We start from the raw sequence: 88,922 nt of genomic DNA, 5'->3' as shown, positions 1-88,922 counted from the left end.
GATTAACAAAGGCTTGACCATCATTACCACCATTACAACTAACGTTTGTTTGTGTTAATGAAATGGATACAGCGGAAGAAGGTTCTAATATAATAACAGTCGAAGTATCAGTACAACCATTTGTATCAATAACAGTAACTGTATAATTACCAGCGATTAAGTTTGTTCCAGTTGATTGATTACCGCCTAATGGAGACCAACTATAGGTAAATCCTGGTGTTCCACCTGAAATTTCAACAGTTGCTGAACCATCATTTCCATCTAAACAAGATACATTTGTAAAATTCGTCACTGAAGCAACAAGTGGTGGTGTTTCATTTGGAACAATTATAGTTGAAGTATCAGTACAGTTGTTATTATCAGTTACAGTTAATGTATAAGTACCAGCTATAACATCTAAAATATTTGATGTTGTATCACCAGTTGACCAAGAATATGAATACGGAGGAACACCTCCCGAAACATTTGAATTTATTGTTCCATTAGATAGTCCACAAGTTGAATTTGTAAAAGTTGGAGATATAATTAATTCGGATGGCTCAAGAATATCAAAAGTTTTAGTTATTGAACAGTTGTTAGTATCAGTTATTAAAACTGAATGAGTTCCTGCTAAGATATTGTCATTTGAAGATGTCGTATTTCCAGATGGAGTCCAATTATATGAATAGCCTGGGGTTCCTCCCGAAGCACTAACACTAGCTATTCCAGTATTATTTCCAGAGCAAAGTACATTAGTTTGTGAAGTTGTAGCTGAAAGAGGTGCATCGGGTTGATCAATAATTACATTAGCAATTCCAGTACAACCATTAGAGTCGACAACAGTAACGTTGTAATTTCCAGCTGAAAGGCCAATCCCTGTAAGAGAGTTTCCTCCAGAAGGAGACCAGTTAAATGTATACCCAGGGGAACCTCCATTAACTGTAACTGTAGCTGTACCATCACTACCACTAAAACAACTTACGTTGGTAACATCTGTAATTGAAGTGGTAAGAACATTTGGTTGATCAATAGTTATAACTATAGTTGTATCACAACTATTAAAATCTGTTATTGTTACAGAGTAGTTGCCTGTCGATAGCCCTGTTGCAATTGAGTCTGTTCCTCCGGAAGGAGCCCAAGAATATGAATATGGACCTGTGCCTCCAAAAGGAGTTACGTAAGCAGTCCCGTCACTTCCAAAAAAACATGAAACATCTGTTGAACTATAGGTAGCTGTGAGAGGTGATGGTTGAATAATACTGAAATTTTCCTGTATCATGCATCCATTATTATCTGTTACATCCACAGTGTAATCTCCTTCAGGAATGTTAGTAGCAGTTGTTCCTGTTTGAATGGGTGTCGTGTTCCAAGAATATGAATATGGAATTAGAGAACCATTAGTTGATATAGTAGCACTACCAGTAGCAACTCCAAAGCATGATGCATTAGTGATATCAATAGTGTTGATACCTTGAAAATCAACAAAGTTAAGAACTATGGTATCTGTATAAGCTTGACAATTTCCAGTGCCAGTATTTGTTAGATATAGCGAAACTGATCCAGAAGCTATTTCTGCAGGGGTTGGAAAATATAGAGGATTTAAATTATTATTATTGGGGCTAAAAACGTTAGAGCCACCAGACCATTCTATGCCTGTTCCACCTTCGAAAATACCATTTAGTTGGACTGAAGTTTCAGTTGTACAAACAAATTGATCAACACCAGCGTTTGTGTAAATCGAACCAGGAATTTGAGTAACTATTTGAGATAGAGCTTTTGGCGGACAGTCAGATACATCATCTATTATTACAGTATATGTTCCTGGTCCTGTAGCATTAATTGAAGATGTTGTTTCAAGAGTATTCCATTGAAAATTAAAAGGAGGAGATCCTCCTATTGTATTAATGGTTAAAGTAATACTAGTATCATCAGGACACATTACTGCAGGATTTGGAGATATTGAAGCATTTAAAGTTGGGTTGAAAAATATTCTTACAGTATCACATATTGTTATTGTAGCACATCCACCAATTGGATTTCCACATACTTGATAATCAATAAAAGACGGAAAAAGTGTATCAGAAGGTGTTACTGTTACAGTATCACAACCCGTTGTGCAGTTTAAATAATAATTCCAATCTCCAATATTATCTGGAGCTATTGAAGTCCATTGTATTGATGATTCAATATAGTTAAAAGTATTAATATCACTTGAACAACCATTGTTAACAAAAGATGATGTAGATACTTCAGGTATGGCTATTGATTGAATAATGTACTGACTTTCGTCTCCTCCATTTTTACATAAAGTAACAGTGTGTGGCCCTGCGCCTGATAAACAGATTGGGTCACCGGCATCTGCTGTTATACCACAATTAACTGAATACTGAAAAGAATTTCCATTTGCTCCTGAATATAAGTCTAAAGTAATTCCTTCTGCACCAGGATCAAGGGTAACTATAAATAGTACACAATTACTATAACCCGATCCTCCAATACAACAGTCATCTTTTCGTTTAACTGGCGGACTAATCCATGAACCATCTGGGGTACCAGTTAAATCAACAGTAAAAGTTGGTGTGTTAGGATCACACTGGGCTAAAGTTTCGTTTGTGCTAAAAAAAACGAAAAGTAATATAAATAGGGTTGATATTATTCTATAATTAAACAAGCAGTTATATTATTTGTTTTTGTCCATCGATTCAAGTAAATTAAATATAGATTCTTTCATTATTTCTATACGTTTAATCTCCTCAGGAGAGTTACCTCCAGATTCAAAAAATTCATCAATCAATAAATTTAAAATTGTTTTTATTTTTTCAGAAGATAATGGTTCTTGTTCTTCAACTTCTAAATTATTTATAAAAGGTTGTTGTTTACTAATTCCAAATTTATAACCTAATGTAATCTCATGACTTAATCCATTGTTTAAATAATTATTTACATTAGCAAAATCATGCATATATGCAATCTGAACGTTTTTGTATTTTATGCCTAAATGAAAGTTGATTGCATAATTACTTCGGTATCCGGCACCTATATGAAACATGTTTTTAAAATGTAAAAGAGTATTTACGTCATATTGAAAGGGAATATTAGCTGAGTACCTGGTTAAAACTATAGGTTCAATTTTTATTTTATTTGATTTAGAAACATTAAATAAATAAGAAGCTTGTCCTATTATATATCGAGTATTCTTAATGTTGAAATCTGAATTTTTATCACCACCTTCTAATACTTGAGGAATGCTTATACCAATATTCAATGAATTAAATTGGTAATTGATACCAAATGAAGCATCTAAAAACGTTTCTGAAATTGATCCATTTGTTAGTAAGGGGTCATCAATATCTTTAACAGTCGATTCATTAATCCTTAAGATTCTATTATTTATGTCAACTCCCAAACCAAAACTTAGAGTTGAATTTACATTTATTTTAGCATGATAAGCATACTTCAAAGAACCTGTAATTGAATTAAATAAACCTCTCTGATCGTTTTGAATACTAAAACCAAAGCCAGAATTGATAGATGAGATTGGTGAGGATAATGTAAATAAATGAGATACAGGAGAACCTTTGAAACCAGTCCATTGTGTTCTTTGATGTATAAATGATTCAGTTTCATTATTAATGCCTGAATAGGATGGGTTGTATACTATAGGGTTAATAGTATAGTTAGAATAAAATGGAATTTCTTGGCTTTTCAACCCAAGACAAGCAAATAATAAAATGATTAATATGGAGTTTTTCATTCTCATATTTTATTCTACGGAAATAATTGTAACAAAACCTTTATGTAGTTGTTCTTCATTTTTTAACTCAATAATATAGTAGTATGTTCCATCTGGTAATTGTTTACCATTCCAGGTTCCTTTCCATTCATTTTTATAATCAGCAGATTCATAAATTAAATTTCCAGAAGTATTAAAAACTCTAACGCTAGTTTCAGGGTAGTTTTCTATATTGATTATATTCCATGTATCGTTAAATCCATCATTATTGGCTGTAATTAAATCAGATATAATTATAGGGGAATCATTAAATGAGTCAACAGATATTAACACGCTGTCTTGATAAATACAACCATAGTTATCAATAATTGATACTGTATACAAAGTAGTAGTTTCTGGTGTAGCTATAGTAGAAGATTTGTTAGGGGATTCAAGATTGCTAGTAGGAGACCAAGAATAAAACAAACCTCCACTAGCATATAGATTAGCTGATGACCCCAATTCAATTGTAGTGTCACTATTTGAATAAATGTTGAATGGATAAATTGTTAATGAAATCATATTTGATGTATCTATCGCACAAACACCATTTTTAACTAAAGCTCGATAATCAGTATGATTAGTAATATTTGTTAATATAATAGAATCAGAATTGTTATTTACTGAGTTCCAAGTTGAGCCATTATCAATTGAAAATTCCCAATCGGTAATTGTTCCTAAGTAGCTATTTAAATATATTAAGTTTGAGGAATTATAACATATACTATCTGATGAGAAAAGTGTCCCAGAATTTGAAACAGAATCGACATTAATTGTAAATTGAGATGTGTCATTTGCACAAACACCATTTGTTGCTATTAACTGGTAAACCGTAGTTTGATTCAAATTGTTAAAAGAATTTGATGTAGTTGTGTTTCCTAATGAGTTCCAAGTTAAACCATTATCAATTGAAAATTCCCAATCATATATACTTCCTGTATTTCCATTTGTAATTAGATTTCCAGAGTTTTGATTTGCACACACATTATTTGATCCTGAAATGGTTCCAGCATTTGGATTAGCATCAACTATAACAGTTAATGTGTCAGAGTAAACATTTGAACAAGAAGAATTACCGACAATAGCTCTAAAAAAAGTTATAGTATTAAGATTGTTAAATGTAAAGGTGTTAGAAGTAGTTCCAAGTGAAGTCCAGGAAAGGCCTCCATTTATTGAGTTTTCCCAATCAATAATATTTCCAACATAACCATTTAAAATAAGTGTTCCAGAATTTACACCTTCACATACAATTGTGTCAGAAGATAGAGATCCTCCTATAGGATTATTTTCTATTGTTACAATAGCTATTGAAGAAGTATCACTGTTGCATCCAGCAACTATAGCTCTATACCATGTGTCTTGAGAAATATTTGTAAATGATAAAAGTGATGAAGTATCGTTTATAGTTGTCCAATTTGCACCATTATCAACTGATGTCTCCCAGTTTTGGATTGCGCCTGAATAATCATTAAGTGAAATGTCACCTGAATTAGTGCCTATACATACAGTTTGTGAAGTAGGAGAGGTGGAACCTCCATTTGCTCCATTCAAAACAATTACTTCGGCAGTATCAGAATATGTGATTTCACAGTTTCCGTTTTGAATAACTGCTCGGTAAAGATATGTAGAAGGTTGATTTAAGTAATTATAAATATTGTTAGTATTAGAAAGTCCTAGCCATGAACTTCCTCCATTTAAAGAATATTCCCAATCTAAAATGGTTCCTTTTTCATTTGTAAGCGAGAGAGATCCACTATTAGGAGGAACACATATGGTTGTTGACCCTGAAATGTTACCTCCGATTGAAATTGAGTCTATACTTATTATTGCAATACTTGATGTGTCTTGAGGACAAAATTCATTTGATACGATAGCTCTATACCAAGTTTCTTGAGTAATATTATTATAGCTAATTGTATCAGATGTGTCAGAAATATTTAACCAAACACTGCCATTATTAATTGAATATTCCCAGTTTTGAACATTTCCAATAAAATTATTTAAAATTAGTTGGCCATTATTTCCACTTAAACAAACAGATTGACTAGAATTAATAATTCCTCCATATGATAAAGTGTCAGAAATAATAGTATCATATATAGTATCATTATTAATATTAAGATCCCCTGCAAGGGAGGTGAAAAATTTAAATTCGTAAGAATTAGCTATGGACAAGTCTGCATTTGAAGCAAACGTATATGAGTATGTTGAGAAAGAGGGAAAAGAAGGAATGGAAATGTTTTCAGTTACAATCACACCTCCATTTATTTGATAATTAACATCGAAACTTCCACTAAAAGGAGTTCCAAAGTTAAAAATTACTACAGTCACTGTTTCGTTATTGGATAATTCACAACCAGAAATAGGAGAAGTAGAAGATAATATTCCTATATCTTGAGAAAAACCCTTTAATTGAATACAGAATGAAAGTAGTACTATATATAAAATTTTGATATATAAATGTTTCAAATAAGTCATTTTTTGTATTAATTCATTTATATAATCATAGTACTATAAATGAAAGTATTAAAGTAGATATAAAATTTTAGTGTTAGAAATAAATTCGACTAACTATTGTTTTTTTATCGACAAATCAATTTTACATTACGAAGCAATTGCTAAAAGGTTATATTAAATCTTGTAAATAAAGAACAATAAAAAAGCCCTTCAAATTTTGAAGGGCTTTAGTCGATTTAAGCGGAGAAAGAGGTTTTTGAACCTATTTCTCTGTATCCATTGATATGATTGAGGTCTATGCGATTAGCCTAGTGGCTAGGGTAACGAATAGGGTAGCGATCTTTCAAATAACATTTATAATGCTAAGTTACTCTTTTTATTTTTTAATTGTAACTAGTTTTTTCTCAATGTCCTAATGCAGTAAGGTTGGCGGCAAATAATAATATAAGTAGTAAGTGCTTCATCGTTTGTTTTTGTATTGGCTAAAACGTTTTGGCTAAACTGCGTTTAATGCAGTTTAGGTTTTGTTGGCTGTAGTTTTTCTATAATTATATTTTCAATTTTGTCCGTAGGTTCAGATGATAATGACCTGCCTGTTCCGCTGTCAATCCTTGTTTAATCTCGTCCTCTGTCCAAGAAGCAACCATTTTTTCGTAGTCTTTATAAGGGCTGTCAGTTAACTTATCCTTTGTTTGACTAAAAAATCGTCCGCTCGGATATATGTCTATTGTGTCAAGAGCATTGAGATATTCATACTCGTCATTGTCCTTGTCAATAACCTTTTCGAGTTCAATTAGTCGGTTAAGTTCCTGTCCGTCTGGAAAAAGGCATACCTCTAAGTCCACTTTGTCTTCAAGGGATGATACCCACCCGATAATATTCTCCTCCTTTAATTTCTCAATGAGTTTGTCACGCTTTTGATGGTCGAAGTGCTTAATGTCAAGTTCATTTAGTTCGTTGTCAGATGGGAAATACTCTCTGTATATTTCCGCAACTGACGACTTTGCCCAACTTGACTTATTAAGATCAAGAACCATAAAGAGTAATTTGATATCCCGTTTCACTGACCATATTTGAATTTTTCCGGAGTTGTTTTGAAACGCTGCTGCGACGTACTTTTGTAACCCAAAGAAAATACATGCGTCATAGTCGTTCTGTTCGCCCCCTTTGTAGAGTTTTGTCCCTGCTGGTATGATGCAATGTCCATATTTGTCGTAAAGTGTCATAGATTTCAGTTTAAATTATCGCCAACAACCGAATAAACAACACGTGTTGTTTATTCGCATTATGTGTTTAATCAAATTTATATCTTTAAGCTGAAACATGCAATATTTTTATTTTAGTAGGAAGAACTAAGTGTTGTTATTTTATCCTTCCTGAACCCTAGATCTTAACTGTAATTATTTCATCAAGCCTTGTCGTATATCTTGGTGACAGCTTCTCTTGATTCATCTTCCAAGTTCTATCCATATCTTGACAAGCTAGTTTAAGCTTTTTTTGACCAATGACATGGTTCAACTTATCCATCACCTTCATTAATGCTTGATGCTTTGGATTCTCACTCGTAAACATATTAAGTTGTTTCTCACTCTCTGGTGTAATTCCCATAACGATAACTCCAGCTTTCTTATACTGATAGCCTTTTTTGTATATAGCTTTTAAGCCCTTTACAGCGAATCTTACAATGTCAATGCTTGAGTTGGTTGGATAATCTGTTTTAATCATGATGTGTCTGCTATATTGAGGTAAATCCTTTCTGTGTCCATTGGTATGTATAAACACCATGATAAGATTGGTACAAGATTTTTGCCTTCTTAATTTCTCAGCACATGTAACAGCAAAAGTGGAAACACGCTCTTTTATGTTGGCAAGGTCTCCATAGTTTTTGTCAAATGTTCTGGTGGTGGCAATAGCCTTTTTTCTCTTAACCTCATCAAGTCCAAGCTGTGGAATGCCTTCCAATTCTCTTTTCAATCTCAATCCAACAACTGACATGTTCTTTCTCACCCAATCATCTGGCAATTGGGTGAAATCATAAGCTGTATTTACATTTCTGTAGATTAATCTCTTTGCATGTCGAGAACCAATTCCCCACACATCACCAATTTTAGTCCATTTAAGAGCCTTGATTCTCTTCTCTTCCGTATCTATCACATATACACTTTTAGTTCTTTCAGCGTACTTCTTCGCAATTTTGTTTGCAACCTTTGATAGTGCTTTTGTTGGAGCCATGCCAATGCTAATTGAAATGCCTGTGCTCTTAGTCACTCTATAGTTAATTTGATGGCCATATTCTTCAAGATTAAACAAGTCAAATCCATCCAATTTTAAGAAAGCTTCATCAATGCTATAGACTTCTATGTCTGGAGTGAAAGTAGCCAAGATGTTCATGACTCTACTGCTTAAATCTCCATAAAGAGCATAGTTAGAAGAGAACACATGAATGTTGTTATCATCAAATATCTTTTGATACTTAAAAGCTGGAGCACCCATTGGAATTCCAAGAGCCTTAGCTTCGTTACTTCGAGCAATAACACAACCATCATTGTTAGATAATACAACAATTGGCTTATTCCTTAAGTTAGGTTGGAAAACACGCTCACATGAAGCATAGAAGTTATTGCAATCAACAAGGGCAAACATTTAAACCGATTTTATGATGTAGGTAACAATGCCCCAAATGGTAAAGTCATTATCTATTGTGACCTTGATGGGCTTGTATTTAATGTTTTCTGCAATTAGCCAGATTACATCTTTTTCAATCTTTATTCTTTTGACAGTAAACTCTCCATCAATAAAGCAAACAGCTATTTTGCCATTCTTGGGTTCAAGGCTCTTGTCAATTATAAGTAGGTCTCCATCTGATAGTCCAGCATCAATCATTGAATCACCTTTAACTCTGCCATAGAAAGTGGCATCTTTATTTCTAATGAGTGCTTTGTTTAAGTTAATAGATGAATCTAAGAAATCATCAGCTGGAGAAGGAAATCCAGCACTAATGCCATTTGTTACAACAGGTAATTTAAGCTTAGTAGAAGTATCTGGAGTGAAGAACTCTATGTTTTTTTGTGGATATAAGTTAACTAATTTCATTGAAGTAAAATTAGCTATTAATATTAGTTTTGTTGACTACAAAAAGTAGTTTTAATAAAAAGAATAATTTTATTTTTTACTTTAAGTGAATTAATAATCTAGAAATATGGAAACCCCAAAAAAAAGATACTTTAACAATCCATCTACTAAAGATTACCTAGTTGCTTTAGCTTACTTTCCCAATTTTGTGAAGTTGCTAGATACTAGTAATGCTCCTTATGAGAAAATAATTACGTGGCTATTAGAAAAAGAGAGTTTGTTGAAAGAAGATGATTTTTACTTGCCAACTATCAAACAATTAGCAATTGAACTAGATATTAAGACATCAAATGTTACCAAATATTTAAAAATGATTTACGAAGATATTGTAGCATTAAATCATAATAAACCAGAGTTATTTAAAAATGAAGGACAATACTCTTGCAGACTTTCATTCACATATATTGGAGAGCATTACTTATTTAATTTAGGACTTGATGTTATCCCAAGGGTAGGTGAATATTTGGATATATATTTCGTTAACCCTATGATTGGAGGAACAGGATTCTATGTAGACAAAATTTATCATGATTATGATTATGTTGGGCACTCAATAAATGTTATGTTAACTGCTAAAATTCCTAATACATATTTGAACTTATTAAAAGGTAAAGCATATTTGCAGGGAGATATTTCCTTTATGGAGTTTATAGAAAGAGATATAAGTAATGAACTTCAACAAGAACTTATAAATAGGTATAAAAATCTTTAAATTCTTTTATTAGTTTGTTTCAGCCCTTCCCCCTCCTGAACTTTTTGGGTAATCACCTAATTTTAAAAGAAGTAGATTGAAAAAAAATAGAATAGGGTAGTGAAAGGGTAACGGGTTATTATAATTAACGGCTCGGCTATGCGCAGGCAGGGATTTTAACCACTGAACTTCCTACGAAGAACTGAACTTTAAATTTAGCACTTTCCTGTCCTACGAAGCACGAAGCCCCTGCTTGCGTATAGGTGATGTTAGCTGCTGTGCTCTTTTTCATAGAATTAATTATTATCTGCCAGACCAAGTCATAACATCGTCAATGTCGCCATCAAAATCGTCCCAGTCACCAAGTTGTCCATCCGTCATAGCATTAAAGGTGTCACGGTCATAGTCATGGTTATCACTATAGTCATCATAATCATCGGAATAGTCTGCATCCTCTTCTAAATTATCAATTATATTATTTTGAGATAGTTTCATCGCTTTTTCAAGTGAAAGCATGTAGTCACTTATTCCTTGCTTTCCTGTTTCCTCAAATATTTTCTCAATTGCGATACCAATCCTTAAGGATGAAATTGTTCCATTCTCATGGTAACTGCCTCGATAATTTTTAAGCTCATAAGGAAATATTTTTCTTCTAATTGCATATTCTGCAAAATGCCAATGTGCATGTCCGCTTGAAGGATTCATAACAATAGCCTCATACATTTCATTTAAGCCATAGTCATTTAGAGATTCCTCTTTTGTTCTCCCAATTCTGTATAGCGTTCTGCTTTTTCTTTTAAGGTTTAGTGCATTCTTAAAATTATCAAGTGCCTCTGTGTATTTTTCTAAACCATTAAGTATTTTGCCTTTGAAGTAATACCCGATTTCGTTTGATGGTTGTAAATCTATAAAACTGCTAATTGAATTTAATGCCGCAGCATATTTATCTGTGTGGTAGAAAATAAAAGATTTCAAGAAATCCAACTTGAATGCAGAGCAATCAAAGTTTGTTGCGTTTGAAAATATTTCAGACACTTCGTCTTTGTTGAACCAATCACCTATAGTGCAATCGCATGTTATGTAATCGTAACCAGTAATCAGATTTTCATATGCAGCATTGAACTGGTTTAATTTCAAAAAAGACATTGCTTTCTTGAAATAATATTTTCCTGCCTTTTCCCAATTTTCATTTTTGGTAAATTGATAAACTTCTTTCCCTTCATTTAACTTTTGATTGATTAAGGATTTGTCATTGAATGATTTTGCAAAGTCCTTTATTTCTTCATCAATGTAAATGTCCATTGTGTGCATTTTTTGCTTGAGAAAAAGTCCTTCAAAGGTTGTTGCTCTGCTTAGAGCGACATATGCTTGTCCGCTTGCAAAAGTGCCATCGCCAAAATCAATTACAACTCTGTCAAAGGTTAAACCTTGACTTTTATGAATTGTAATTGCCCAAGCTAACTTTAAAGGATATTGCTTGAACGTTCCAACAATTTCTTGTTCAATTTTCTTTTTCTCCTTGTTGTATTGGTATTTGATGTTTTCCCAAACTCTTTTATCAACTGAATGAACTGAACCGTCTTTAAGTTTTACTTTGATAGTCGTGTCGGTCAATTCATTTACTTGTCCAATTGTTCCGTTAACCCAGCGTTTGTCTGTATCGTTTTTAATGAAAATTACTTGAGAACCTTCCTTCAAAATCATTTCAGGTTCTGTTGGATATTTACTTTCCTCAAATTCGCCTGAAACCTCCGCTGTGTATTGGAACGGATTTGTTTTTAGTTCCGAGAGTTTGATAGAATTTACTCTGTCTGCTAAATCGTTTTTTGTTGTAAGAGTAATTGCAAACTCTTTTTTCTTTAACTCGGATTCAGAAAATACTCTGCTATTTAGTCTATCAATGTCTGTTTGCAATGTTTCTTTTACTCTGACTTTATCAAGCAGAGAAATAAATACAAGGTCAGTCTGTCTGTAAACCTTTTGTAACTCAACTGTAAACAAATTTATCTTTTCAAAAACCTTTGCGTTATAGAAATAAGCACTGCCGTATATTTCATTTATGATTTTTTGCTCACCAGATTTTCTAATCGTTACAGGTTCTAATTGGAAAATATCGCCAACAAAAACAACTTGTTTTCCGCCAAATGGCAAATTTGGATTGCCTCCATTTCGCCTCAATGAGTAATCAATTCCGTCTATCAAGTCAGCCCGGACCATTGATACTTCATCAATGATTAAAGTGTCCATTGCAGAAATGATTTTTCTTTTCTCTGAATTTTTCCAAAACACTTTTATGTCTTCGTCTTCAGGCAATAGCGGTCTTAGTGGGAACTGAAAGAAGGAATGTATGGTAACGCCCCCAACATTTACTGCTGCAATACCTGTCGGGGCAACTACAACATAGTTTTTTGAAGTCGTCTCAACGATATGTTTGAGGAAAGTGGACTTGCCCGTTCCTGCCTTACCTGTCAAAAAGAATGACTGATTAGTCTCTTGAATTAAATCAAGAGCCGTTTGAAATTCTATGTTGTCTAAGTCAAGTTCCATTTTTGTTTTCTGTCTGTTCGTTTAAAGCTATAGAGTTTCAAATTAGCACTGTCCCCAAGCATTGCAGCTAACATCCGAATAAACGTAACGGTACGTTTATTCGCACTATGTATTTAACGTAAATTTAGTAATTTAATTTTTCTTATAAATTATTTTAACTCGTTTCGAGTACTCAATTAGAATTGATTGTATTCATTTTAATTGATTTAATAGAGAGTTAGATTCAATAATCAAAATACCATAGTGTTTCTTCATTCCAAATTTTATAATCTTATTGTTATAGCAGATTAAAGTTGGATTAAACTTTAGTTTTTCAGGGTATTTTTCTCTGATGTATTTAATAAGGAGAAAGTAAACTTCCTCCTTATTTAGTTCTGATATTTTGATGTTTCTCATAGATTTAATAACTAGTATTTAATTTTCGTCAAAGGTTTGTCATAAAAAATCCAGGAAGCAAATGTATCGTCAGGATATTCAAACCAAATTGAATATAACTCTCCATTTTTGTTATACCTTACTATACTTCTTTTTATATTACCATTTGATATTTCTTTTAACAAGTTTGCTCGGTATTCGTATTCAATATCTCCATTAGAAAACACTGCTTTTACTGCAGTATTTATTTTCATAGTTAGAGGTTCTATTTCTGTGTAACCTTTCAATTTTTTTCTTTTTAATACGAGTAAGTCGTTATCAATAGTTAATTCCCAATTCTTTCTTAACACATCCCATATTTGAAATTCTTTATTTAAAGTGTCTTCAATTGATAGAAATGTTTCGTTATCATACATCTTAAAGATTTGTCCTTCTGTTAAATCAAATTCTTCAACAAAGTCTAGAGTTTGAATTGTATTAATATCGAATCCATAAGAAATTAACATTTCATCTATTTCTTTAGGAAATGGTTTTTGATATTGAGAGAAGCTATCTAATGAAAATAAAATAGCTATAATAATCAAGTTTGTAGTTTTCATAATATTTGGGTTTTAGTGGTTAATTAATATGGCCATCGATCATTTGTTTGACTAGTATTATCTTGGTTAATTTTTTTGTCAATTTGTGATTGCCTTTCTTTTTCTTCACGTTCTATTCTAATTTCTTCTATCCATAATTCTAAATCTTTCTGACTGCCTTTTTTCCTACAATATCCACAACCCCATTCGTCATCAGTAGTAGTTACCATTATAAAGTGCTTTCCGTTTGATAGAGGACATTTTGCTACCCAGCTTTTTTCTGTATAGCCTGTAGGTATAGGATTTAAATTACTTTCTTCAAGAAATGTGATAAATGGAGTAATGTTGTTTAAAGCTGCTTTCTTATTTTTCTCAGGTATTTCGAGAATTTCTTTTACGATTAGGTCAAATTCAATTTCAGTAAATACATTACTTCGGCCATACCTTCCATAACCAAACATTGGTTTATATTCTTGAAAGATTAACCTAACAATGTCGTGAAGAATTACTTTAATAGTTGGAAGGGACTTAATTTTAAGATAATGTAGGAAGATTCTTATTTGTGGATAGCTGAGGGTAACTTCATAATCTTTTATTTCTTCAGCCTCCTCTCTATTATCGTTAATACTAATGATTAGTCGATTATCTTTTACTTGATAATAACATAGAACGGCATCAAGAATATAATGATATTCAAGTTCAAGAAATAAAATTTGTTTAGTGCTTGGGTAAATGCTCATAATACATAAGTTTAGATTGGTAAATAATTTAACTCATGTAACTTGATTTGTTTTAGGAGGTGAAGTCTGTTTTTTTGACTGTTGTCCGTATTCTGAACCACCGTTGCTTTTCTGCTCGGTTGGTATCTCTTAAAAAGAGATTCAAGATACATGATAATTGTTTTTTTAATTTCTATTAGTTCTCCATAAGAATGTTCCATTTTCAGTTTGAGCTCCTTTAAGCCAATCTACTTCAAAGTTTATTTCTCTTACTTTTGGCTGAAGGTGTTGTATTCTTTCAACGCCATAAAAAGAATGAGCAGAATCGATGATGAAATCTTTGTTTAATACTAATCCAAAATCAATTAGCCTATCGTGAAGTTGTGAGATTCCATAATGTCCCATGTCTAAAAAGTAGATCAGACTGTCATGAGAATGGAGATTAAGTCCTTTAAAAAACGCAGTAGTTTTATACCCGAGTTTATCAAATAACTTTTTACCATCAATAACTAGATAGTTATAATCTACTCTTATGGATACATCTTTAGGAATTTTAGTTTCTGTTTTCATTGTACATAAGTTTTAGTTAATAAATAATTTACTTATGCATCTAAGAATTGTATTTTGACAGCTGAGGTTAATTGTTTTTGACAGACTGCCCGCATACTAAACCACCGTGGCTTTTTTGCTCGGAGGGTATCTCATAATGAGATTCTTGATGCTTGTGGTTTTGATTAAAGGGTACCTTTAATAGTTTCAATTAAAATGGTATTCTTTTCTCCTCTAACCAAATTTTCAATTTTTTTCTTTAAGTCAGTTTTACTTTGCTTTTCTTTAAGTCCCATCACAAAACCAGTTTCTCCTTCTGTTCTTTTTATCTTGACATTAAAGAAGCTTGAGTTGGCTAATTGATTATTGTATTCTTTCCAACATTTTGCAATTTGATTAGCTGTGGTCAAATTATCTTTTCTCCAACGATTAGAAATGATTATTTCTAAAAACATTGTTTGGTTTTGATAGCTAATTAATCTTGAAGATAAGCCTCCATGCATTCTGTATAGCTTATCAACTCTCATTATATGAGATTCATTAATTCTGTTTAATTCAATTTGATTCATGATACATTAATTTAAAAGGTTAATAATTCAATGTATCTTTTTTAATATTTTGGCAGCTGAGGTTAATTGTTTTTGACAGACTGCCCGTATACTAAACCACCGTTGCTTTTTTGCTCGGTTGGTATCTCTTAAAAAGAGATTCAAGATACATTGTTTGTTATTATAACGCGGTTATATAAAATTTGTTACAAGTAGGAGAAAAAAAATAATTTATTCATCTAATTTCTTAAATTTATTTAATGAATAAGAAAGAGCAGTCGAAAATAAAATCTCTTATCAAAAAGTACAATCCTATTTTAAATGAGTCGGTTGAAATAGCTTTGACGGAAGATCTTTTTAATTTAATTATTGTTAATGGAGACGATAAAGATTTTGAGCTGAAGAATCTTCTCAAAGATAAGCAAGGACTAAAAAGTTTTGTAATAAAAGAGTTTATAAAACTTAATCAAAAACCTATTACTAAAGATTTAAAGAATATGGATGAGATTAAGTTGTCACTAATAAAAACTAAGCAGGAGCGTTTGAAGTTTTAGTATTTATTCAAAAATCTACCAATTATCAGTTTAATGATAAAGAGAAAGAACTATATGATAATTTAAGAAAGATGAGGTTGCGAATTAGCAAAGAAGAAGGGATGAAACCGTACTGGGTATATGGAATAGTATCTTAATAGAAATAGTCCAACTTAAACCTGAAAATGAAGATTAGCTTATCAATATTAAAAGTATTATGCAAAAAAGATTAGAGTGGCTTGTTCAAGAAACTTTAGATTAAGTAGAAAAAGCTTTAAATTAGAATTTTTTAAATTAAATATGGTTGAATCGAATTTTGAATTTTTAGTAGGAACACCTTATTATAAACGATTAAAAACAGCAGAAGATCTTGTACCTATAGACTCTTCTTTAACAGGTTCTCTTTTACGTAAAGTGTTGGAGGCATTTTTATATCAGGTTTACAATGATAAAGAAATTGAATTTCCAGAAAAAGAAAATTACAAAAATAAGGCTAGGCCTTATAGTGGTGCGTCTTTACTTCATCAAGACCCATTTAAAAAAGTTTGTCCAGATAGGATTATTAAAAAATTATGGAATTGTTATAATTTAGGTAATGATGCCTCACACCCTGGAGAATTTATTGAAGAAATTGAAATCACTAAGGAGGAAGCATGTTTTATGTTGGAATGGACTCATGATTATTGGGTATGGTATCTAAGAGACACAGGTACTCCCAATTTAAAAGGTTTAAAGTTTGATAAAAACAAAATCCCAACTAAAACTAAAGCTCAATTAACCGAAGAAGAATATAGTAAACTATTGCTTAATAAAGATGAGGTTACTCATCAGCTTAATAATGATATAGAAGAAGTTAAAAAAAAAAATGATGAATTAGCTCTTGAAAACGCTGCCTTAAAAAAAAGTAATGAGAACTTAGAGTCTTTAATAAAGAAGAGTGAAGTTGTATATGAAAGTGCAGGGTTAACAGAACAAATTGGTTTAGTATGGGGGAGAGTTTATATCAACTTTAAGTATCGAAATAAAGATTATTTTGCGGTTAAGTATTTCAAAGATGAGGCTGGAGCTACAGAAAAACATCAAATTTTAGAAGGTCGTTTTGAAACAAGTTGGCTATATACTTATTTTAATCGACAACATCCTAAATTAGCTGTTCCATTAGTTGAGCAAGGAGAGTATGATCATTTAGACTTATTAAATAAAGACACGGTTTATTATAAGTACAAACATAAATATGGAACTCCTTCGATTTTAATCAAACAACTAAAGGTTGATATTGGTAATGAAATGGATATTAAAACAGAATACCTGGCAAGTTTATTAGGTACAGATGTATTAAATAAGAAATTCAATTATTCAGGATCTTATTATAAATCAAATGGAGTAAACTATAGAGATCAATTAATAATTAAAGGCAATGATGCCGGTTTTGATGTTGCTGCTGATTTGTTGGTGGTAATGATAAATCCAGGAGGGAGTAAAGCATTGGGAAGTATTGATTATGATGAGAGAGCATTTTTAGACGAAGTCAAGAACGACTTTGTAGAGTGTGAACCTGATGTTACACAATATCAAATTTCTAGATTAATGCTTCATCAAAATTGGAGGAAGGCCATTGTAATTAATCTATTTGATATTTGTGATGCCAACTCTAAAGATGTAATTGCAAGATATGTAGATGGAAGTAAAATTAAGTTAGAGAATTTACAAGAGTCTATTTTTAAAGATGAAAGAAGAAGAGAATTGGATAAAATATTTGAACAATTGTCGGATAAAGCACCAATTTTAATAGGATGGGGAACGAATAAAGATTTATTAAGAATAAAAGAATCAGTTTATGATAAAGTATTGGTTCCTACAGCTAGAAAAATATTAGGTGATAAAAAAGAGGATTATCAATATTATCATCCATGGCCTAGAGAAGAACACAATGAAACTAAGCGATTAAATTGGGTTAGTAAGATAATCAAACAATTAAAGTGAATTTTTATTATGGTTTATTGTTATTATTCTATAAAGAAAAATCTAATAAACTTTCTAGTCTACCATTAAAATCATTTCCATCAACCTTAGTTTTAATACCATCAATTCTAACTTTATCAGTGAACTGATGAAAATCCCATTTTACATCTTTTAGGCTATCTTTATTAGAATAAGAAGCTATCCAAATAGGGAAGTTATGGCTTTGATTTAAGTCTTTTAAATAATCAGTATAAAACTTTCTACCTGTATACAAAATAGGTTTTATTTTATAATGATTTTCAGCTGCTTTTAGCCATAATAAAACGTTTTTTTGGAGCTCTTTTTTTGATAATCTCCCAATTTCTTCTACATCTAAAACAGGAGCAAGGTTTCCTTTTTTTAGTTTAACAATGTTTTTAAAATTTTCAAATTGTTTTTGTGCATCTTCATTTGGTCTAAAATAATGATAGGCACCTTTAGTAAAACCATTTTTCTCTGCATTTATCCAGTTGTAGTTATATTTTTTATCTTTTCCGTCAACTCCCATTGAAGATCGAATAAATACAAACTTTATATTGTGTTTCGAATTTTTCACCTTACTCCATTCTATGTGTCCTTGATAATGTGAAACATCAATGCCAAAAGTATATTTAGAGTTTATATATGGTATATCTTTTTTATCAATGTAGTAATATAAAGCAACACTACCAATAATAATAAATGTGGTTAATAGTGTATACAGGTATGTTTTTAGATTATTCATGTAGTTAAATTTAATGATATTGTATGTTTCGTTTAGTAAAACTTACTTTTTTGTTATTTCTGTATACACTTTGTTTAATCCAATTTCCATATTGGTCAAATATGTAGTCGAATTTTAGTTCACTTAAAACAACCTTGTAAACATCTTTTTTGATTGTTGAAACTACATTTTTATTATTATCAAGCGTATACATTTCTGTTGTAGTATATTCAGGATGATTTATATACATTGTTTTTTTGCTAATTAAGTCATCATCTAAGTTGTATTCATAAAGTTCTTCTTTATAAATTTTATCAATTTCATAATCTTCCACTCGAGTTTCAACTACTCTAATTAACCTATTAAAATCATCATAGTAATATCTTGTATACATTGTTAAATCGCCGTTGTAATTTACAACAGAAGATAGAACTAAAAATCCTTGCTTGTTAAATTGATGAGTTGTTTCAAAACGAAAATCATTCGTTTCAGCATCAAGGTGTAAAACTCGAATAAAGTCTTTATTGGAAGTATATTCTTTTAATCCAATAGCATTTGTATAATAATTCCAATCACAAACTATATCTCTATCAGAATCTATGTAGGCTATAAGTTGGTTGTTAGTGTCAAATTTTACAAAATATTTATGGTATACATCTGTTTCTAAAACACCATTACTATTATACTGATATGTGTTAACGGAACAACTTTTTACATTGCCTTTTAAATCAAATTCATTAACAGTTTCAAGCATAATTATTATAGTTTAGTACATTGTTATAACGTACAAAAAATTATTTGTTACAAAATATGTAACACATTATATATTTTGAAGTTATTATTAATGAAATAAAACAGTTAATCTATATGGAGACTTTAATAAAACTAAAAGTAAATCAAGAACTAGAAGGTATACATGATAATATTATTGAAGAAGCTTTTATTGATGCTTGCATAAATTTAGATGCTTCACTTTTTGAACCTCTTATTAACGAGAATCAATATTTTCAAGATTTAGATAAGTATAGATTTTTACAATCTTTAAAGAATACGTTTGAAGATGTTAAACTTAAAGGAGTACTCCAAACCACAATTAAACCAGGAAAATGTATGGGATGTAAGTATGGAAAAGCAAATCTTCAGTTTTTTGGAAATAGGAGTAAACCTGAGTTTTCTTATATAATTAATAAAGAGAACAATTTGATTGAAGATATATTTATATGTAACATGAGTTCAGGAATTTTTACGGATAAATTAAAAAGTTTGTAACGAATTATTAATAGATCGTTATGTTAATAAAGGAAAACAATTTAAAGCAACTACATGAGTGAAAAGTTAACATACCATCAAACAGATAAGGACATCTTAAGAGATGATGAGGTTGTTTTAAAATCTCAAAAAGATCCAAGAGAATTTGCTCCATTATACGATAAGTATTTCTTGCAAATATTTAACTATGTATACAAGCGTGTATATGATACTAATGAGGCCGATGAAATTACCTCTCTAATTTTTGCTAAAGCATTAAAAAGAATTAAGCAATATAAATCGAAAGGGTTTCCATTTGGTAGCTGGTTGTTTCAAATAGCAAGAAATGAAGTAGTTGATTATTTCAGAAAAAATCAAAAAAATCAATGTTTATCAGTGAGCTTAGATGAGTTGAATTACTTAATGGATTCTGCTGATGAAGACAATTCTTTAATTGAAGAAAAAGAAAATAAAACTAAAAAAATAATAAATGCATTAACAGAATTAAACGCTGAAGATCTTGAATTAATTGAGTTACGTTTTTTTGAAGATAGATCATTTAGTGAAATAGCAGATATATTAAAAATTAAAGAAACTAATGCTCGTGTAAAAACACACAGAGCTATTGCCAAACTAAAAGATATTATTAAAAAATAATAGTCATGAAAAATATAAATATCAAAGACAAATTAACCCCAGAAGAAGCCATGAAATTTAAAAATTTCAACGGAGTCTTAAATAAATTTTACGCCATGAAAATCCCATTTTACAAGTCACCCTACTTTTTAGGAGGAGGAGTTCTTACTGCGGTAGTTACTTCAATAGTTCTCTATAATTCTCAAGCTAATTTTTCTACAGAAAACCCAAATAATTTAGCTTATGAAATGATTTATGAATCGCCAATAGAAGAAGAACTAAATGCAGAGTCTCATAAAGTTATACTTTCTGATAAAGAAATTCAATTAACAACAAATAATGGAACTCGAATAGTTTTACCACCAAATATTTTAGTTGATTCGAATGGTAACGAAGTTGTTGGAGAAATTGAAATAAGATTTAGAGAAGTGCTAAATCAAAAAGACATTTTTATGTCGGGCATGCCTATGAATTATAATGAAAATGGAGAAGAGTATGTATTTGAAAGTGGAGGAATGTTTGAAGTTTTAGCGTACCAAAATAATAATCCAATATACATCAAAGAAGGAAAGAGTATTAGTGTTGCGTTAGCTTCAGAGCAAGCTGGCGATAACTTTAATCTTTATTACTTAAACCCTCAAACCAATGAATGGGATTTTAAAGGAAAAGATGAAATAGGATACTCAAGAGAGGTGATAAGACAAAAATTAGATTCGTTAAATTTAGTTGAAGATCAAAAAATAGAAGAGAAAGAGCAGATTTTAGCTGAGTTGAAAGAGCTTAAAAATTCAAAACCAATTAAGCCTAAAGCACAGAATAAGGATAAGTTTTCGTTTACGATAAATGTCGACTACAAAGACTTTCCAGAATTAAGAGCATTTAATGGGCTAAAGTTTCAGGTTAGTGATAAAGACAAGAAATTTGACCCTAAATACGCTGATATATTATGGGAAAGTGTAGATGTTTTAAGAGGAGAGGGTAAGGATGAGTTTGTTGTTTATTTTGCTAACAAAAGTTCGAAGGTTAACTTTATTACTACCCCAGTTGTAAAAAGTGAAAATATGGAGCTAGCAATGTCTGATTATAATAGACTAATAAGCAGTTATAAAATTCAGAAAGACTCATTAAAAAGACGTAAAAGAGAAGCTGCGAAAAGAATAGGGGAGCGATCTAAAAAATTAAATGAGTTAAAGATTATTGAATTGAATAAAATGGCTCAAGAACTAGCAGTAATCGTAGAGAATAAAATAATGCGAAACTTTCAGGTTTCACAGTTCGGAATTTGGAATTCTGATTGCCCTGAGAAAATGCCAACTGAAGCTATTGTTAAAGCTGATTTTAGAGATGAAAACGATGAGAAATTAAACTTTAAAAATATATTTCTAGTTCAAAAAAATAAGAATGTAGTATTAAATATAGATCGCTTAGATTATGAGGAAGGATTAAGGTATACGCCTAATGAAGAAACCATGATATGGGCAGTAACAAGCGATAGAAAACATGTAGCTATATATAGTGTCGAAAAATTTAAACGATTAAAACCAGATCAAAAATTTTACGTATTTGAAATGGAATTAATAAGTAGTAAAGAATTTGCAGCAATGAGCTCTGAACAAATCTTTAATCTGTAAAATTGAAATTAGTATTAATAATAATATCATTAACTCTTTCTTTTCTTGCGAATAGCCAAGAAAAGAAAGAGTTTGTATTTAAGGTTAATAAACCAAAAGCAAATGATATAATAGATACTAGATATGAATTTTTGTTATTTAATCAACCTAATCCTATTAAAATCAATAATAAAGAAATTTTAAGTAAGTATACATTTATGCTAGATGGAGGAGAAGTTGAGTATGAAGATGGTTATTTGATTCTAACACCACAAGTAAAAGAAGATGTTTATTTAAGGGCTTTAGATAATTTTAGTATTGATTTTAAGCCAGTAAAAATTGATAAATTTAGAGTAGTAGATAAGTATGCGTTTTATATGGGTGATTTATCATTTTTTGAAGATGAGGTATCACTTGAAGAAGGCACAATTCTGGAAGAATTTACATTCAGAACTAAATACAATTCAGAAGTATCTATTTATAAAATAATTTCATTTATTATATCTTATGAAAAAGATGGTAAATATATAGAGCATAAAGTGAAAGGAGGTAGAATTCCAAAACATTGTTTGGATGTATTTGAAAATGAATACGTAGATCTATCATTTTCTAAATTTATGATAGAATTAGAGCCTGGAGTACTAGCTGTTGTAAATGATGAAGGATTTACAATAACTAATGATTAGGATGTTTTTATTTTTTTAGTTTATAAATGGTAAAATCTTTTTTCATATTAATAAGCCTTATTTTATCTTCTTATGTGTATACACAAGAAAAGAAAGAATTTGTGTTTAATGTGAAAAAGCCATTAAAAGTTGAAATTATTGATACGCAGTATGAATTTTTGCTTTATAAACAGCCCAATCCAATTAAAATATACGATAAGAAAAAATTAAATAAGTATACAGTTATACTTGATGGGGGAGAAGTTGAGTTTAAAGATGGATTTTTAATTTTAACTCCTTTAGTAAAAGATTCTGTTTTTCTTAGGCTAATTGATAAGTCAGGTGATAATGATAAAAATGTTCAAATAGATAAGTTTAAAGTAATAGATAAATATTTACCTTTTATTGGTAATACTCCTATTAAAAAATTAGAAGTAGATGGTGTTAATGAGGCTTTACTTTCTAAAGTATTTAATGTAAAGACGAAATATGGATCAATAATTAAACCTTATAAGGTAAAATCTTTTATGCTTTCTTACACAAAAGATGGTAAATATATTGAGCATATTGTAAAAGGAGATGTAATTCCAAAGAAATTAAGAGATGTTATATTAAAAGATGGTAAAAACACCTATTTTTTCGATAAGTTTACAATAGAACTATCTCCTGATGCAGAAGTGAAAGTGAATATCTTCGGAATGATTAGAGCAGATAAAATGTATCATGGAATTAAAGACTAAAATTAATGAGAGTATATATAGCATCTATATTAATAATTCTAAGCATAAATTTAAGTGCTCAGGAATACGAATTTAATGTTGAGCGACCTAAAGTTGAGATTACAACATCTCCTAGTTATGGCTATTTGTATCAAAACATCTCTCACCCAATAAATATAACAGTAAGTGACTCTAATCGAAATTTTAGATACGAACTAGCAGGAGGGGAGTTTTTAGTTACCGACACTGGCAGTTTTTTGATACCCCATGCTAAAAATGAAGCTAATTTTAATATCTACGAACAATATAAAGGTACAGAACGCTTAGTATATAGTATTAATTATGTTGTTTTTGATGAAGTTAAAGCTTATTTAAGAGGCAAACCATCTGATGTGGCTATGTTAGATGTTTTGTTGCTATCGGGTAAGTTAGAAGCTGTTTCTAAAGCAAAAAATAAACTATTAACTTACGATGTAAAATCGTTTACATTAATATACAAAGACTTAAAATCAGATGGTTTTATATCGCTTGATGTAGAAGGAAATTCTATACCTATAACTACTCGTAAAATAATGGTAAACCTCCCCGATGGTAGTTTAATTTATTACGAAAATATAAAAGTAGAACTAGAGAATAGTATTACAGCTACTATTGCACCTTATAGAGTTACAATGCAAACTATGAATGCTAAAGGTGTGCAAAGTTTTGATTAAAAAAATTACTTTTATTACATTAATCAATAATGATAACGATTAGTATATGGCAAGTAGGTAATTAATTGTAGTGAATTTTCCGTTTACCAATTAGCCAAATTTAAATATTTTGTTTTTAACTTATTCAAAATTTAAAAGCCAAATTTTTAATTTGGCGGAGTTTCAAAAAAGCATCAACTTTTCAGTTTAGTAAGACAGTACCTATTTGCTATATACAGTGTTGTGCTTAGTTTTTTATTTTATATCCATTATCAACTTTTTCAATTTTATCAAGATTGATTAACCATAAGAGTCTGTATGTTACTTGAGCAAAAGTTGACCATTTAATGTTAAAATTATCTTTTAAAATTAAAGTTGGTAATCGGTTTTTGTGTTAGTGATAAGGTTTGTTATTCATATTTAAAATCAGGGGCTAATTCCTCTACAAATTCTTTTTTATTAGTGAACATATAATTATCATCTTTAAAGTAAAAGTAGAAATTAACTCTTGTTTCTCCATCTTTAATAGATATACTTTTTTGAGCTATTATTTCCTTTTTCTTATTCATGTATTCAATATTAAAAGAAACACCCCCATCTTTCCCTGTAATAGTTACCTCATAAGTTGATTTGTAGTTAATAATAAAGCTGTCGTCATCATATCTTACTTTTATGTTTTTAGCTCTTACTTCATACAAAAATTCATCACTCAATATTCTTGTTACTTTACTACTATCTTCAAAAGTTACTGATCTAAAATAAATTTCTTTATTTAATAACATTTTAGAAATAGATTCTTTTTACGCGAAAGACGATAGGCTAATTAATAATACTGATACTAGTGTTAAATTTTTCATAGTTTTTAGTTTTTTAGGTTCGATTATATAAACGTAGATTATTTTATATTAGCTTATTATGGTCGTTTTTTAAGTAGTTTAATTTTTAATTAAGAATTTTTAATGTTTTTAATAGAATATCTACATCTTTATCAACTTGATTAAGTCTTTCAATACTTGAGTTACTGGTTAATGTGATAAAGCAAGATTTATTATTATATAAATAGATATACATAATTTGATAAACTATAGTTTTACCTTCATATTTTGTTTTTGAGGTAATTTTAATTAGTTCTTTGTTGTGTATTTTTTTTATTTCATCTTTAAGAAAGACGACTTCAGAATTCCCTGTAAAATTTATTTTTTTTAATGATTTCTTAGTTTCAGTTACAAGCGATTGTTTTAATACTTTCCTATCAATTTTATAGACAGAATTATGAGTGTAATTACTATTTAAGTTAACAATAACATTGTCCTTATTGTATTTTAGTACAACGTTTACATTATCTGTATATCTTTTTTCTGTTAAGTTATATTTTTTTAAATATGAGAATGATAGTTTATTACTGTTAAACTTCTTATAAGCTTCATTGATTTTGTTGAGAGTTGAATTATTACTAACTGGGGTTGATGTCCATTGTGAATTAATAATGAATGAGTTTGCCATTAATTTAAATAAACCTTCGTAACGCTTGAATTTTTTTTCAAAGAAATTAGAAAAAGGTGGTGGAGCTGTCACAGAAAAATGAAGTTGTATCAAGTAATTCTTATAAATCATAAGATAAACAAGATTTTTTGATTTTATTTCAGTGTCGAGTCTTTTAATATTAGTATTGAAATAAACACATGCTGTTCTTATACCGTCTATTTCTTGGTTTAAATCGTAACTATCAAATTCATCAACTCCTATAATGTATTTAAGACCTTCTAAAGTGAAAAATTCAGAAACATCCTCTTTAGGCAAATCTGATTCAGATAGTTTATTCACATAGATAACTAATCCCTCCAGTTTTCCCATAATGTTTTTTACAATATGAGGTCTATCACCGTCCTTTAAAATCCATGTATTAGGGTATTTTATTGAAAAATTTAATCCATTAGCACTCCCTTCACCTTTACAATTGTATTTTGTATACTGACCTTTTTTGAATTCAATATATTCTTCGCAAGAATCTTGAGCCCAAACAGTTTGGATAAAAATAAAACAGAGAAAGGATAATAAACATTTTGAATTCATATTTTATTAATATTAATTAAGCACAACGCCCTATCTATGTTTTGTAGGGCGAATTAAAAGTACTATATTTTCGCTTAGCTAATTAGCCAAACCTTTGGCTTTGGGTTTTAACTTAATTCCTATTAAAACGACAAAACAAAGTTTTGGCGGAGTATATTAATTACTTTGCTGTTTTAAATTACTATCAATTGTCCTATAAAATATAGATGATGTTGGCAAATCGTTTTTTTTTAAACACATCATTTAATTTTCGCTAGTTGTGGTTTAATGACCATAGAAATGTTTGTCATCGTAGAAGTGTTAAACATATATAATAAGCCTGGATCAATATCTGATAGAATTGGGATATTCTGTGAAATTCGTTTAAAACCTACATTAATTATTCCCTTAATCACTTCATTTTTTTCATTATCTGAAATTTCACTTTTAATTTCAGCGTATTCGCAAACTTCACCAGTATCTTCATCAACATAGTCTTTCTGTTGTATGTATTTGCTATCGATAAAAGTGTTGTACTCTTTGTATCCTAAGTAGTCTTTATAAATTAAATAATAAGTATATTCAGCTTCATTTTTTAAGTTAGAATCTATTGTTCCTAATAGAATAAAATACATACTTAATAAATCTTTATACACGGCACCAAAATTTTTGATTTTTAGTTGTTTAATTTCTTTATTACTTATTGATTCTAATGTGATTTTAGTGTCTCTCTTTGGGCCTAGAACTAAAGATATAAATTGGGAGATACTGTAAACTGAACCCTGTGCAAGAATTTTGTTTAACTCTGGGAATTGTTCAGATTTTTCATAAAATCTATTCGTCAATTTATTATGAGTATTGTTCCAATGAGCAATTACTCCATTTAGTATATTAATTAAACTTTTCATTAATATTATTTTTTAATCTATTCTTTTTCTACTTTCAATATCCTTCATTATTTGACTCAGTTCATTCTCGTCTTCTGCTTTATATGCTGCGATCATCTTTAAACCCTTAATTTTGAATAAACCTGTTGGTCTTACAAGTATTAGGAGTAATTTGTTATTAGGGCATATATACAATGTTTTATTTTCTATTGGAAACTTTATGTGCGCAATTGCTTCATTACAATTATGGTCATTACCACAAGCACATAAAAATGAAAGGTTTTTTTCAATGTGAATTTCATCGTGACTATCAAAACAATGATAGCCTTTGCTTGGCATTTTTACTTTAAAAAAAGTATTATAATCTGTTATCATATTTTGTTTTTATGTTTGCTAACATCCGAATAAACGTACCGGTACGTTTATTCGCAATATGCGTATAACCCAAATTTAACATTTCAATCGGAAATATAAAAGATTTTATATTTGCAATTGAAACTTTTACAAACCTTTATGGTTCTTATGTTTTTTAGTTTCTGCCTTTTTTAAGTCTATCTAAATTATTTTTAAGACACTTGTTGGAGTTATTGTTCACCTTTTTTACCTTAAATAAATACAATTTATATTGTTACTTCTCTTGCATTTTATAGCCTTTCCATTTAAACGATGAACGCTGAGGTAAATAACTTGATTAAAATAGATATTGTAACAATTTATAAATCTTTTCGTTATTTAGTTAAAGACTTATTTACCCCTAAAACCTTTTACTATGAAAAAGCTAATTTTAACCTTGTCGGTAGTACTAATTAGTACAGTATCATTTTCACAAGAAACATTTAAAATTAAAGAAGTTGTTGATTCAGAAGTTGGGAGTGATTTAATTTCTTCAATAACTTACGGCTCAGAATGTAATTTTGATAGAATTATTGTATGGGAATTAATTAAAAGAGTTGAAATATTTTTAATGAAAGGAAAAGAGGTTGTTTTTGCTGATATTATTAATGTTGAATCAGAGAATATGGACAAAGGAAATAGAGTTATTAAAGGGCTCGGAAACAATAATGAGTATGTTTCGATGACACACGTAAGAGATGGTAGTCTTCTGTTAAGTTATGGAGAGTCGTCATACGAGTCTATTAATAGTTTTAGGTCTTTATACTTTAGTAATGTTGATTAAGAAAGTTTTTAAAGCCAATGGCTATAAGATTCTATAGATTAATTATGTTTCATTAAGAAATTATAAAGTCCTGCCTTTGGTGGGACTTTTTTTTATCTTTTTTTCTAAGGTTTATATTATATGCATTAGAATTAAACTTAATTGTAACGAAATCAAACTCATCCGTTATTTAGTTAAAGAATTACTAATTTCTAAATCCTTTAACTATGAAAAAGCTACTTTTAACCTTATCAGTATTACTAATCAGTATATTAACATTCTCACAAACATTTAAAGAAAGACTTTCTGAAGCAAGAAAGGACACTTCATTAGTTGTTAAAAAGTATAAATTAAAGTCTACTGACATTCAGATGGAGTCAGATGGATATGTTTTAATTAGAAAGAAAATGGTTGAGGCAATGGGTAAAAACATTTCGGACACAACTTACAGAGTAGGTGAGTTAAATGTAAGAACGATTACTCAAGATGCTTCAGCTGGTGGTGAGTTTGAGGTAACATATTTCTTCGAAGGTGATTTAGTGTTTGATGATAAGGATGGTCAGACACCTAAAAACATTAAGTATTTAGTAATTACTGAGTTTAGATACTTAAAAAACTTTATCACTATTAAATAGCGTTTATTATATATGAAAAAGCTAATTTTAACCTTATCAGCAGTACTATTCAGTACAGTAACATTCTCACAAACATTTAAAACAGAAAGCTTAATGATTAAAGAAGCTGGCTCTAGCTATATGTTGGAAATATTAGAAGCAGATGACATTATCTTTAAAAATATTGATGTTGATGTTAAGAAAAAAGTAGTTTCATTAGAATTTAAAGGGGTAGATGGGAAAACTCTTTCGGAAGATCTAATTACTATAGAGCAAGAACTTATAGATGAAGATTCTAATAAGGTAATTAGAGGGATTAATACCGACAAACGCCATACAGTACTAACATTTACTAAAAATGGACACCTAATGATTGAATATGGAACATCTTACGAAATACTTGATTCAGAAGAGTGTATGTTTTTTTTAGGGATGATACATTAAATTATATTTTGTAACGAAATCAAACTCATCCGTTATTTAGTTAAAGAATTACTAATTTCTAAATCCTTTAACTATGAAAAAGCTCCTTCTAATTGCCCTGTTATTTGTTATTAAATTCTCATATGCCGAAGAAATTGAATATGTTCTTGAGAATATACAAGTTTATCAATATGATTCTTTACAATTTGAAGATGAATGTGATTTAAAGTTAAGCGTTTCTGAATCTTCAGTAATTATTGAATCTGAAGATCATGAGGAAACTTTTGTTGTTTTATCTCAACCTGATATTAATGGATTTGTAAAAATGAGGTTATTAGGTAAAGATACTAGATGGGAGATGGCTATTACTCCATATTCTTCTTTTATAGAAAATTATAAAGAAAATTATGAAACATATTTAGTTGAAATTTATTCAGATGATTCTCTTGCAATTAATAATGTAATATATGCTTACAAGGCATTTAAGAAAAATATGAGATACGATAATTTCCCATCGCTTGCAGATTTAAAATTAAATGTATCAAATTACATTTTTGTAGATTACTATGGAAATCCAATGTCAGAAAGTGAACATAAAGATAAGGGAGTTTATGGTTTTTATAATAATGTAATTTTTTCACAAGATGAAAAATCAGTATCGCTTACTTTTGAGTTAAATGAGCATAAAAAGATTTTAAATGAAACTCATGAAAAATTTAACTATGAGGTGTTTTCTTATATGGAGTTTAAAAATAGAGAGAGTTGGTTGCTAATAAGAGAAGATGGAATTCAACTAATATTTAACCATTTTAAAGATGCCGATAACTATAGTTTAGTTATACCTGTAAAAGAAGAAAGTGAAGAGTTATTCGTGTATGTATTCGAAAAATAATGGTGTGAAATAATTATTTAAAACAAATGAAGCCATCAATTAAAGAGCTAGAATGTATTAGAATTGCTAAGAAATTTAAACCAAAGAGGAATAAACTCTTAACTTTTTTTAAGCATGAGAATATTGATGTATCTTCAATTAAAACCTTTTCTCAATTATGGAGGGATCATGGTTTAGGTTATGGCTTTTTTACCCTAAATGATAAAGCAGTAGAAGAAAAAATTAAATGTATTAATTTATGGGTACAAGTTTTATATACTGAGAGTATTGATGTTTGCGAATTGATTGATAAAATAAAAAAAGATAATATTAAAAGTAAGATTAAGTTTGAAAAAGATAATCCAGGTGGACATCAACTTATGCAAAACCCTATAGATTCACTAATATTAACTATCGATAACATGATTCAACCCTATACCTAGTATAAAATTATAATATGATTAAAAATAAAATTAAAGGTGCGTTGTTTGGACAAGCTAATGGAGATGCTTTAGGTCTTGGAGCTGAGTTTTTATACTTTTCACACATTCTTTTCCGTATTTTAAGTCTTAATTCTAATGCCGCTATTCGTTTTTTTAAATCTTCAATGTCATCACCAGATGACATTGAAGTTAATTGATTGTTTACCATTAGATTTAGAAGGTAGTTTACACTTAAACCTAATTGTGATGCAAAGTATTGTAAAGCCTCTTTAATCTCAGGCTTTACCCTTGCAGTAATAATTTCAGTTTTCGATTTTTTCATCTTTATAATTTTAAGATTTACAATATGTTTTAGCTCTACCTAAGAAATCCTCTCTTAAGGTTGTTAAACTTTCTTTTACCGATTTAGAATTTGGATTAACTTCATACTTTAATTCATGATGCAAAAGCTCCATTTGGTGTAATAATATGTCAATACTAGTTAATAATCATTGTTATTTTAATATTTTTTTTACATATTTAAATCTTAAAAATTCATATTGAAAGTTAAAGAAGCTATACCAATTATTGATTTATTTGCAGGGTCAGGAGGTTTAGGGGAGGGTTTTTCTTCTTTTTACTCTGGAAAAAATAGAGCGTTTGATATAAAACTTTCAATTGAAAAGGATGAAAATGCTCATAAAACTCTTCAGCTTAGGGCTTTTACAAGACAATTTTCAAATGGAGGAGTGCCAGAAGATTATTATGAAGTACTTCGTGAAAAAGATTTAATTAAGAGAGAAAAATTAATTTCAATTTTATTTGAAAGATATCCAAAACAAGCTGAAAAAGCCAAAAATGAAGCATGGTTGTGTGAATTAGGCAAAGCTGATTACCCAACTGATCTAATTGATAAACGAATAAAAGAAGGTTTAAATGGAAGTTCTGATTGGCTTTTAATTGGTGGGCCACCTTGTCAAGCATATTCGATGGCTGGAAGGTCACGAGTAGGAGGGATAAAAGAAGCAGATCATAGAGTGTTTTTATATAAAGAATACCTTAGAGTAATTGCGATTCATCATCCCTCTGTTTTCGTGATGGAAAATGTGAAAGGTCTTTTGTCTGCGAAAGTAAATGGGCAGATGATGTTTGATTGTATTTTAAATGATCTTCAGAACCCATCTTCAGTATTTAAAAAAACAAAATCTCCTAAATATAAAGTTTATTCTCTTTCTACAGAACCAAAGAATATTGATTCATTTGGTAATCCTGTATATAAAGATAGTCGAGACTTTTTAATTCGAACAGAGTTGTTTAATGTTCCACAGAAAAGGCATAGGGTTATTTTACTTGGAATACGAGAAGATATTCAAATAATTCCAAATATTTTAAAGAAGGGATCTAAAGAAATTAGTTTAAAAAGCATCATAAGTGATTTACCTCAATTAAGGAGCGGATTAGGACGATCAATTATTTCTTATAAAACGATTGATGGAAAGAAGAAAAGGGTTTATAAAAATGAAATAGATTCATATGAAAATTGGAAAAAAAATATTTCTGATTTTCAAACGGAAATTTATTCTTGGAAAGTATTTAAATCAAGTAAGAAATTGAGTTTAATTAAATTTTCTAATGAAGGTATTGGCTCTGAGTTTTTAAAATGTAAAACTCCTAACAATGATAATCCATTAAAAGATTGGTATAATGATGATAGATTGGGGGGAGTATGTAATCATCAAAGTAGGACACATATGTTGGAAGATCTTAAACGCTATTTTTTTGCTAGTACATATGCTGAAAAAAACAAGCGGTTTCCTAGATTAAAAGACTATGAAGAGCATAGTGTTGAACTTTTACCTGACCATATAAGTGCTAAAAGTGGAAAGTTCACAGATAGATTCCGTGTGCAAATGCCTGATTTAGCAGCTACTACAATTACAAGTCACATTTCAAAAGATGGACATTATTTTATTCATTATGACCCTCGGCAATGTAGAAGTCTAACAGTGAGAGAAGCAGCTCGAATTCAAACCTTTCCTGATAACTATTTGTTTTGTGGACCAAGAACAGCTCAATACCATCAAGTAGGAAATGCTGTACCACCATATTTAGCATTTCAAATAGCAGAAATAGTAAATAAAATATTTTTAAACAAAAAGAAATAATATAAAGTCTATAATGAGTGGAGATGTAATAAATATAGAACCAAGTCCTAGCAGTATGTTAGGATCTCTAAGGAGTATAGGGTATAATTTAAAAACAGCCTTAGCTGATATTATAGATAACAGTATTGCTGCTGGAGCAAGCAATATTGAAATAATAAATAATGATTTGAATAGTGGAGCAAATGAATTAGATTGGGTTGCAATAGTTGATGATGGTAAAGGAATGACAAGGGACGGAATTGCTGACGCATTTACTCTTGGTGGTAAAGGTGTAGATGCAATTCGATCAGAATCAGATTTAGGTAGATTTGGTTTAGGACTAAAGACTGCAAGTTTTTCTCAATGCAAAAGATTAACAGTTATATCTAAAACTGAATACACAGAACTTGCCTCTCTAATATTTGATATAGATTATATTGGAAAAAATGGTTGGAAAGTTTTTGATAGTATTAACCCAGAATCAATACTCGAAAAGATTAAGATTAGGTTAAAAGATCCTGATTTTTTTGAGAAGGAAGCTTGGACTATTGTTTTTTGGGAAAATTTGGATAAAATTGAAGTAAATAACTATTCTAATTATTATCGACAGATAGAGAAAGTAATAGAACATTTTTCGTTGGTATTCCACAAGTTTGATAGTATCATTAATATTTTTGTAAACAATACAGAAATTGAATTTTGGAACCCTTTTGAAGGAGCAACCTCGACTAGTCAAATTGAAATACCTTTTGATTCTTTCGGGAATAAATTTAAATTCAGAGGACATGTTCTTCGACATAGGAGTGAGTTTAAAAATGAAAGCCAGTACAATCTTCAATCTAAATTTGGTACATTTTTTCATAACCAAGGAATATTTGTATATAGAAATAAAAGATTGATATATCGAGGAGGATGGTTGGGATTGTTGAATCGAGAACATCATCATATTTTGGCTAGGGTTGAAATAGATTTATCTAATTCAAATGAATCTGACACTGCTTGGGATGTTAATATTAGTAAATCTTCGGTTAGGATACCAAAGTTTACAGAAAGCTTATTAAGTCCAGAGTGTAATTCTATTATTGCCCAAGCAAATGATACATTTAGATTTCATGGAGGAATAAAGAAACATAAAATCAGAAAAAAGATAGTTGAAAAGAAAATCGAGCCAATTTGGAATTTTGGATCAAAAGGGAGTAAGCTAGGAGTAAAAGATTACTATTCGATTAATAAAGATCATGCACTATACAAAGACCTTTTAGATTCTTTAGGTAGTTCTCAAAAAGAAAAATTTAATCATTTAATTGACTACTTAGAGAGTTATTTGCCTATTGACAATATTTTTGCTAGAAAATCAGCAGAAGAGGTTGAGCAACCATATCATGGGGATGACGAATTAAGAGAAAAATTTGATGAGTTGTTTCAAAAATTTGTCCAAGAATCTAAATTTGATGAAAAGCAGGCTTTTGAAGCATTAATTCACGTTGAGCCATTCAATAAACTTTCATTTGATAAAAAACAATTACAAAATTTAAATATTCAATATGACTAAAGAAGATAAAATACTTTTTGATGTAGTTTTCGCTTTCATAAAAGCAAAAGAAACTGCAGGAGAAGAAATTTCTAATACTTTAATTGGTGATGCGGTTAAACAGTTTGCTACAATGTTTCCAAATGCAGATGATGGGTTGATTAAAAATGAACTAGTAAGTCATTTTACGATTGGAATTGGGAAAAGTGATACATTATACAAATACAAAAGGCCATGGATTGCTAACTACAAGCAGAATCATCCAAACGATAGTGATTTTCCTTTTTGGACTGATTATAAAACTTATTTACAAAAAGATAAAAAGTATCCTGCTAAAGTGATTAATGAAATTGATAGCAGTACTGATGCTATTTTGGATGGAATGGCAAATCCAAATGAGGATATCGATTTTGAGAAAAAAGGAATGGTAATAGGTTATGTTCAATCTGGAAAAACAGGGAATTATGTGGGTTTGATAAATAAAGGATTAGATGTAGGTTATCGTTTTATAGTTGTTTTGGCTGGCTTACATAATAACCTAAGACAGCAAACTCAATTTAGAATTGATGAAGGAGTCTGTGGGTTTCAAAGAAATGAAGGAAAAGATGAAATAGTTGGAGTTGGGAAATTACCTTATCAATTTACCCCAAAGAATAGAAGACCACAGACTTTAACTACTTCAGCATCAGATGGCGATTTTAATTTAAAAGCGGCCGTTATGAATACAATTAATTTTGATGCTGATATTCCTTTAATAGCAGTTGTGAAAAAAAATGCAAGTGTATTAAGAAACTTGAATAAATGGATCGATGGAAAATTGACTATTAACAATGAACAAGTTTCTTCCAAATCTGTTTTAATTATTGATGATGAATGTGATCAAGCAAGTGTGAATACAAAATTTAAAATTGAGGATTTGGATAAACCAATTGAAGATGAAAATGGCATTACAGATCCTTCAAATACACCTTCAATGATCAATAAATTGATTAAAGAATTATTAAATAAATTTTCTCGTAGGGCCTATGTAGGCTATACAGCAACTCCTTACGCGAATGTTTTTATACCTATCGATAATGAACATTATCGTGATGTATTTCCTGAGGATTTTATTGTAAGACTAGATCAGCCGACAAATTATCTCGGACCAGAAAAATATTTTGCTAGTGAAAATGAAGAAGATGATCTACCTGGTATGTTATTGCTAGATAAAACTGAAGAGTTTGCTCAACATTTAAAAGAGTGTTATAAAACAGATATTACTAATATTGAGATACCAGAATCATTAAAATCTGCATTATATATTTTTATAGTTTCTGGAGCTATAAGGTTTTATAGAGGACAAGAAAGTGAGAATATGTCAATGTTAATTCATGCTTCTCACTTAACATTAATACAGAATCAGTTGGGGGTTGAGATAAGAGATTTATGGCAAATGATTTCAGATTCCATTAGGCAGAATGATGGTATAGTATGGAGTAATCTTGAATTAATATACAATGGTGATTATCAAAATGGTTTTGATTATGGAATGATGTCTCAACAAGATTTTACGGACTTTTATAAGTCAAATAATAGTTTTGTTGATGGTAATTTTAATTTACCAAGAGACTTTTCTGAACTAAAAGACGATGTTAGGAAATTTGCTTCAGCAGTAGAAGTAATAGTGGTTAACTCTTCTCAGCCAGATAGCTTAAACTATCATCTTTATCCAGAAGGTAGAAAAGTTATTGCAATAGGTGGTAATACAATGTCTAGAGGGTTGACTTTAGAAGGGCTTCATACTAGTTACTTTGTGAGGCATGCAAGAGCGTTTGATACTTTGATGCAAATGGGAAGGTGGTTTGGATATCGTTCCAACTATGCTGATTTATGTAGAATAATTACCACATCTGAAATAGCATTTGATTTTAGTGAAATATGTCAAGCTGATATCAAAATGAAACAAGATATTATAGCTATGATAAAAAGTAACTCATCTCCAAGAGATTTTCTAATTAATATAAGACAATCTAGTACTAGTATTAAGGTTACTTCTAAAATGGGTGCTGCTACTGAAAGAAGAATTACGTGGGCTGGCGGAGAAGAAATTACTACTAGAATTGATAGAAATCCTGAAATTGTGATTAACAATCATAAAGTTGTATTGGAATTAATTGAAAATTTAGAAACATCTTGTGAAGTTGAGAGAAATGATAATCGAGTAATTTATAAAAAAGTTCCTTTAACATTATTAGATGATCTCAAAGAGAAATATTCAATGATAGCTAATTCAGGTACAATGGATTTTGAAAAAATATTTGAGTTTTATCAAAAATTTAACTTTGATTTAGTAGATGTAGTAATTGTTGGAAGAAAATCAAGTGAAGGTTTAAATGATGTTAATTTCTTTTTTAGTGGAAAAGAGTTGGGCCTAGCTCAAAGAAATCCCCATGAAGATAGTGATTTAAATATGTTTAAAGTACCAAAAGGTAAATTAACCGATGCTAATTATCTCTCTTTATTTGTAAAAGAAGGTACCTATCTAGGAGATAGAGAAAAAAAGCAACCAAGTAGGGTTTGTCAAGATTTAATCAGACCAATTATAACATTTGTAGCATTGAATCCAAAACATTTTTATTTAAAAAGAAAAGTAAAAAAAGGCGATCCAGTATTAAAAGAAAATACTTACCTAGAACAAATTGATATTCTTGGAGATTTTGAGACTAACGACTTCAATTATATTCCTTTTGGTGTTTCTGTCGCAACACCAACAAATAATAATGCAGGAAGAAATTTAAAAGATGAAGATGTTTATATAAATATTACAGTTCAAAATAACATAAACAATTAGATAATGGATTACAATAAAGTTTTTGAAGATTTAATTGCCTTACCAAGTAATGGAAGTAAATACCTAACTAGGCAAGTAGAGTTTGATAAAAGCTCAACTTGCAAATATAAAATAAAACTTGCTGTTGATAAAGATGATGATAATCGTAAATGCGTTGTTTTACAATTAACTAATGGTGGAAAAAATGCTGATAGGATAATTAATAATATAAATACTTTAAATAGCTTTAAAGTTGATGTTTATCCTGCTAATATAGATGAAATTCCGGATGTGAATTACATTATAAAACTAAAGCAAGAAACTGAGGATGGAATTTTCACAAAATTCGTGGATGATTTGGTTTCAGTAGTTCGTTCTTCTTCAAATGAATTAATTGTATTAGACGTTTTGAAAAGAGTAAAAGCTTGGATGAACTTTTTTAAAGGTAAGTCAGGAGGGTTACTAACTGAAAATAGTCAACTCGGTTTGTTTGCAGAGCTTTGTGCACTTAGATCTTTATTAAAATTAAACAAATCATTTTTACTGCAAGTATTAGAAGGTTGGGTTGGTCCTAATAATCAAAATCAAGATTTTATTTATCCAGATGGATCAGGAATTGAAGTGAAATGCACTTCGAAAAACAACAATAAAGAAATTTCGATTACAAATGAATTGCAATTAGACAATAATGGCCTAAAAAAATTATTTTTAGCTGTTTATCATGTAAAAAGGTATAAACTTCGTCCAGGAGCAGTATTTGAATCATTACCAAATATTGTTGATGAGATAAAAGAGTTAATTATGAAAAATCTTGAAGCGAAATTAGAATTTGAAGGACTATTAATTAAAGTTGGATATTTAGAAGAATTTGAAGCTGAGTATTTAAATTATGGTTTTCAATTATTAGAAGGTCCTGAATTTTATAATGTTGATGATAAATTTCCTAGAATAGTTAGAAGTAGTAATTTATCAGATGGTATTTCAAAAGTAAGTTATACTCTTAATTTACAAGATCAATCTGTGTTGAAGGAGGATATATATAAATCTATAAAATTTTAATTATGAGTTTTAATGAAACCTTAAAATCTTTAATTGAAGAAAAGTTCGTTCAAGATCCTAATTTAAATGCAGAATCTGCATTCTGCGAAATCATAGCGGATTATTTAGAAGATTCATCGTTAATTAATGAATTTACTCATTCACCATATTTTAAAGAAGAAAGCACTGGTCAAAATCTAAAAATTGATGGGTTTTGTATTAATGAAAATGAAACTGTTCTTTCAATGTTTATTGCTAGTTATAATAATTTAGATGTCGATGGAAAATTAAATTTAAAAGAGGTTGAATTATTTTTCAAACAATTGTATAGGGTTCTAAATTATGTCATTAGAGTTAATAATACTGATGTTCCAAAAGCACATGTTTTATCTTCACTGAATAAAGATTATCAAGCTGTGTTTAAAAATAATATAGTTAAGATTGATTTTTATTTGTTTACAAATAATACTGCTGTAAATAAAAAAGAAGTAGATAAATCAAAAATACTTTCTAAAGCTGATATGGATTCAGCCATAGATTATAATTTTAGAATATATGATATCAAAGAGGTAGAGAGGTTACATAAAAGTAACCAGAAACTAGATATTGATGTTGAAGAATATTATGATAAACCAATAAATGTTTTAAAACCTGATATTGGAAATTCTAGTTATGGCACTGCTATCGCTATTTTTCCAGGTAAATTTCTTTATAATATTTATAGTGATTTTGGGGGGAGGTTATTGGAAAGTAATGTAAGATCATTTCTGTCAACAAGAGTAAAAGTAAATAAAGGTATAAAGGATACTTTGATAAATGGCCCAGAGATGTTTTTGGCCTATAATAATGGTCTTTGTGTTACTGTTTCAGAAATTGTATTAAATGAAGATAATTCTGTAAAAACTTTCAAGAATTTTCAGATTGTAAATGGTGGACAGACCACATCTTCAATATTTTTTGCTACACAAGATGCAAAGAAGACTAAGCTAAATGTTGATTTAGAAAGGGTTAATGTTATGGCAAAAATTACTGAAATTAGGAGAAATATTGACTCAGTTAAAATTCAATCTACTATAGCTAAAAATAGTAATCTACAAAACGCTGTCAAACAGTCTGATTTATCTAGTAACGAAGAATACTTAATAAATTTACATACTTGTTCTAAAAAATTCAGAAACCCAACTTCAAATAATTATTATTATTTCGAACGAACTAGGGGACAGTATCAACTTGAGAAAAATTTAAGTAAAAACGAGAAACATTTTTTAAATCTGTTTCCAAATAATCAAAAATTAGAAAAATCTGATTTGTCAATTCTATTTTATTGTGCTTTAAGTAACAAAATAGAGCCATTTATCTCTGTTCGAAGTGCCGAAAAAAGATATAACTTAATAAGAGATCATTTTGATTCTGAAAATAAGAAAATAAGTGAAGAGTATTTTGTTAATATAATAGGTTCTTTCATCTTTTATAAGCTATTACAATCAAAATACGGAGCTGGTAAAAATGCTATAGGTCGAATAAGAAAAAATGTTATTGCATATTCTATTTCTTTAATTCAAGAATACCTTTTGAAGTCAAATAATAGTGTTGATTTTCAAGCTATATGGAGTAATGATGGTTTGGATATTCCAGAAACGAAGATAAAAGAATTTTTAATTTATATTAATCAATTATTACTTCAAAATCTAGATGATGGAAGGCTAGATGAAGCATGTAAGAAGGAAGAATCTTGGAATAAAATTTTAAAGAAAATAGATTGGAGTAAATTAGATACGTTGATTGATTTATTGCCAATTTGTGAAGTAAAAAAATTTAAAAAGAGCTCTTCATCAGAATTTAACTTAGATAGTAAATATGAATTAATGGTAGATGAAATTAATAAGGTGATTTATTCTCCAGAAAGATATGGTATACTTGATAAAAGAATTCAAACTGAAATAGAAACATATATGGGAGATGGAATGTCTTTATATAGTAGAAGTCATAGAAGATTAATGAAAGATCATTTTAGACCAAGTTCTAAATTAACAGATTATAACCCTAAAACATATAAATTGTATTTAGATGAATGTAGAAATAAAAATGGTGAAATAATTAAAAAGAAATTCTCAGACCTTAAAATATACCTAGATAATCTTTATCGAGTTTTTAATGCAATATTACAAGATGAATTGCTTGAGTTGGAATAAAATCACAAAATTATAAATATTTTTTATCGAGTTTGAGATTCCAATTTAAATTATTTATTTTTTAGCAAAATTTCTTTACTCATTAATTCTGTAATAGAAATGGTCTTAGGTTTATAATTAGAATTTTTCATAGTTGAGATATTCCATTCTTTATTAATGAATTCCTTACTTACTGGTTCTAAATTATAGACTAAATACATTGGTTGAGAAGGTTTGTTGGGATAGGCTAAAGTTTCGCTTAGTTCTGTTCCTGAATAAAATTTTGGGCCTTTATTTTTTGAAACTCTATATAATTTATCTGTCTTATTTGTATCGTTATAAAGTAAAATATAACTAACACCAATGTCTCTAGTAGTCAGAGGGTGTTTGTCACCATACCTAACGTTATAAAGACATTTTGTTTCTATCCATTTTAAATGTTCATTGTTTTTGTAATAACCTACCAATACAAAAGTTTCATCAGGTATTAATTTTTCATTATTAATATATTCAGGTATTGGTTCTCTTATCTCGTTTGGCTTGGGATTACTATGGATTTGGTATGTTTTTGCTGCAATATTTTCTCTCTGCGAAGCTCTATTAATAAAGTGTTCAATAATTTCTAAAATGAAAGCCTTAAGTTCCCCAATACCACTATCATTTTTAGATGGACGAACAGGGAACGCACCTAATCCTGGTATAATCTCGTGAAACCCTTTTCGGTTTAGTGATTTATCTCCTGGGTATAAAATGTAGGCACCACCAGTTCTTCTAATGGCATCTTTATAAGCATGCATTTTTATTAAATCAGCATTTTTATAAATTCCTTTCTTGTTTTCAGTTTTTTCTTCATCTAAATCTTTTGCAGTATTCTGCTCTATAAAATCAGTTAGATTGGCTATTTTATATTTTGCATCAAAATGAACATGCACTATTAACTCTTGTCTTTCAGCTTCTTTTTCGGAAATTCCAAAAGGCCAAAAAGACAGCGTGTAATCAGGTCTTAAAGTTGTAGTCCAACTGCCGGAATCAGGATATTTTTTCTTGCCACTAAATGATCGATTATAGTTAAATTGAATGTTCAATTTTCTAGTGTCTGTTTCAAACACACCTTTCAATGCAGTAAACTTTCCTTGTTTAATTTGAAGGTTTAGACCATCTTTTGAAGGTTTAATTAGTTCAGAAACATCTTTAGGGTCTATTGCGAAGAGTTCTTGAAATAAGTCTAATAATTTAAAGAAGAGCCAATATTCATAAAGTGTAGCAATGTCCTTTTTCCCAGCTCCATATACATCCTCGCCTCCTTGCCAAATTAATTTTGCAGCCAACTCAAACATTAACCATGTTCTTAAAACCTCTCTATAACCTTCTTTTCGCTGGAGGATAGGGCTATTAAGTTTTAAAGTCGTTGGTCTAGAAACATTTTTAAAAACAGAATGGTGTAATTGAGACTCTAACTCTCTGATTAATATTTTTGATTCGGAATCAAGTTTTGAATCTTTAGGAGCAGCTTTATTGATATCGGAACAAAACTTTAAGAATGTTTCTAAAGCATGTTTAATAAAACGATTTTCTGGTGTATCAACTGAATCTGTTTTACGAACACTAGTAATTCTTTCAGGAAGTGTTTTTAAACCATAACTTTCTAAATAATGACCGCTAGGCAAAATCGTTCTTTTCCCACCTTTAACTAACTCTTTTACGTTGTTATTAGAAAACCTTCTTACACTTCTAATATCTTTTTCTTCATGTATGTCAGTCCATTTGGTTACTGGTGCTGTCACTATTCTATGAACAGCATCCTTAAACTCTGCCGAATTAATTATGGATTTAATGAAGGCAAATTTTTGATAGAGCGTTTGACTATCTTTTGAATAGTCAACATCAAAATGATGAGAAACTGGTGAATTAGACTGTAAAAGTAAATCAGTACATTTCTCCGTGATGAGTTCAAGCATGTCTCTGTAATCATCTCGATAGCCAGATTTAACGGATTGAACTTCTAAATCAATTGATTTGCACTTTTCTAAATTCTCCTTTTTCAGTAAAGGAATCTCTAATGTTCCAACGAATATATTTGGTGAGATTGTACCTATGTTGGATTTACGTTTATGCTGTTGAATTATATTCTCACCAATATCACCAAGCATAAATTGATTGTCACTTATCTCATAGTCATAATAACAACCCTCAATTAACTGAAAGCGAGCTTCATTATTTTCAATAGCTGTTTCAATTCCATCAAATAAGGTTCCGTCCCTTTTGGAGCTGATCCAAAGTGTCAAGTCTTCTTGAACAGAATCTAAATTTATTGCTATTTCAGATAATTCTTTCATCAACTAGGCCTCAGCATAACTTGCGAATCCATTATCTATTGCCCCCTTGTACATTCTTGCAATTTTTTCTAAAGACAGAGGGTATAGTACTTTATCATTTGAGTAATCAAAATCAACTTTATCGAAAACATCTTTAATCACCTTTAAGTCCTCTGTTAAGCAAAAACTACCTAAAGTCTCTAAAATAGGAGATAGCTTTCTTCTTGAACCGTGTAGCTTTGGTAATAATTTTTGCATGATAGCAATATCTATCTTTTCAGAAGTCTTAATCGTATTGTCGAGAGCATCTAATTGATTAATCAATCTCAGAATTTCAGTAGCACTTCTATATCCAAACTCAGAACCACTTTTTTGTAATTCACCAAAGAAGTTCATGAGTGCTTTATTGATTTCATCCCTATCTTCAGTAGTGAATGATTTATTACTTGAAAGTGCAATAAAATTCTGGGCCATATTGGATCCTTTACCAAGCAATGCAGCCATATTTAGATCATTAGTTGAGGCTAAAAAGGTCATCATTTCATCATCATTTATGCGAAACTCAATAGTATTTGCTCTATCTAAAACCTTTGGACTAAACATATTGGTGGTTTCATCAATATTTACAGTGCCGATTACAAATAAATTTTCAGGAACCTCTAGATTTCCTGAAATCAATTTACCTTCATTGTCAAATCGGTTTGAACCCGAATATAAAGGAATACCCCGCTCATCTTTAGATTCCATTACACTCAGAAAATCGGCAAAGTATCTTTCCACATGACTCAAATTCATTTCGTCTAATATTAGGAAATGTGGAAGTTCAGGATTGGAATTTGCTTGTATTATTAAGTCTATAACACCGCTATCAGGCTTTACATACTCTTCGGGTTTTAATGCATTTGGATAGCCAAGTAACGGTTCTCGATTAGTCCAGTCTGCACCTACTGGGATAATGCGATATTGGCTTTCTTCTTGACATATCCATTGCACATATGCTTGGGCTAACTTAGTTTTTCCTGAACCTGAAAGCCCTGTTAATATTATAAATGGTTTTGTTAAAAGGGAACTGACAAATCGAGTTATAAGTTTGTCTGTGTAGACTAAGCCTGCATTTTTACAAGCATTTTGAAAACTAGATATATCAAACTCAACTTGATCTATTTTGATCTTACCATGAATTTTATCTGAGAAGAAATAGTTTCCATTTTCTTCATAAATTGAATATTTAGGATAATATTTTTCAATTAATATTTTAAAATTGTCAAGATCTAATCTACTATCTTTACCACTTGTCCATTCTGTTGAAAGGTAGAAGTTCTTGTCTTTCCAAAAGAAAATTACATCTTCAAAAAATCTTGGCTTACCATCATTAAATGTTAACTCTTCCTTTGATAATTCATTCTCAGAAGTTTTGAAAATTGATGTCAAACTAACTTCATTAGTCTTAATAGAAGTATAAATTGGATCGGAATTGACCTTAAAGAAAGGTTTAATACTATTTAAATTATCTAATTCATTTAGATAGGTTAAAACTTGAAAGACAAAACGACCTGTATACTTTTCTTTAACATATACTTCAGGATCAATCTGAATTTCATCTGAAGGATCATTTTTACTTACTAAATGATCAAATAACTTAGAACAAATGAAATCAGATTCTTCTTTATCAATTTCAATTATAATTCCTTCTTCATCAATAGTGTAAGCAATTGATTTTTCAATTTCAAATACTTTTTTTAGCTTAATTTCTTCTTCTGTTTTATCAATTACTTTAAGCTGGAAATAAACTTTGTCATCAATAGAAACTAATAAAAAGTCATCTTCCGATATGGTGGAGTCAGATAAAGATGATTCACTTGTGGAAAGTGTAAAGTCAAATTCTTCTCCTGCTAGGGCTCTTGAAAAGGTGTCAACTAAATTGCTTATTGAAATTATATAATGTTTTGCCATATTGATGATTATAGGTTAAACTCGTAGGATTGCCATACAACAACCTTTTTTAAAATTTTATTTGTTATAGAATTTGAAAGCTCAAGGTATTCGTTGCTTTTCAAATCGTTTAAAATGTCTTGACCATTAAAAGAAATAGAGTAGAAGTCCGTTTCATCAGGAGAATCAGATCTTTTTTTTGCAGATTCTATAAATTGAATCACAAATAAACCAGAACGGCCATTATAGCTGACTTCATCCTGATATCTATTGGCAGACATTAATAGGTCTAAACGGTCTGGATTTAAAACTTCAAAACCTCTACTATTTTTTTGAAAAATGATTGAATTCTCCTTGGTATTTAAATTAATGAAAAACTCAGTTTTTATACCATCATCTTGTCTTTCAAAAACTATTTCATCACCAGCATTAACATTATTATTTCGGTAAAAATCACCTAGGCCATTGATTCGAAATTCTCTACCAGATGTAATATGTACACTATCTAATATGCCACCGTTCTTTAAATTTATAAATGTTGGGTGTTGATTTGCAGGATCAAAAATATTCCCAATATTTTCAACTTTTTTAGAAACCAACACGTAGCTTTCATGAGTACCTCCTTTGCCAATTTCAGTATTGTTTAGTGACTTTATGAATTGTTGAATTTTCATAGTTATTTAATATAATTTTTAAGAACCTTAGCAATTCCTCTAGCCATTACCGGAGGAACGGCATTTCCTATTTGCATATATGTTTTAAGGTATGCCCCCAAAAAAACATAGTCATCAGAAAAAGATTGTATTCTAGCGGCTTCTCTTGGAGTAATACTTCTTACTTGGCGTGGGTGAATATGTGAATGACAATCCATTTTTAGATGTGCTGTTATTGTTCTTGAAGGTTTGTCCTCTATCAGTTTAAAATATTTATCCTTAAAAATATGATTACGGTGTTTGTATGGCATAACATGCTTTATTTTTTCGCTTGTCCCATCTTCGCCTTGTTCCAGAGTCTCGTAGATTTCATAATTAATATCATTCGTGTATCTGGCTTTGTGATTAAAAACATATTCTATTTTCCGACCTTCATTGATTAGCTTCAGATAGGAGTTTTCATTACCTTGGAATTGATTTACATCAACCTTTTTCCCAGTAATTTCATCATCAATATCTGTCATGTTTTTAACTCTAGGTGCTTCTAAGGGCTTTATATGTGCAAGTGCATCTTTTAAAACATGTCGTTTTACATTTTCAGAGGATTTATCTATTTCATTAATAATTTGCTGTGGGGTAATATTGTTCGATTTTGAAATATCATTTCTTACAGCAATAAAAATGAGGCGTTGTCTTTTTTGTGCTACACCAAAATTATCCGATACCATTACTTTATATGCCACATCATAGGATAAAGTTTTTCCATTTTTTTTTAAAGAAATATTATGATAATCTTCAACAACTTGATCCGCATAAGGTAGCATCCCTCTTACGTTTTCCATTACAACAAATTTTGGGGCTATTTTTGTTATCCCTATGATGAAGTATTTATATAGCTCATTCCTAGGATCATCTATAACCCTTTGTTGATTGGCAGAACTAAATCCTTGGCATGGAGGGCCTCCAACAACAACATCAATTTCTTTGTCAATATAATTTTCAATATGGTTCACTATTTCCCTTATATCTCCATGTATAACCCTGTTTTCTGGTACTTCAGGATGATTGTATTTGAAAGTTTCAATGCAGACAGCTTCATAATCATTTGCTAGGTCTATATGGAAACCCTCTTGTCGAAAGCCTAAACTAAGTCCTCCTGCTCCGCAAAAGAAATCTATAATTCGTGGATCGCTACTTTTATCTGCTTTTTTTTGAGCTTGTTTGCGTTTTAATGGATCTAATTTATCAAGAGTATTACCAAGTTTTTTTAGATTATTTCGTTGGAAATGTAAAGCTGAAACAAAGTCATTAAAAACATCCTTTTTTAATGTTTTTTTAAGAAGGATAATATGTTCAGGCTTACTAATTATATTTAGCTTTAGTAGTTTATGAATAATAAAATCATCTATACAAGTATTTAAATCTAATTGTAAATGATGTTTTTCAGAAAAAGCTTTAGTAATTTTTAAAAATAGCTCAATTTTTTCAATAAAGAATTTCTTTGATTTTAAATCAGTTATTTCAGTAATAGGTGTATACATATTAAATATCTTCTAATACCTGTTTTATGCTTTTTGCAATAGCTTCAGCCATCATTGGAGGGACTGCGTTACCTATTTGCTTGTATTGTTGTGTTCTAGAACCTTCAAATACAAAATCGTCAGGGAAAGATTGAAGTCTAGCAGCTTCTCTAGCAGTTAAAGTCCTTTCTTGTGTGTGGTCAGGGTGTATAAATTGATTACCATCTTTATATAAATGAGCAATAATAGTTCTTGCAGGTTTATCCCAAAATTGAACAACATAACTATTATTGAATACACGTTGTTTATTATGATTAAGTGATGGTTTTTTTTCAAGTAACTCCGCAAATGTCCATTTGTTTTTACTCATTATTTTATAACGCATCTTATCAGAAAGGTTATGAGTTCTTGCTACATGATCTCGAATCTCACAATCATTAAAGTTTCTTATTTTAGAAAGATATTCATTATTTGATTTTACTTCATGTTTTAATATTGGTTTTCCTTCACCGGGTTTTATTTTTGGAAGGTCCGATATAGCATCTTTAACAGTTACAAAATCTTTTAGATTAGTTTCATTATTAGTTTTACTATCAGGATTAGTGTGAGTTTTGATTATGCCTTTATAGATTATAGAAGGTTTTATTTTAAGGTCCTTTCGTGTTCCAATTAAAATAACTCTTTTTCTAATTTGCGGAACACCATAATCACATGAATTTAAAACCATTTGATCAATATCTTTTAATAAATTGTATTTCTTCCCAAGTTCTTTTAATATAATATTGATTATTGGTTTACCATTTATTTTAGCACTTAATAATCCTGTAACATTTTCAAATACAAATACTTTGGGTTGAAATCGATTAAGTACTTTAATATAGCTTTCAAATAAAAAGTTTCTAGGGTCATCTGCCATTCCATTTTCATCTTTTGCTCTACCTAGACTAGAAAAACTTTGACAAGGAGGACCACCAATAATGACATCAACAGTTTTATTTTTTACATGAGATTCAATTTTGGAAATGATATCCTCAGACGTTATGTCTTCTTCTAAAACATTTACATCATTATCATTATATCCATAATATTTCATTCTGGTTTTTAAAGTTTTACAAGCATGATGATCAATTTCAACATGAGTCAAACTTTTAAAACCTTGTTTGTAAAATCCTTCACTTAAACCTCCACATCCAGCAAAAAGATCAATGAATTTCAATTTATTGTTGTTCAATTTTAAGTCTTTTATTTTAAGATTTTAAAGTTAATTATTCAATTTGATTATGATGGTTAAAAAATCTTTTTTTCATTAAATCAAATAACAATAGGCTTTTCAATTTTATTAATACAGTTCGATGTTACTTTTGAAAAATTTAATTTGCCTTATTTGAGAGTCCATCAAACTTTTCTTTCATTGTTGGATTACCGTGAGTTAGTTTTTTTATTGTTAAATCATCAGCTTTATTATTAGCCAACCTAAGGTTGTTTTCAGAAGAGAGTAAAGCATCTTTTGTTTTTTGGAGATGAGTAATTGTTTTATCAATCTCATCAATTGCAGTTTTAAATTTACGGCTCGCTAAATCATAATTGTACGCAAATCCTTTTCTGAAAGCATCAATCTTTTCTTCAAAGTTGGTAATATCGACGTTTTGGTTTCTCATTAAATTTAATTCTTGCTTATATTTCAATGAATTCATAGCAGCATTTCTAAGAAGAGTTATAATAGGGATAAAAAATTGAGGTCGTACTACATACATCTTATTGTATTTGTGTGAAACATCAACAATTCCTGTATTATAGAATTCATTTTCAGATTCTAAAAGTGATACTAAAACCGCATATTCACAATTCTTGTTATTTCTGTCTTTATCTAATTTTGCAAAAAAGTCTTCATTTTTCTTTTTTGAAGAAGTTTCATCATTTTCATTCTTCATTTCAAACATAATTGAAATAATTTCATTTCCTTCATCATCAGTTTCTTTGTAGATAAAGTCACCTTTAGTTCCAGCTCTTGAATCATTATCTTTTTCAAAGTACGCATTTTGAAATGCGGTGGGACGTAATTTATTAAATTCAATTTCACAATGTTGTTCAAGGGTTTCTCCGACCATTTTAGTTGAAAGCTTTTGCTTAAAATCTTTTAAACGAGAAATTTCTTCATCTTTTAATTTTATTGATTCGTCTTTCGCATTAAGTTTATTATTGAATTGTTCTTTTATAGATTTTTCAAGTAATTCTTTTTCTGTATCTTTTATTTTCAATTCATTTGCTAAATTGTCACGTTCTTTTTCAATTAATTTTATTGCCTCAGATACATCTAATTTTTTTTGAAGTTCAGAACTTTCTATTTTAGCTTTCATTTCAGCTATTTCGGTTTCTTTTTTGTATAACTTTTCTGAAAGTTCTTTCTCATTTTGAGATTTAAGCTCAGCAATTACTTTGTCTTTATTATTAATTTTTTCTTGGAATGAATTTCTAAGGTCTGCTTCAGCAAGTTTTATAGCATCTGTTTTATCTTTTTCAGCTAAAAGCATTCTTTCTTTTAATTCTTCTTCAAATTTATGGTCGCGAACTTGTTTTAAAATATCTGCAAATCCAGCTTCATCGACTTTAAAGACTTTTTTACAGTTAGGGCAAATGATATCGTTCATAGTTATGCTTATTAAAATATATTTAACAATTAACGTAATAATTTTTTAATTACATCAATGAATAAATTTTTTTTAATTCTAATATAGTATATTATTAGATATTACTTTTAGATCAACTGAAGTTGCGTATAGAGTTTATTTAACTCAGAAACATATAGTGAATGTTCTAAAATATAAAGTTCTGGTAAAGTATTTATTAAACTTAATTGCCTAGAATACTTTACGAATTAAAAATACATTATATAAAATAGGAAAGTATCGTTATAAAAAAAAATTATATTAAAATGAAATCTAAAGAAGAATTAATAGCCTTACTGTCGATAAATATGCTAATCTTTTAAAACATTTTAATAATATTTATGTTTTAGATAGATATTTAAATGAAAAAGAAGTGAATTTGATTTAGTTGGCTTATTTATGGAGTAATGAGTTTGTTTTCTTAACTGAATATGGGTATGAATTATCTGAAGTTGTAAAAGATGTTAAATGTGATGATTTTGAAATTACAAGTTAGGATATAGATAATCCAGGTGGAATAAATTTAGGGCTTACTTACGAATACTATAATTTTGATTTAATTATCGAAATTCTTGAATTTGATAATTCATAGTAACCTTCTTTAATATGTTTTATTTATTTTTAAAAAGTAATTCTAATCATATTAATATTGAAAACTGTAAAATCAATAGTAAAGTATACAGCTAAACCTGAAGATTTATATTTTAAAAATGAAAATAATGAGATAGAGTTTTTATATAAGGTAAAACTTTTATATTCATTAATGAAAATTTTAGGTGTAAGAAGGCTTTTTTCAAAAGATGATATAAGATTGTTTTTAATCAGATTATATGAGGTATGTGGAACTAATGAAATTCTTGAAGATCATTTTTATGATAACCATATTGTCTTTCGATTTATAAATGATGGTATATCTGATTATTTTGAAATCAATGATTTAATTAAATGCTTAGGTATAGAAGTATCTCTTCAATTTGCAAATAGAAAAAATGAATTGTATTTTGAAGAGTACTTGAGTTACATTAATCAGTTAGAGGATGCTAATTTAGCATATAAAAAAATGCATTCTGATAATGATTTTAAAAAGAATTCAATTCTTTTTGCTGACTCTATAATTAATGAAATTGCATCAGTAGAATTTGATAAATTACATATTAGGGTAAAAGACAAACTTTTAATATTTGAAGAAATGATTAAAGCTTACCCCAAGAAAAAATATACTATCAAATATAAATTCAAACATTCAAAAAGGAAAGATATAATGTCGGGGTTAAGATCATCTGGAGTTAAATCTAATGAAGATATTGAATTATTACTCGAGTTGATTTGTTTATGGGAAAATGGTTATGTTGAATACAATAGAGAAAAAGATAAATATTTTGTAAATAGTATTTGTGATTTTGATTATTCTAAATATAGAAGATTTTTAAAAATAAAAAATGGAGAGGTTAATCTTTATAGAATTTTCAATAAATATCAATTCGAACAATATATTTGGCCCTATTGAAATATTGATAAACAATTAAAGGAGATGAATGAAGAATTAAAAAATATATTAAATGAAATAGAGGATATATTATTTTATCATATCTTTTTACATCCACATAATGTCTATTTCTAATAAGTCATCATCAGGAAAGTTATATTTATCAATTAGGTCTTTTTCTGGAAAATTAATATCTCTTGGGTTCAATAAATAACCAATAATTTTATCAACTAATTCTATATGAGGTTCTAAGTCTTTTGTTATTTTGTTTGTTAATACAACTTGAGCTAAATGCATACCTCTACACATTAATACTCCTGCATTTACATCTTTTAAGCTTTGAAAAGTTAGCCTATATCTTAATAAGCCTTCAAACATATAAGGTAACCCAAAAGCAAGACTATTTTCTTCAAAATCTATAATGGAACTTATTTCAGGAATTTCTGTACCTATAAGTTCAATTAATTTATGGTAATCAATTTCAATATGATTAATGAAATTACCTTTAATAAGCTCTGAATAATTACAGTTTAGTTGTAAAGCTTTTAATAACGAATCAATCATTTTAAGTCTTATTAATCTAGGAGGATTGCCCTTAAAATTAAGTGTTGACCAATTATTAATGTTAGGTTCAAGTTGGCTTAGTTCTGCAAATCTTTTTATTAAAATATTTTCCATACAACCCTTTACGATTTAATTAGAGAAAAGCAGCATATAAGTTTTTTTTAATAAATGATGTAATTATCATTTTTCATCGTTAGGTAATAATTGTAACTAAATAAATGAAATTTAAATGAGAAGATTTAAGCTAAATAATAGGGGAGAATACGATTTATTTAAGTGTTTATTAAGTGAATCTAATTTTAAGAAGTATTGTTTAGTAAGTATGAATGTTGTGCAAGAAATAGCAGCTACGGAAGCAATAGAAAACATAATTAAATATGATAAATTGATCTTAAAAGAAGATTTTATAAGATTTTTTAAAATAAAAAAGTAGAACGTAAAAAGGATACGTTCTTCCTTCGTAAAATAAAGAGAATTAACTAAAAAATGAAAAAAAGATGAAGAGTTTTTACTGGTTTAAAATGATCAAAGCTTAATCAATACAAGTCCTTATATCATAATAATATGAGGACTGTGATGCAGAAATTATTTACAAACTAAAAAAACTACTTTATTATGAAACCACAATCTGAAGAAAATTTACAACAAGTAATTTCAAAATTTAAACCATTAATTACTTCTATACTTAAAAGTAAGGGTTGTTCTTATGAACTTATTAAAGACCTAGAACAAGATATATATGTTAAAATTTATTTGAATTTTAGTAAATATAATAATGAAAAAGGAGCTTTAGGAGCATGGGTTAGAACAATAACTAATAATGTTTTTATTGATTATTGTAGAAGTAAAAGTCATAAATATGAACTTCAGACTAAGGGTATTTCAAAAAGTGAATATGCTTTAAAAACAAGTGATGTTTCTGACCAGTTGATAAATTATAAAATGAACCATAAGATATTAAAGGAAGTATTGGCTAATTTACCTTCAAGGCATGCAGATGTTATAAGTATGGTTTATTTTGAGGAGCTTAGTTATAATGAAATAGCTGACAAGTTAAATATACCTTCGAAGCAAGTTGCGAGTGTTAAGATAAGAGCTATTTCTTATTTACAAAAAGCAATGTCTTCATTGGGGTATTCTAAGGCTATGTTTTTTTAGTTTTAAAATAGAAGCTATTAAAAAATTATCTTTGGCTTAACATAATATATTATTTATGGCAACATTTATTGGAACAGCTGAAGAGTTTAAAAAGTATTTAGGAGCTTGGTGTCGAAATTCAGTTCAAAACACTACTAGAAAATATAAATATAATCAAGGACACCATAATGGTTTTTGTCAAGATTGTAAAAAACAGAAGAAACCATTAGATGCAGCTCATATAGAATCTAGAGTAGATATTATTACAGAAATTTTAGATTCTAATTTTAAAGAAAAAACTTTTAAGGGGAACATTAGCAGTTATAATGTTGATTTAACTAAGTTTAAAGATATTTTTATTGATATTCATTCTATTGATAAATTAGGTAAAGTTATAAGAGTATTATGTAAGGATTGTCATAAAGAATATGATAAAAAATAAAACTAATATAAGTGAAGAGAATAATTTTTGGAATTGCAGTTGGTGATGCGTTGGGGGTTCCGGTTGAGTTCGTAAATCGTAACGAATTAAAAAAAAATCCGATTTCATCTATGACTGGTTATGGAACATATAATCAGCCTAAAGGAACTTGGAGTGACGATACTTCAATGACATTATGTTTGATAGAAACATTAAATGATAAAGTTTTTTCTCTTCAAAAATTAAGTAACAGGTTTATTAATTGGTATGAGCATAATTATTGGACTCCTCATGGGGATGTTTTTGATATTGGTGGTACAACCCAATTGTCAATTATTAATTTAATTCAAGGGGTTTCTCCAATAGAAGCAGGGCAGTCAGATGAATTTTCAAATGGGAATGGATCATTAATGAGAATACTACCATTACTTTATCTTATTCGAGATAAACCAATTGAAGATCGATTTGAATTGATTAAAGATGTGTCGAGTATAACACATGCTCATATTTACTCTGTTTTTTCTTGTTTTGTTTATTTAGAGTTCGCCTTGTTACTCTATAAAAATTATAATATTATTCAGGCTTATGAGGTGCTTATAAATAATATAAACGATTATATAAATAGCAACAATTTAGAAGATGTTTTGGGTGATAAATTTGATAGGATACTATCAGGAGCTTTGATTGACTTCCCTGAAGATAAAATTAAAAGTGATGGTTATGTTATTCATACTCTGGAAGCTTCTTTGTGGTGTTTGCTCTCAACACAATGTTTTTATGATGCAGTGTTAAAAGCTGTTAACTTAGGCGGAGATTCTGATACAACTGGGGCTGTGGTAGGAGGCTTAGCAGGATTGTATTATGGGTTTGAGCAAATACCCGAGGTATGGATTAATAAGTTAGCAAGAAAAGACGATTTGTTTGAATTAGCAGAAAGGTCTATTGCAAATAATCTAGAATAATTATATTTAAGAAAATTTTAGTAAGATATGCCTTCAAATAAATATGCACTTTTTCGCTATCATATTATTGATAAATTAATCAGAAATAAACATAATCCATATCCATCTAAACAAGATCTTAAGCAGGCTTGTCAAGAAGAATTGTATGGTATGGGGAGTGAAAGAATTTCTGATTCAACCATAGAAAAAGATTTGTTTGCTATGCGTTATGAGGATTTGTTAGGTTATCATGCGCCAATTAGGTATTCTAAATTAGAAAAGGGGTATTATTATAAGGATTCAAATTATAGCATCAGTAAAATATCACTTAACGAAAGAGATGAAGAGGCTATAAAGTTTGCAGTGAATACTTTAAATCAATTTAAAGGAATCAAGGTTTTTAAAGATTTTCAATATGCAATATCTAAAATCGTTGACCGTATAAATTTATCAGAAAGTATACAGGATTCTTCAATTGAAAAATACATTCAATTTGATCAGTATCCAGAAGTTAAAGGAAGTGAATATCTTCCAACATTATTGTCTGCAATAAAAATTAAAAATACTGTTGTTATGGAGTATCGTAAATTTGATGATGGAGCAGGAGTGAAGTCGTATCAAATAAATCCATACTTACTCAAAGAATTTAGGCATCGTTGGTATTTGATTGGCTATGATAATGAGATAAATTATATAAAAACCTTTGGTTTAGATAGAATAATAAGTATTACTCAAACTGAAGAAAAGTTTAAGATTGATGATTATTTCAACCCTGATAGTTTTTTTAAAAATTGTTACGGTATAACCGCCTTTGAAAAAGACCCTGTTGAAATTCAATTGAGTTTAACTCCAAATCAAGCAAGATATATAATATCTATGCCAATGCATCATTCTCAAAAAATAATCAATAAAACTAAAGGTGAAGTGGTTATCTCAATTTATGTAAGATTAACTTGGGAACTCATTATGGACATACTTGCTATGGGTAATAATGTTAAGGTTATTTCTCCAATTAATTTAAAAAATAAATTACAACAAATTTTACAAGAATCTTTAAATAATTACAAAGCGTAAATTGGTTACGTTCTAGTTTTTTTACTTTACATAAAACCAATATTTATGTTAGAAAAACTAGATTACAAAAACAATCATCATTATTTGTTAATAGAGGGAAACTTTAAAGACTCAAATGAGAGCTTCTTTTATATTTCTCAAAAACAAGTCTTTCACGTCACTTTTGTTAAGGTTGGAAAACAAGTGGAAGAATGGATTAGAAAATTAATAATTGTTGACGGTATGGATGAATTCTTTATATCTGAAGTTGAGTTTAAGTATGTTTCTAACTATAAAACAATGGGGGGTGCCCGAAATTTTATTTCAAAACAGTTAGATTATCTAAAATATAAAGACATCATTAATGAACATATAAAATCTATAAATGACCTATCTAAATTCAAGACTAAAACTGGTCGAAATTATGATTTTGATTCTCCATTTTGACTATTCAAAATTTAAATAATTAATAAAAAATGATCTAATGATAGTATCGTTTTTTATAGGTAACAATTGATTACCCTCATAGTTAATTTCAATCATATAGCTTTTATTATTTATACCTTGACAATAAGAAAAGCATAGTTTTTCAATAGTAAAGGGCTCTTTTTTTACTTTGTATTTGTAGGAGCCTATTTCAGTTTGACCTATTAAAATATATTTATAATTAGCTTTTTTGGTAAATTCTAAATCGATTTCTTTTGTAGAATAAAGTTTAAAAAGAGCTTGCTCATTAAATATGTCTTTTGAAGTGAATTTCGATAATGTTTTTACGTTTTGCTTAATTTCAATTTTATTATTACCCTCTATATTAAACCCAATAATCTCTTTTATTGGAAAAATATTTTTCCAATGATAATATCCAAGATTTTTTAAGATTTCTAAGTCAAAAATAACATTATTAAGAGATGTTTTATTAAAGTCAGCAACATCCTTTAGTTGGTTATATCTATGAATTGGTATTTCGCATATCCAACACCTTATACCATTACCAAATAAATTAATCACTATTGACATACAATTACAAGAATAGGTTTATTTCTCTAACGTAAGAAAGTTAGAAAACCTACCATTGTAAAAAAGTTCAACCTCTCCTGTATAGCCTAATTTATTTTTTGCGATAATAAGATGAGCTTTGTCAAGGACAGAATTTCCATCTTCTCCTTCAGTAAATCCATAATATTCTGGTCTCCAAAGAAATATTACTTTATCTGCAAGTTCTTCAATGCAGCTTGACTCTTTGATATCTGATAATTGTGGTCTTTTCTCTCCTCCTCTTAATTCGAGTGTCCTATTAAGCTGAGAAATAATTACTATTGAGATGTTAAACTCTAATGATAATGATTTCAAATCATAAATGATATCACGAACTTCTTCTTTTCTATTAAGATATCTTCCTTCTTGTTCTTTTAAACTAAACAATTGTAAATTATCTAAATAAATTATATCAAAAACTTCTTTATTGGATAAATTAGAAAGAGAGTTACGAAAAGCTTCAATAGTTCTCATATGTTCTTCAATATAAATTTCGAGCGTATTTAATACTTTTAAAGAATCAGTAATTAAGTTTAATTCAGTTGGAGATAATTCGCCAGAGTTGATGTTGTGTGGGGGGATATTGGTAATAAAAGAGATAAACAAATTAGTTATATGTTTTGCTGATAAATTTAAACTATAAACACCAACTTTATTTCCTGCTTTAGCTTGGTTAAAAGCCATTTTTAAAGTAAGATGAGATTTACCCATTCCAGGTCTTGCACCTATAATTACAAGTTCTTCTTTATAAAATCCACTAAATTGCTCATCAAAATCTTTAAAACCTGTTTTAATAATGGGTTTAAGACCTTTTTTAAGGTCTGATTTTGGATTGTAATATTCATTAATTAGGTTGCTTAGTTTTTCCATGAGTTGAAAATACGAACTAATAACGTAATCTAATTACGTTCCAATTATTTATAATTATTATGATGTGAAATTTTTGTTTTTTCGTAAGTTAGTATCAAATAAGATCCAATTATGATAAAAACCAATTTAATTTTCTCAACTGGCTATGATAGCTTCATATACAAGACAGAACAAGATTTGTTTAATAAAAAATTTGTTGGAGAGCTTCAACTTTTAAGTTTTTTAGAACGTGAGTTAGGATTAAGTGGAGAGTATATTTCTAATAAAGAGAGACAAGCTGAATATCTAGAATATTTAAGCAAAGAAATAGAGGGTAAAAACTCATTTATCTCAGAATCTTTTAATAACGATAATGTTGGGGTAGCTAAAGAATTGTTAAAATGGAGGGATGAATTAAAACTTTGTAATTGGGACTTTAATAAAGGGGTATCCGAACGCTTAGATTTAATCGCAGATATTGAATTAAATAATAATTTATCTTTAGGAATTTCAGACAGGTGGATCTTAATTCTTTCTATTATAAATGGTGTAGACGATATAAATATAGGGAGTATTGAAATAAATGATAATCTTCAGTTTTTACACCCAATTTATAATGAGATATTTCTTTTACTTAAAGATAAAGGTGTATATATCAAGAATAAGAATTTAGATGTTGATTTAAGTTTAAACAATAATTTATCTAAAATAAAAGATTCTATTTATAATAATAATAGAAAAATACAACTTGAAAAAAATGATAATAGTTTTCAAATTTTACGATTTAAAGATTCTATAGTATCTGCAGATTTCTTAGCTCAACAATTAACCTATAATAATATAAATCCTGTTATTATTAATAGAAATAATTATAGTTTAGATACATCATTTTTAACATACAATATACCTCTTTCTGGTTCAGAGATAAATGATTCAAATCCACAAGTAATACAATTGTTTAAGCTAATAAGCGCATTGTTTTTTAAAAAAGTAAATCCTTATAATCTTTTGTCATTACTTAGTCTTCCTATGCTTCCGTTTTCAAAAAAACTAGCAAAAGAACTTAGTAAAGTCTTAATTAGTAGTGGAGGTATTGGTAATAATGAATGGTTCGAGGTTATTAATTATTTTAAAAATAATATCAATAAAGAGAAGAAAAATTGGAAAGAAAAAATAAAGGAAGTTGATTTATATATTGGAAGATCAAGAACTGAAAAAATAAAAAAAGAGGATCTTATAAATGTTTATAGAAATTTAGCTTCTTGGTCTGCTAAAATGCAAAATATAACTGAGGAAGAAGGAATGAAAGATCAACTTTTGAATTTACATATTCTTTCTCAAAGCTTTATTCAAACAGTCGAAAATTTAAAAGAAATAGAGTTTAATTCTAGGGAATTAGATAAACTCACGAATAAAATTTATGAATCAATTAATATAAGAATAAATAATAAAGAAAAGGGGAGTTATAACGTTATAAAACAACCATCTCAGTTGTATGAAAATGTAGATACTTTGGTGTGGTTTGATTTTTATAATCAAGAATTAAAAGCAAATTTTTGTTCATTTTTAATGCAATCTGAAATTAATAAATTAACAAAACAAAAAGGGATTTTGTTATGGTCAAAAGAAAAACAGATTCAACTACAAATAATCAACCTTCAAAAGGCAATATTGAGAACAGAAAATAAATTATGTTTATTTATTTCAGAAAAATCTAATGGGACTTTAACTTCACTTCATCCATTATTTATACAGTTATCATCTTCTGTTGATAATTTAAAAGATTTTATTTACGATTTTAAATTTGAAAATGCTTGTATAGCAAACTATAATTGGAATGAATCTCAATTTGCTATTGTAGAAAAAGTTAAATTACCTGAGGAGACTGATTATATTAAAATAAGTAATGTTGACTTATTAAATAAAAGACAGACAGAAAGTTATAGTAGTATAAATGATTTAATATTAAATCCATTAGATTGGATTCTTTATTATCAAGCAAAAATTACTAGTAAAGGGCTTGGGAATATTGATGAATTAATAACTCTTAAAGGTAATTTGTCTCATATCATTATACAGACATTATTACAAAATGAAAAAGATGGTGTAATTGATTTTAATAAAGTTGATATTAATAATGAAATAGATAATTTATTAGAAGAATTTACACCTAAAATTGCAGCTCCATTTTATTTAGATGAAAACAACTTTGAATTTAAGTCCTTTTCAACTCAACTTAAAAAATCATTTAAGGTTTTACTCAAAATAATAAAAGACAATAATCTTTATTATGATTCTTCTGAATATGAAGCGAAAGGTAAAATCGATTCAATTAATTTTTCAGGTAAAATCGATTTATTATTTTACAAAAATAACATGCCTGTAATAATTGACTTAAAATGGACTTTGAGTTCCAAGAAATATGTTAAAATACTAGAAGAGGAAAAATCCATACAACTAGCATTATATTCAAAGCTGCTTAATAATAAGAATTCATTTACAGGGTATTTCTTAATTTCTGATGCTTTATTATATACTACAAATGAATTATTAGAAGGTAATAGAGTTAATATTATTAAGCTTCAAGAAGATTTTAATAATGTTAATCATAGAATAATTAATAGGACTGTAAATTCTTATAATTATAGATGGGCTGAATTTAAAAATGGAAAATTAGAGCATTCAGAAGGGAAGAATGAAGAAGAAATCCAATATTCGATTGATACAGAAACTAATTTTTTAATACCCTTAGATATTAAAGATAAAACCAAGAAACCAAATCCTTACAGCGATTATGGTTTATTTAAAGGCTTAGTTAAATAGTATTATCTGAACTAATTTAGTAATTAAGGTAAATCTCAAAAGGATAATGAAAAATATAACATTTATAAATGCTGGTGCAGGAAGTGGAAAAACTTATAGGTTAACTGTAGAGTTGAATAAAGCTATTATTGAAAAGGAGTGTAAAGCTGACGAGGTGATGCTAACAACTTTTACAAAAAAAGCAGCAGACGAGATCAAAGTAAAGTCTATGGAGAGTCTTCTAAAAGAAGGCTTGTTTATTGAAGCAAATGATTTGACTAATGCATATATAGGAACTGTTCATGCCGTCTGTCAAAAGTTTATTCAAAAATTTTGGCATTACATAGGTTTTCCAAAAGAAATTAAAGTTATGGATGAGGCTGATACTGATTTTTATTTCTCTCAAGCTATCGCCGATGTTCCTTCAATAATCCAATTAGAAAGACTAACAGATTTAAGTTATAAGTTTAATTTTTTAGGCAATTTTAAAACTGTTGACACTTCAAAATGGAAAGATGATCTGTTAAAAATTATTGAATTAGCAAGGACAAACAATATTTTAAATTTTGAAAATTCAAAGATAAAATCATTGGATTACGCAAAAAAAATACTGAACACAAATAGTACGCATATTAATTATAAAGATTTAGATCGAATTATTGATAATATTATAAAAATTGGAGAAGAACTTCCGGAAGCTAGAAATAAAACAAGAAAAAAAGCAGCTAAGGATTTAAAAGATATAAATAAGTATAATATTCAATATTCCGAATTAAAGAAAATTAAATTAGTTATTGATGATTTTGAAAATCAAGGTTTGTTAAGTCAAGATCTGTTATTTTCAAAGAATCAGCTAGAAGCTTATCATAGAACTAAAACCTTGTTAAATGATATTGATGAGTATAATAATTTATTATTTGATATAGCTGAAAAAAGTATAAAAAAGTATACTAATTATAAACAAGAAATCGGTTTAATTGATTATTCCGATATGGAAAAGGGTTTTTTAGAATTACTCGAAATTAAGGAGGTTCAAAAGGAAGTTCGTGATACAGTAAAATTAGTAATGGTTGATGAATTTCAAGATTCTAGTCCTATTCAATTAGCTATTTTTATAAAATTATCATTTATAGTAAATAGGAGTATTTGGGTTGGAGATCCAAAACAATCTATTTATAGTTTTAGAGGTACTGATCCTATTTTAATAGATGCAATTGTAAAGAGATTTGAAGAAAATCAAGAGAAAAGTTTAGTCAATGATAATTTAGAATATTCATGGAGGTCAAGGCCAGAAATAGTTGATTGTGTTAACAAAATTTTTAAACCGGCATTAAAAGATCAAGTAAAAGAAAAACATATCACATTAAAACCTGTAAGAACAGATAAAGGTTTTAAATTATCAGCTTTACATCATTTTAATTTAGTTGAATTTAAAACTAATTCTAAAGGCGAGAATGTAGTAGATGCAACTAAACCAGCATACTTTAAATCTGTTGCTAAAAGTGTTGTAAAAGTTTTAAATGAAAGTTGGATAATTACTGATAAAGATCAATCGGAGCCAAATTTGAATAATCCCGATGAAGAGGTCGTAAAATCTAAAATATTACGGCCAAGTGATATTGCAATTTTATGTAAAGGGAATGATGAAGTTAACACATTAACTAAAGAGTTAAATAACTTTGGAATTAAAGTCTCTTCAGAAAGTGATAATCTTAAAAATACAGCTGAATATTATTTGATTATTTCATTAATTAAGTTGATTCTATCCAAAGAAAATGTTTTAGCAAAAGCAGAGGTTAAAATTCTTACAGAAACATCATATAATGTTGGTGATCTAATCGATGATAGATTAATATTTTTAAATAAATTACCTGGTTATCCCCAAAAACCAAATAAAGATGATTTAAAGGATGCTGACTATAATGAGGAGTTAAAAAAATATATAAATAAAAGAGAAAATTATTATAATGAATTAAACTCTTGGGGAAAGGACAACCTATTAATAACCGGTATTTCTTCAATAATAAATGAAATAAAAGATTTACCTCTACCCCAATTAATAGAACATTTAGTGAATAGGCTAAATATTTATAATGTAACTACTAATTGGGGTAAGTCTGAACAGAGACGAAGTAATATTCAAAAAATCATAGAATATGCATACAAATATGATGATCGATGCATAAATATGAATATGGGCGCTAGTATAATGGGATTTATTCATTATCTAGATTCTCAAAGTAGTTTAACAGAAAGTAAATCAGTAAATGATGATTCTATAAACGTTTTAACTTATCATAAATCCAAGGGGTTAGAATGGCCATTAGTTATTCTAACAGAGTTGCAGAAAGATGTTAATTGGGGGTTTATATCTCGAAATGTTTTTGGAATATTTATTGAAAATAAATCGAATATTAACATAGATGCTGTTTTAATAGATAGGGATATATTGTCTTTACCCTGGTGCTTTGGTGCAGCAACATCAAATCCATCTGAAGATTTCGTTACACATATTAAATCGTTAGAAGAATATAGAATAACTAAATCAAAACATGAAAACGAATTAAAAAGAGTAATGTATGTTGGTATGACAAGGCCTCGAGATTACCTAATAACGACAGGCATGCATAAACAACCTAATATCAAAGGAGAAACCTTAGCATATCCTTGGTTAGATATTGTGAATCATCATGATAATTGGAGATTTGAAGATTTTGCAGATGTAGATACTGGTAAAGCTGATGTTTTTGATAGAGGTGTTGATTTTCATGTGCATAAGTTGGAGTTGAACAATGATGATAAAATAGAAAATAAAGAAAAAAATAAATATTTTTTAGGTAAGAAGTTAAATCATAATCGTGATATAGAGCCTTATTTTATCTCTCCAAGTAAAGTTAAAATTAATAATAATGTAGACGTTTCTATTTATGCAGATATTCAAAATAGAATACCTACAGGATCATCAGCAAAAGATAAAGTTGACATTTTAGGAAATTGTTTACATGATATCTTATACTTCTACTTGGGAAATAAACTTAATGATATTACCAATAATAGTTTAAATAATATAGAAAGAATTATTATTAATTATCGAATGGATAATATAATTAATTCTAAAGATGTTGCTTCCTCTATTGATTTGTTTTATGATTTTATATGTAAAGAATTTAAGCCTAAAGAATGGTATAGGGAATTATCATTGGAGACAGAAATTAATGGTCAAGTATATAAGGGTGAAGTTGATTTGTTGTTAGAAGTATCGGGAGGGTTTATTTTAATAGATTATAAATCTTATCCTGGTCAAATAGAAAGAATATTAGATAGAACATCTGTAGATAATTCTAATTATGCTGGTAAATATTTAGGTCAATTGAATACTTATGAAAAAATGATTGAAAAGTTAACATGCAAAAAGGTGTTAAAAAAGTTAATATATTATACTGTTCTTGGAAAAATGGTAGAATTTCAAAATAATTGATTTAAAACTTATTTTTAATATTTATTAAATGTCAAAAGGATAATATGAAAGTGAGGAAAGCTCATAATGAACTTAGTGTTTTAGCTGATGAAAATGGTTTTTCAACTAAGAACTTATCCAAAGAGTTTACAGAAATTATTTGAGTTTAGAATTATTATAAAATAATCAAGAAGGATTTAATGCTATTGACATAAGTGGGGCAAGAGTTCAAATAAGGGGAGACAAATCAAAAGATGAAATTCAGCTAAGTTATCAACATTTTGGAACCTTAATTTGACTTTAAAATTACGGTTGTTTTGACCATCAAGGAGCTGTCTTTTTTGCTCAAAAAATATTAGTAGAAACTGTTTTCCAAAAAACTAATATAGACCCTAAAAGAATTGTAGACCTTATATAGCAAATTATAAAGATGTTGGCTTAGCTCTTTCGGAATAGAAGATTTAACAGATACATTTAAAAATGTTATAAGAAAAAGAAATAAAGACGTGAATAAAGATTAAGTAATTTGATATATTAATATTGGATTAATTAATTTAGTTTATATGTTAAATACATAAATATGTTTAGATTTTTTAATGTTGAGAATTTTAGAGTTTTTAAAGGAGATAAGGAATTTGAATTTTCGGGAGTAAATGTAATTACAGGTAAAAATAGTTCGGGTAAATCAAGTGTACTTAAGTCTTTATTGTTGTTAAAAGATAATTTTATTAATAATAAGTTTCCAACTATTCTGAATTTTGATGGAGGAGATCATGGATTGGGAAGTATTAAGAAAACACTCTGTCAATTTGATGGTAAACATGCAACAAAAGCTTCGTTCTCTTGGCCTGCCTTTACAGTTGATGCATCCTATACTCCTAAAATCAAAATGAGCTATACAGTTGATAAAAAAGATCCTGATAGAGGCTTTGTTTATGCTGTAGAATTTTATAGTGTTGTTAGGAAAGAGTTAATCGGAATTGTTGAGTATCAGAAAGGTCAAAAAATTCATATTATGATGAAGTTTGACTTGCTATATGAAATGCTTGAAGGGATGATGTTGCCTGATCATCAAAAGATTATTGAACGAAGTAAAAGGAAGAGTAAAGGACTTGATAATTCATATGATGTTCTAAAAAAAATGGGTACTTATGATGATGTTTATCCAATAGAATATATTGATATTACTTATCATGAAATTTATGGAGAAGGAGATGAAGATGATGGAAAGTTAAATTTGCTTCATAATGCTGATCTATGGTCAGTTTTAGAGCAGTATTTTAAAAAGAAAATAGGAGATGATAAAGTAGCTATTGGTTTAAAAAATTCTTTAGAATTTAGGTTCTCTACTAGTTTTTCTGATTTTCTTTATCACGGATATGTTCATTTACCAACAATAAGAGGTAATCAAGATAGGTTACATTTTGATAAATACGATAAAACTCCTTTAGGTTTACTTTTAAAAGAATTCATTAAAGTTGACCAAGAAGCTAAAGCATTAGGTCAGTCAAATCCTAAAAAGGTTGATGATTTTAAAAAAATAAAAGATTATCTTAATAAATGGTTAATTGTATTTGAACTTGGAGATGATATAAAAATCAAAAGAGAATATGGTTCTACGACTTCGGTCCAATTATTAAATAATAATCATTGGGGTGATTTAAGTGATTTAGGATTTGGATCAACTCAGTTAATTACAATCCTCTTACAAATTTATGTTTTTTCTTGTAAAAAGATAATACCAGAAAACCCATTATCTCCCTATTTTGTTATATCTATAGAGGAACCAGAGGCAAATTTACACCCTGATTTTCAGAGTAAACTTGCAGATATGTTTTATGAAGGTTATGAATTATTTGGAATTCATTTTATTCTAGAAACCCATAGTGAATATATGATTCGAAAATTTCAATTTATAATTGCTAATAGAGGATTAGAAGGAAATCCAGGTAAGAAACCTATATCTGATAAATTTAGAATTTACTATATTAATAAACTTCAAAAAGAGAAAAAAGATTTAACTCAAATAATTAATTTAAACCCTAATGAAAATGGGGTGTTCCAAGATAATTTTGGAGAAGGTTTTTATGATGAAGCTACTAATACTAAGTTTAAAATTTTAAAAGCTACTAATAAATAATCTTATGGTTTTATTTATTGATAAAGATTTTATAAATGATTTTTTTGGCTGTCTAGACCAATCAGAAAATAGAATTGCCTATTTAAAAGTATTAGAAATTTTTAGCTCTTTTGTTAAGGTTAAGTTCTATATTAATTTTGAGACTATTGAAGAACATCATAACGCTGTAATCGAAAACCCTTTAGTTGAAAAATTGTTTGATTATGCTGAGTTTGAAGGTTATTCTAATGATTTAGTAAAGGATATTTTATTTTATAATAATAAACGACCTGCTCTAGCTTTCACTAGTGAAGATAGTGATTGGTGTTTTGAAAATTCAAGAGGAAATTTAAAAATTTGTAATATAGAAACATTTGAGTCTGTAATTAAAAATATTTTAGATTTAGAAAGAAAATTCGATCTCCTTGAAGATGAGAATTCAAGTGAATATAGTTGGAATGGGTGGGAAGGAATTAATTATTTATCAAATTATAGTAATTCAATTTATATTTTTGATCGATATATTTTTAAGAAAGATGATAAAGACATCATTAAAGAAAATATTCTTGAGTTTATAAAGACATTAGTTCCTGAAAAATCAAATAATAAATGTTATTTAAGAATTTTTTCTGAAGTACCAGAAAATGAAAAAAAAATAGAACTACAAGACGAACTAAAGCTTCAAAAAGAAAGAATAGAATTTGCCAAAAGATTTAAAACTTTTTTAAATAGCAATCTTGCAAATTTAAATATATCTATAGAGTTAATTATTTATGATAAAAAAATCCAAATTGGAGCCAACTTACATGATAGATGTTGTTTTTCTAGTTTCTATTCAATATACGTAGGTAAAGGTTTTGAATTATATAAGAAAGGTAGAAGGTTTGAAAAATCTAACAGTAGATTTATAATAGAATCTATTTTGGATAAATTTAGTTATAACTCTTATAATAATAATCTTAATATTTTAGATAAGTATTATGATAAAGCTATTGAACAGCAAGATGTGCGTGGTGAAATGTTTGTTTTCTAATAAGTTGGTTGACTATGTTGTATTAATTTTTTAAAATAAACTTCTTCAAATTAATTTGTTAAGACTTAATGGGTAATTAGATTTTTTAAAATAAGACTAAAAGTGTCTTTCTGCTTTTTTAATCCTTTTTTATATGTCTTTCTATCGATAGTCCCAATATCATAATTAAAGTATAGGTAATAAGGATTATAGAATAATTCTTTACTTACCGATTGTGGGTAACCGTCCCAATATTTATCAGGAATAAAGTCTAGTAATCCAACGCCTTTTATATTATTGCGAAAAGCTTTATGCCAATTTTCATTAGATAATTCTACGCAATATTCAATTACTAATAAATAAGCCATAAAGAGAGCCTCTTGTTCAATATCATCAAAAACCATGTGCTCTGCAAATGACATAATTTCATTATAAAAATCGGAATCAATTTTTTGTTTAACCAGGAGGTTAGTGTAAATCCATTGGTTTAAATAGTAAGGATTGCGAATTAGACCAATTTTACCTTTGTTAAAATATTTTAGTGCTTTATTAGGATTTTCAGGGAGATAAGTTAATGCTATTGATAAATTATAACAAGCTGAATCGCATTCAAATTGCTTACAAACTATAGTGTCTTTGAATGCTTTTTCAAATAGTTTTCGAGCGTCTATATTTTTACCTTTAGCTAGGTTGTCATTTGCTATAAAATAATTTGGGTAAAAAGAATCACTGCCTTCTTTTAACGCTGATTTATAATATTTTTTTGCTTTGTTATAATATAACTTTATTTTATGTTTTGTTGTTTCTTTTTCTGATTGTAATTCAAAGGCAAGACCGCTATAAGTATTAATAAGTTTTTTTTCAGCAGGAAAAGTTTTTATGTACGAAACATATTCTAAATACCTTTCATTATTAAAAAGATTGCAAGCCGAATCTTGCATTTCTATTTTTGATAATTGAGCTATGCTAACTTTTTGGAATATTACGCTTCCAAGAATAAGGATTATTAGTTTAAGGTGTTTCATGGTATTTCATTTTTTGACATTAAAGAGTTAAGTTCTAGACTAAAAGTTGTTTGTGTGAAGGTGCTTTAACAATATTTGGAAAATACAAGCTCATCCAACCATTCTGGCCATCAATTATATGTTTCTTTTCATTTCTTATTTCACAAAGTCTAATAGCTTCTTTAGGTATATCTCCAAAAGTTACTATATATAGTTTTCTATTCTTTATGAAACTTCCTCCGAATTCTTTTTCACCTACATCATCAATAAACCAGGTTCTATTTAAATATTTAGTATCTATTCGCCAGATGTCATAATATTTTTTTATAGCTCTTTTTAAGATGTTTTTAGGTGAGTCTCTATACCAACCTATTTCTTCATCAAAATCCCATTCATATTGATCTAAAATAAATGGATACCAATTAGTGTTTATTAATTCACAATTATGGGCAAATACAGCATTATTGTATCCAATGTTTTTATTACTATTAGAAAGTATACCTTTGTTGAGTATATTCTCTCTGTTTTCTTTTGAGGTAATATGGTAAACAAATCTATTTGGAATAATATGATATCTGTAATTGCTCATATTCATCCTAACGTAATACTTAAAAAAATACAGCTATAAAGAAGGTTACTTTAAATAATTTTCAGCAAAATTTTCATCGAATTCTTTAAGCTTTCTTTCTCTTTCTTCAAGTCTTAATTTTTCTTTTTCGATATGCTTAATCCTAGTGGATTCATTATTATATTTATTAAAGTTGGACATTTCCTCTCTCATTTTTTCGATTTCTTCATTATTGTATTGAAGGTTGTTTTTAGAAATTATATCATAGGAAATAGAGTTGCTTATTTTGGCCCCATAATAAATAGCAACAAGAAAGATTAAAATTCTAAAAATGCGATTTCCACCTAAGTAATATATTTCGTGTCCAACAAAAAATAGTATTAGGTTTAATATTCCAATATTTAAGTTAAATGCAGCAATTGAATCTAGAGTTTCTTTACTAAAAGCACTAGATGTAACTTTCATTGAAATCCATCCTAAATGAAAATCTACTAAAAAATAGATTACACTTAAAATTGTAAAAATGTTAATATAGAGTCTTTGTTCAATATTTCGTCCATCATAACCTTTTCCACCATCTCCAGTTATCATCCATACAATATAAAGCGTAAATAATAAAGATGGTAATGCAAGAGCGAAAAATGCAAATAGGATTATATAGATAATTAACACTGTAAATTGTACTTTAATTAAATCGGTAAATGATAATTGATTTACTCCGATTAAGTCTCCAAACTTAAATATCTTATAAAATTGCATATAGGGGATTGTGTTAGTTAATAGCTTTAAAGATTAACGAAGTAATTTTCTGGATACAGCATTGGAAGTAAAGTTGTTGTCTTAATTTTTTTTATAAATGCTGTAAATAAAAATCTACATCGTTAGTAATAGCATGAAGAGCAGTATTGAAAAAAAAATAAGTTTGATTTTACTATCTCTAGTTAGTCTGATGTCATGTGTAATATCAGATGAAAAGGCTCAATCTACTTTTGATATACAAGTAAGTAAAAGTAGTGATGCCAAAAATGGATGGTCTAATCCTGCATTAATTAAAGGATCTTCTTTCGGAGAAATTATAAATACAGCTTATAGATTAGGTAATTATCAATTACTAGTAAGGTTAACAGATTCAATTTCTAGAAATGAATTGTCAGAAGAAGAGATCATTAACTTTTATAAAAAAATGAATATGGGGTTTAAAATGAAATTACAAAATATAGAAGGACATAATATTAATTATAAACTTTTTTACAAAGTTGAAGTAACAGCTACAGAACAAGTTTTAGTAATGCCAGTAATAATTGAAGATGATACAGTAAGGTTAGAGTTAACAGCTTTTATTGATGAGTTAAATAATTTAAAACGATAATTTATATATGGGAAAAGAAAAAATCAATATGCCAGAGACAATGATCGATCAAATTGAAACGATAGCTAATCTTTTTACAAAAGTAGAAGATTCTGATACTACTGAAGATATTCTTAGTGGTCGAAAGGAATTTGATATTGTTAATCATCTTTCTTTAGTATTAAACCTATCAATTACCGAGACGATTTTATTTTCAGTGTTGATGCATTTACAGATGAGAGATAATTATCAGAGTACTATTGTTAAGATTTCTGATTTTATCTGTTATCCTGTTGTTGAATTATATAAGAAATATAAACATTTTGAATCTTTAAAAAGAAAAGGATTTATTGAAATAAAAGAGAATAGAGGAGAAGATCGAATAATAGTTCGAAAAAAAGTATTCAAGCAAATAATTAGGATGGAAATTCCACATCAAATTGATGATGATATAACTATTGTAAATCTTATGCAAAATTTATATCAGTTGATTGAGGGTAATAGATTTGATCAAACTAAAGATGAATTTAGTGAAGAAATTAAAGCCAATTTGGAAAGTTCTAACGAAATAAAAGAATTGAATTTATTAAAATCCATGGGATTAAAATGGGAAGAAATAGTTGTGTTTCTTTTTGTTGCATATAGTTCAATTATTGAAGATAGGAGTGCGAATGTACATTACGCTGGTCGAGCAGTTTATGAAAATTTAAACAGGTTTGTAAGCTTTAAGCGTAGCTTACTTCACGGAAAAAATATATTGCTTCGAAAAAAACTCCTAAAACTAGAGGGTGGGGTGTTTATGGATAATGAGTTTTATCTTCTAGGAGAAGTTGGTGCAAAAATTATGTCAGTGACTCTAACTAAAACCTTAGCTAAAGTGTTTAAGACTGATGTTGGAGAAATTATTAATCCTGAATCAATAAGTAAAGTCGATTTGTTTTACAATTCTAGAGAGTTAAATGAGGTTAATAATTTAAAGAAAGTCCTTAGGGAGAGTAATTATAAAAAATGCATAACAAGGCTTAAGAGTAAAAAATTACAGGAAGGCATTACAGTTATGCTTTATGGTGCACCTGGAACAGGAAAGACAGAGCTTGTTTATCAATTATCTCGTATTACTGGAAGAAAAATCCTTATGGTTGATTTATCTTCTGTTAGAGATAAATATGTAGGCGAATCAGAGAAAAGAGTTGCAAAGGTTTTTGATGATTATGTTCGTTTATCTAAAATTGAGTCTAGAACACCTATTTTGCTTCTTAATGAAAGTGATGCTTTAATTAGTAAAAGAATAAATGTAAAAGCATCTGTAGACCAAATGAATAATTCTATGCAAAATGTGTTTTTGCAAAAAATGGAAGAGTTTAAAGGCATAATGATAGCAACCTCCAATTTGATTGGTAATATAGATAAAGCTTTTGAACGTCGCTTTTTAATCAAATTAAAAATTGATAAGCCAGAACAGCATAATCGGTTTAAGATATTACATCATCATTTTCCTGAATTATCTAAAAAACAAAAAGAGGAACTATCTTTTAATTATGATTTGACAGGTGCGCAGATAGGGAATGTGTCAAGAAGGTATACAATAGATGGAATTTTTAATTCTAATCAAGATGAATCAAGAATAGAAGAGCTTATTAAGCAAGAGTTGATGAAGTCTAAAGTGACAAAATCTAAAAGAAAAATTGGCTATTTGAATTAATATATTGGATAGGGTTATTAGGAAATATTATAAAGATGAAAATGGAAGGCCATTATTTTGTATAATAGTTAATGTTTTAACTGAATTATCTAATGATGAAGTTGAATTTAATTATTATCCTTCAATTCATTTTTCATTTCCATTCTTTGATTATTATAAATATGAAGAGATTAAAAAGGTTACTGAAAGGATAGAAAATTTATTATTTGAAAATCCTTATGAAGTAATTGATGATGAATTATCTGAACTAGCTACTTCTATTAAAAATGAAGAAGATTTAAGCCTTCTATATTTTCCAGATTTCCTAATTACAAAAGATAATATGGTATGCTGGAGTACTTTTAACTCTTTTTTAAATGGGTATGAAGGTCAATATAAATTTGATCAATTTGCTTATAATCTTTCTAATAGGATAGGTGATGCTTCACTCTGTTCTAATACAACAAATCAATATTTATTTAATGTGTTAAAATATTTATTATTAAACCCAATAAGTCCTTATAAATTAGTAGAAAGCAATATAAAATACTTTATGAATTATTTACCTGGAAATTATCAGGACATGGTTCTTGATAATTTTCAATTGGATTTATCTTGCTTTGAAATCGTTTATGAATTAGAAAACGATTCTAGGATTTATTTACTTAGGAATAATAATAACGAACCTATTATGTTTTGTAATGTTAAAAAATAAGATTAGGTGCTATTTTTTATGAAGTGGAAGAAACTAATATAAAATTAGGGTATATCATGATAAATCAATATATGCTGTAAAAATTTAATTTATTCGTTATAAATTAATGTAAATATTAATAAATAAACAGATGGATTTAAGAAATATATTTGACTCCAAAATAGGAGGTGCTATTGATACTCAGTTTAAGACAAACATAGCTTTTGAAAGAATAGAAAATGCAATTCATGGAACTTCTAATGGCTTAGCAGGGTTTCTTTCCACATTAGATTTTATTGGAAATATATTAACGATTCTTTTAGCATTGTTTATTATAACTGTTTTATTAATAATATGGATTGTCAAGAAAGGAGTCTTTTTTTATTATTGGATTAGGAAATAATTAATATTAAAGGCTATTTATTATTTTTTAGCTTCTCACACATTCTTTTCCGTATTTTAAGTCTTAATTCTAATCCCGCAATTCTTTTTTTAAAATCTTCAATGTCATCACTAGATGACATTAAAGATAATTGATTGTTTACCATTAGATTTAGAAGGTAATTTACACTTACACCTTCTTGTACTGCAATGTATTGTAACACCTCTTTAATTTTTGGGTCAACTCTTGCAGTAATAATTTCAGTTTTCGAATTTTTCATCTTTATAATATTAATATTTACAATATGTTTTAGCTCTACCTAAGAAATCCTCTCTTAAGGTTGTTAAATCTTCTTTTGCTGATTTAGAGTTAGGATTAGCTTCGTACTTTAATTCATGATGTAGAAGTTCCATTTGGTGTAATAATAGGTCAATACTAGTTAATGATTCACAGATATTAAGCATTACTTTATTTGCTGGTAAATTAAGCTGATGTAGCAGTTCTTCGAGAGCATCAATTTGGTTAAAAACTTCCTTGTTTAATTGCTGATAGTTTTTTGATTCATCAACTTTCATTTTGTTACAATCTAATACATGGTTAATAGTGTTTGCGTGTTTTACTTCTTGCAAGAATTCTTTTTTACTTTTCATTTTTTTTTTGTTGTTTTTAGTTAATTATTAATTTATGGTGTTAATTTCGAGTGTCTCTAAAATTTTAATTTTTGGATAATAATATATACTACCAATAAAAGAGTAGGGGATTTCCCCTTTCTCTCTCATGGCTCGCAATGTGTTATCGCTAATGCTTAATAGTTTTCTTATTTCTTTAGACCTCAAGTAGGTTTCTTGTTCGAGGTCAATTGGAGAATTTGTGGTAATATTCTCCATCATAGATATTAACCTTATTTCAAGATTATTTATATCTTCCTTTGTTACTAATTGATTAGGGCTCATAATTTCTTTTTTTAACAAAGAAACTGAGAGTAAAAAACCTAAATCATTTAGTTGACACTTTTTAGAATTTAGTTGACACTTTTTATAGGTATAAACCTAAAATTCTTGAGCCTGTCATTTGCTTTCTGAAAATTATCGAAAGCTTTATCAAGTTCAGATAGTAAGGAATGTTTCTGTTGGTTTGCACGAGTTATATTTGCTGGACCATTTACTTTTGATAATGTAGAGAATAAATATTCTTGACCATAAGCTTTACCATTTTGTTTAACACATTCGAAAGTGGCATTAAGTGTTTTTGCAAACTCCTTATTAAAAGGTTCTCCATTTCTAAAATCATAAAAATAACCAGCGTCTTTCAATAGGTGGAGTCCTACGGAAGTTGTGAAACTTGATGCTGTAATTTTTATTTTTTTAAAATCAACAGGTGTTTGTTTTTCGGGTTTTGAAAATTTTATGGGGATTAGTTTTCTGTCTATGATATCAAATATAAAATCAAGTTTTAATATACACTCTTCCAATTTATAAATGCAATCATTAAAGTAAGAAAGAATTATAACGTTTAATTGAGTTGGGTAATTGTAGGCTTCGATTTCATTTATTGCCCTTTCAACAGACCACTTAAAGTGTTTTATATCATTTTTTATAGATAAAACTTCAAATGTGTCAAGTTCAACATATTTTCTTTCTTTTATTTTTTGATATACTTTATTTAAAACATTAATGCTCGGATTCATATCTGTTAAAGATGATGCTAAAGCATTATTTATTTTAAAGTAATCTTCTTGATTGAAGTTGTCAAATTGTTGGATTGTTGTTTCAAGATGTTTTTTGAAATCTAATTTTTTAATATTTTCTGAAAGATCTTTCATAAATTAAATATTTAGTTTAGTTAATGTTTGGTAAAGTTCTGAATTAAAGAGTTATGAAATTATTTTTTTGTTTTATTTTTAATGAATGAATGTTAATAACTATTACTTTTTCTAGTGTTTATAGTGAGTTTACTTCTTAATAATTTCATTTCTTCACCCACTCTTTGATTTTGAATTTTGCCGTAATGCATTGTCTGTTTTAAATTAGTATGTCCTAGCATTTTACTTAGCACTTCCATAGATAATCCATTAGCTAAAATTATAGTGCAGCTAAAAGTATGTCTTGCTAAATGAAAGTGAATTCTTTTCTCTATTCCGACGATTTCAGCTATTTCTTTTAAGTACTTGTTTATTTTTTGATTAGACCTTTCTGGGAGTATTTTATTTGTTTTTATGCAATTAAAATCATCTCTATACTTATTTATGATTGCTTCAGCTTGAGGTAAAAGAGGTACGTCACATTTGATTTTAGTCTTCTGCCTTCTATGTATAATCCATTTCTGGCCATCATTTCCATTTTGAATATCTGAATAGGTTAGTGAGAAGATATCAGAGTATGCGTAACCAGTATAACAAGAGAGAAGAAAATAATCCCTTACTACTTCAAGCTTTTTTGAAGGAAGTTTTACAGTCTCAAAAAGGCTCAATTCAGTTTTAGTTAAAAATTCAACTTCCTTGGTTACTATTTTTTTATCATAGAGGGCAAAAGGATCTTTTATTAACCAATCGTGTTTTACTGCTAGCTTCGCAAGTTGTCTTAGGCTTTGAATGTATTTTACAGTAGTGTTGTTGCCAATCTTTTTAATTGACCTTAAGAAGATGTCAAAACTTTCTATGAAGCTATAATTAAGCTTGTTTAAGGCAATATTTTCTAAACCATACTCATATTTTAAAAAATCATTGACATGATTGTTTAATGTTTTGAATTTTCTTAAAGACTCCTTAGCTCTAATTCCATTTTCTACTAGAGGAATATAAATTGAATATTGTTTGTTAAATAAGTCAGATAGCATAATGTGATAATTTATTATACTGTCTTCGCCATTTACTAAAACCTGTTTTAAAGTATGAGCACTAAATTGTGTTCCTTTTAGGGTAAGGTTCTGTTCAATTAAATGGATTTTATTGATTAGTTCATCAATTTTTCTTCTAATGTGAATTTCTTTTAAAGCTTTGGCAAAAAGAAACTGGGTAGTCTTTTTCCATTTTTCTTCATCTACCCAGAAGTCGGTGCTTAGGGTTGTAGATGTGTTTAAGTACTTGATTTTCAAGAAGACTTGAACATTTCCTTTCTTGTCTACCTTATCATTTTTAATGAAAAGGGTAACTCTTAGTTGTTTCATATTACTGTTTTTTAGTTAAAAATTCAGTAAATGTTACTATTCAAAGTGTCAACTAGAATTTAGTTGACACTTTTTTTACGCTAATAATCAGTTAGTTACACCTGTTTTGGTTCCCTTTTTTCAAAAATCGTTACCCTGATTTCCTAGGGTAACGAATAGGGTAGTGATGTTGTGCGTATTCAAGTGATTTATGCGTTTTTGCTAGAAAATGCAAAACACAAAAAAACCCTTGAAGATCAATTCTATCAAGGGTTTTGCGCTTTTTTGCGGTTTTTTGAGTTTCCGCTTGGCGGAGAAAGAGGGATTCGAACCCCCGGTACCTTGCAGTACAACAGTTTTCAAGACTGCCGCATTCGACCGCTCTGCCATTTCTCCGCTGCAAAAGTAGCAATAGATTTTAAAAAACAACTTATTTTTAATAAAAAAAAACTGTATTTTTTCAAATACCTTAATAATCAGTTTTTTACCGTTAATTAAATATCAATGGTATCTTCATAGATAAATGTTAATTTTACAATATAAATTATATGGTATGAAAAAACTTATTTTCTTTTCTCTATTAGCTTTGTTTGGTGGTAAATTTATTTATGCAACTAATATGCAAGCTAATTTTAGCTATTGTTCTTTTTACAATCAAGAAAAAGGTCCTTTTATCGAAACTTATTTATCTTTTGTTGGAGAATCACTTATCTACAAAAAGAATGAGAACGGAAAGTTTCAGAGTGGAGTAGAAGTTGTTTTAATATTTAAGCAATTAGATAAAATAATTGATTATAAAAAATATAACTTATTAAGTTATGAATATGAAGATTCATTAGCTTTAAAAACGAACATAATAGATCAGCAGCGTATTCCTTTACCAAATGGTGATTACGATTTTGAAATTAGTTTAAGAGATTTAAATACTGATGAGAAACCTTTTGTTAATACCCAAAAATTAAAAATTGAATATAATGATAGTGATATAAGTATTTCTGATATTGAGTATGTTGAATCGTTTAAGAAAACAGAAACAAAAGGTATTTTAAGTAAAAGTGGCTTCGATTTATTGCCTTACACATCTGATTTCTTCGCAGAAGATTTTGAGAAGATTGCTTTTTATGCAGAAGTTTATAATTCATCAAAAGTATTAGGCGATGATGAAGACTTTTTAATTAATACCTACATCGAATCATTTGAAACTAAAAATGTTGTGGGTAATTATAAAAGTTTTAAAAGAGAGAAAGCTAAAGCTGTAAATGTCGTGTTTAGTTCATTTAATATTGAAAAATTACCTTCAGGTAATTATAGTTTAGCTATAGAAGTTCGAAATAAAACAAACGATTTAATAGCCTCCAAAAAGATTTTCTTTCAGCGAAGTAATCCAGGGGTTAGTACTTTGTTAATTTCTGATGATTATGTAAATTCTTTTGTAATGGAGATTTCTCCTGAAAAAATGCAAGACTATATAAAATGTCTAGAACCTATATCTTCTAATGCAGAATTAAGTTTTGCAAAAAATCAAGTAGATGCTAATGACCCTGAATTGATGAAACAGTTTTTTTATAACTTTTGGTTAACCAGAAATCCAACGAATCCAGAAGAAGATTGGAAAAAATATAAAGAGTTGGTTGATATTACTCAAAAACAATATGCAACTTCTATAAAAAGAGGATACGAAACTGATAGGGGTAGGATATTTTTAAAACATGGAAAACCTAATACTATAAGTGAGATGAAAAATGAACCAAGTTCATACCCTTATGAAATTTGGCATTATTACAGTGTAGAAGGAAGAAGTAATGTAAAATTTATATTTTATGATACAGATATAATATCTAACGAATACACATTACTTCATTCTACAATGCCAGGAGAGATTTTTAACTCGCAATGGAAAGTAGATTTACATAAACGTACAAATGCTACTCGTCAAATAGATCAAGAAAATCCTAGAGAATATTCTCAAGATAGAACAGAAGAGTATTTTGCCTTACCTAAATAAATTAGCGTTGGATAAAGTTGCAGTAGTTATTTTAAATTGGAATGGTAAAGATTATTTAGAAAAATTTTTACCAAATGTATTGCAATACAGTAAACAAAACGCTAAAGTTTATGTTGCTGACAATGCTTCAACAGATGATTCAATAAATTTTATCAAAAATAATTTCCCTGATGTTGGTGTTGTAATTAATGATAAAAATTACGGTTTTGCTGAAGGTTATAATGAAGCTTTAAAGAAAATAAAGGCTGAATATTTTGTGCTTTTAAATTCAGATGTAGAGGTTACTGAAAATTGGATTGATCCCATTATTGAGTTGATGGATAAAGATTGTTCTATCGCAGCATGTCAGCCTAAAATTAAAGATTACAACAATAAAAACTTTTTTGAATATGCTGGGGCTGCAGGTGGGTTTATAGATTATTTAGGTTACCCATTATGTCGTGGACGAATTTTTAATCACATAGAAGAAGATAAAGGTCAATATGATGATATTGCAGAAATCTTTTGGGCAACAGGTGCGTGTATGTTTATTCGAGCTTCAGTATTTAATGAATTAGAAGGGTTGGATAATCACTTTTTTGCTCATATGGAAGAAATTGATTTGTGTTGGAGAATGAAAAATTCTGGTTACAAGGTTATGTATCATCCAAATTCTTCGGTTTATCATGTTGGTGGAGGAACGTTAAATAAAATCAATCCCCAAAAGACGTATTTAAATTTTAGAAATAATTTGTTTCTACTGCATAAAAACTTACCTAAAAACAAACGGTTTAAAATCATTTTTACACGATTAATTTTAGATGGACTGGCTGGGATTAAAATGTTATTAGAAGGTAAACCTAAACACACTCTGGCTATACTTAAAGCACATTTCCATTTTTATGGAGACATAAAACAAAACAATGCCAAACGATTAAAAAAATACCAACCAAATACTGTTGGTATTGTTAGTAAAAACATTTTGTTTTTGTCATTTTTTAGAGGCAAGAATACGTTTAAAGAAATAATAGATGCTTAATTATTTGTAGACAAGATATTCCCTATAACAATCTTGTATTTGTTTAATTATTTCGTAACCATTTGATTTTTCAATAAAATCATCACTAAAATCACAATAATATTTAAAGTCATTAATTGTAGTTTCATCATCAAGGTAAGTAGCTTGTTTTATTATATTGTTATTGAATTTAGAAGCTAAAAAGGCTTTGTACCTATCTCTAATGATTAATTGTTCATATCTACGTTTACTTTTTCCTTGTTTACTTAGTGCATCATATAGCATTGAAATTCCTCCTCCAATAGTTACGCCTAACCTACCACCATTATCAACATAATTGTACAAATGCCCATTTAAAAAAATTAAAGGACTAATTTGAAGTGTAGAGTCGTACAATTCTAATTCCGAGAATGCATATCTAAATTCATTAAAATCCTTGTAGGGTATTACAGTAAATTCTTCTAAGTTGTAATTTTTAGGTGAAATATAAATTGTAGTTATGTTTTTATTAGCAGGAAGTGTTAATGTGTTGTAACCGATTGCAGAAATTTTAAGCGTATCATTTTCAGCTACAATAAAAGTAAAAGTTCCATCATATTCAGAAACAACCCCATAATTTGTAAAAAGGTTAATGATGTGTACAAACCCAACAGGGGTAGAATCTTTTGCACTTAAAATAGTACTATTTAAATTGAATATAGATTGTGCTTTTAGTTCAAGAGAAGCTGAGCAAAAGATAAATGTAATAAGTAAAGCAGAAATATATTTCACCTTTTAAAATTATTAATTTTTTGATTGTCAAAAAGTTAAAAAATCATAACACTAAATTAATTGAGTAAGATCCCTGTGTTAAAACCGACCAATAATCTATTTCTAAGTTTTTAGCTTCGTTTATTAATTTTTCATTTGTGTAGTTTGAGTTTGAAGAATCGATAATCAATTGCTTAAAGGTATAAGATTTCATAACTTCTGAAATAGAAGTTGAGTTGTTTTTTGTCCATATTAATAAATCGATATTAATTGGTGCTTTTGCTTTTTTATGAGTTAGATTGTTGTCAATAATAGCGATTTTAGTGTTGTAAAATTGAAAGTAATTTAATTTGGTAAAAAGGTTTTGATTTGAAATTCTATAAATATTAGAAAGTAAATGTGCTTTTTTTAGTTTATCTAAATCAACAACTTTTTCATTTTTCACCCCTTCTTCAATCCAATTGTTTTTTACATGATATAATAGTTTGCTCTTATTGTTATAGAGCTTTATATCAGATAAAAGAATGTTGTCTTTACCATCAATAAAATTGATTGCTGAATAATTAGGGATGTTGTAAATCATTATTTTTTTCTGTTTGGATTGCTCAATAGAATTAAATCCGACATCAATTAAAAACAAAATAATAATAGTTTGGCTAATTAAAAGAAATTTCAGTTTTCTTGAAATAAAAAGAACGACAATAAATGTGATGACTAGGTATATTAAAATGGTATGTTCAAATGTAAACCTAACATTTGCGGAAACGGAATAGGGGAGTTCGTTTATAGTATTTACAGAAGCATTTAAAATCCAAATAGACTTATTTAGTATATAGGCTGTAAACTCATTTGCATAAGGTATAAAAGAAATAATAAATAAAGATAGTCCGAGATACAAAATGATTACAGCAAAAGGAATAACAACTAAATTAGAGATGAAAAAATAATTTGGAAATTGATGAAAGTAATACAAACCAAGAGGGAAAGTGGCTATTTGTGCAGCTACAGAAACGGTTGTTAAGTCCCAAAAATACTGTATGATTTTGTTTTTAGGTAAGTAAAATTTACTAAGCCATGGTTGAATAATTACAATTCCAATTACCGCAATATATGACAACTGGAAACCAACATCCATTATATAAAACGGATTGTAGATTAGAAGCACAAAAGCAGAAGCAGCTAACGTGTTATAAAAATTGGAATTTCTTTTTATCGCTTTAGCTAAAACAATAAAACTAAACATGGTTGAAGCTCTTAAAACTGAAGGTGATAAACCTGTAATAAAAGCATAGGACCACATAAGTAACAATATGATTATTGCTTTAATAATAATTCCATATTTTAATTTTTCTAAAAATTGGAGAAGATAATTAAAAATCATAAAAATTATACCTACATGTAAACCAGATACAGCTAAAATGTGCATTGCTCCAGCACTTGAGTAAGCATTTTTTAATTGAGCATCAATATTGTTTTTATAGCCTAGTATTAATGCTGAAGCAACTCCTAATTCATTCCCTTTCAATCCATTTTCTTCTAAAATTTTAATGAGTTTAGTTCTAAATTTATCAGCATAAAGGAATAAGCTATTGTTATTAGTGTTGTCAATTATCTTCCAATTGCTTGATTTTAAATAAGATTGCTGATGAATAAGGTGAAACGATAAATATCTTTTATAATCAAATTCGTTAGGGTTTTTGGGGTCTGGTACATTCTCAAATTGAGGGTTAAATGAAATGTAATCACCTAATTTTAAGGATTCTGATAGTGAATCTTTTTGAACAAACACAATTACATTTCCATTTGTTGAAACCCAATTTTCATTGGTTTTTAATCCTTTTATTGCAATTGTAGTCTTTACCGTTTTCTCTTTAATTAGAGGGGGAGAAATTACTTCTCCAATCATTACTTGGTTTTGTTTATTGTTGAGTTGAAAAGGTTTGCTACTATTTGATTTTTGAAGTGTAATAGTATGTCCTAGATTAAAAAGGATGAGGTAAATTAAAACTCCAAATAGCCATTTTAATTTGTAGCTCGAATTTATTTTTTTAATGGATAGAAGTAGGAGGTAAGAAATTAAAAAAACTCCAAGTGTGTAATTTGTTAATTGATTTTCTAAAGGGATATAGATAGCCGAAACAATTCCTAAAATAAAAGGGATAATAAATCGAATTAGCGGTATTTGAGCTAAACTTGGCATGAAGTTTCAATATTATAAAAAATATACCTTTTATTGAATGGTTATTGTGCTTTTAAAAGCAATAACTTACCTTTAAATAAAATTAATAGATATGAAGAATTTTGCAATAATTTTAGTCTCATTATTTTTTAGTTTTAACGTTTTTTCTCAAGCAAGAGACTTAGAAGATGAAGGCTATAAAACACTTTATGTGATTGTAATTACAAAAGATGGAAATGTAAATCATGTAGTGAAAGAAGGAGCTCAAATTAGTACAAAAATTGATGGAAGAACTGTAAATGGAAGATGGTATTTTAAATCGTTTCTAGATGTGGTTTCAGTTGTTGGTAAAGACAATGAGGTACTAACTCAAATAGCTTTAAATAAACAAGAACCATTAAAAATAGTAACTCCACAACCTAAATCAGGTCCAAGTATTGGAATTGGTGTTGGACCTGTTTCTGTTTCAAATTTTGGACCTGGATTTCAATCGTTTAACATGACTAAATATAAAGCTGAAATAGTAGAGCGATTAGAAACAAAAGAAGAAAAATTAACTAGAGAATATTACGAGAAGAAGGAAAGAGAAAGGAAAGAAAAAGAAGCGGCTAAAGCGGCAAAGAAAGCAGCTAAGAAAAATAAATAAAGAACTTAATGATCAATAAAATAATGATAAGAATAGCAATATTGTTATTCTATCTTCCTTTTACTGGAGTTGCTCAAACAATCAATCAACAAATAATTGATTTAACCAAAGAGGTTGAAGTTTTAGAATCTAAAAAAGGGGAAGTTCAGTCTAAAATTGATGAACTAAAACTTGCGAAAATAAGACAAGAAATTGCAGAGATAGGTTTACCTAAACCAGTAGAAGGAGAAGAGGTGATTTCTCATTTGGCTTATAGTTTGGTTTATGATGAAAACCATGAACAAGCAAAATGGGTAGTTCATATAATTTCTACTGATATAATAGATGGTAAAGCAAGTAGGTCGAATAATTTTAGAGTTGATACGCTAGTAAAAACAGGAAGTGCAACTGAAAAAGATTATTTTTTAAAAACTAAAAAACTTGGAGAGAAAAACAAATATGAATATGATGGATTTGGATATGATAGGGGCCATTTAGCCCCTTCAGCTGATTTTAAATGGAATAAAAAAGCCCTGTCAGAGTCATTTTATTATTCAAACATGTCGCCTCAGTTGGCAGATTTTAATCGAAAAAAATGGGCAAAACTAGAAGGGTTGATGAGAGGTTATGTTGAAAATAACAATGAGCAATTATTTATTGTAACAGGACCTATTTTAAATGATAGTTTGCCTGTAATTGAGCGAGGTGAAAATCAAGTAACTATTCCTGAGTATTTTTATAAAGTAGCTTTAGATTATGCTAATAAAAAAGCAATAGGATTTATTATGCCAAATAAAGACATAAAGAATCCTATTTCTAGCTTTGCAGTGTCTATAAACGAAGTTGAAATGGCTGCAGGAATAGACTTTTTTTATCAATTGGATGATGAGTTAGAAGAACAATTAGAAAGTCAAAACCAAGTAAGTGATTGGTTGCCAGAAAGCCAAGAAACAGATGTAACACCAATTTATCAGCCTAGTTTACCTCCTGGAGTATTTAATACTGTACAAGCTAAAAACTATATAGGTAACGGGAAAAAAATTACGGTAAAAGGAACAGTCGTAAATGCAAGAGAAACCAAAAATGGTCATTTATTTTTTAACTTAGATAAAAATTATCCTAATCAAATATTTACTGTTGCGATTTGGAAACAAAACATTGTCAATTTTAGCTACAACCCTTTGGTAGAATGGATGAACAAAAAGATTACAATTAGTGGTAAAATAGCTGATTTTGATGGCGTTCCAACAATGATATTGGAGAAAGAGAATTCAATAGAATTTGATGAAGACCCCAAATATAAAATGATAGTAGAATAGGGGTTAAAAATCTTGTTTAAAAAAGTCTAACGATTCTAAGTTTATCATGTGCACATCTTTATAATAAAAGTGCAGTATTTGAGCATAAGAATAGCCTAATTTAGCCATTCGCATTGCGCCTTCTTGACATAATCCAACGCCATGGCCAAATCCCTTTCCCTGTAAAACTATTTCGTTTCCTTTAGGAATGATATCAAATTGAGCTGATTTTAATCGCCAATCACTTCTAATGTCAACTAAGGGTATTTTTATATTTTGTTTTTCAAAGTTTTGCTCTCTACAGTTTTGAAAATACTCTAAACTGCATTCGTGGCTTAATTCTTCTTGAGGGTATTTATGTTTTGATGATAAGTAATTTATCCAATCTGTTTTAGGGATTTTTTTAGTCCAAACGGCATTATTTTCATTTAAACAAAAAGTGTCCTTTACAGATCTTAGATAGTATAAACTTTGTCGCCATACTTCTTCTGAATTTGCAGTTTGTCCACCACAATTTGAGTAAAAAGTAGCAGTAATTAAATTGATATCGCTATCAACAATTACAACCCCTTTAGTTTCAAGTGCGGCATCTTTTATTAAAGCCGATTTTGGTTTGCTATTGTATGCTTGGCAGTGAACTTTATCACATAAGCTAAATCCTTCTGCTTGATGTCTGTCTATGTTTTTTAAGGCATAAGTTCTGCAAATAATGGCTTGTAACTTAAAATACTCTGGGGGAGGGCTTCTACCAACTTCAGACTCAACAACGCCACCAACATAATTATCGATATCGATGTTGTTTATAAGTTGAAAGTAGCTATCATAGTTATGAACTTTAACGAGTAAGTTGTCGTCATAAAATTTAATTTTTCCAGCAGGGTTATTGGTTTTAATTTTAAATGAATTTTCCCAAGCAGTTCCAATAAATCGAACTTTTTTAAACGAACCGTAGTCTTTGTCAAGTGACTTGACAAGGATTTCACCATTTGAATAACTTAATTGTATGATTTCATCATTTTCAATATCGGTTAATTTACCCGTTTCTGTATAAATAGTGTATTTACCCTTCTCAGGAGAAAAGATGAAGGAAGTGATTTTTGTTTGATATAAAATGCCAATATTTACAATTTCTGCTTTACTTATAAATGAAGTAAGAGCAACAATAGCGAAAAGGAATAATTTTAGTTTAAACACGGTACAAAAGTAATAGGATAGAAGAATAGTTTTATTAATGGGCTAATCAGTTATCCACAATTAACTATTAATTGGTTAAGTACTTGTTCATTAATTGTGCCGTTCTTTTAGAAGCTCCATAACCACCTAATTTTTGCTTTAATACAGAGTATTTTTCAGTAATAACTGTCCTGTTGTCAGGGGTTAATAGTTTTTCGAGCTCTTTTGTTAAGTTTTTTGAAGTTAATTTTTCTTGAATTAATTCAGTTACTACTTCGTTATCCATTATTAAATTAACCAAAGAGATGTATTTAACTTTAACGATGGCTTTAGCAATTAAGAAAGAGATTTTATTGCCTTTGTAACAAACCACTTGTGGTACATTGAAAAGAGCTGTTTCAAGAGTTGCTGTTCCAGATGTTACTAGTGCTGCTGAAGATTGTTCTAACAATTGATAAGTTTTATTTTCAATAATAGAAACATTTTTATTCAGATAAGATTCGTAAACACTTTTATCTTGTGACGGTGCTCCAGCAATAACAAATTGATAATCTGAAAACTTAGTTACAACAGATAATAGAATAGGTAGCATTTTTGAAATTTCTTGTTTTCTACTACCAGGTAAAAGCGCAATTATGGGCTTGTTAGATAAACCATTTTCTTTGCAAAAAGATTCAAATGGTAACTTGTTTCTGTTAGCAATAGCATCTAATAGAGGATGTCCTACAAAGTCAACCTCCATATCAAACTTCTTGTAAAAATCTTTTTCAAAAGGGAGGATGACAAACATTTTGTCGACACATTTTTTTATTTTGTGGACTCGGTTTTGTTTCCAAGCCCATATTTGTGGCGAGATGTAGTAAAAAGTTTTTAATTTTTGAGCTTTTGCCCACTCAGCAATTTTTAAATTAAAGCCTGGGTAATCTATAAAAATAATTACATCTGGTTGGTATTGAGTAATATCTTCTTTACAAAAAGCTAAATTTTGTAATATGGTTTTAATGTTCATTAACACTTCGGCAAAGCCCATAAATGCTAAATCTCTATAATGCTTAACAATAGTTGCTCCTTGGGACTGCATTAAATCTCCTCCCCAACATCTAAACTCAGCATTAGTATCGGTTTCTTTAAGGTGTTTTATAAGATTTGAAGCATGTAAGTCTCCAGAGGCTTCACCAGCAATAATATAATACTTCATTTTACATAAAAAACATATAGTATAAGTAAAAAGCTGCATAAATAAGTGTTGCAAATACAACACCTTTGGCAGAGTTATCTTTTTTTAACCAATAAAAAATAAAAAACAATCCCAAGTTAATTAAAAGAGCACCTTTTAAATCATTAACTAGCGGACTGAACATCGCATTTTCAAAAATATATTCTAAAGTAAAATTAGAATAATAGGTTAAAATAATATGCATTACTGTTGCTGGAAGTAAAATACCTGGAATTAACCCTATTAATAAATGATCGAACTTTTTTTTAGTTGGTTTCATCTTCAAAATGTTTTAAATCATTAATAACGGAATAATCAGTTACATCGTATTGAACTGGTACAACTGATACATAATTATTTGCTAGTGCCCATTCGTCAGTATCATTTGTATTGTCATAAACAACAAATTTACCAGTTAACCAATAATATGTCTTCCCATTTGGGTCAACTCGTTCATCAAAATCTTCTTCCCAATTTCCATTTGCTTGTTTACAAACTTTAATGCCAGCAATCATGTCAATTGGAGCTTTAGGGATGTTTACATTTAAACAAATACCTTTTTTATAATCGCTATTAAGTACGTTTTTAATAATTTTTTTAGCGAAGTGTTTTGAAGCTCTAAAATCTGCTTCAATGCTATGGTCGCATAATGAAAATCCAATAGAAGGAATTCCTTCTAAAGCTCCTTCAACTGCAGCTGACATAGTACCAGAGTAAATTACATTAATAGAAGAGTTAGAGCCATGATTTATCCCAGATACAATTAAATCAGGACGTTGAGGCATTAATTTGTTTACAGCAATTTTAACACAGTCAACCGGTGTGCCAGAACAAGAATAATAATCGACGTCATTTTTACTTGTTTTATCAACTCTTATGGTATTGTTAAGGGTTACTGCATGTCCCATTCCGCTCTGTGGTTTATTAGGAGCAACAACTGTTACTTTTCCAAATTGTTTCACAACATCAATTAATGAAAGAATGCCTGGAGCAGTTATCCCATCATCATTAACGACTAATATTACTGGTGTTTTCAAATTCGTGGTTTTTCACAAAAATAGTTTTTATCAATCGGTAATTAAACCATTTAATAAGATATTTGATTTTTATCATTTGTTTATTTGATTTACGAAATTAACTTTGTTGAAAATACTAATTATGAAAAGCTTACTAGTTCCTACTGATTTTTCAAAATACGCTGAAGCAGCATTAGAATATGCAGCATTTATTGCGAAAATTAGAAAAAGTACAATACATATATTAACAGTTGTTCGTTCAACTGATGAGGCTGAATATAAAAAAGCTGAAGTTGACTTGAAGCAATTGCTTAAGCTTGATTTTTTAGCTAATATTAAAATTGAGACATATATTAAAATTGATGGCCAGATATGTGATAAAATTGTAGAATGTGCTGAGGAAGTAGAGGCAGATTTAATTTTAATGGGTTCTCATGGAACATCTACTGTGTCAGATATATTATTAGGTAGTAATACTGATAGGGTTGTTCGTAAATCAGAATTTAGTGTTTTAACAATTAAACATAAGGTTTCAGACATGAAAATTGACTCCATTGTTTTTGCTTCAGATTTTTCACCTGAATCAAATCGAATCTTTTCTATAGTTAGAACTTTTGCTGATAAGTTTGATGCCAAAATACATTTGTTAAAGGTTAATACCCCAACTCATTTTGAGCCAACGCGAGTATCTATGGAGAAGATAAATCATTTTATTGAAAATGAGGGGCTTTCTCCAATATCTGGTGATAAGTATAGAGTAGCATTATATTCTGATAGTACTCAAGAACTAGGAATTTTAAATTATTGTATAGAAAACGAAATAGACATGATGGCATTGGGAACTCATAAACATTCGTTTTGGCAATTAATGTTTGAAAGTACTTCCAAAAACTTAGTAACTCATTCGTTTAGACCTGTTTTAACTATACCGATACCAGAATAAGTTTATTTGATAATGATATATAAAAGAAAAACCTCAGAACATATGCTCTGAGGTTTTTTCTTTTTATATTAAAGTTTAATTAAGATAAGCCTGAAATTTTACCATTATCATCAATAAACATATGTTCTGAAGCAGGAATTACAGGAAGTCCTGGCATACGCATCATTTTACCTAAAATAGGAATAACAAAACCTGCACCTGTAGCAAATTCGAATTCACGAACATTTATTCTAAATCCAGTTGGTCGAGCTAATAATGATTCATTGTCAGAAAATGATTTTTGAGTTTTTGCCATACAAACAGGAAGACCTTGAAGACCTAATGTGTCAATTTTTCTAAGATCTTGAATAGCTTGTTTAGAGTAGTCAACACCATCAGCTCCATATATTTCTTTAGCTATACGCTCAATTTTTTCTTTTATAGATAAGTTCCAGTTGTATAGAGGAGTAAATTTATTTTTACCACCTTCAATTTCAGAAACAACTGCTTCTGCTAAATCTGTCATCCCTTCTCCTCCGTTTGCAAATCCTTTTGCTAAAACTGCTTTAACATTCATTTTAGCACATTTTTGTTGTATTAATTGAATTTCGTCATCACTATCTGATGGAAATGCATTAATTGCCACAACTGGATTTAGTCCAAACTTCTTACAATTTTCAATATGTTTTTCAAGGTTAGCAAAACCAGCAGAAACTCTTTCTGTGTTGGGGTCATTATACTGTTCTTTTGAAGCTCCTCCATGGTGGCGTAAAGCTCTAATGGTAGCAACTAAAACTAGTGCTTTTGGTTTTAGATTTCCAGAAACACATTTAATATTTAAAAACTTTTCAGCTCCTAGGTCGGCACCAAAACCAGCTTCTGTTACAACGTAATCAGAAATTGATAAGCCCATTTTAGTTGCAAGTATAGTATTTGTTCCTTGTGCAATATTTGCAAAAGGACCACCATGAATAATTGCAGGATTGCCTTCTAATGTTTGAACTAGGTTTGGTTTTATAGCATCTTTAAGTAAAATAGCCATAGCATTTTCAGCTTTCAAGTCTCTAGCATAAATTGGTGTTCTATCGAATGTAAATCCAATAAAAATATTACCCAACTTTTCTTTTAGATCTTTAAAACTTTGAGCCATGCATAGAATTGCCATAACCTCGGATGCAGGTGTTATATTAAAGCCATCTTCACGAGGTATACCGTTTGCAGTTCCACCTAAACCAATTGTAATATCTCTAAGAGATCTATCATTCATGTCCATTACACGTTTCCAAACAATTGTTCTTGGGTCAATACCAAGGTTATTAGTTTTGTTTTGGATATTGTTATCTATAAGAGCAGAAAGCAAGTTGTTAGCTTTTTCAATAGCTGAAAAATCACCTGTAAAATGAAGATTAATATCTTCCATTGGAACAACTTGAGCATAGCCACCACCGGCAGCACCACCTTTAATTCCGAATACGGGGCCTAAAGAAGGTTCTCTTAAAACAACGGTTGCTTTTTTCCCAATTTTATTTAACCCCTCGGTTAAACCAATTGAAGTAGTTGTTTTTCCTTCTCCAGCAGGAGTAGGAGTAAGTGCAGTCACTAAAATTAGATTACTTTTTTTAATCTTAGATTGGTCTATTAATGTTAAAGGAAGTTTTGCTTTATACTTTCCATACATTTCTA

The 88,922-nt window shown here is 28.8% G+C and carries 80 protein-coding genes, 1 tRNA gene and 3 riboswitches (1 of these 84 cut by a window edge); of the genes, 38 read left to right on the top strand and 43 right to left on the bottom strand.

Annotation, left to right across the window (positions count from 1 at the left end; all coding sequences use genetic code 11):
* From FRY74_RS06440 to FRY74_RS06415, 6 genes are all read right to left on the bottom strand, one after another.
* Positions 1 to 2,650: SprB repeat-containing protein (locus tag FRY74_RS06440; protein WP_189765249.1), on the bottom strand; the 2,650-nt coding region annotated here is incomplete at its 3' end.
* A 9-nt stretch (positions 2,651 to 2,659) separates the two neighbouring features.
* Positions 2,660 to 3,733, bottom strand: coding sequence for a PorP/SprF family type IX secretion system membrane protein (locus FRY74_RS06435; protein WP_170227968.1), 1,074 nt, complete (start codon positions 3,731 to 3,733; stop codon positions 2,660 to 2,662).
* A gap of 9 nt (positions 3,734 to 3,742) precedes the next feature.
* Complete coding sequence (locus FRY74_RS06430) at positions 3,743 to 6,229, bottom strand: gliding motility-associated C-terminal domain-containing protein (protein WP_147099757.1); 2,487 nt, start codon at positions 6,227 to 6,229, stop codon at positions 3,743 to 3,745.
* Between the two features lie 527 nt (positions 6,230 to 6,756).
* Positions 6,757 to 7,434 (bottom strand): hypothetical protein, encoded by a 678-nt coding sequence (locus tag FRY74_RS06425; protein ID WP_147099756.1) that lies wholly within the window; start codon positions 7,432 to 7,434, stop codon positions 6,757 to 6,759.
* Positions 7,435 to 7,591: 157 nt separating this feature from the next.
* Positions 7,592 to 8,851, bottom strand: coding sequence for a Y-family DNA polymerase (locus tag FRY74_RS06420; protein WP_147099754.1), 1,260 nt, complete (start codon positions 8,849 to 8,851; stop codon positions 7,592 to 7,594).
* Positions 8,852 to 9,301 (bottom strand): LexA family protein, encoded by a 450-nt coding sequence (locus tag FRY74_RS06415; protein WP_147099752.1) that lies wholly within the window; start codon positions 9,299 to 9,301, stop codon positions 8,852 to 8,854.
* Between the two features lie 106 nt (positions 9,302 to 9,407).
* Here FRY74_RS06415 and FRY74_RS06410 point away from each other — a divergent pair, with 106 nt between their 5' ends.
* A complete protein-coding gene (locus FRY74_RS06410) occupies positions 9,408 to 10,052 on the top strand; it encodes a hypothetical protein (RefSeq protein WP_147099750.1) in 645 nt (214 codons plus the stop codon).
* A 282-nt stretch (positions 10,053 to 10,334) separates the two neighbouring features.
* Here the strand turns inward: FRY74_RS06410 and FRY74_RS06405 are convergent, their stop codons facing one another.
* The 5 genes from FRY74_RS06405 to FRY74_RS06385 all read right to left on the bottom strand — a co-directional run bounded on the left by FRY74_RS06405 (position 10,335) and on the right by FRY74_RS06385 (position 15,368).
* A complete protein-coding gene (locus FRY74_RS06405) occupies positions 10,335 to 12,578 on the bottom strand; it encodes an AAA family ATPase (RefSeq protein WP_147099748.1) in 2,244 nt (747 codons plus the stop codon).
* Positions 12,579 to 12,985: 407 nt separating this feature from the next.
* Positions 12,986 to 13,552 (bottom strand): hypothetical protein, encoded by a 567-nt coding sequence (locus FRY74_RS06400; RefSeq protein WP_147099747.1) that lies wholly within the window; start codon positions 13,550 to 13,552, stop codon positions 12,986 to 12,988.
* A gap of 23 nt (positions 13,553 to 13,575) precedes the next feature.
* Entirely contained in the window at positions 13,576 to 14,271 is a 696-nt protein-coding gene (locus FRY74_RS06395; RefSeq protein WP_147099745.1) for a hypothetical protein, read from the bottom strand.
* Positions 14,272 to 14,331: 60 nt separating this feature from the next.
* A riboswitch (SAM-I-IV-variant riboswitch) is annotated at positions 14,332 to 14,426 on the bottom strand.
* Positions 14,427 to 14,436: 10 nt separating this feature from the next.
* A complete protein-coding gene (locus tag FRY74_RS06390) occupies positions 14,437 to 14,820 on the bottom strand; it encodes a hypothetical protein (RefSeq protein ID WP_147099743.1) in 384 nt (127 codons plus the stop codon).
* A gap of 63 nt (positions 14,821 to 14,883) precedes the next feature.
* A riboswitch (SAM-I-IV-variant riboswitch) is annotated at positions 14,884 to 14,977 on the bottom strand.
* A gap of 7 nt (positions 14,978 to 14,984) precedes the next feature.
* Entirely contained in the window at positions 14,985 to 15,368 is a 384-nt protein-coding gene (locus FRY74_RS06385; protein WP_147099741.1) for a hypothetical protein, read from the bottom strand.
* A gap of 58 nt (positions 15,369 to 15,426) precedes the next feature.
* Positions 15,427 to 15,522: riboswitch (SAM-I-IV-variant riboswitch) on the bottom strand.
* An 85-nt stretch (positions 15,523 to 15,607) separates the two neighbouring features.
* Here FRY74_RS06385 and FRY74_RS06380 point away from each other — a divergent pair.
* Positions 15,608 to 15,901, top strand: a complete 294-nt coding sequence (locus FRY74_RS06380; RefSeq protein ID WP_147099739.1) for a hypothetical protein — start codon at positions 15,608 to 15,610, stop codon at positions 15,899 to 15,901.
* Positions 15,902 to 16,180: 279 nt separating this feature from the next.
* Positions 16,181 to 17,863, top strand: coding sequence for a hypothetical protein (locus tag FRY74_RS06375; RefSeq protein ID WP_147099737.1), 1,683 nt, complete (start codon positions 16,181 to 16,183; stop codon positions 17,861 to 17,863).
* A gap of 28 nt (positions 17,864 to 17,891) precedes the next feature.
* On the opposite strand, the gene FRY74_RS06370 is transcribed toward FRY74_RS06375, so the two are convergent.
* Both FRY74_RS06370 and FRY74_RS06365 read right to left on the bottom strand, forming a co-directional pair.
* Positions 17,892 to 18,605, bottom strand: coding sequence for a glycoside hydrolase family 25 protein (locus tag FRY74_RS06370; RefSeq protein ID WP_147099736.1), 714 nt, complete (start codon positions 18,603 to 18,605; stop codon positions 17,892 to 17,894).
* A gap of 10 nt (positions 18,606 to 18,615) precedes the next feature.
* Positions 18,616 to 19,338 carry a hypothetical protein gene (locus FRY74_RS06365; protein WP_147099734.1) on the bottom strand — a complete coding sequence of 241 codons (723 nt, stop codon included), beginning with the start codon at positions 19,336 to 19,338 and terminating at the stop codon, positions 18,616 to 18,618.
* Positions 19,339 to 19,451: 113 nt separating this feature from the next.
* Between FRY74_RS06365 and FRY74_RS06360 the strand changes: the two genes are divergently transcribed.
* From FRY74_RS06360 to FRY74_RS06335, 6 genes are all read left to right on the top strand, one after another.
* A complete protein-coding gene (locus tag FRY74_RS06360) occupies positions 19,452 to 19,853 on the top strand; it encodes a hypothetical protein (protein ID WP_147099732.1) in 402 nt (133 codons plus the stop codon).
* Between the two features lie 54 nt (positions 19,854 to 19,907).
* Positions 19,908 to 20,489 (top strand): RNA polymerase sigma factor, encoded by a 582-nt coding sequence (locus tag FRY74_RS06355; RefSeq protein WP_147099731.1) that lies wholly within the window; start codon positions 19,908 to 19,910, stop codon positions 20,487 to 20,489.
* A gap of 5 nt (positions 20,490 to 20,494) precedes the next feature.
* The gene (locus tag FRY74_RS06350; protein WP_147099729.1) at positions 20,495 to 22,099 is read left to right on the top strand and encodes a hypothetical protein; all 1,605 of its coding nucleotides are present in this window, start codon (positions 20,495 to 20,497) and stop codon (positions 22,097 to 22,099) included.
* A gap of 2 nt (positions 22,100 to 22,101) precedes the next feature.
* Positions 22,102 to 22,764 carry a hypothetical protein gene (locus FRY74_RS06345; RefSeq protein WP_147099726.1) on the top strand — a complete coding sequence of 221 codons (663 nt, stop codon included), beginning with the start codon at positions 22,102 to 22,104 and terminating at the stop codon, positions 22,762 to 22,764.
* A 110-nt stretch (positions 22,765 to 22,874) separates the two neighbouring features.
* Positions 22,875 to 23,483 carry a hypothetical protein gene (locus FRY74_RS06340; protein ID WP_147099724.1) on the top strand — a complete coding sequence of 203 codons (609 nt, stop codon included), beginning with the start codon at positions 22,875 to 22,877 and terminating at the stop codon, positions 23,481 to 23,483.
* Positions 23,484 to 23,488: 5 nt separating this feature from the next.
* Positions 23,489 to 24,175, top strand: a complete 687-nt coding sequence (locus FRY74_RS06335) for a hypothetical protein (RefSeq protein WP_147099722.1) — start codon at positions 23,489 to 23,491, stop codon at positions 24,173 to 24,175.
* Between the two features lie 389 nt (positions 24,176 to 24,564).
* Here FRY74_RS06335 and FRY74_RS06330 read toward each other — a convergent pair whose 3' ends face one another.
* From FRY74_RS06330 to FRY74_RS06315, 4 genes are all read right to left on the bottom strand, one after another.
* The gene (locus FRY74_RS06330) at positions 24,565 to 24,936 is read right to left on the bottom strand and encodes a hypothetical protein (protein ID WP_147099720.1); all 372 of its coding nucleotides are present in this window, start codon (positions 24,934 to 24,936) and stop codon (positions 24,565 to 24,567) included.
* A gap of 160 nt (positions 24,937 to 25,096) precedes the next feature.
* On the bottom strand, positions 25,097 to 26,227 hold the full coding sequence (locus FRY74_RS06325; RefSeq protein ID WP_147099718.1) for a hypothetical protein: 1,131 nt from the start codon (positions 26,225 to 26,227) through the stop codon (positions 25,097 to 25,099).
* A gap of 239 nt (positions 26,228 to 26,466) precedes the next feature.
* The gene (locus FRY74_RS06320) at positions 26,467 to 27,114 is read right to left on the bottom strand and encodes a hypothetical protein (protein ID WP_147099716.1); all 648 of its coding nucleotides are present in this window, start codon (positions 27,112 to 27,114) and stop codon (positions 26,467 to 26,469) included.
* 12 nt (positions 27,115 to 27,126) lie between these two features.
* Positions 27,127 to 27,468, bottom strand: a complete 342-nt coding sequence (locus FRY74_RS06315) for a hypothetical protein (protein ID WP_147099714.1) — start codon at positions 27,466 to 27,468, stop codon at positions 27,127 to 27,129.
* A gap of 394 nt (positions 27,469 to 27,862) precedes the next feature.
* On the opposite strand from FRY74_RS06315, the gene FRY74_RS06310 reads away from it, so the two are divergent.
* From FRY74_RS06310 to FRY74_RS06290, 5 genes are all read left to right on the top strand, one after another.
* The gene (locus tag FRY74_RS06310; protein WP_147099712.1) at positions 27,863 to 28,270 is read left to right on the top strand and encodes a hypothetical protein; all 408 of its coding nucleotides are present in this window, start codon (positions 27,863 to 27,865) and stop codon (positions 28,268 to 28,270) included.
* Between the two features lie 206 nt (positions 28,271 to 28,476).
* Positions 28,477 to 28,884 carry a hypothetical protein gene (locus FRY74_RS06305; RefSeq protein WP_147099710.1) on the top strand — a complete coding sequence of 136 codons (408 nt, stop codon included), beginning with the start codon at positions 28,477 to 28,479 and terminating at the stop codon, positions 28,882 to 28,884.
* 12 nt (positions 28,885 to 28,896) lie between these two features.
* Positions 28,897 to 29,307: a hypothetical protein gene (locus FRY74_RS06300; protein ID WP_147099708.1), complete on the top strand. Its 411-nt coding sequence runs from the start codon at positions 28,897 to 28,899 to the stop codon at positions 29,305 to 29,307.
* Between the two features lie 73 nt (positions 29,308 to 29,380).
* Complete coding sequence (locus FRY74_RS06295; RefSeq protein WP_147099706.1) at positions 29,381 to 30,178, top strand: hypothetical protein; 798 nt, start codon at positions 29,381 to 29,383, stop codon at positions 30,176 to 30,178.
* A 26-nt stretch (positions 30,179 to 30,204) separates the two neighbouring features.
* Positions 30,205 to 30,600: a hypothetical protein gene (locus FRY74_RS06290; RefSeq protein ID WP_147099704.1), complete on the top strand. Its 396-nt coding sequence runs from the start codon at positions 30,205 to 30,207 to the stop codon at positions 30,598 to 30,600.
* 7 nt (positions 30,601 to 30,607) lie between these two features.
* Here the strand turns inward: FRY74_RS06290 and FRY74_RS12875 are convergent, their stop codons facing one another.
* Positions 30,608 to 30,922 carry a hypothetical protein gene (locus FRY74_RS12875; RefSeq protein ID WP_170227967.1) on the bottom strand — a complete coding sequence of 105 codons (315 nt, stop codon included), beginning with the start codon at positions 30,920 to 30,922 and terminating at the stop codon, positions 30,608 to 30,610.
* 217 nt (positions 30,923 to 31,139) lie between these two features.
* On the opposite strand from FRY74_RS12875, the gene FRY74_RS06280 reads away from it, so the two are divergent.
* Genes FRY74_RS06280 through FRY74_RS06260 form a run of 5 tightly spaced genes read left to right on the top strand, consistent with a single transcriptional unit; the run spans position 31,140 to position 40,296 of the window.
* Positions 31,140 to 32,744 carry a DNA cytosine methyltransferase gene (locus tag FRY74_RS06280; protein ID WP_147099700.1) on the top strand — a complete coding sequence of 535 codons (1,605 nt, stop codon included), beginning with the start codon at positions 31,140 to 31,142 and terminating at the stop codon, positions 32,742 to 32,744.
* Between the two features lie 13 nt (positions 32,745 to 32,757).
* On the top strand, positions 32,758 to 34,275 hold the full coding sequence (locus FRY74_RS06275; protein WP_147099698.1) for an ATP-binding protein: 1,518 nt from the start codon (positions 32,758 to 32,760) through the stop codon (positions 34,273 to 34,275).
* Positions 34,268 to 37,087 (top strand): Z1 domain-containing protein, encoded by a 2,820-nt coding sequence (locus tag FRY74_RS06270; protein WP_147099696.1) that lies wholly within the window; start codon positions 34,268 to 34,270, stop codon positions 37,085 to 37,087. Before FRY74_RS06275 ends, FRY74_RS06270 begins: the two co-directional genes overlap by 8 nt.
* 3 nt (positions 37,088 to 37,090) lie before the next feature.
* On the top strand, positions 37,091 to 38,125 hold the full coding sequence (locus FRY74_RS06265) for a PD-(D/E)XK motif protein (protein ID WP_147099694.1): 1,035 nt from the start codon (positions 37,091 to 37,093) through the stop codon (positions 38,123 to 38,125).
* Positions 38,126 to 38,127: 2 nt separating this feature from the next.
* Positions 38,128 to 40,296 (top strand): AIPR family protein, encoded by a 2,169-nt coding sequence (locus FRY74_RS06260; protein ID WP_147099692.1) that lies wholly within the window; start codon positions 38,128 to 38,130, stop codon positions 40,294 to 40,296.
* A gap of 50 nt (positions 40,297 to 40,346) precedes the next feature.
* On the opposite strand, the gene FRY74_RS06255 is transcribed toward FRY74_RS06260, so the two are convergent.
* The 6 genes from FRY74_RS06255 to FRY74_RS06230 all read right to left on the bottom strand — a co-directional run bounded on the left by FRY74_RS06255 (position 40,347) and on the right by FRY74_RS06230 (position 49,343).
* Positions 40,347 to 42,611 carry a DUF2357 domain-containing protein gene (locus FRY74_RS06255; RefSeq protein ID WP_147099690.1) on the bottom strand — a complete coding sequence of 755 codons (2,265 nt, stop codon included), beginning with the start codon at positions 42,609 to 42,611 and terminating at the stop codon, positions 40,347 to 40,349.
* Between the two features lie 3 nt (positions 42,612 to 42,614).
* The gene (locus FRY74_RS06250; protein WP_147099688.1) at positions 42,615 to 44,543 is read right to left on the bottom strand and encodes an McrB family protein; all 1,929 of its coding nucleotides are present in this window, start codon (positions 44,541 to 44,543) and stop codon (positions 42,615 to 42,617) included.
* An 8-nt stretch (positions 44,544 to 44,551) separates the two neighbouring features.
* Positions 44,552 to 45,196, bottom strand: coding sequence for a hypothetical protein (locus FRY74_RS06245; protein ID WP_147099686.1), 645 nt, complete (start codon positions 45,194 to 45,196; stop codon positions 44,552 to 44,554).
* A 2-nt stretch (positions 45,197 to 45,198) separates the two neighbouring features.
* Complete coding sequence (locus tag FRY74_RS06240; RefSeq protein ID WP_147099684.1) at positions 45,199 to 46,716, bottom strand: DNA cytosine methyltransferase; 1,518 nt, start codon at positions 46,714 to 46,716, stop codon at positions 45,199 to 45,201.
* Between the two features lies 1 nt (position 46,717).
* The gene (locus FRY74_RS06235; RefSeq protein ID WP_223265836.1) at positions 46,718 to 47,926 is read right to left on the bottom strand and encodes a DNA cytosine methyltransferase; all 1,209 of its coding nucleotides are present in this window, start codon (positions 47,924 to 47,926) and stop codon (positions 46,718 to 46,720) included.
* 139 nt (positions 47,927 to 48,065) lie between these two features.
* Positions 48,066 to 49,343 (bottom strand): DUF2130 domain-containing protein, encoded by a 1,278-nt coding sequence (locus FRY74_RS06230; RefSeq protein WP_147099680.1) that lies wholly within the window; start codon positions 49,341 to 49,343, stop codon positions 48,066 to 48,068.
* A 667-nt stretch (positions 49,344 to 50,010) separates the two neighbouring features.
* Here FRY74_RS06230 and FRY74_RS06225 point away from each other — a divergent pair.
* The gene (locus FRY74_RS06225; protein WP_147099678.1) at positions 50,011 to 50,868 is read left to right on the top strand and encodes a hypothetical protein; all 858 of its coding nucleotides are present in this window, start codon (positions 50,011 to 50,013) and stop codon (positions 50,866 to 50,868) included.
* An 87-nt stretch (positions 50,869 to 50,955) separates the two neighbouring features.
* Here FRY74_RS06225 and FRY74_RS06220 read toward each other — a convergent pair whose 3' ends face one another.
* A complete protein-coding gene (locus FRY74_RS06220) occupies positions 50,956 to 51,525 on the bottom strand; it encodes a hypothetical protein (protein ID WP_147099676.1) in 570 nt (189 codons plus the stop codon).
* A 501-nt stretch (positions 51,526 to 52,026) separates the two neighbouring features.
* Between FRY74_RS06220 and FRY74_RS06215 the strand changes: the two genes are divergently transcribed.
* The 5 genes from FRY74_RS06215 to FRY74_RS06195 are packed head-to-tail and all read left to right on the top strand — an operon-like array spanning position 52,027 to position 55,410.
* A complete protein-coding gene (locus FRY74_RS06215; protein ID WP_147099674.1) occupies positions 52,027 to 52,569 on the top strand; it encodes an RNA polymerase sigma factor in 543 nt (180 codons plus the stop codon).
* Between the two features lie 55 nt (positions 52,570 to 52,624).
* On the top strand, positions 52,625 to 52,990 hold the full coding sequence (locus tag FRY74_RS06210) for a hypothetical protein (RefSeq protein ID WP_147099672.1): 366 nt from the start codon (positions 52,625 to 52,627) through the stop codon (positions 52,988 to 52,990).
* An 11-nt stretch (positions 52,991 to 53,001) separates the two neighbouring features.
* Positions 53,002 to 53,931, top strand: a complete 930-nt coding sequence (locus FRY74_RS06205) for an ADP-ribosylglycohydrolase family protein (protein ID WP_147099669.1) — start codon at positions 53,002 to 53,004, stop codon at positions 53,929 to 53,931.
* A gap of 27 nt (positions 53,932 to 53,958) precedes the next feature.
* Positions 53,959 to 54,984: a helix-turn-helix transcriptional regulator gene (locus FRY74_RS06200; RefSeq protein ID WP_147099667.1), complete on the top strand. Its 1,026-nt coding sequence runs from the start codon at positions 53,959 to 53,961 to the stop codon at positions 54,982 to 54,984.
* Between the two features lie 45 nt (positions 54,985 to 55,029).
* Entirely contained in the window at positions 55,030 to 55,410 is a 381-nt protein-coding gene (locus FRY74_RS06195; protein WP_147099665.1) for a hypothetical protein, read from the top strand.
* Here FRY74_RS06195 and FRY74_RS06190 read toward each other — a convergent pair whose 3' ends face one another.
* Together FRY74_RS06190 and FRY74_RS06185 are read right to left on the bottom strand one after the other, a co-directional pair.
* Complete coding sequence (locus FRY74_RS06190; protein WP_147099663.1) at positions 55,411 to 55,980, bottom strand: hypothetical protein; 570 nt, start codon at positions 55,978 to 55,980, stop codon at positions 55,411 to 55,413. It lies immediately after the preceding gene.
* A gap of 18 nt (positions 55,981 to 55,998) precedes the next feature.
* Entirely contained in the window at positions 55,999 to 56,868 is an 870-nt protein-coding gene (locus FRY74_RS06185) for a DnaB-like helicase C-terminal domain-containing protein (RefSeq protein ID WP_147099661.1), read from the bottom strand.
* A 111-nt stretch (positions 56,869 to 56,979) separates the two neighbouring features.
* Between FRY74_RS06185 and FRY74_RS06180 the strand changes: the two genes are divergently transcribed.
* The 4 genes from FRY74_RS06180 to FRY74_RS06165 all read left to right on the top strand — a co-directional run bounded on the left by FRY74_RS06180 (position 56,980) and on the right by FRY74_RS06165 (position 66,258).
* The gene (locus tag FRY74_RS06180) at positions 56,980 to 59,670 is read left to right on the top strand and encodes a PD-(D/E)XK nuclease family protein (RefSeq protein ID WP_147099659.1); all 2,691 of its coding nucleotides are present in this window, start codon (positions 56,980 to 56,982) and stop codon (positions 59,668 to 59,670) included.
* 46 nt (positions 59,671 to 59,716) lie between these two features.
* Positions 59,717 to 63,127 carry a UvrD-helicase domain-containing protein gene (locus FRY74_RS06175; RefSeq protein WP_147099657.1) on the top strand — a complete coding sequence of 1,137 codons (3,411 nt, stop codon included), beginning with the start codon at positions 59,717 to 59,719 and terminating at the stop codon, positions 63,125 to 63,127.
* A gap of 559 nt (positions 63,128 to 63,686) precedes the next feature.
* Positions 63,687 to 65,246 carry an AAA family ATPase gene (locus FRY74_RS06170; protein WP_147099655.1) on the top strand — a complete coding sequence of 520 codons (1,560 nt, stop codon included), beginning with the start codon at positions 63,687 to 63,689 and terminating at the stop codon, positions 65,244 to 65,246.
* A 4-nt stretch (positions 65,247 to 65,250) separates the two neighbouring features.
* The gene (locus FRY74_RS06165) at positions 65,251 to 66,258 is read left to right on the top strand and encodes a hypothetical protein (protein WP_147099654.1); all 1,008 of its coding nucleotides are present in this window, start codon (positions 65,251 to 65,253) and stop codon (positions 66,256 to 66,258) included.
* 65 nt (positions 66,259 to 66,323) lie between these two features.
* Here FRY74_RS06165 and FRY74_RS06160 read toward each other — a convergent pair whose 3' ends face one another.
* From FRY74_RS06160 to FRY74_RS06150, 3 genes are read right to left on the bottom strand one after another with little or no spacing between them, the layout of a single operon-like run.
* Positions 66,324 to 67,262: a hypothetical protein gene (locus tag FRY74_RS06160; protein WP_147099652.1), complete on the bottom strand. Its 939-nt coding sequence runs from the start codon at positions 67,260 to 67,262 to the stop codon at positions 66,324 to 66,326.
* A 34-nt stretch (positions 67,263 to 67,296) separates the two neighbouring features.
* Positions 67,297 to 67,830 carry a hypothetical protein gene (locus FRY74_RS06155; protein ID WP_147099651.1) on the bottom strand — a complete coding sequence of 178 codons (534 nt, stop codon included), beginning with the start codon at positions 67,828 to 67,830 and terminating at the stop codon, positions 67,297 to 67,299.
* A gap of 45 nt (positions 67,831 to 67,875) precedes the next feature.
* Positions 67,876 to 68,568 (bottom strand): hypothetical protein, encoded by a 693-nt coding sequence (locus tag FRY74_RS06150; RefSeq protein ID WP_147099649.1) that lies wholly within the window; start codon positions 68,566 to 68,568, stop codon positions 67,876 to 67,878.
* A gap of 133 nt (positions 68,569 to 68,701) precedes the next feature.
* On the opposite strand from FRY74_RS06150, the gene FRY74_RS06145 reads away from it, so the two are divergent.
* From FRY74_RS06145 to FRY74_RS06130, 4 genes are all read left to right on the top strand, one after another.
* Positions 68,702 to 69,178 carry a hypothetical protein gene (locus FRY74_RS06145; protein ID WP_147099648.1) on the top strand — a complete coding sequence of 159 codons (477 nt, stop codon included), beginning with the start codon at positions 68,702 to 68,704 and terminating at the stop codon, positions 69,176 to 69,178.
* 7 nt (positions 69,179 to 69,185) lie between these two features.
* Positions 69,186 to 70,859, top strand: a complete 1,674-nt coding sequence (locus tag FRY74_RS06140; protein WP_147099646.1) for an AAA family ATPase — start codon at positions 69,186 to 69,188, stop codon at positions 70,857 to 70,859.
* Between the two features lie 4 nt (positions 70,860 to 70,863).
* Positions 70,864 to 71,553 carry a hypothetical protein gene (locus FRY74_RS06135; protein ID WP_147099645.1) on the top strand — a complete coding sequence of 230 codons (690 nt, stop codon included), beginning with the start codon at positions 70,864 to 70,866 and terminating at the stop codon, positions 71,551 to 71,553.
* 130 nt (positions 71,554 to 71,683) lie between these two features.
* Complete coding sequence (locus FRY74_RS06130) at positions 71,684 to 71,935, top strand: hypothetical protein (protein WP_147099643.1); 252 nt, start codon at positions 71,684 to 71,686, stop codon at positions 71,933 to 71,935.
* Positions 71,936 to 71,948: 13 nt separating this feature from the next.
* On the opposite strand, the gene FRY74_RS06125 is transcribed toward FRY74_RS06130, so the two are convergent.
* The 6 genes from FRY74_RS06125 to FRY74_RS06100 form a co-directional block, all read right to left on the bottom strand.
* Entirely contained in the window at positions 71,949 to 72,194 is a 246-nt protein-coding gene (locus FRY74_RS06125) for a hypothetical protein (protein WP_147099641.1), read from the bottom strand.
* Positions 72,195 to 72,204: 10 nt separating this feature from the next.
* A complete protein-coding gene (locus FRY74_RS06120) occupies positions 72,205 to 72,564 on the bottom strand; it encodes a hypothetical protein (protein WP_147099639.1) in 360 nt (119 codons plus the stop codon).
* Positions 72,565 to 72,591: 27 nt separating this feature from the next.
* Positions 72,592 to 72,867, bottom strand: a complete 276-nt coding sequence (locus FRY74_RS06115) for a helix-turn-helix domain-containing protein (RefSeq protein WP_147099638.1) — start codon at positions 72,865 to 72,867, stop codon at positions 72,592 to 72,594.
* A gap of 68 nt (positions 72,868 to 72,935) precedes the next feature.
* Positions 72,936 to 73,736, bottom strand: a complete 801-nt coding sequence (locus FRY74_RS06110; RefSeq protein ID WP_147099636.1) for a hypothetical protein — start codon at positions 73,734 to 73,736, stop codon at positions 72,936 to 72,938.
* A gap of 92 nt (positions 73,737 to 73,828) precedes the next feature.
* Positions 73,829 to 75,079: a site-specific integrase gene (locus FRY74_RS06105; RefSeq protein WP_147099635.1), complete on the bottom strand. Its 1,251-nt coding sequence runs from the start codon at positions 75,077 to 75,079 to the stop codon at positions 73,829 to 73,831.
* A 287-nt stretch (positions 75,080 to 75,366) separates the two neighbouring features.
* Positions 75,367 to 75,454 (bottom strand) — tRNA-Ser (locus FRY74_RS06100).
* A gap of 157 nt (positions 75,455 to 75,611) precedes the next feature.
* Here FRY74_RS06100 and FRY74_RS06095 point away from each other — a divergent pair.
* Together FRY74_RS06095 and FRY74_RS06090 are read left to right on the top strand one after the other, a co-directional pair.
* On the top strand, positions 75,612 to 77,063 hold the full coding sequence (locus FRY74_RS06095; protein ID WP_170227966.1) for a GWxTD domain-containing protein: 1,452 nt from the start codon (positions 75,612 to 75,614) through the stop codon (positions 77,061 to 77,063).
* 7 nt (positions 77,064 to 77,070) lie between these two features.
* A complete protein-coding gene (locus FRY74_RS06090; protein WP_147099632.1) occupies positions 77,071 to 78,081 on the top strand; it encodes a glycosyltransferase family 2 protein in 1,011 nt (336 codons plus the stop codon).
* On the opposite strand, the gene FRY74_RS06085 is transcribed toward FRY74_RS06090, so the two are convergent.
* Together FRY74_RS06085 and FRY74_RS06080 are read right to left on the bottom strand one after the other, a co-directional pair.
* Positions 78,082 to 78,831 carry a peptidase associated/transthyretin-like domain-containing protein gene (locus FRY74_RS06085; protein ID WP_147099631.1) on the bottom strand — a complete coding sequence of 250 codons (750 nt, stop codon included), beginning with the start codon at positions 78,829 to 78,831 and terminating at the stop codon, positions 78,082 to 78,084.
* Between the two features lie 43 nt (positions 78,832 to 78,874).
* A complete protein-coding gene (locus FRY74_RS06080) occupies positions 78,875 to 81,010 on the bottom strand; it encodes a ComEC/Rec2 family competence protein (RefSeq protein WP_147099626.1) in 2,136 nt (711 codons plus the stop codon).
* Positions 81,011 to 81,101: 91 nt separating this feature from the next.
* On the opposite strand from FRY74_RS06080, the gene FRY74_RS06075 reads away from it, so the two are divergent.
* Together FRY74_RS06075 and FRY74_RS06070 are read left to right on the top strand one after the other, a co-directional pair.
* Positions 81,102 to 81,635 (top strand): hypothetical protein, encoded by a 534-nt coding sequence (locus tag FRY74_RS06075; RefSeq protein ID WP_147099624.1) that lies wholly within the window; start codon positions 81,102 to 81,104, stop codon positions 81,633 to 81,635.
* Between the two features lie 23 nt (positions 81,636 to 81,658).
* On the top strand, positions 81,659 to 82,933 hold the full coding sequence (locus tag FRY74_RS06070) for a DNA/RNA non-specific endonuclease (protein ID WP_147099622.1): 1,275 nt from the start codon (positions 81,659 to 81,661) through the stop codon (positions 82,931 to 82,933).
* A gap of 3 nt (positions 82,934 to 82,936) precedes the next feature.
* Here the strand turns inward: FRY74_RS06070 and FRY74_RS06065 are convergent, their stop codons facing one another.
* The 4 genes from FRY74_RS06065 to surE form a co-directional block, all read right to left on the bottom strand.
* Complete coding sequence (locus FRY74_RS06065; protein WP_170227965.1) at positions 82,937 to 84,106, bottom strand: SpoIID/LytB domain-containing protein; 1,170 nt, start codon at positions 84,104 to 84,106, stop codon at positions 82,937 to 82,939.
* A 67-nt stretch (positions 84,107 to 84,173) separates the two neighbouring features.
* Entirely contained in the window at positions 84,174 to 85,283 is a 1,110-nt protein-coding gene (gene lpxB / locus FRY74_RS06060) for a lipid-A-disaccharide synthase (protein ID WP_147099618.1), read from the bottom strand.
* A gap of 1 nt (position 85,284) precedes the next feature.
* Complete coding sequence (locus FRY74_RS06055; RefSeq protein WP_147099616.1) at positions 85,285 to 85,581, bottom strand: hypothetical protein; 297 nt, start codon at positions 85,579 to 85,581, stop codon at positions 85,285 to 85,287.
* Entirely contained in the window at positions 85,568 to 86,338 is a 771-nt protein-coding gene (gene surE, locus FRY74_RS06050; protein WP_147099615.1) for a 5'/3'-nucleotidase SurE, read from the bottom strand. The genes FRY74_RS06055 and surE overlap by 14 nt, the downstream gene beginning before the upstream one ends.
* 121 nt (positions 86,339 to 86,459) lie before the next feature.
* Between surE and FRY74_RS06045 the strand changes: the two genes are divergently transcribed.
* Positions 86,460 to 87,260 carry a universal stress protein gene (locus FRY74_RS06045; RefSeq protein WP_147099613.1) on the top strand — a complete coding sequence of 267 codons (801 nt, stop codon included), beginning with the start codon at positions 86,460 to 86,462 and terminating at the stop codon, positions 87,258 to 87,260.
* Between the two features lie 79 nt (positions 87,261 to 87,339).
* On the opposite strand, the gene FRY74_RS06040 is transcribed toward FRY74_RS06045, so the two are convergent.
* Positions 87,340 to 88,922, bottom strand: the 3' portion of a protein-coding gene (locus FRY74_RS06040) for a formate--tetrahydrofolate ligase (RefSeq protein WP_147099611.1). 103 nt of this gene lie beyond the right edge of the window; 1,583 of the gene's 1,686 nt are visible here — the last part of the coding sequence; the start codon falls outside the window, past its right edge; its stop codon occupies positions 87,340 to 87,342.

This window comes from Vicingus serpentipes (assembly GCF_007993035.1).
In the GTDB taxonomy this organism is placed as follows: Bacteria; Bacteroidota; Bacteroidia; order Flavobacteriales_E; family Vicingaceae; genus Vicingus; species Vicingus serpentipes.
This window is presented reverse-complemented; position numbering and strand designations above follow the sequence as displayed.

Bases quoted from the DNA above. Each gene is read 5' to 3' on its own strand.
- FRY74_RS06180 (WP_147099659.1), top strand. From the start codon at position 56,980: ATGATAAAAACCAATTTAATTTTCTCAACTGGCTATGATAGCTTCATA.
- FRY74_RS06400 (WP_147099747.1), bottom strand. From the start codon at position 13,552: ATGAAAACTACAAACTTGATTATTATAGCTATTTTATTTTCATTAGAT.
- FRY74_RS06215 (WP_147099674.1), top strand. From the start codon at position 52,027: ATGAAACCACAATCTGAAGAAAATTTACAACAAGTAATTTCAAAATTT.
- FRY74_RS06200 (WP_147099667.1), top strand. From the start codon at position 53,959: ATGCCTTCAAATAAATATGCACTTTTTCGCTATCATATTATTGATAAA.
- FRY74_RS06070 (WP_147099622.1), top strand. From the start codon at position 81,659: ATGATAAGAATAGCAATATTGTTATTCTATCTTCCTTTTACTGGAGTT.
- FRY74_RS06425 (WP_147099756.1), bottom strand. From the start codon at position 7,434: ATGACACTTTACGACAAATATGGACATTGCATCATACCAGCAGGGACA.
- FRY74_RS06105 (WP_147099635.1), bottom strand. From the start codon at position 75,079: ATGAAACAACTAAGAGTTACCCTTTTCATTAAAAATGATAAGGTAGAC.
- FRY74_RS06370 (WP_147099736.1), bottom strand. From the start codon at position 18,605: ATGAATAATCTAAAAACATACCTGTATACACTATTAACCACATTTATT.
- FRY74_RS06325 (WP_147099718.1), bottom strand. From the start codon at position 26,227: ATGAATTCAAAATGTTTATTATCCTTTCTCTGTTTTATTTTTATCCAA.
- FRY74_RS06300 (WP_147099708.1), top strand. From the start codon at position 28,897: ATGAAAAAGCTAATTTTAACCTTATCAGCAGTACTATTCAGTACAGTA.
- FRY74_RS06355 (WP_147099731.1), top strand. From the start codon at position 19,908: ATGAGTGAAAAGTTAACATACCATCAAACAGATAAGGACATCTTAAGA.
- FRY74_RS06435 (WP_170227968.1), bottom strand. From the start codon at position 3,733: ATGAAAAACTCCATATTAATCATTTTATTATTTGCTTGTCTTGGGTTG.
- FRY74_RS06260 (WP_147099692.1), top strand. From the start codon at position 38,128: ATGAGTTTTAATGAAACCTTAAAATCTTTAATTGAAGAAAAGTTCGTT.
- FRY74_RS06290 (WP_147099704.1), top strand. From the start codon at position 30,205: ATGAAGCCATCAATTAAAGAGCTAGAATGTATTAGAATTGCTAAGAAA.
- FRY74_RS06240 (WP_147099684.1), bottom strand. From the start codon at position 46,716: ATGTATACACCTATTACTGAAATAACTGATTTAAAATCAAAGAAATTC.
- FRY74_RS06265 (WP_147099694.1), top strand. From the start codon at position 37,091: ATGGATTACAATAAAGTTTTTGAAGATTTAATTGCCTTACCAAGTAAT.
- FRY74_RS06185 (WP_147099661.1), bottom strand. From the start codon at position 56,868: ATGGAAAAACTAAGCAACCTAATTAATGAATATTACAATCCAAAATCA.
- FRY74_RS06120 (WP_147099639.1), bottom strand. From the start codon at position 72,564: ATGAAAAGTAAAAAAGAATTCTTGCAAGAAGTAAAACACGCAAACACT.
- FRY74_RS06190 (WP_147099663.1), bottom strand. From the start codon at position 55,980: ATGTCAATAGTGATTAATTTATTTGGTAATGGTATAAGGTGTTGGATA.
- FRY74_RS06140 (WP_147099646.1), top strand. From the start codon at position 69,186: ATGGGAAAAGAAAAAATCAATATGCCAGAGACAATGATCGATCAAATT.
- FRY74_RS12875 (WP_170227967.1), bottom strand. From the start codon at position 30,922: ATGAAAAAATCGAAAACTGAAATTATTACTGCAAGGGTAAAGCCTGAG.
- FRY74_RS06255 (WP_147099690.1), bottom strand. From the start codon at position 42,611: ATGAAAGAATTATCTGAAATAGCAATAAATTTAGATTCTGTTCAAGAA.
- FRY74_RS06350 (WP_147099729.1), top strand. From the start codon at position 20,495: ATGAAAAATATAAATATCAAAGACAAATTAACCCCAGAAGAAGCCATG.
- FRY74_RS06055 (WP_147099616.1), bottom strand. From the start codon at position 85,581: ATGAAACCAACTAAAAAAAAGTTCGATCATTTATTAATAGGGTTAATT.
- FRY74_RS06295 (WP_147099706.1), top strand. From the start codon at position 29,381: ATGAAAAAGCTCCTTCTAATTGCCCTGTTATTTGTTATTAAATTCTCA.
- FRY74_RS06315 (WP_147099714.1), bottom strand. From the start codon at position 27,468: ATGATAACAGATTATAATACTTTTTTTAAAGTAAAAATGCCAAGCAAA.
- FRY74_RS06165 (WP_147099654.1), top strand. From the start codon at position 65,251: ATGGTTTTATTTATTGATAAAGATTTTATAAATGATTTTTTTGGCTGT.
- FRY74_RS06320 (WP_147099716.1), bottom strand. From the start codon at position 27,114: ATGAAAAGTTTAATTAATATACTAAATGGAGTAATTGCTCATTGGAAC.
- FRY74_RS06155 (WP_147099651.1), bottom strand. From the start codon at position 67,830: ATGAGCAATTACAGATATCATATTATTCCAAATAGATTTGTTTACCAT.
- FRY74_RS06395 (WP_147099745.1), bottom strand. From the start codon at position 14,271: ATGAGCATTTACCCAAGCACTAAACAAATTTTATTTCTTGAACTTGAA.
- FRY74_RS06410 (WP_147099750.1), top strand. From the start codon at position 9,408: ATGGAAACCCCAAAAAAAAGATACTTTAACAATCCATCTACTAAAGAT.
- FRY74_RS06230 (WP_147099680.1), bottom strand. From the start codon at position 49,343: ATGAACGATATCATTTGCCCTAACTGTAAAAAAGTCTTTAAAGTCGAT.
- FRY74_RS06380 (WP_147099739.1), top strand. From the start codon at position 15,608: ATGAATAAGAAAGAGCAGTCGAAAATAAAATCTCTTATCAAAAAGTAC.
- FRY74_RS06095 (WP_170227966.1), top strand. From the start codon at position 75,612: ATGAAAAAACTTATTTTCTTTTCTCTATTAGCTTTGTTTGGTGGTAAA.
- FRY74_RS06145 (WP_147099648.1), top strand. From the start codon at position 68,702: ATGAAGAGCAGTATTGAAAAAAAAATAAGTTTGATTTTACTATCTCTA.
- FRY74_RS06405 (WP_147099748.1), bottom strand. From the start codon at position 12,578: ATGGAACTTGACTTAGACAACATAGAATTTCAAACGGCTCTTGATTTA.
- FRY74_RS06335 (WP_147099722.1), top strand. From the start codon at position 23,489: ATGAGAGTATATATAGCATCTATATTAATAATTCTAAGCATAAATTTA.
- FRY74_RS06375 (WP_147099737.1), top strand. From the start codon at position 16,181: ATGGTTGAATCGAATTTTGAATTTTTAGTAGGAACACCTTATTATAAA.
- FRY74_RS06250 (WP_147099688.1), bottom strand. From the start codon at position 44,543: ATGGCAAAACATTATATAATTTCAATAAGCAATTTAGTTGACACCTTT.
- FRY74_RS06045 (WP_147099613.1), top strand. From the start codon at position 86,460: ATGAAAAGCTTACTAGTTCCTACTGATTTTTCAAAATACGCTGAAGCA.
- FRY74_RS06160 (WP_147099652.1), bottom strand. From the start codon at position 67,262: ATGAAACACCTTAAACTAATAATCCTTATTCTTGGAAGCGTAATATTC.
- FRY74_RS06310 (WP_147099712.1), top strand. From the start codon at position 27,863: ATGAAAAAGCTAATTTTAACCTTGTCGGTAGTACTAATTAGTACAGTA.
- FRY74_RS06390 (WP_147099743.1), bottom strand. From the start codon at position 14,820: ATGAAAACAGAAACTAAAATTCCTAAAGATGTATCCATAAGAGTAGAT.
- FRY74_RS06365 (WP_147099734.1), bottom strand. From the start codon at position 19,338: ATGCTTGAAACTGTTAATGAATTTGATTTAAAAGGCAATGTAAAAAGT.
- FRY74_RS06245 (WP_147099686.1), bottom strand. From the start codon at position 45,196: ATGAAAATTCAACAATTCATAAAGTCACTAAACAATACTGAAATTGGC.
- FRY74_RS06150 (WP_147099649.1), bottom strand. From the start codon at position 68,568: ATGCAATTTTATAAGATATTTAAGTTTGGAGACTTAATCGGAGTAAAT.
- FRY74_RS06360 (WP_147099732.1), top strand. From the start codon at position 19,452: ATGGAGACTTTAATAAAACTAAAAGTAAATCAAGAACTAGAAGGTATA.
- lpxB (WP_147099618.1), bottom strand. From the start codon at position 85,283: ATGAAGTATTATATTATTGCTGGTGAAGCCTCTGGAGACTTACATGCT.
- FRY74_RS06415 (WP_147099752.1), bottom strand. From the start codon at position 9,301: ATGAAATTAGTTAACTTATATCCACAAAAAAACATAGAGTTCTTCACT.
- FRY74_RS06385 (WP_147099741.1), bottom strand. From the start codon at position 15,368: ATGAATCAAATTGAATTAAACAGAATTAATGAATCTCATATAATGAGA.
- FRY74_RS06115 (WP_147099638.1), bottom strand. From the start codon at position 72,867: ATGAGCCCTAATCAATTAGTAACAAAGGAAGATATAAATAATCTTGAA.
- FRY74_RS06305 (WP_147099710.1), top strand. From the start codon at position 28,477: ATGAAAAAGCTACTTTTAACCTTATCAGTATTACTAATCAGTATATTA.
- FRY74_RS06130 (WP_147099643.1), top strand. From the start codon at position 71,684: ATGGATTTAAGAAATATATTTGACTCCAAAATAGGAGGTGCTATTGAT.
- FRY74_RS06110 (WP_147099636.1), bottom strand. From the start codon at position 73,736: ATGAAAGATCTTTCAGAAAATATTAAAAAATTAGATTTCAAAAAACAT.
- FRY74_RS06270 (WP_147099696.1), top strand. From the start codon at position 34,268: ATGACTAAAGAAGATAAAATACTTTTTGATGTAGTTTTCGCTTTCATA.
- FRY74_RS06420 (WP_147099754.1), bottom strand. From the start codon at position 8,851: ATGTTTGCCCTTGTTGATTGCAATAACTTCTATGCTTCATGTGAGCGT.
- FRY74_RS06275 (WP_147099698.1), top strand. From the start codon at position 32,758: ATGAGTGGAGATGTAATAAATATAGAACCAAGTCCTAGCAGTATGTTA.
- FRY74_RS06430 (WP_147099757.1), bottom strand. From the start codon at position 6,229: ATGACTTATTTGAAACATTTATATATCAAAATTTTATATATAGTACTA.
- FRY74_RS06220 (WP_147099676.1), bottom strand. From the start codon at position 51,525: ATGGAAAATATTTTAATAAAAAGATTTGCAGAACTAAGCCAACTTGAA.
- FRY74_RS06210 (WP_147099672.1), top strand. From the start codon at position 52,625: ATGGCAACATTTATTGGAACAGCTGAAGAGTTTAAAAAGTATTTAGGA.
- FRY74_RS06075 (WP_147099624.1), top strand. From the start codon at position 81,102: ATGAAGAATTTTGCAATAATTTTAGTCTCATTATTTTTTAGTTTTAAC.
- FRY74_RS06330 (WP_147099720.1), bottom strand. From the start codon at position 24,936: ATGTTATTAAATAAAGAAATTTATTTTAGATCAGTAACTTTTGAAGAT.
- FRY74_RS06170 (WP_147099655.1), top strand. From the start codon at position 63,687: ATGTTTAGATTTTTTAATGTTGAGAATTTTAGAGTTTTTAAAGGAGAT.
- FRY74_RS06080 (WP_147099626.1), bottom strand. From the start codon at position 81,010: ATGCCAAGTTTAGCTCAAATACCGCTAATTCGATTTATTATCCCTTTT.
- FRY74_RS06195 (WP_147099665.1), top strand. From the start codon at position 55,030: ATGTTAGAAAAACTAGATTACAAAAACAATCATCATTATTTGTTAATA.
- FRY74_RS06175 (WP_147099657.1), top strand. From the start codon at position 59,717: ATGAAAAATATAACATTTATAAATGCTGGTGCAGGAAGTGGAAAAACT.
- FRY74_RS06125 (WP_147099641.1), bottom strand. From the start codon at position 72,194: ATGAAAAATTCGAAAACTGAAATTATTACTGCAAGAGTTGACCCAAAA.